At 69.3% G+C, this 113,513-nt stretch carries 110 protein-coding genes, 15 pseudogenes and 1 riboswitch (2 of these 126 cut by a window edge); of the genes and pseudogenes, 71 read left to right on the plus strand and 54 right to left on the minus strand.

Translation table 11 applies throughout. The annotated features are described in order from the left end of the window. The 3 genes from O159_RS00285 to crcB form a co-directional block, all read left to right on the plus strand. On the plus strand, positions 1-134 hold the final stretch of the coding sequence (locus tag O159_RS00285; RefSeq protein WP_021753783.1) for a universal stress protein. 391 nt of this gene lie to the left of the window's left edge; the window shows 134 of its 525 coding nt (coding positions 392-525); its start codon lies off the left edge, out of view; the stop codon is at positions 132-134. Then, positions 135-206: riboswitch (Fluoride riboswitch) on the plus strand. Between the two features lie 20 nt (positions 207-226). Then, on the plus strand, positions 227-664 hold the full coding sequence (locus O159_RS00290) for a fluoride efflux transporter FluC (RefSeq protein WP_043993394.1): 438 nt from the start codon (positions 227-229) through the stop codon (positions 662-664). Beyond that, entirely contained in the window at positions 661-1,035 is a 375-nt protein-coding gene (gene crcB, locus O159_RS00295) for a fluoride efflux transporter CrcB (protein ID WP_021753785.1), read from the plus strand. Before O159_RS00290 ends, crcB begins: the two co-directional genes overlap by 4 nt. A gap of 3 nt (positions 1,036-1,038) precedes the next feature. Here crcB and O159_RS00300 read toward each other — a convergent pair whose 3' ends face one another. From O159_RS00300 to O159_RS00345, 12 genes and pseudogenes are all read right to left on the minus strand, one after another. Then, positions 1,039-1,392 carry a nuclear transport factor 2 family protein gene (locus tag O159_RS00300; protein ID WP_021753786.1) on the minus strand — a complete coding sequence of 118 codons (354 nt, stop codon included), beginning with the start codon at positions 1,390-1,392 and terminating at the stop codon, positions 1,039-1,041. A 264-nt stretch (positions 1,393-1,656) separates the two neighbouring features. Beyond that, positions 1,657-1,998: a ParB family protein gene (locus O159_RS14790; RefSeq protein ID WP_021753787.1), complete on the minus strand. Its 342-nt coding sequence runs from the start codon at positions 1,996-1,998 to the stop codon at positions 1,657-1,659. A gap of 205 nt (positions 1,999-2,203) precedes the next feature. Next, on the minus strand, positions 2,204-3,139 hold the full coding sequence (locus O159_RS00310; protein WP_021753788.1) for an NAD(P)/FAD-dependent oxidoreductase: 936 nt from the start codon (positions 3,137-3,139) through the stop codon (positions 2,204-2,206). Continuing rightward, a complete protein-coding gene (locus tag O159_RS00315; RefSeq protein ID WP_043993842.1) occupies positions 3,136-3,660 on the minus strand; it encodes an isoprenylcysteine carboxyl methyltransferase family protein in 525 nt (174 codons plus the stop codon). Before O159_RS00315 ends, O159_RS00310 begins: the two co-directional genes overlap by 4 nt. Before the next feature lie 14 nt (positions 3,661-3,674). Then, positions 3,675-4,289 (minus strand): hypothetical protein, encoded by a 615-nt coding sequence (locus tag O159_RS16390; RefSeq protein ID WP_330216848.1) that lies wholly within the window; start codon positions 4,287-4,289, stop codon positions 3,675-3,677. Beyond that, positions 4,244-4,420: pseudogene (locus O159_RS16395) on the minus strand (type III polyketide synthase); the annotation flags it as partial. The gene O159_RS16390 and the pseudogene O159_RS16395, both read right to left, overlap by 46 nt. Beyond that, on the minus strand, positions 4,345-4,776 hold the full coding sequence (locus O159_RS16400) for a beta-ketoacyl-[acyl-carrier-protein] synthase family protein (RefSeq protein ID WP_330216829.1): 432 nt from the start codon (positions 4,774-4,776) through the stop codon (positions 4,345-4,347). The pseudogene O159_RS16395 and the gene O159_RS16400, both read right to left, overlap by 76 nt. Positions 4,777-5,031: 255 nt before the next feature. Continuing rightward, positions 5,032-6,030, minus strand: a pseudogene (locus O159_RS00325) (IS481 family transposase). Between the two features lie 198 nt (positions 6,031-6,228). Further along, positions 6,229-6,555, minus strand: coding sequence for a hypothetical protein (locus tag O159_RS00330; protein ID WP_021753792.1), 327 nt, complete (start codon positions 6,553-6,555; stop codon positions 6,229-6,231). 226 nt (positions 6,556-6,781) lie between these two features. Next, positions 6,782-7,186, minus strand: a complete 405-nt coding sequence (locus O159_RS00335) for a RidA family protein (RefSeq protein WP_021753793.1) — start codon at positions 7,184-7,186, stop codon at positions 6,782-6,784. Between the two features lie 11 nt (positions 7,187-7,197). Further along, positions 7,198-7,986, minus strand: coding sequence for an IclR family transcriptional regulator (locus O159_RS00340; RefSeq protein WP_021753794.1), 789 nt, complete (start codon positions 7,984-7,986; stop codon positions 7,198-7,200). After that, entirely contained in the window at positions 7,983-9,062 is a 1,080-nt protein-coding gene (locus O159_RS00345) for a sugar kinase (RefSeq protein ID WP_236609504.1), read from the minus strand. Before O159_RS00345 ends, O159_RS00340 begins: the two co-directional genes overlap by 4 nt. Before the next feature lie 66 nt (positions 9,063-9,128). Between O159_RS00345 and O159_RS15355 the strand changes: the two genes are divergently transcribed. The 8 genes and pseudogenes from O159_RS15355 (at position 9,129) to O159_RS00365 (ending at position 14,060) form a co-directional block, all read left to right on the plus strand. After that, positions 9,129-9,371 (plus strand): flavin-dependent reductase, encoded by a 243-nt coding sequence (locus tag O159_RS15355; RefSeq protein ID WP_021753796.1) that lies wholly within the window; start codon positions 9,129-9,131, stop codon positions 9,369-9,371. A gap of 33 nt (positions 9,372-9,404) precedes the next feature. Continuing rightward, positions 9,405-9,674, plus strand: a complete 270-nt coding sequence (locus O159_RS15360; RefSeq protein WP_021753797.1) for a DNA-damage-inducible protein F — start codon at positions 9,405-9,407, stop codon at positions 9,672-9,674. Positions 9,675-9,742: 68 nt separating this feature from the next. Continuing rightward, a complete protein-coding gene (locus O159_RS15365) occupies positions 9,743-10,369 on the plus strand; it encodes a type III PLP-dependent enzyme domain-containing protein (RefSeq protein WP_021753798.1) in 627 nt (208 codons plus the stop codon). Between the two features lie 7 nt (positions 10,370-10,376). Then, positions 10,377-10,697: a beta/alpha barrel domain-containing protein gene (locus O159_RS16120; RefSeq protein ID WP_021753799.1), complete on the plus strand. Its 321-nt coding sequence runs from the start codon at positions 10,377-10,379 to the stop codon at positions 10,695-10,697. 26 nt (positions 10,698-10,723) lie between these two features. Continuing rightward, entirely contained in the window at positions 10,724-10,996 is a 273-nt protein-coding gene (locus O159_RS16125; RefSeq protein ID WP_269078368.1) for a beta/alpha barrel domain-containing protein, read from the plus strand. Positions 10,997-11,196: 200 nt separating this feature from the next. Beyond that, a pseudogene (locus O159_RS16130) lies at positions 11,197-11,838 on the plus strand (amidohydrolase family protein); the annotation flags it as partial. A 160-nt stretch (positions 11,839-11,998) separates the two neighbouring features. Continuing rightward, entirely contained in the window at positions 11,999-12,607 is a 609-nt protein-coding gene (locus O159_RS16135; protein WP_021753801.1) for an amidohydrolase family protein, read from the plus strand. A gap of 13 nt (positions 12,608-12,620) precedes the next feature. Further along, positions 12,621-14,060: a GntP family permease gene (locus tag O159_RS00365; protein WP_021753802.1), complete on the plus strand. Its 1,440-nt coding sequence runs from the start codon at positions 12,621-12,623 to the stop codon at positions 14,058-14,060. Between the two features lie 244 nt (positions 14,061-14,304). Here O159_RS00365 and O159_RS00370 read toward each other — a convergent pair whose 3' ends face one another. The 6 genes from O159_RS00370 to O159_RS00395 are packed head-to-tail and all read right to left on the minus strand — an operon-like array spanning position 14,305 to position 19,736. Beyond that, on the minus strand, positions 14,305-15,456 hold the full coding sequence (locus tag O159_RS00370; protein ID WP_021753803.1) for a mannitol-1-phosphate 5-dehydrogenase: 1,152 nt from the start codon (positions 15,454-15,456) through the stop codon (positions 14,305-14,307). Between the two features lie 13 nt (positions 15,457-15,469). Continuing rightward, entirely contained in the window at positions 15,470-15,907 is a 438-nt protein-coding gene (locus O159_RS00375) for a PTS sugar transporter subunit IIA (protein ID WP_021753804.1), read from the minus strand. Then, a complete protein-coding gene (locus tag O159_RS00380) occupies positions 15,904-17,418 on the minus strand; it encodes a PTS mannitol transporter subunit IICB (RefSeq protein WP_021753805.1) in 1,515 nt (504 codons plus the stop codon). The genes O159_RS00375 and O159_RS00380 overlap by 4 nt, the downstream gene beginning before the upstream one ends. Continuing rightward, on the minus strand, positions 17,415-19,121 hold the full coding sequence (gene ptsP, locus O159_RS00385) for a phosphoenolpyruvate--protein phosphotransferase (protein ID WP_021753806.1): 1,707 nt from the start codon (positions 19,119-19,121) through the stop codon (positions 17,415-17,417). The genes O159_RS00380 and ptsP overlap by 4 nt, the downstream gene beginning before the upstream one ends. Then, positions 19,121-19,387 carry an HPr family phosphocarrier protein gene (locus O159_RS00390; protein WP_021753807.1) on the minus strand — a complete coding sequence of 89 codons (267 nt, stop codon included), beginning with the start codon at positions 19,385-19,387 and terminating at the stop codon, positions 19,121-19,123. The genes ptsP and O159_RS00390 overlap by 1 nt, the downstream gene beginning before the upstream one ends. Further along, the gene (locus tag O159_RS00395; RefSeq protein ID WP_021753808.1) at positions 19,380-19,736 is read right to left on the minus strand and encodes a PTS sugar transporter subunit IIB; all 357 of its coding nucleotides are present in this window, start codon (positions 19,734-19,736) and stop codon (positions 19,380-19,382) included. Before O159_RS00395 ends, O159_RS00390 begins: the two co-directional genes overlap by 8 nt. A gap of 336 nt (positions 19,737-20,072) precedes the next feature. Between O159_RS00395 and O159_RS00400 the strand changes: the two genes are divergently transcribed. Both O159_RS00400 and O159_RS00405 read left to right on the plus strand, forming a co-directional pair. After that, on the plus strand, positions 20,073-21,206 hold the full coding sequence (locus O159_RS00400) for an acyltransferase family protein (RefSeq protein ID WP_021753809.1): 1,134 nt from the start codon (positions 20,073-20,075) through the stop codon (positions 21,204-21,206). Positions 21,207-21,287: 81 nt separating this feature from the next. Next, complete coding sequence (locus O159_RS00405; RefSeq protein ID WP_043993395.1) at positions 21,288-23,174, plus strand: BglG family transcription antiterminator; 1,887 nt, start codon at positions 21,288-21,290, stop codon at positions 23,172-23,174. 293 nt (positions 23,175-23,467) lie between these two features. Here O159_RS00405 and O159_RS14795 read toward each other — a convergent pair whose 3' ends face one another. The 4 genes and pseudogenes from O159_RS14795 to nucS all read right to left on the minus strand — a co-directional run bounded on the left by O159_RS14795 (position 23,468) and on the right by nucS (position 25,744). Beyond that, positions 23,468-23,641, minus strand: a complete 174-nt coding sequence (locus tag O159_RS14795) for a hypothetical protein (RefSeq protein WP_169725638.1) — start codon at positions 23,639-23,641, stop codon at positions 23,468-23,470. A gap of 243 nt (positions 23,642-23,884) precedes the next feature. Next, positions 23,885-24,588 (minus strand): annotated as a pseudogene (locus tag O159_RS00410) (HAD hydrolase-like protein). Between the two features lie 38 nt (positions 24,589-24,626). After that, complete coding sequence (locus tag O159_RS00415) at positions 24,627-25,049, minus strand: SseB family protein (RefSeq protein WP_021753813.1); 423 nt, start codon at positions 25,047-25,049, stop codon at positions 24,627-24,629. Continuing rightward, complete coding sequence (gene nucS, locus O159_RS00420; RefSeq protein ID WP_021753814.1) at positions 25,049-25,744, minus strand: endonuclease NucS; 696 nt, start codon at positions 25,742-25,744, stop codon at positions 25,049-25,051. The genes O159_RS00415 and nucS overlap by 1 nt, the downstream gene beginning before the upstream one ends. A 32-nt stretch (positions 25,745-25,776) precedes the next feature. Here nucS and O159_RS00425 point away from each other — a divergent pair, with 32 nt between their 5' ends. After that, positions 25,777-26,685: a lactonase family protein gene (locus O159_RS00425; protein ID WP_021753815.1), complete on the plus strand. Its 909-nt coding sequence runs from the start codon at positions 25,777-25,779 to the stop codon at positions 26,683-26,685. Positions 26,686-26,727: 42 nt separating this feature from the next. Here the strand turns inward: O159_RS00425 and O159_RS15370 are convergent, their stop codons facing one another. Then, a complete protein-coding gene (locus O159_RS15370) occupies positions 26,728-26,985 on the minus strand; it encodes a hypothetical protein (RefSeq protein WP_021753816.1) in 258 nt (85 codons plus the stop codon). A 480-nt stretch (positions 26,986-27,465) separates the two neighbouring features. On the opposite strand from O159_RS15370, the gene O159_RS00435 reads away from it, so the two are divergent. Next, a complete protein-coding gene (locus tag O159_RS00435; protein ID WP_021753818.1) occupies positions 27,466-27,672 on the plus strand; it encodes a hypothetical protein in 207 nt (68 codons plus the stop codon). 245 nt (positions 27,673-27,917) lie between these two features. Here O159_RS00435 and O159_RS15375 read toward each other — a convergent pair whose 3' ends face one another. Next, entirely contained in the window at positions 27,918-28,490 is a 573-nt protein-coding gene (locus tag O159_RS15375; RefSeq protein ID WP_021753819.1) for an MFS transporter, read from the minus strand. An 11-nt stretch (positions 28,491-28,501) separates the two neighbouring features. Continuing rightward, positions 28,502-29,197, minus strand: a complete 696-nt coding sequence (locus O159_RS15380; protein ID WP_021753820.1) for an MFS transporter — start codon at positions 29,195-29,197, stop codon at positions 28,502-28,504. A gap of 97 nt (positions 29,198-29,294) precedes the next feature. On the opposite strand from O159_RS15380, the gene O159_RS00445 reads away from it, so the two are divergent. Genes O159_RS00445 through O159_RS00450 form a run of 3 tightly spaced genes read left to right on the plus strand, consistent with a single transcriptional unit; the run spans position 29,295 to position 31,587 of the window. Next, positions 29,295-30,005, plus strand: a complete 711-nt coding sequence (locus O159_RS00445; protein ID WP_236609505.1) for a LacI family DNA-binding transcriptional regulator — start codon at positions 29,295-29,297, stop codon at positions 30,003-30,005. Next, the gene (locus O159_RS15385) at positions 30,002-30,373 is read left to right on the plus strand and encodes a substrate-binding domain-containing protein (protein ID WP_236609506.1); all 372 of its coding nucleotides are present in this window, start codon (positions 30,002-30,004) and stop codon (positions 30,371-30,373) included. Before O159_RS00445 ends, O159_RS15385 begins: the two co-directional genes overlap by 4 nt. 5 nt (positions 30,374-30,378) lie before the next feature. After that, positions 30,379-31,587: an amidohydrolase gene (locus O159_RS00450; protein WP_021753821.1), complete on the plus strand. Its 1,209-nt coding sequence runs from the start codon at positions 30,379-30,381 to the stop codon at positions 31,585-31,587. 206 nt (positions 31,588-31,793) lie between these two features. On the opposite strand, the gene O159_RS00455 is transcribed toward O159_RS00450, so the two are convergent. Further along, positions 31,794-33,128: an MATE family efflux transporter gene (locus O159_RS00455; RefSeq protein WP_021753822.1), complete on the minus strand. Its 1,335-nt coding sequence runs from the start codon at positions 33,126-33,128 to the stop codon at positions 31,794-31,796. 64 nt (positions 33,129-33,192) lie between these two features. Between O159_RS00455 and O159_RS00460 the strand changes: the two genes are divergently transcribed. The 6 genes from O159_RS00460 to O159_RS00485 all read left to right on the plus strand — a co-directional run bounded on the left by O159_RS00460 (position 33,193) and on the right by O159_RS00485 (position 39,095). Continuing rightward, complete coding sequence (locus O159_RS00460; protein ID WP_043993396.1) at positions 33,193-33,819, plus strand: hypothetical protein; 627 nt, start codon at positions 33,193-33,195, stop codon at positions 33,817-33,819. Between the two features lie 23 nt (positions 33,820-33,842). Continuing rightward, on the plus strand, positions 33,843-35,225 hold the full coding sequence (locus O159_RS16405; protein ID WP_330216831.1) for an HNH endonuclease family protein: 1,383 nt from the start codon (positions 33,843-33,845) through the stop codon (positions 35,223-35,225). Continuing rightward, the gene (locus O159_RS00470) at positions 35,194-35,496 is read left to right on the plus strand and encodes a hypothetical protein (RefSeq protein WP_021753825.1); all 303 of its coding nucleotides are present in this window, start codon (positions 35,194-35,196) and stop codon (positions 35,494-35,496) included. Before O159_RS16405 ends, O159_RS00470 begins: the two co-directional genes overlap by 32 nt. A 188-nt stretch (positions 35,497-35,684) precedes the next feature. Beyond that, positions 35,685-36,083 (plus strand): hypothetical protein, encoded by a 399-nt coding sequence (locus O159_RS00475; RefSeq protein WP_043993844.1) that lies wholly within the window; start codon positions 35,685-35,687, stop codon positions 36,081-36,083. Positions 36,084-36,099: 16 nt separating this feature from the next. Continuing rightward, entirely contained in the window at positions 36,100-38,055 is a 1,956-nt protein-coding gene (locus O159_RS00480; RefSeq protein WP_021753827.1) for a M13 family metallopeptidase, read from the plus strand. A 218-nt stretch (positions 38,056-38,273) separates the two neighbouring features. Further along, positions 38,274-39,095, plus strand: a complete 822-nt coding sequence (locus O159_RS00485) for a serine hydrolase (protein ID WP_407929774.1) — start codon at positions 38,274-38,276, stop codon at positions 39,093-39,095. 130 nt (positions 39,096-39,225) lie between these two features. Here the strand turns inward: O159_RS00485 and lysA are convergent, their stop codons facing one another. After that, positions 39,226-40,449 carry a diaminopimelate decarboxylase gene (gene lysA, locus O159_RS00490; RefSeq protein ID WP_021753829.1) on the minus strand — a complete coding sequence of 408 codons (1,224 nt, stop codon included), beginning with the start codon at positions 40,447-40,449 and terminating at the stop codon, positions 39,226-39,228. Positions 40,450-40,813: 364 nt separating this feature from the next. On the opposite strand from lysA, the gene O159_RS14345 reads away from it, so the two are divergent. The 4 genes and pseudogenes from O159_RS14345 to O159_RS16965 form a co-directional block, all read left to right on the plus strand. Next, positions 40,814-41,167, plus strand: a complete 354-nt coding sequence (locus O159_RS14345) for a hypothetical protein (protein ID WP_144267488.1) — start codon at positions 40,814-40,816, stop codon at positions 41,165-41,167. Beyond that, positions 41,107-42,084, plus strand: a complete 978-nt coding sequence (locus tag O159_RS00495; RefSeq protein ID WP_021753830.1) for a two-component system sensor protein — start codon at positions 41,107-41,109, stop codon at positions 42,082-42,084. The genes O159_RS14345 and O159_RS00495 overlap by 61 nt, the downstream gene beginning before the upstream one ends. Before the next feature lie 374 nt (positions 42,085-42,458). Further along, positions 42,459-43,400: pseudogene (locus O159_RS00500) on the plus strand (IS30-like element ISLxc3 family transposase); the annotation flags it as partial. 52 nt (positions 43,401-43,452) lie between these two features. Continuing rightward, positions 43,453-43,545: pseudogene (locus O159_RS16965) on the plus strand (IS5/IS1182 family transposase); the annotation flags it as partial. A gap of 14 nt (positions 43,546-43,559) precedes the next feature. Here O159_RS16965 and O159_RS00505 read toward each other — a convergent pair. The 4 genes and pseudogenes from O159_RS00505 to O159_RS00515 all read right to left on the minus strand — a co-directional run. After that, positions 43,560-44,633 (minus strand): annotated as a pseudogene (locus tag O159_RS00505) (phosphatidylglycerol lysyltransferase domain-containing protein); the annotation flags it as partial. Positions 44,634-45,008: 375 nt separating this feature from the next. After that, entirely contained in the window at positions 45,009-45,212 is a 204-nt protein-coding gene (locus O159_RS15390; protein WP_021753833.1) for a hypothetical protein, read from the minus strand. 53 nt (positions 45,213-45,265) lie between these two features. Next, a complete protein-coding gene (locus O159_RS00510) occupies positions 45,266-46,657 on the minus strand; it encodes a glycine--tRNA ligase (RefSeq protein ID WP_021753834.1) in 1,392 nt (463 codons plus the stop codon). Between the two features lie 81 nt (positions 46,658-46,738). Continuing rightward, the gene (locus O159_RS00515; RefSeq protein WP_043993846.1) at positions 46,739-48,037 is read right to left on the minus strand and encodes a glutamyl-tRNA reductase; all 1,299 of its coding nucleotides are present in this window, start codon (positions 48,035-48,037) and stop codon (positions 46,739-46,741) included. A gap of 115 nt (positions 48,038-48,152) precedes the next feature. On the opposite strand from O159_RS00515, the gene hemE reads away from it, so the two are divergent. The 11 genes from hemE (at position 48,153) to hemL (ending at position 57,848) form a co-directional block, all read left to right on the plus strand. Next, positions 48,153-49,280: a uroporphyrinogen decarboxylase gene (hemE, locus tag O159_RS00520; protein ID WP_043993847.1), complete on the plus strand. Its 1,128-nt coding sequence runs from the start codon at positions 48,153-48,155 to the stop codon at positions 49,278-49,280. After that, positions 49,268-50,809, plus strand: coding sequence for a protoporphyrinogen oxidase (gene hemG, locus O159_RS00525; RefSeq protein ID WP_043993398.1), 1,542 nt, complete (start codon positions 49,268-49,270; stop codon positions 50,807-50,809). Before hemE ends, hemG begins: the two co-directional genes overlap by 13 nt. A gap of 3 nt (positions 50,810-50,812) precedes the next feature. Continuing rightward, positions 50,813-51,109: a hypothetical protein gene (locus tag O159_RS00530; protein WP_043993399.1), complete on the plus strand. Its 297-nt coding sequence runs from the start codon at positions 50,813-50,815 to the stop codon at positions 51,107-51,109. 34 nt (positions 51,110-51,143) lie between these two features. Beyond that, positions 51,144-51,554 (plus strand): phage holin family protein, encoded by a 411-nt coding sequence (locus O159_RS00535; RefSeq protein ID WP_021753837.1) that lies wholly within the window; start codon positions 51,144-51,146, stop codon positions 51,552-51,554. Continuing rightward, positions 51,544-51,759, plus strand: a complete 216-nt coding sequence (locus tag O159_RS00540; RefSeq protein ID WP_021753838.1) for a DUF3618 domain-containing protein — start codon at positions 51,544-51,546, stop codon at positions 51,757-51,759. Before O159_RS00535 ends, O159_RS00540 begins: the two co-directional genes overlap by 11 nt. Before the next feature lie 63 nt (positions 51,760-51,822). Further along, positions 51,823-52,551 (plus strand): hydrogen peroxide-dependent heme synthase, encoded by a 729-nt coding sequence (gene hemQ, locus O159_RS00545; protein WP_021753839.1) that lies wholly within the window; start codon positions 51,823-51,825, stop codon positions 52,549-52,551. Then, the gene (locus tag O159_RS00550; RefSeq protein ID WP_043993400.1) at positions 52,548-53,741 is read left to right on the plus strand and encodes a ferrochelatase; all 1,194 of its coding nucleotides are present in this window, start codon (positions 52,548-52,550) and stop codon (positions 53,739-53,741) included. Before hemQ ends, O159_RS00550 begins: the two co-directional genes overlap by 4 nt. Beyond that, positions 53,738-54,727, plus strand: coding sequence for a hydroxymethylbilane synthase (hemC, locus tag O159_RS00555; RefSeq protein WP_021753841.1), 990 nt, complete (start codon positions 53,738-53,740; stop codon positions 54,725-54,727). Before O159_RS00550 ends, hemC begins: the two co-directional genes overlap by 4 nt. After that, on the plus strand, positions 54,724-55,506 hold the full coding sequence (locus O159_RS00560) for a uroporphyrinogen-III synthase (protein WP_021753842.1): 783 nt from the start codon (positions 54,724-54,726) through the stop codon (positions 55,504-55,506). The genes hemC and O159_RS00560 overlap by 4 nt, the downstream gene beginning before the upstream one ends. A gap of 81 nt (positions 55,507-55,587) precedes the next feature. Then, positions 55,588-56,514: a porphobilinogen synthase gene (gene hemB, locus O159_RS00565; protein WP_043993849.1), complete on the plus strand. Its 927-nt coding sequence runs from the start codon at positions 55,588-55,590 to the stop codon at positions 56,512-56,514. After that, complete coding sequence (gene hemL / locus O159_RS00570) at positions 56,511-57,848, plus strand: glutamate-1-semialdehyde 2,1-aminomutase (RefSeq protein ID WP_081689911.1); 1,338 nt, start codon at positions 56,511-56,513, stop codon at positions 57,846-57,848. Before hemB ends, hemL begins: the two co-directional genes overlap by 4 nt. Before the next feature lie 175 nt (positions 57,849-58,023). Here hemL and O159_RS00575 read toward each other — a convergent pair whose 3' ends face one another. After that, the gene (locus O159_RS00575) at positions 58,024-58,260 is read right to left on the minus strand and encodes a hypothetical protein (protein ID WP_021753845.1); all 237 of its coding nucleotides are present in this window, start codon (positions 58,258-58,260) and stop codon (positions 58,024-58,026) included. A 217-nt stretch (positions 58,261-58,477) separates the two neighbouring features. Between O159_RS00575 and O159_RS00580 the strand changes: the two genes are divergently transcribed. From O159_RS00580 to O159_RS00590, 3 genes are all read left to right on the plus strand, one after another. Then, entirely contained in the window at positions 58,478-58,768 is a 291-nt protein-coding gene (locus O159_RS00580; protein WP_236609507.1) for a hypothetical protein, read from the plus strand. 122 nt (positions 58,769-58,890) lie between these two features. Continuing rightward, entirely contained in the window at positions 58,891-59,229 is a 339-nt protein-coding gene (locus O159_RS15395; RefSeq protein ID WP_021753847.1) for a hypothetical protein, read from the plus strand. After that, complete coding sequence (locus O159_RS00590) at positions 59,217-59,978, plus strand: S-layer homology domain-containing protein (protein ID WP_021753848.1); 762 nt, start codon at positions 59,217-59,219, stop codon at positions 59,976-59,978. The genes O159_RS15395 and O159_RS00590 overlap by 13 nt, the downstream gene beginning before the upstream one ends. 15 nt (positions 59,979-59,993) lie before the next feature. On the opposite strand, the pseudogene O159_RS00595 reads toward O159_RS00590, so the two are convergent. Next, a pseudogene (locus O159_RS00595) lies at positions 59,994-61,137 on the minus strand (IS30 family transposase). 184 nt (positions 61,138-61,321) lie between these two features. Here O159_RS00595 and O159_RS00600 point away from each other — a divergent pair. The 4 genes from O159_RS00600 to purM all read left to right on the plus strand — a co-directional run bounded on the left by O159_RS00600 (position 61,322) and on the right by purM (position 65,031). Then, entirely contained in the window at positions 61,322-61,678 is a 357-nt protein-coding gene (locus tag O159_RS00600; protein WP_021753849.1) for a sterol carrier family protein, read from the plus strand. Positions 61,679-61,718: 40 nt separating this feature from the next. Further along, positions 61,719-62,117, plus strand: coding sequence for a hypothetical protein (locus O159_RS15145; RefSeq protein WP_021753850.1), 399 nt, complete (start codon positions 61,719-61,721; stop codon positions 62,115-62,117). 21 nt (positions 62,118-62,138) lie between these two features. Continuing rightward, entirely contained in the window at positions 62,139-63,698 is a 1,560-nt protein-coding gene (gene purF, locus O159_RS00610; RefSeq protein WP_021753851.1) for an amidophosphoribosyltransferase, read from the plus strand. 214 nt (positions 63,699-63,912) lie between these two features. Then, positions 63,913-65,031, plus strand: a complete 1,119-nt coding sequence (purM, locus tag O159_RS00615; RefSeq protein ID WP_021753852.1) for a phosphoribosylformylglycinamidine cyclo-ligase — start codon at positions 63,913-63,915, stop codon at positions 65,029-65,031. Positions 65,032-65,149: 118 nt separating this feature from the next. Here the strand turns inward: purM and O159_RS00620 are convergent, their stop codons facing one another. Continuing rightward, on the minus strand, positions 65,150-65,371 hold the full coding sequence (locus O159_RS00620) for a DUF3073 domain-containing protein (protein ID WP_021753853.1): 222 nt from the start codon (positions 65,369-65,371) through the stop codon (positions 65,150-65,152). A gap of 151 nt (positions 65,372-65,522) precedes the next feature. Here O159_RS00620 and O159_RS15400 point away from each other — a divergent pair, with 151 nt between their 5' ends. From O159_RS15400 to O159_RS00650, 7 genes are all read left to right on the plus strand, one after another. Next, positions 65,523-65,972 (plus strand): NAD(P)-binding domain-containing protein, encoded by a 450-nt coding sequence (locus O159_RS15400; RefSeq protein WP_236609508.1) that lies wholly within the window; start codon positions 65,523-65,525, stop codon positions 65,970-65,972. Further along, on the plus strand, positions 65,969-66,583 hold the full coding sequence (locus O159_RS15405; RefSeq protein WP_236609509.1) for a hypothetical protein: 615 nt from the start codon (positions 65,969-65,971) through the stop codon (positions 66,581-66,583). Before O159_RS15400 ends, O159_RS15405 begins: the two co-directional genes overlap by 4 nt. Before the next feature lie 196 nt (positions 66,584-66,779). Beyond that, complete coding sequence (locus O159_RS00630; protein WP_021753854.1) at positions 66,780-67,607, plus strand: DUF4097 family beta strand repeat-containing protein; 828 nt, start codon at positions 66,780-66,782, stop codon at positions 67,605-67,607. Next, positions 67,604-68,233: a PadR family transcriptional regulator gene (locus tag O159_RS00635; protein ID WP_021753855.1), complete on the plus strand. Its 630-nt coding sequence runs from the start codon at positions 67,604-67,606 to the stop codon at positions 68,231-68,233. The genes O159_RS00630 and O159_RS00635 overlap by 4 nt, the downstream gene beginning before the upstream one ends. A 255-nt stretch (positions 68,234-68,488) precedes the next feature. Further along, on the plus strand, positions 68,489-70,630 hold the full coding sequence (locus tag O159_RS00640; RefSeq protein ID WP_021753856.1) for an APC family permease: 2,142 nt from the start codon (positions 68,489-68,491) through the stop codon (positions 70,628-70,630). A 66-nt stretch (positions 70,631-70,696) separates the two neighbouring features. Then, positions 70,697-71,479, plus strand: a complete 783-nt coding sequence (locus O159_RS00645; RefSeq protein WP_021753857.1) for a MerR family transcriptional regulator — start codon at positions 70,697-70,699, stop codon at positions 71,477-71,479. Positions 71,480-71,735: 256 nt separating this feature from the next. Beyond that, positions 71,736-72,185: a hypothetical protein gene (locus tag O159_RS00650; protein WP_021753858.1), complete on the plus strand. Its 450-nt coding sequence runs from the start codon at positions 71,736-71,738 to the stop codon at positions 72,183-72,185. Positions 72,186-72,771: 586 nt separating this feature from the next. Here O159_RS00650 and O159_RS15410 read toward each other — a convergent pair. After that, positions 72,772-73,633, minus strand: a pseudogene (locus tag O159_RS15410) (NRAMP family divalent metal transporter); the annotation flags it as partial. A 225-nt stretch (positions 73,634-73,858) separates the two neighbouring features. Here O159_RS15410 and O159_RS00660 point away from each other — a divergent pair. The 3 genes from O159_RS00660 (at position 73,859) to O159_RS00670 (ending at position 79,204) form a co-directional block, all read left to right on the plus strand. Beyond that, entirely contained in the window at positions 73,859-74,521 is a 663-nt protein-coding gene (locus tag O159_RS00660; protein ID WP_021753859.1) for a GntR family transcriptional regulator, read from the plus strand. Positions 74,522-74,683: 162 nt separating this feature from the next. Beyond that, positions 74,684-77,914: an efflux RND transporter permease subunit gene (locus tag O159_RS00665; protein ID WP_021753860.1), complete on the plus strand. Its 3,231-nt coding sequence runs from the start codon at positions 74,684-74,686 to the stop codon at positions 77,912-77,914. Between the two features lie 459 nt (positions 77,915-78,373). Then, complete coding sequence (locus O159_RS00670) at positions 78,374-79,204, plus strand: arginase family protein (RefSeq protein ID WP_407929752.1); 831 nt, start codon at positions 78,374-78,376, stop codon at positions 79,202-79,204. A gap of 84 nt (positions 79,205-79,288) precedes the next feature. Here O159_RS00670 and O159_RS15155 read toward each other — a convergent pair whose 3' ends face one another. From O159_RS15155 to O159_RS16145, 6 genes and pseudogenes are all read right to left on the minus strand, one after another. Then, a complete protein-coding gene (locus tag O159_RS15155; protein ID WP_201766225.1) occupies positions 79,289-81,277 on the minus strand; it encodes a discoidin domain-containing protein in 1,989 nt (662 codons plus the stop codon). 63 nt (positions 81,278-81,340) lie between these two features. Beyond that, the gene (locus O159_RS15160; protein ID WP_201766226.1) at positions 81,341-81,568 is read right to left on the minus strand and encodes an MGH1-like glycoside hydrolase domain-containing protein; all 228 of its coding nucleotides are present in this window, start codon (positions 81,566-81,568) and stop codon (positions 81,341-81,343) included. Between the two features lie 23 nt (positions 81,569-81,591). Beyond that, positions 81,592-82,515, minus strand: coding sequence for an MGH1-like glycoside hydrolase domain-containing protein (locus O159_RS15165; RefSeq protein ID WP_201766227.1), 924 nt, complete (start codon positions 82,513-82,515; stop codon positions 81,592-81,594). A gap of 3 nt (positions 82,516-82,518) precedes the next feature. Beyond that, on the minus strand, positions 82,519-82,788 hold the full coding sequence (locus O159_RS15170; RefSeq protein WP_201766228.1) for a hypothetical protein: 270 nt from the start codon (positions 82,786-82,788) through the stop codon (positions 82,519-82,521). A gap of 111 nt (positions 82,789-82,899) precedes the next feature. Next, positions 82,900-84,897 (minus strand): LamG-like jellyroll fold domain-containing protein, encoded by a 1,998-nt coding sequence (locus O159_RS16410; protein ID WP_330216849.1) that lies wholly within the window; start codon positions 84,895-84,897, stop codon positions 82,900-82,902. Positions 84,898-84,915: 18 nt separating this feature from the next. After that, a pseudogene (locus O159_RS16145) lies at positions 84,916-85,602 on the minus strand (sugar-binding domain-containing protein); the annotation flags it as partial. A gap of 169 nt (positions 85,603-85,771) precedes the next feature. Here O159_RS16145 and O159_RS13575 point away from each other — a divergent pair. After that, positions 85,772-86,848, plus strand: a pseudogene (locus O159_RS13575) (IS481 family transposase). On the opposite strand, the gene O159_RS00690 reads toward O159_RS13575, so the two are convergent. The 5 genes from O159_RS00690 to O159_RS16415 are packed head-to-tail and all read right to left on the minus strand — an operon-like array spanning position 86,733 to position 90,963. Beyond that, positions 86,733-87,497 carry a glycosyltransferase family 2 protein gene (locus O159_RS00690; protein ID WP_052323424.1) on the minus strand — a complete coding sequence of 255 codons (765 nt, stop codon included), beginning with the start codon at positions 87,495-87,497 and terminating at the stop codon, positions 86,733-86,735. The pseudogene O159_RS13575 and the gene O159_RS00690 sit on opposite strands and share 116 nt — an antisense overlap. After that, on the minus strand, positions 87,494-88,255 hold the full coding sequence (locus O159_RS13580; RefSeq protein WP_169725639.1) for a glycosyltransferase family 2 protein: 762 nt from the start codon (positions 88,253-88,255) through the stop codon (positions 87,494-87,496). Before O159_RS13580 ends, O159_RS00690 begins: the two co-directional genes overlap by 4 nt. After that, positions 88,252-90,399 carry a lysylphosphatidylglycerol synthase transmembrane domain-containing protein gene (locus tag O159_RS00695; protein ID WP_021753864.1) on the minus strand — a complete coding sequence of 716 codons (2,148 nt, stop codon included), beginning with the start codon at positions 90,397-90,399 and terminating at the stop codon, positions 88,252-88,254. The genes O159_RS13580 and O159_RS00695 overlap by 4 nt, the downstream gene beginning before the upstream one ends. Next, on the minus strand, positions 90,389-90,694 hold the full coding sequence (locus tag O159_RS14810; RefSeq protein WP_330216850.1) for an HAD family hydrolase: 306 nt from the start codon (positions 90,692-90,694) through the stop codon (positions 90,389-90,391). The genes O159_RS00695 and O159_RS14810 overlap by 11 nt, the downstream gene beginning before the upstream one ends. Beyond that, positions 90,592-90,963: an HAD family hydrolase gene (locus O159_RS16415; RefSeq protein ID WP_043993405.1), complete on the minus strand. Its 372-nt coding sequence runs from the start codon at positions 90,961-90,963 to the stop codon at positions 90,592-90,594. The genes O159_RS14810 and O159_RS16415 overlap by 103 nt, the downstream gene beginning before the upstream one ends. Before the next feature lie 956 nt (positions 90,964-91,919). Between O159_RS16415 and O159_RS00710 the strand changes: the two genes are divergently transcribed. The 4 genes from O159_RS00710 (at position 91,920) to O159_RS00725 (ending at position 97,845) form a co-directional block, all read left to right on the plus strand. Then, positions 91,920-92,387, plus strand: a complete 468-nt coding sequence (locus O159_RS00710) for a MarR family winged helix-turn-helix transcriptional regulator (RefSeq protein ID WP_021753865.1) — start codon at positions 91,920-91,922, stop codon at positions 92,385-92,387. A gap of 66 nt (positions 92,388-92,453) precedes the next feature. Beyond that, complete coding sequence (locus O159_RS00715) at positions 92,454-94,733, plus strand: transglycosylase domain-containing protein (RefSeq protein ID WP_021753866.1); 2,280 nt, start codon at positions 92,454-92,456, stop codon at positions 94,731-94,733. Further along, positions 94,730-95,425 carry a TetR/AcrR family transcriptional regulator gene (locus O159_RS00720; protein WP_236609510.1) on the plus strand — a complete coding sequence of 232 codons (696 nt, stop codon included), beginning with the start codon at positions 94,730-94,732 and terminating at the stop codon, positions 95,423-95,425. The genes O159_RS00715 and O159_RS00720 overlap by 4 nt, the downstream gene beginning before the upstream one ends. A gap of 266 nt (positions 95,426-95,691) precedes the next feature. Beyond that, positions 95,692-97,845 carry a S9 family peptidase gene (locus O159_RS00725; protein ID WP_043993407.1) on the plus strand — a complete coding sequence of 718 codons (2,154 nt, stop codon included), beginning with the start codon at positions 95,692-95,694 and terminating at the stop codon, positions 97,843-97,845. An 84-nt stretch (positions 97,846-97,929) separates the two neighbouring features. On the opposite strand, the gene O159_RS00730 is transcribed toward O159_RS00725, so the two are convergent. Further along, positions 97,930-98,718 carry an aldo/keto reductase gene (locus tag O159_RS00730; protein WP_021753869.1) on the minus strand — a complete coding sequence of 263 codons (789 nt, stop codon included), beginning with the start codon at positions 98,716-98,718 and terminating at the stop codon, positions 97,930-97,932. Positions 98,719-98,883: 165 nt separating this feature from the next. On the opposite strand from O159_RS00730, the gene O159_RS00735 reads away from it, so the two are divergent. Continuing rightward, positions 98,884-99,165, plus strand: a complete 282-nt coding sequence (locus tag O159_RS00735) for a two-component system regulatory protein (protein WP_021753870.1) — start codon at positions 98,884-98,886, stop codon at positions 99,163-99,165. A gap of 84 nt (positions 99,166-99,249) precedes the next feature. Here O159_RS00735 and O159_RS00740 read toward each other — a convergent pair. The 3 genes and pseudogenes from O159_RS00740 to O159_RS00750 form a co-directional block, all read right to left on the minus strand. Then, positions 99,250-101,265 (minus strand): annotated as a pseudogene (locus O159_RS00740) (ABC transporter ATP-binding protein). Between the two features lies 1 nt (position 101,266). After that, positions 101,267-102,997 carry an ABC transporter ATP-binding protein gene (locus tag O159_RS00745; protein ID WP_021753872.1) on the minus strand — a complete coding sequence of 577 codons (1,731 nt, stop codon included), beginning with the start codon at positions 102,995-102,997 and terminating at the stop codon, positions 101,267-101,269. 178 nt (positions 102,998-103,175) lie between these two features. Further along, positions 103,176-103,574 carry a dihydrofolate reductase family protein gene (locus tag O159_RS00750; RefSeq protein WP_081689913.1) on the minus strand — a complete coding sequence of 133 codons (399 nt, stop codon included), beginning with the start codon at positions 103,572-103,574 and terminating at the stop codon, positions 103,176-103,178. 11 nt (positions 103,575-103,585) lie between these two features. Between O159_RS00750 and O159_RS14350 the strand changes: the two are divergent. The 3 genes and pseudogenes from O159_RS14350 to O159_RS16665 all read left to right on the plus strand — a co-directional run. Then, positions 103,586-103,951 (plus strand): annotated as a pseudogene (locus O159_RS14350) (integrase core domain-containing protein); the annotation flags it as partial. Positions 103,952-104,065: 114 nt separating this feature from the next. Then, entirely contained in the window at positions 104,066-105,502 is a 1,437-nt protein-coding gene (locus O159_RS15415; protein WP_021753874.1) for a choice-of-anchor G family protein, read from the plus strand. 59 nt (positions 105,503-105,561) lie between these two features. After that, a pseudogene (locus O159_RS16665) lies at positions 105,562-105,903 on the plus strand (IPT/TIG domain-containing protein); the annotation flags it as partial. 204 nt (positions 105,904-106,107) lie between these two features. On the opposite strand, the gene istB reads toward O159_RS16665, so the two are convergent. Further along, a complete protein-coding gene (gene istB / locus O159_RS00760) occupies positions 106,108-106,896 on the minus strand; it encodes an IS21-like element ISLxc1 family helper ATPase IstB (RefSeq protein WP_021753875.1) in 789 nt (262 codons plus the stop codon). Continuing rightward, positions 106,893-108,573 (minus strand): annotated as a pseudogene (istA, locus tag O159_RS14355) (IS21 family transposase). The gene istB and the pseudogene istA overlap by 4 nt, the downstream one beginning before the upstream one ends. A 192-nt stretch (positions 108,574-108,765) precedes the next feature. On the opposite strand from istA, the gene O159_RS00770 reads away from it, so the two are divergent. From O159_RS00770 to O159_RS00780, 3 genes are read left to right on the plus strand one after another with little or no spacing between them, the layout of a single operon-like run. Then, positions 108,766-109,698, plus strand: coding sequence for an IPT/TIG domain-containing protein (locus O159_RS00770; protein ID WP_144267490.1), 933 nt, complete (start codon positions 108,766-108,768; stop codon positions 109,696-109,698). Between the two features lie 17 nt (positions 109,699-109,715). Continuing rightward, positions 109,716-110,324, plus strand: coding sequence for a SipW-dependent-type signal peptide-containing protein (locus tag O159_RS00775; protein WP_021753877.1), 609 nt, complete (start codon positions 109,716-109,718; stop codon positions 110,322-110,324). A gap of 2 nt (positions 110,325-110,326) precedes the next feature. After that, complete coding sequence (locus O159_RS00780) at positions 110,327-110,965, plus strand: hypothetical protein (protein ID WP_021753878.1); 639 nt, start codon at positions 110,327-110,329, stop codon at positions 110,963-110,965. Here O159_RS00780 and O159_RS14825 read toward each other — a convergent pair. Continuing rightward, the gene (locus tag O159_RS14825) at positions 110,946-111,221 is read right to left on the minus strand and encodes a hypothetical protein (RefSeq protein WP_169725640.1); all 276 of its coding nucleotides are present in this window, start codon (positions 111,219-111,221) and stop codon (positions 110,946-110,948) included. The genes O159_RS00780 and O159_RS14825 overlap by 20 nt on opposite strands. Before the next feature lie 92 nt (positions 111,222-111,313). Here O159_RS14825 and O159_RS14830 point away from each other — a divergent pair, with 92 nt between their 5' ends. Both O159_RS14830 and O159_RS14835 read left to right on the plus strand, forming a co-directional pair. Continuing rightward, positions 111,314-112,006, plus strand: coding sequence for an LPXTG cell wall anchor domain-containing protein (locus O159_RS14830; protein ID WP_169725641.1), 693 nt, complete (start codon positions 111,314-111,316; stop codon positions 112,004-112,006). Continuing rightward, entirely contained in the window at positions 112,003-112,461 is a 459-nt protein-coding gene (locus O159_RS14835) for a hypothetical protein (protein WP_021753882.1), read from the plus strand. Before O159_RS14830 ends, O159_RS14835 begins: the two co-directional genes overlap by 4 nt. On the opposite strand, the gene O159_RS16420 is transcribed toward O159_RS14835, so the two are convergent. Continuing rightward, positions 112,409-113,443 carry a TetR/AcrR family transcriptional regulator gene (locus O159_RS16420; RefSeq protein ID WP_330216832.1) on the minus strand — a complete coding sequence of 345 codons (1,035 nt, stop codon included), beginning with the start codon at positions 113,441-113,443 and terminating at the stop codon, positions 112,409-112,411. The genes O159_RS14835 and O159_RS16420 overlap by 53 nt on opposite strands. 57 nt (positions 113,444-113,500) lie before the next feature. Between O159_RS16420 and O159_RS00805 the strand changes: the two genes are divergently transcribed. Then, positions 113,501-113,513, plus strand: the 5' end (the start) of a protein-coding gene (locus O159_RS00805; protein ID WP_021753884.1) for an agmatine deiminase family protein. Its footprint extends 1,022 nt past the window's final position; the window shows 13 of its 1,035 coding nt (coding positions 1-13); the start codon lies at positions 113,501-113,503; its stop codon lies beyond the right edge, outside the window.

Raw genomic sequence — 113,513 nt, forward strand, 5'->3', positions numbered from 1 at the left:
GCAGCGTGCGCGAGTTCTTCACCGGTTCCGTCGCCGCGCACCTTGCGCACCGGCAGCATCGGCCTGTGGTCGTGGTGCCGCTGGCCCCGATCTCCGGCGGTGAGAAGCTGCCGTGGGAGGACCAACCGGTATAGTGGCTCCACGGCGATGGATCTCGCCGGGGCGCTGCCCGAACCGCGATGGTCGCTGATAGTTCCTGCGCTTCTCTCCGAAGGGTGGAATCTGTTTGTCCACGAGGTCCCCGCTCCCCGTTTACTTGCACGGGCGTTCCGTGCTGCTCGTCTTCGTCGGCGGCGCTCTCGGCACGGCCGTCCGCGCCTTGCTGTCGGCCGCGGCGCCGACGGTCGCGGGCATCCCAGTGATCACGTTCGCGATCAATATCGTCGGCGCCTTCGTCCTCGGCTGGCTGCTCGAGTCGCTGGCCCTGCGCGGCCCGGATGAGGGGCGACGCCGGGATGCGCGCCTCTTCGCCGGCACCGGAATCCTCGGCGGGTTCACGACCTACAGTGCGTTCGCGGTGGACATCGATGGGCTGGTCGTCGCGTCGAACGTGGGCGGTGGCATCCTGTACGCGGCCGCGACCATCGCGATCGGAGCCGCCGCATCCCTCGCGGGAATCCCACTGGGGGCGGCGATCGGACGCCGCCGGGGGGCGCGAGCGTGACGCCGCTGGTCGTCCTGGCGGTCGCGGTCGCCGGTGGGCTCGGCGCCGTCGCGCGACTTGTCCTCGACGGTGTGCTGCGCAGCCGGGTGCGAGTGAGCTTTCCCCTGGGCACCACGGCGATCAACGTCACCGGCTCGTTCCTGCTCGGACTGGTGACGGCGCTCGCGCTCGCGCACGGGCTGCCGCCGGAGTGGCGGGCGATCCTGGGCACCGGTTTCATCGGCGGGTACACCACGTTCTCGACCGCGAGCTACGAGACCGTGCGGCTCGCGCAGCAACGGCGGTACCGGGCGGCGTTGTTCACCGGCGTCGGGATGATGCTTCTCTCGCTGGGCGCAGCGGGGCTGGGGCTGTGGCTGGGCGGGCTGTAGAGCCTATGCCTCCTGCTCCATCCACCACTCGGTGAACTCCTCGGCGCGCCCGTCCGGGGCGAGCGCGATCACCCACAGGTTGCTGTAGGTCGGACCGTCGCGGTAGTCGGTCACGCCCTCCACGAAGTAGGTCGATCCGTCTTTCCCGGCCAGCCGCCAGTCGAACTCGGCGGCTCCGGGATCGTCTCGAGCGTCCAGCCAGCCCTCGACGATCTCGAGGTGGCCGACCCAGGGCTCAGCGAACGGCTCCGTGCGGTAGCTCGCGTCCTCGCTGAAGAGGTACCGGATGTCCTCGGGGTCGTTCGACTCCCAGGCGCGCCGATAGCGGTCGATCCAGGTCGTGATCGCGTCGGCCATGCCACCGTTATACGCCCTGGAACTCCCCGCGCACCAGAGCGGACCCTCGATCGTCCGAGCGCGCTTCGCCCGTCGCGCGGAGCGCAGGGGGTTCAGCGAGCGGCGGCGGCGAACCATCGTTCGGGTTCGGCGCCGCGTTCCGGTCAGCAGTGGAGGGTGACGGTCGTCTGACCGTCACCCCCTCGGGTCCTCGCTCGGGGGCGAGGAGAGGGCGTCCCGCCGGGGGTGACGGGGAGGGTGCCGCAGCGGGACGCCCGATGCCCGTCAGAACCCGATGGGCCTTCCGGGAGAGAGGGGCTCGTCGGTGCCGGTGAACTTTTCGCCGTCGTTGTAGGCGGCTTCTCGGCGTTCGACCTCGGCGAGGAGGGCTTTGTTGAGCATCTCGGACCAGCTGCTGTCTTTCTCTTCGAAGGAGGTGGAGCGGTAGGCGGCGCGCGCCCTGTTTCTGAGCCCTTCGCTCAGATAGAAGGTGATCGTCGTTCTCTTCGCCGTCGTCGTCGTGCCCGCGACGGTGGTCGGCGCGACGCGGAATTCCGACGAAGACGCGGGAGCAGCAGCAGACGTCGGTGACTCGACTACGGTGATCGCCTCTGTGTTCGGACTCATGGGGACCTCGCAAAATATTGCATGTGTTAATTTCTCATTCCAGATAATATACGGGTTGTTCCAGAAAAAGTCACCCTTTCGAGTGTCAGGTGTTATTACTGTGACAATCGCTCCACGATCGCGCCGAACAGCGCGGGCCTTGCGGCGGCGGTCGGGACGATGCGCGGCCGAAGTCGCGACCGGGCCGCGATGACGAGTCCGGTGGTCAGTGTCCTGAAGTCTCTCGTACTGGTTCGCCAGGTACGTTCGTACTGACCGGAACCCCCTGAATGTATGGCGGAGACGGCTGCGCGTGCCTGCGCGAAGCCGACGCGCATCCCCTCTCCGGTGAGGGCGTCGATGTATCCCGAGGCGTCCCCGACGAGAAGCACGCGACCGGAGGCGCGTGTACGCGAGCGTTCCAGCAGGGGCCCGCGCCGCGGGGATCGCTGGCAGGCGGCGCCCCATCCAAGTAAGCAGCAAGAGCCGGAACGGTCCTGATGACGGCTTCCTGGTCGATGGGGCGGGGCCCGAGAACCGCGACACCGACGATGCGATCGTCCACAGGGGTCACATACACCTCCGCGGTGGGGGACCAGTGTACTTCCACGAGATCGGTCCACGGTTCGACGGTGTAGTGGCGGCGGACGCCGAAGCGGCGGCGGGACTTCGGCTGGGGGCGACCGCCGAGTTCGAGCAGGCGGCGCAGCGGCGAGTGCAGGCCGTCGGCGGCGATGACCCAGGGCGCTGAGAGCGTGGACTGCCCGCGGCCGAGGGTGAGCGTCGTTCCCGAAGAGGCGCTCGCAACGCCGGTGACACGATCGTGGAGTGTGTGAGCGCCGAGTTCGGCGGCGCGCGCGGCCAAGGCCGAGTGCAGCACGGTCCGCCGCACGCCGCGCCCGGGACGCTCCTCGAACCGGTGCTCGACCCGCGAAGCCGCGTCGAGGTAGGCGATGCCGGCGAGCGTCCGCCCCGGCGGGTCGACCCCGAGACGCTGGAGCGCGGCGAGGGAGCCGGGCATGAGGCCCTCTCCGCACGCTTTGTCGATCGGAGCGCTGCGCGGTTCGACCACCAGCACATCCATCCCGAGCAGGCGGGCTTCGATCGCGCAGGCGAGCCTCACCGGTCCGCTGCCGACGACGATCAGGTCGGCATCGCTCACGGTCGCGCCGGGACGACGGCCGCGAGAGCGCGGTTCTCGCAGGGGAGGCGGTAGCCCGCAAGCAGGACGGCGTTCAGCGCAGTGAAGGCGAGTGCGGTGATCCACGCGGAATGCACGAGCGGAAGCGCGAATCCCTCGACCACGACCGCGATGTAGTTGGGATGCTTCAGCCAGCGGTAGGGCCCGCGTGCGACGAGTGGGAGGTCGTGGACGACGATGACGCGGGTGTTCCAGCGCGGTCCGAGTGCCGCGATGCACCACCACCGGAGGGACTGACTGGCGAGGACGAGCGCGAGCATCGGCCAGCCCAGCCACGGCAGGAAGGGCCGGGCAAGGAACCACGCCTCGGCGAAGCAGGCGAGCAGCAGGCCGGTGTGCAGGGCCACCATCGGCGGGAAGTGGTGGCGGCCGAACTCGACACCGCCGCGAGCGAAAGACCAGCGCGCGTTGCGGGCGGAGACGACGAGTTCCGCGAGACGCTCGACGCCGGTGGCGAGGATGAGGAGGCCATACGCGATCATGGCGCCGGGCACGGTCATGCGGCCGCCTCGCTCGCGGGGAGCCTGGGTCCGCCCGCCCCGGCGGCATCCCCCGCCGCCCAGCGCAGCAGCACCAGCTCACTGGTGACCCCCGGTCCGAGGGCGAACAGCAGCCCGACCGTGCCCGGCGGGTGGGCGTCCAGCTGTTCCGCGAGGACGTGCAGCACCGCTGCCGACGACAGGTTGCCGACCCGTGCGAGCGAGCGCCAACTCGCTTCGAGCGCGCCGTCGGGCAGGTCGAGAGCCCGCGAGAACGCCTCCAGGATCTTCGGTCCGCCGGGATGCGCGGCCCACGGGTGACATCTGTCTCGGTGAGCCCGTGCGCGGCGAGCAGGCTGCGGGCGTCGTCGGCGAAGTTCCGGTCGATCACCTCCGGCACACCGGCGCTGAGGACGACGCGGAAGCCGGTGCCGCCGATGTCCCAGCCGATCACATCCGCGGTGTCCGGGTAGAGGCGGCTGCGGGTGTCGACGATCTCCGGCCCGGGGAGGCCCAGCCGGGCGGCGCGGCGGTCCCCGGCCACGACGACGGCCGCGGCCCCGTCGCCGAAGAGGCCGCCCGCGACGATGTTGGCCATCGAGTCGTCCCGGGCCTGCACCGTGAGCGAACAGAGCTCGACCGAGAGCAGCACAGCGATCTCCTCGGGATGCCCGGCCAGATAGTCGTTCACGCGGGCCAGCCCGGCCGCGCCCGCGACACAGCCCAGTCCGAAGCTCGGCAGGCGTTTGATGTCGGGGCGCATCCCGAGCCGCTGGACCAGCTGGGCGTCGATGGAGGGCGCGGCGATGTGCCGGTCACGGAGGTGAAGAGCAGGTAGTCGACATCCGCGGCGGTCAGGCCGGCGGTCTCGAGAGCCTGGGTCACGGCGCGCTCGGCGAGGGAGGCGCCCTCGGCGATGAAGAAGTCGTTCGCCTCTTGGAAGGAGGTGAGCGAGCGGTAGCGTTCGAGCGGCATGACGAGACTGCGGGTCTCCACGCCGCTGGCCGCGTGGATGCGGCGCATGACCGCCTGCCGGGCCGGGTCGTCGGTGATCATCGCGAGCAGCGCTGCGGTGATCTCGCCCTGGCCGTACGACCGAGCGGGGAGAACGGGCGCCACAGCGACGATTCGGCTCACAAGCGCAACGTACCACCCGGGGTGCTGCGCAGCCCGCGATCGCAGCGAACTTGCGCCGTTCGAGAACCGGCCGGGCCGCCGCCGAACAAACGCCAATGACCTGCCTCCTGAGGAAGCAGGGCGTCTAGGCACGCCAAACGTCAGTCGCACCGGTCACTCCCGACATGGCAAGGCCCTGGGTCTGTGTGTCTGCAAGGACATTTCCCCACGGAACAGTGTGGATACCGCCACCGCGGCCTAGGTGTGTTGCCCAGGGACGTTGGTCAATCTGCTGATGGGTGGCTGGCTGCCGATGGCGGTGTGGGGCCTGTGGTGATTGTAGGAGTGCAGCCAGGCCGGGAGTGCGTTGCGGCGGGCTGATTCGGAGTTGTAGTGCCGGGCGTATGCCCAGCCGTCGGCGAGGGTGCGGTGGAAGCGTTCGATCTTGCCGTTCGTCTGCGGATGGTAGGGCCGGGTGCGTTTCGGTTGGATGCTGAGCTCGGCGCAAGCGTCGCGCCAGGCGTATGAGCGGTATGCGGAGCCGTTGTCGGAGAGCACCTGTTCGACGGTGACGCCACGGCTGGCGAACCAGCCGACCGCTCGACGCAGAACAGCGATTGCAGTGGCGGCGGTTTCGTCGTCGTGGATCTCGGCGTAAGCGACACGGGAGTGATCGTCGATGACGGTATGAACGAACGCTGTGCCGGTGATCATGTCGCCGGTGATCCCGTGTTTCCCGGTCCGCTTCGCGGTGATGGCCTTGTTCCGCTCTCCCTGGAGACGTCCGACGTAGCGCCAGCCGCCACCGTCGGGGATGTTGCCGAGTTTCTTGATGTCGACGTGGATCATCGATCCGGGATGCTCGTGCTCGTAGCGGCGGGCGGGTTCGCCGGTGCGGACGTCGACGTGGCTGGGCCGATTGATCCGGCACCGGGAGAGGACCGTGTGAACGGTCGAGGCGGGCATGCCGAGCTGGGCGCCGATACCGACTGGTCCCAGCCGCTTCTTCCACCGCAGATGCACGACCTTGCGGACCAGTCTTCGCGGGGTCTTGTTCGGGCTGTGATGCGGCCGTGACGAACGGTCCAGCATTCCCGCCTCGCCCATCTCCACGTAACGACGAGCCCATCGGTCCGCGGTGCGTCAGGACACTCGGAAGTAGGTCGCCGCCGCAGCAACGGACCAGCCGTCGTCGACGACTTGGCGGGCCAGGCGGAGGCATTCGCGAGGAGTCAAAGCAGCATTAGCGTGGGTCACGAGGACCTCCTAAGTCATCGAGTGCAGGGAAACTAGACAGCCCCACTCTCGACCGGGAGGTCCTCACCCATCTATCGCGTCACACCTCAACCAACGTCCCTGAGCAGCACACCTAGCGAACACCCAGTAGCGGCGTTCGTGGTTCCGCCCCGGATCACAGCCCCGAGGCACACCAGGGGCGGTTTTCGCGGCGGCTTCTCAGAGCATGAGGGTCGTCCGTTCCAGGGTCAGTTCACCTTCCGGATCGTGCCGCCATGCCAAAGACCCGAGGAAGATGAGATCCACTCCGCCCTCATTCAAAGAGTCTGGAGAGCAAGCGTAAAGCTCCGAGAGCGAAGGGCTGGGGTCTCGTGGGCTTTCAGCCCACTTCAGCGCCTCCCAGAACGAAGCGCCGGTTATCTCATAGGCCCACAAGGCTGTTGTCTGCCCCTGGAGCGCTTCTTCTCCAACCCAATCGAAGACCCGGAAACTCGGCGCTTCGATCAGGCCGGTCGAATCCCGCTCGTCAATGAGAGTTACCTTCATCACTAGATCCTAGATCGCTCGCCAGATCGGTTTCGTGTCGCTGCCGACCGTCGCACCGGGAAGGCTGGTGATCTGCCAGGTGAATGTGGCCCGCCAGACCTTGCCGACCCGCAGAGGGAGAATCACTGGACGGATGGAAAGCCACCTCACCGGTAGCGGACTCGCGCCGTTCGAGAACGGCCGGGCCGCCGCCGCGAGGAGGACGGCGGGCCGGGCCGTCGCGAATTCAGTCGGTGAGGGCGATCGCGTCGATCTCCACCAGCATCTCCTCGCGCGGCAGCCCGGTGAACACCGTCGTGCGCGAGGGCAGCACACCGGTGGTGACCCGCGAGCCGACGAAGTCGCCGTACGCCTCGTTCATGGCCGCGAAGTCGTCGCGCGTCGTCAGGTAGACGCGCAGCATCATGACATCGTCGAAGGTGGCCCCGCCGGCCGCGAGGATGGCCTCCACATTCTTCAGCGTCCGGACCGTCTGAGCCCGCACATCGCCGGGGTGGAGGTACTCGTTCGTGACCGGGTCGACCGGCCCCTGTCCGGAGACCTGGACGAAGGGGCCGCGTTTCACACCCTGCGAGAAGGTGTGCGCGGGCGCGGGGGCGTCGGCGATGAAGAGGGCGATGCGGTCGGTCATGGTCTTTCCTTTCAGCGGGGGAGGTCGGAGGGCGGGAGAACGGGCTGCGGGAGGTCGTCGGGGCGCGCGCCGAGCTCCGTGGAGATCCGGGCCGTCGTCTCCAGCAGCGCCGGGAGCAGGCCGAGGACGTCCGCGTAGGGCAGCACGACGTTCGGCACGGAGAGGGAGACCGCCGCGGCGATGCGGCCGTCCGGTCCGAACACAGGCGCGCCGACGCAGTTCATGAACGTCTCGTGCTCCTCGTGGTCCTCCGCCCAGCCGCGCCCGGCTGTGCGGGCGACTTCTGTGAGCAGCTCGTCGGGGCCTGCGATGGTGCGATCCGTGTACCGTTCGTACGGCACACCGGCGGCGATGCGCTGGCGTTCGGCCGGGTCCAGGGCGCTGAGCAGCACTTTGCCGACGGCGGTCGCGTGCAGCGCCGCAGGGAGACCGACCCGCGAGTACATGCGCAGCGGCTGACGCGACTCCATCTTGTCGATGTAGGTCACGACGCCGTCGGCGTAGGTGGCGAGGTGGACGGTCTGACCGGTCTCGGCGGCCAGGGCGCGGAGGAACGGAGCCGCCGTGGCCCGCACATCCTGCGACTCCTGCGCCGCCGACGCGAGCGCGAACACGGTGGGGCCGATGTGATACCGGTGTTTGCTGTCGCGCCCCACATAGCCCCGCTGCTCCATCGTCTGCAGCAGGCGCAGCACGGTGGACTTGTGGACGCCGATCTCGGAGGCCATCGCATCCAGGGTGGAGACTCCGCTCGAGACCAGGTCGAGCAGGTCGAGCGCCCGCCCGACGGATTGGCTCACGCCCCGCTCCACGGGATCTCACCCGGGTGGACGCTCCAGCCGGCCCATTCGGTCTCCGGCGCGGCGGCGATCCGGTCGCGCTGGGCGCTGTCCGGGACGGTGAGCGGCCGGTCGCCGTGCCCGATCAGGGTGAGCGCGGCGAGGGCGTGGCCGAGCCGCAGCGCGGAGGCGTCGTCGCGCCCCTCGGCGAGACCGCACAGGAAGCCGGAGGCGAAGGCGTCGCCCGCGCCGACCGGCTCGACGACCTCCACCGTGAGGCAGGGGACGTGCGTCTCGCCGCCGCCTCGCCGGTACACCGAGGCACGGCGCGCATCGTCCTTCACCACCAGGACGCCGAGGCGGGGGTGCGCGGCGAAGAAGCGCCCGGGGTCGGCGTGGCCCGCGTAAGCCTCGGCTTCGTCGCGGCCGAGCAGCAGGATGTCCGCCTGGCCGATCAGGGCCTCCAGCGGTGCGGTGTCGCGGCCGGCCCAGAGCAGGGGGCGGTGGTTGAGGTCGACGCTCACGAGGGTCTTCGGTCCGACGGCCGAGCGCAGCTCGCTCATCGCCTCGGCCGCGGAGGCCGACAGTGCGGGGGTGATTCCCGAGGTGTGGACGATCGAGGCCCGGCCGAGGAGACCGGCGGCCGGAGCGGAGCGCAGCAGACCGGGCGAGAGGGCGGCCGCCGCGGAGTCCCGGCGGTAGTAGCGCATCCGGGTGCGGACGCCGTCGGGCCCGTCGCTCGTCTCCTTGAGGTACAGGCCGGTCGGGCGCAGCTCGTCGCGTTCCACGGCGGAGGCGTCGACTCCCGCCTCCTCGGCGGTGCTGAGGATGCGATCGCCCAGACCGTCCGCTCCGAGCCGCGAGATCCACGCGGTCGGCAGGCCGAGGCGGGCGAGGCTGGTGGCCACGTTGTACTCGGCGCCGCCCACATCCGAGCCGTACGTGTGCGCTTCGGCCAGCGGGCGGCGGTCCTCCGGGTACAGCACGACCATCGCTTCGCCGATGGTCGCCAGCAGTCCGGCTCTCAGAAGTCCGGTTCCCGGCAGTCCGGCGGTCGCCTCCATCCAGGCTCCCCTTTCGCGATCGTCCCGACTCATGCTATACAGGAGGGCACACTATATGCAATGTGCATTGCACCATACGCAACACACCGAAGGAACAGTGTGGAGGAGTACAAAGCCGCCCCGCTCGGCTACACCGCCGCCGATGTCGCCGCCCTCGGCGAGCGTCGGCCGCCGCTGGCCGGATTCCCGACTCCGCTGGTCACCCTCAGCGAAGCGGCCCTCGCCCACAATCTCGAGACGATAGCGGCCTGGTGCCGCGAGGCCGCTGTCGGCATCGCACCGCACGGCAAGACCACGATGAACCGCGAGCTCTGGCAGCGGCAGCTGGACGCCGGGGCCTGAGGCATCACGCTCGCGACGCCGTGGCAGGCGTCCGTGGCGCTCGGCTGGGGCATCCCCCGGGTGATGCTCGCCAACGCCCTCGTGCAGCCCGCCGCGCTCCGCGCCTTCGCCGCCCACACCGACCGGCTCACCGTCTGGGCCGACTCCGTGCGCGCGGTCGAGATCATGACGGAGACGCTCGCCGCCCGTCCGCCCGCTCCCGGTGCTGGTCGAGCTCGGCGCGGAGGGGGGGACGCACCGGCGCCCGGGGGCAGGACGCCGCGCTCGCGGTCGCCCGTGCGATCGCCACCTCCCCGGTCCTGAGCCTGGCCGGAGTCGCCGGCTACGAAGGCGCGCTCGCACACGATGCCACCGCCTCCTCCCTCGCCACCGTGCGCGGCTACCTGGAGGGGATGCTGACCCTGCACGACACCCTCGAAGCGGAGGGCCTGTACCCGGCGGGCGGGCCGGTCATCCTGACCGCGGGCGGCAGCGCCTACTTCGACGAGGTGGCCGCGGTGCTCGCTCCGCGCCGCGACCTCGCCGGCTCCCGCGGCCGGGTCGTGGAGGTGCTGCTGCGCTCGGGCGCGTACATCACGCACGACGACGGGTTCTACCGCGACATCACGCCGCTCTCGCGGGTCGGCGGCGGCGAGTTCCGCTCGGCCATGCACGGCTGGGCGACGGTCGTCTCCCGTCCCGAGCCCGGGCTCGCGCTGGTCGACGCGGGCAAGCGCGACCTCCCCTTCGACGAGGACCTCCCGGTGCCCCAGGCCGTCCGGCGCTCCGGCGAGACCGCAGCGGCGCCGCTCGACGGCGCCGTCGTGACCGCGATGAACGATCAGCACACCTTCGTGCGCCTGCCCGAAGGGGCGCAGGTACGCGTGGGCGACGTCCTCCGGTTCGGCCTCTCGCACCCCTGCACGACCTTCGACAAATGGCGCGCGCTCGCCGTGGCGGACGATGCGCTCGCGGCCGACCCCCGTGTGCTCGGCCTCCTCGACACCACCTTCGGATAGGAGACCCATGCTCATCGAGACGTTGACCGCCGACCGCGCCCTGGCCGTGGTGCGGGCGCCGCGCATCGACGACCCCGTCGCCCTGTGCCGGGCGCTCGGTGCGGGCGGGATCCGGGTGGTCGAGTTCACCTTCACGACGCCGGGCGTCGAAGAGGTCATCGCCGCGGCCACCGCCGGGGAGCACGACGCCCTCGTCGGAGCGGGGACGGTGACCGACGCGCGCAGCGCCGAGGCTGCGATCGCGGCCGGGGCGCAGTTCCTCGTCACGCCCGGACTGAGCGAGAGCGCCGCCCCGCGGTCGCGCGCGAGGCGGGCGTCCCTCTCCTGATCGGCGCGCTGAGCCCCAGCGAGATCATGCGCGCCGTCGAGCTCGGCGCCGCCGCGGTCAAGGTGTTCCCCGCCTCGCTCATCGGACCGGGCTACCTCAAAGACTTGCGCGGCCCGTTCCCCAGCATCCCCTTCGTCCCGTCCGGCGGGCTGGACGCCGGCAACGCGGGCGCCTGGATCGCCGCGGGAGCGCTGGCCGCCACCGCCGGTTCGAGCGTCGTGAGCGCGTCCGCCATCGCCGCCGCGGAGTGGGAGGCGATCACCGAGCGGGCCCGCGAGTTCGCGGCAGCGGTGTCGTGACCGGCGTGCTTCCCGCCCCGGGCGCGGGCGACCTCCTCCTCCGGGGCGCGCTCGTCCTCGACGGCACGGGCCGGCCCGGCGCGACGGGGGATGTCCTGGTGTCCGGTGGCCGCATCGCCCGGGTCGGCGGCCGCATCGCCGCGCCCGGAGCCGAGGTGGTGGAGGCGGACGGACTCGCGGTCGCCCCCGGTTTCATCGATATGCACGCCCACTCGGATCTCGCCGTGCTCACCGACCCGCAGCACCTCGCGAAGGTGACGCAGGGGGTCACCACGGAGGTCCTCGGTCAGGACGGGCTCGCCTACGCCCCGGTGACCGACGAATCGCTGCCGATCGTGCGCGAGCAGATCGCCGGCTGGAACGGCGTCCCCGAAGGCCTCGACTTCTCCTGGCGCAGCGTCGCGGACTACCTCGCCGAGATTGACCGCCGCGGGACAGCGGCGAACGCGGCTTACCTCCTCCCGCAGGGCACCATCCGCATGAACGTCGTCGGCACCGGCGACCGTCCCGCGACCCCCGCCGAGCTGACCGCCATGCGCGAGCAGGTCGACCGCGGCATGCGCGAGGGCGCTTTCGGCCTCTCCTCCGGGCTGACCTACGTGCCGGGGATGTTCGCGAGCACCGCCGAACTGGTCGCGCTCTGCGAGGTGGTCGCCGCCCACGGCGGGTACTACTCGCCGCACCAGCGCTCCTACGGCGCGGGCGCGCTGGACGCCTACGCCGAGATGGTGGAGGTCGCGCGCCGCTCCGGCTGCGCCCTGCACCTGACCCACGCGACCATGAACTTCGGCGTCAACCGGGGCCGCGCGGGCGAGCTGATCGAGCTGATCGACCGCGGCCTCGCCGACGGCGTCGACATCACGCTCGACACCTATCCCTACCTCCCCGGCTCCACCACGCTGGCGGCGCTCCTGCCCAGCTGGTCCGCGACCGGCGGGCCGGAGGCGACACTCGCCCGCCTGCGCGACCCCGAGCTGCGCGCGCATCGCGCACGAGCTCGACGTGGTGGGCACGGACGGCTGCCACGGCGTTCCGGTGGAGTGGGAGACGATCGAGATCGCCGGCGTGCGGGATGCGGCCCTCTCCGACCGGGTCGGGTACACCGTCGCTCAGCTCGCCGCCGAGGCGGGCCGTGCGCCGACCGATGTGTACGTCGAGCTGCTCCTCGCCGACCGGCTCGGCACCAGCATCCTGCAGCATGTGGGGCACGAGGCCAACGTCCGCACGATGATGCGGCACCCGCGGCACACCGGCGGCATCCTCATCGGAGCGAAGCCGCACCCGAGGGCCTGGGGCACCTTTCCGCGCTACCTCGGCCACTACGTTCGCGAGGAGGGCGTGCTGACCCTCGAAGACGCGATCGTGCATCTGGCGGCCTGCCCCGCGGCCCGCCTCGGCCTGACCGACCGCGGGCGCATCCAGCCCGGGCTCATCGCCGATCTGGTGCTCTTCGACCCGGCCACCGTCGCCGACCGTGCGACGTTCGCCGAACCCCGGCAGCAGGCCGTGGGAATCCCCTGGGTCCTCGTGGCGGGCGTGCCCGTCGTGGCGGACTCGCACCGCACCGAACACCTCCCGGGAGCAGCGCTGCGCAAGCGGCCTCACCCCTGAGAAAGGCATCACCATGCACCTCCTCGCGTCAGCACCGACGTGGGTCGAGTGGTTTCGGACGAGCACCCCGGGACTCATCATCCTGTGCCTCGCCGCGATCGCCGTCCTCCTGTTCCTCATCGTCAAGGTCAAACTGGAGCCGTTCATCGCGCTCCTGGTCGCGGGTCTCGGCCTCGCGCTCGTCGCCGGCCTGAGCGTCTTCGAGATCGTCGGCGTCGCTGTCCCCGACCCGTTCGACAAGGACCAGATCAAGCCGGGGGCCTCCATTCTGGAGACCGGTTTCGGCGGCATCCTCGGCCACATCACGATCATCATCGGCCTCGGGACCGTCCTCGGGGCCATCCTGGAACGCTCCGGTGGCGCGGATGTGCTGGTCGACCGGCTGCTCCGGCGGATGGGTCCGGGCGCCGCGCCGATCGTCATGGGTCTCACCGGCCTCATCCTCGGCATCCCCGTCTTCTTCGACGTGGGCATCTTCGTGCTCGCGCCGCTCGTGTACATCACCGCCCGCCGCGGCGGCCGCTCGCTCGCGCTGTACGCCATGCCGATGCTGGCCGGCCTCTCGATGACGCACGCTTTCCTGCCGCCGCACCCCGGCCCGACGGCGCTGGCGGGAACGTTCGGCGTGGATCTCGGCTGGATCATCCTCATGGGCTTCGCCTGCGGCCTCCCGGCGTTCGCCGCCGCGGGCATCGCCTGGCCGCTCTTCGTCGGCAAGCGCGTCCACGTCGAGCTGCCCGACGACTACCTGCTCGATCCCGAGCCGGAGGACGGTCGCAAGCCGGTCTCGCTGTGGTCGGTGGCACTGGTCATCCTCATGCCGCTCGTGCTCATCCTCACGGCGACCTTCGGCTCCCTGTTCCTGCCGAAGGGGTTCTGGCTGGAGTTCGTCACCTTCGTGGGCAACCCGGCGGTGGCGCTGACCATCGCGGTGTTCCTCGCGTCGTACCTGCTCGCCCTCCGGCGCGGTCTCAGCTTCGCCGACCTCAGCAAGATCAGCGGTGAGTCGCTGAAGCCGATCGGCATGATCCTGCTCGTCGTGGGAGCCGGAGCGTTCTTCGGCGCGGTGATCACCAAGACCGGGATCGGTGCGGCGCTCTCCGATGTGTTCGGCTCGGTGGGCCTGCCGGTGTTCGTGACCGCCTACATCATCAGCTGCGTGCTGCGCATCGCTCAGGGCTCGGCCACGGCGGCCATCGTCATCACGGCCGGCATCATGCAGCCGGTCGTCATGGCCGGTGACTTCTCGCAGCCGCAGCTCGCGTTGATCGGAATCGCCATCGCGGCCGGCTCGATCATCCTCTCGCATGTCAACGACGGCGGGTTCTGGATCGTGCAGCGCTACTTCAACATGACCGTGCCGCAGACGCTGCTGACCTGGACGGTGCTCGAGACCATCCTGTCAATCGTCGGCTTCGGGATGGTCGCGCTGTTGTGGGTGTTCGTGGCCTGAGCCCCGTCCCCCACCCCGTTCCCCCTCCGCCACCTCCGCGTCGAAAAGGGAGGACGCCCGTGCCCTTCTGGCCCTGGAACTCCTCCCTTTCCTGCACTGTGGGAAAGGGAGGATTCTGCTTTGCAGAACAGGGTTATCGGCAGGGAAGGGAGGAGATTCTGCCGGGATGGGCGGGATTGTCCTCCCTTTTCGACACCTGGGTGCGGGTGGGGGATGGGGATGGGATGGCGGGGGCGGCAGGGGGTCAGCCCTGGGCGGCGCGGACGACCGCGACCAGCGGCTCGTACAGCGCGTCCCCGGGCTCGACGCCCATGACCTCGGCCACGATGTCGGCCGGCTCCGCCTCGCGCAGCAGCTGACGCAGCTCGACGCTCTGGCTGTCCTCGGGCAGGTCGAAGCGGAGCGCCGCCCCGACCGCGGCGAAGAGGGCGGAGGGGACGACGCCGACGTATCGGGCGTAGTCGGAGGCCGGGCCGATGAAGCGGTCATCGCGTCCGAGCTTCCGCAGCGGCTCGCGGCCGACACGGGTCACCTCGTCCACGAGGTGCGGGTTTCGGAAGCGGTTCAGGATCTTCGCGCGGTACTCGGCGAGCTCCTCCGGGTCGAGGCCGTGTTTCGCGGTCAGCGCGGCAGAGGTCTCCGTCAGCGCCGACTCCACCGCGGCGAGCACCGTCGGCATCGCGATGGCCTCGCTGATCGTGGTCGCGCCCTCCAGGAACCCGGTGTACGCCGTGGTCGCGTGCCCGGTGTTCACGGTGAACAGCTTGCGCTCGATGTACGGCCCCAGCGAGTCCACGAAGCGCGCACCCGGGATGGGCGGTTCGCTTCCGGCGAACGGGCTACGGTCCACGACCCACTCGAAGAACGTCTCCACGGTGACATCCACCCCGGTGGCGGGGTCCTGGGCGGGCACGATCCGGTCGACGGCGGTGTTCGCGAACACGGCGCGGGCAGCCAGCTCGGCGCGGGCGTCGTCGTCCGGCAGGCCCTCCATCAGCTCGGCGGCCAGGAGGTCGGTCGCGCCGATCGCGTTCTCGCAGGCCATGACGGCCAGGCGCGGGGCGTCGGTTGCCCGGGCCGCGAGGCCGCGGGCGATGACCGGGGCGACGAAACGCAGGATGCGCGGCCCGACCGCGGTGGTGACCACGTCGGCGGTCGCGATCTCGGCGACCAGCTCATCCTCCGCCGTCGCGCTGTTCAGGGCGCGGAACCCGGTGACGGTCTTCGTGACCGACTCGTCGCCGACGAGACGCACATCGTACGAGTCCGCCGCGGCCAGCGCCTCGATCAGTTCGGCGTTGACGTCTGCGAAGACGACCTCGTACCCGGCTTCGTGGAGCAGCAGCCCCACGAAGCCGCGGCCGATGTTCCCTGCGCCGAAATGGACGGCCTTCATCTTCTCTCGTCCCCTACTCGTTCACGTCGCCGAGGAGAGCGAACAGCGCGTCCGCGTCCGGGGCTTCGATCAGGCTGCGCACATCGTCCTCTTCCGAGAAGAGGATGGCGATCTTCGAGAGGATCTCGAGGTGCTCGTCGTTCTGCCCGGCGATGCCCACCACGAACCGCACCTCCTCGCCGCCCCAGTCCAGCGGCGAGGAGTAGCGGACGAAGGAGAGCGCCGAGCGCTTGATCTCGTCCTTGGACTCGTTGGTGCTGTGCGGGATGGCGAGACCGTTCCCCATGAAGGTGGAGACGGTCTCCTCGCGCTGCCGCATCGAGTCGATGTAGCCCGGCTCGACGGCGCCCGCGGCCACGAGCAGCGCGCCCGCCTCCCGGATCGCCTCTTCCCGCGTGGTCGCAGCGCCCGCGGCCACGACGTTCGCCCGGTCGAGAATCGTGTCGGTCATTTGCTGGCGTCCTCCGTGGTCTTCTGCTGTTTGACGAGGTCGACGACCTCGTCGTACCGGGGGCTGTTCATGAAGTTGTCGACCGAGATGTGCAGCGAGTCCGGCGACTGTCCTTTGGCGCGGTCGGTGAGCTGCTGCTGGGTGATGACGAGATCGGCGTTGCCGTCGAGGGCCCTGATCGCCTGGTTGGTCACCGTCACCCCCGTGACTCCCGCCTTCTCGATCTTCTTGCGAAGCACGGACGCGCCCATCGCGCTCGATCCCATCCCGGCGTCGCACGCGAACACGATGGTCCGCACCAGACGGTCGGTTGCCTCGCCCTGCGCGTCGCCGGTGTCATGCTCGCCCTCCTGGACCAGACCCCCCAGGACCGAGGACGATGTGCCCTTGTTGGCCTCGGTCTGGGCGACGGCGGCCGAGAGATCGCCCGCGTTGCCGGAAGCGAGGTCGCGTCTGCGGCTGGCGCGCAGCACGATCGCGCTGAAGGCGAACGAGACGGCGGCCGCGGCGACGATGGAGACAGCGATGCCGAGCATGCTCTCGACCGGGGCCTGGGCGAAGATCGCGAACACCGACCCTGGTGCGGCCGGTGCGCGCAGCCCGGTCTGGAAAGCGACGTTCACCGCCACACCGGTCATTCCGCCGAGGACCGCGCCGACGATGAGGACCGGCTTCATGAGCACATAGGGGAAGTAGATCTCGTGTATGCCGCCGAAGAACTGGATGATGAACGCTCCCGGGGCGCTGGCGCGCGCCGCGCCGAGTCCGAAGATCGCCCAGGCCAGCAGAATGCCCGCGCCGGGGCCGGGGTTGGTCTCGATCAGGAACAGGATCGACTTGCCGGTCTGCTGCGCTTCGAGCGTTCCGATCGGTGTGAACACACCGTGGTTGATCGCGTTGTTGAGGAAGAGCACCTTGCCCGGCTCGACCAGCACGCTCACCAGCGGCAGCAGATGCGCCGAGACCAGCCAGTTGACCCCGCCCTCGAGCGCCTTGCTCAGACCCTCCACCAGCGGTGCGATCCCGAAGAAAGCGCCGATCGCGAGCAGGAAGCCGAGGATGCCGGCGGAGAAGTTGTTGACGAGCATCTCGAAGCCCGCCTTGATCTTCCCTTCCCAGATCCGGTCCACGAGCTTCATCAGGTACGCGCTGAGCGGTCCCATGACCATCGCGCCGATGAACATGGGGATGTCGGAGCCCACGATGACGCCCATCGTCGCGATCGTGCCGACCACGCCGCCGGGCACGCCGTACACGAGCCGGCCGCCGGTGTTGGCCAGTAGCAATGGCAGCAGGTACGTGATCATCGGGCCGACCATGCTCGCGATGCTCTCGGTGGGGAACGGCCCCTTCGGGATGAACAGCGCGGTGATGATGCCCCAGGCGATGAAGGCCGGGATGTTCGGCATCACCATGCTGGAGAGGAACGTGCCGAAGCGCTGGACCGCGACGCGCGCGGTTCCTGGCTGCTTCGGGGTGGACGTCGCCGACGTCTCTGCCGCCGTTGTCATTCTGGTGCCTCGTTTCTGTCGGGATGTGCAGGGGAGGTGGAGGCGGTCGCGGCGACGCGCACCGCCTCCCGCGCTTCGGCCGCGCTGGCGGTGGCCAGAGCGATCTCGGCGAGTTCGCGGGCTCGTTCGAGGGTGTGGCGTCCCAGGGAGAGCCGCACATCGGCGATGGCCGCGGGCGACATCGAGAGGGTGGTCGCCCCGAGTCCGACCAGGACGACCGCGAGCAGCGGGTCGGCCGCGGCCTCGCCGCAGATCCCGACCGGTTTGCCGGTCGCCGCCCCGGCCTTGCCGGTTTCGCCGATGAGGCGGAGCACGGCCGGATGCCACGGGTCCTGGAACTCGGCGACCGAGCCGAGCAGGCGATCGGCTGCGAGAGTGTACTGCGTGAGGTCATTCGTCCCGATGGAGACGAACGCGGCCTCCTGCAGCACCCGCCCGGCGAGGAGCGCGACGGAAGGGACCTCGACCATCACACCGACGGTCTTCAGCCCGAACTCGTTCGCGAGCTCGACGAAATAGCGGGTCTCCTCGACGGTGGACACCATCGGCGCCATCACCCAGAGGTCGGCTTCGGTCTGCGCGTCGGCTTCCGCGAGGGCGGTGAGCTGTTCGCGCAGGATGTCCTCGTTCGCGCGCAGCGCGCGCAGGCCGCGCAGGCCCAGCGCCGGGTTGTCCTCGTGCGCGTCGTTGAGGAACTCGAGCGGTTTGTCGGCGCCCGCATCCAGAACTCGCACCACGACCTTCTGGCCGGGGAACGCCCGCAGCACCGCTGCGTACTGTTCGCGCTGCTGTTCGACGGTTGGAGCCAGGCGCTGGTCGAGGAAGAGGAACTCGGTGCGGAACAGGCCGACCCCCTCCGCTCCCGCGGCGAGGGCCCTCTCGGCGCCCTCCGCAGAGCCGAGGTTGGCCAGCAGCGGGACGCTGGTGCCGTCGGCTAGGGCGCTCGGCCCCAGACCGCCCGACAGCGCGGCGGCGCGCTCATCGATGCGACGCTGTGCCTCGGCGCTCTGCGCGGCGTCCGGCGAGGCCGTCACGACTCCGGCTCCGGCGTCCACGATCACCTCGGTTCCATCGCTCAGGGCGTCCGCGCCCGCGACGCCGACGATGGCGACGATGGCCTTCTCGCGCGCCAGGATCGCGGTGTGCGAGGTCGGTCCGCCCTCGCGGGTCACCAGGCCGAGCACCTTGTCCAGGTCGAGGAGGGCGGTGTCGGCGGGGGCGAGGTCGTGCGCCACCAGGACGTAGGGCTCGTCCGACTCGGGGACGCCGGGCGCGACGCGGCCCTCCAGGGCGGCGATGACGCGCTGGGCAACATCGTCCAGGTCGGTCGCGCGTTCGCCCATATAGCCGCCGAGCCCGGTGAGCATCTCGCGGAAGACCGCGAAGCCCTCGAACACCGCGCGTTCGGCGGTCTTGCCGCTGTCGATGCGGGAGGAGACATCGTCGGCCAGGGTCGAGTCCTCGGCCATCATCGACTGTGCCTCGAGCACATCGGCGGCGACACCGGTCACCTTGCCGGCTCGGGTGCGCAGGTCGGCAGCCACGGCGGCGACCGCGTCCTTCACCCGGGCCTTCTCCTCCGCGGGCGTGCGAGCGCTCGGCGCGTCGGCCGGCTCGGGCAGCGGGTCGGCCATCCGGAGCACGCGGCCCCGGGCGATCCCCTGGCCGATGCCGGCCCCGGTCAGCTCGGTCGTGGTGGGCATCAGGCGTCGTGGTCCGTCGCGAGGATCTCGGCCAGATCGTCCAGCACGGCCTCGCCCGCGGGCGCGTCGGTGGTCAGCACGATCTTGTCGCCGTGGTCGATGCCCAGCGAGATGACGCCCAGGATGCTGCCGGCGTCGACCGTCTTGCCGCCTTCCTTCGTCAACTGCACTTTCGCCCCGGTGGCGTTGACCGCCTCGACGAAGAGCTTCGCCGGACGGGCGTGCAGCCCATGGCTCGATCCGATGGTGATGATCCGCTCAGCCATTGCTGTGGTTCCTTTCGGGTGGGGTGACCAGGGGGTCGTTCGCTCTCGTGTCGCGTTTCGCGCCGAGAGCCAGGTCGAGTGTCCGCGCGCCATCGAGGGCGGCGGGGGAGACGGGTGGGAGCACGACGATGGCGGTTCCTGTGTGGGCGGTCCTGTTGCGCAGCGCCGGGACGGACGATTCCAGGTGCGCCCCGACCAGTACGATATCCATCTCGTCGAGGGAGGCAAGCTGCCCCGCGTTGCCCACGGTGACCTCGACATCCAGCCCGCGAGCGGCCGCGGCGGTGCGCAGCTTCATGGCGACGAATGCGCTGGAGGCGCCCGCACCACAGACGACGGCGATCTTCATCGACCTCATGCCTTTCTGGGGAGCGGCGGAGCGTGTGGAACCGGTGGATCGTCGTCCATCGTCACCCGGTGGACGCTGACACTCAAACAGAGAACTTTCCGGGGTGGCGGAAGAGTCGGTCCCACGGGTTAAAGACAGCGGTTTTACTCAAAAAATTTCATCGGTTCATCTCACCAGGACTGTGAGCCTGACCATGAACTGTGTGCTCCACCGCTTATCGCACGGTCGCGGCCGTGCTCGCATTCTCTCTCACTCTCGTCGCCCCACGAACACGATCGTGCTGAAGCCGCCCAGCGATTGGTCCGCGCCAGACAGTGACGAGGGACGGGCCTCGCAGTGAGGGACGCCCCGGCCGGCCGCGCTGTGGCGAGCGCCGCACAGGATGTCCCCGGCCCGTCCGCCGCTCCTGGCGCACGGCTCGCCGCCCTCGACTGTCTGCGTCTCCTGGCGGCGCTCAGCGTCGTCGCGTACCATTGGCTGTTCTGGGGACCCCGGTACGGTGAGGTGGCGAGCACCGTGCCCGCGCCCGTCGCGGCGCTCGCCGCCTACGGCAATCTCGGGGTGCAGCTGTTCTTCCTCATCAGCGGGTTCGTGATCTTCCTGTCCGCGAGCGGTCGCGACGCCGCTTCCTTCGCCGCGGGGCGAGCCACCCGGCTCTATCCGGCGTTCTGGGCGGGCGTCCTGCTGACGACGGCGACGCTGCTCGTCACGGCGCAGGCCAGCCTTCCCGACATCCTCGGGCGATTCCTCGCGAACCTCACGATGGTGCCCGCCGCTTTCGGGCAGACCCAGCTCGATGGCGTCTACTGGACCCTCACCCTGGAGCTGCAGTTCTACGCCCTCGTCTTCCTCTTCTTGCTGGTCGGCCGTCGCGAGTGGCTGGAGCCATTCTTCGCGGTCTGGGCGATCACCATGCTCCCCACGACGCTCTTCCTGCCTCGGATCGCGGGGCTGCCGCTTCTCGGCGGACTGTTCGAGCTGTTCGCCGGCGGTGCCCTCATCGCCATGATCGCGCGCACAGGCTGGACGCCGCTGCGCGCGGTCGCCCTCGGCGCGAGCGTCGTCGGGTCGGCGGCGGCGACCGTCCGCCGGGCGCAGGAGTCCGACCCCGGGACGGTCGACCCCGTCGTCCTCGTCCTCGTGGTCGCGGCGCTGTACGCGCTCGTGTTCGTCCTCACCACGAGCCGAGTCGCCGCCTGGCACATCCCGGGCAGCAGGCTCGCGGGCGGGCTCACCTACCCGATCTATCTGTGCCACGCTGTGTTCGGATTCGCTCTGCTGAACGCCTTCGGTTCGAGCGACGCTCCCTGGGCCGGCTACGGGATCGCTCTCGCCGCTGTTCTTGCGGTGGCGGCCGGGGTCCACCTCGGTGTCGAGCGTGCGGCGGCGCCGATCTGGCGGCGCTTGTTCGCGGTCACACTGGCCGCACCGATCCGGGCGCTGCAAGCCCGGCTGCCGGTGGAGAGGTAGTTCCGCCTCCCCGGAAAGTTTCGCCGCCTCCCTCACGTTCGGGGATTCAGGTGGTTGACTCGGTGGGAAAGGTGGTCTCCCGTGGCTCTCTCGGCGAATAGGACGAGGATGCTCGGCATCCTCTCGCGGCGTGCTGCCTGGGTGACCGCCGCCGAACTGGCCCGGGACCTCAGCGTCACCACCCGCAGCGTCCGCAGCTACGCTGCCGCGCTCGGCGAGCTGATCGAGTCCGGGCCGGCCGGTTACCGCGTGCGTCCGGACGTCTACGCCGCCTACCTCGCTGACACGTCCTCCCCGGATGTCGCGGCCGGCTCTCCGCAGGAGCGTCTTGTGTTCCTGGTCCGCCGGCTGCTGGACGCGCCGGAGGGGGTCGATGTCTATGAGACGGCGGAGAGTCTGTTCGTCTCCGACTCGACCATCGAGTCCGACCTCACGCGCATCCGGGGGCTGCTCGCCGGCACCGAGCTGGCACTGGAACGTCAGGGCGCCGTCGTCCGCCTGACCGGATCGGAGATCGAGAGGCGCAAGCTCATCAGCCGCCTGTTCCGGGACGAGATGACGCAGAGCGTCGTGGATGTCGCCCGGATACAGGAGGTCTTCTCCTCCCGCGGGCTCGCCGAGTTCAAGGACGATCTGGTCGAGATGCTGGACGGGCGGGGCTTCTTCGTCAACGAGTACGGCATCAACGATGTGCTCCTGCACATGGCCGTCGCCCTCGACCGCGTCGCCAAAGACCGGGTCCTCCCCGCCACCGCCGACCCCGAGGTGAGCGATGCGATCCGTGTACTCGCCGTGGACCTGGGGGAGCTCGTGCTGCACCACTTCGGCGCGCAGCTCGATCCGGTCGAGCTGCGCTCCCTCGCCATCCTGCTCCGCACCCGGGTCATCGCTCCGGGCGCGCGCGACACCGTCGCGGAGTTCGTGAGCGACGAGGATCTCGTCGCCGTCCGCCGCATCGTGGCGAGCGCCTCTGCCGAGTACCTGGTGGACCTGCGCGACGAGAGCTTCATCGGGCGCCTGACGCTGCACCTTCAGAACCTCGTCGCCCGCGCTCACGAGAAGAGCTACTCGCGCAATCCGCTCACCCGCTCCATCAAGAGCGCGTATCCGATGATCTACGAACTGGCCGTCTATATCGCGAGCCGGGTGCAGGCGGCGGAGGGCATCGCGGTCAACGATGACGAGATCGCGTACATCGCCATGCACGTCGGCGCGTATCTGGAGCAGCAGTCGCGACGGCGGGATGCCGTGACCTGCGCTGTCGTCTGCCCCAACTACTACGACATGCACATCCTGCTCCGCGAGCGTCTGGAGAGGGCGCTCGGCGACGAACTAGACATCACAAACGTTATTACATCTGCGGACGCGGACTGGAACGCGATCGAGGAGGACCTCGTCCTCACCACGATCGACCCCCGTGGCCGCCGGGAGAACGCGGTGATCGTGCAGCCGTTCCTCACTGAGGCGGACATCGGGCGTATCCGGCACTCGGTCGCCCGCATCCGCCGCGCACGCATCAAAAGCGAACTGCTCGAGTACTTCGACGAGAGCCTCTTCCTCCGCGACTTCCACGCTCGCGACCCGCTCACGATGATCCGCGCCCTCGGCGACCGGATGATCGCCGCCGGTGCCATCGACAGCGCCTACGTCGAACAGTCGGTGGAGCGGGAGCAGATGTCCTCGACGGCCTTCACCGACACGCTCGCCGTCCCGCACGCCATGACGATGACCGCCAAGCGCACGGCCATCGCGATCGTCGTCAACGACACAGCGATGGACTGGGGGGACGCCCGGGTCAACGTCATCGCCTTCATCGCCTTCTCGGAGGGTGGACGTGCGGCCTTCCAGACGGTCTTCGACCAGTTCGTCGAGGTGTTCTCCGACCGGGAGGCGGTGCGGGGGCTGATCCGCCGTGCGGACACTTTCACCGCGTTCATCGACGAACTCGTGCGGATCATCGACGCCTAGGGTGGTGCTCCGGCCTCCCCGTGCATCACCCTGACGTCGCCGGGGACGGAGGAGTTCTCGCCGACATCCTCGCGAATCTCCTCCCTTTCCCGGCATCCAGCCTCTCACCCTCGCGAATCTCCTCCGTTTCCATCGTCTTTCGTTGCCGGTCGAAAACGGAGGAGATCGCGGCCGTTAGCGCGGTGAAAGCAGGAAACGGAGGAGAAAGGCCGGCATTGACGGCCAATTCTCCTCCATTTCCGACGGGACAGGTCGGTGCGGGCGGGGCGGAGGACGGGTGGAACGCTCGGCGGTCAGTTCGCTGTCACGAGATAGGTCAACGACACCCCGGGGGTGCCGATCGCGACGGTGTGCTTTCCGTTGCTGTAGACAGCCCGGGTGTCCGTCGCGCCTGCCTGGACGGTGTAGCCGGCCTTGGCGAGCGCGGCGCCGGCGTCGGCGAAACCGGTCTTCCCTGGGCAGCACACCTAGAGCAGCCGGCGAGCGGGGCGATCGTGAGGGCGGGGACGAGCAAGGTGCGATTATGGCGGGTGTGCATATGACTTCCTAGTGTCTGTGGTGCGGTTTTGCAACACTCCAGCCTAAGCGGACGTTGGAAATGGAGGAGAAAAGAGACGACATGCCCCTTAGCGGCAGGAAAAGGAGGAGAACATAGTCTTGTTCTGCAGATTCTCCTCCGTTTTCAGTGCTCCTCTCGGGAGAACCTCTGCTCAGCCCAGAAGCAGCGCGGAGAGCTGATCGGTCGAGTGTACGACCGCGATCGCCCCGGCTGCCTCGGCCGGGGAGCCGTAGCCCCACTCGACCAGGATCGTGGGCAGGCCGTGCGCGGCAGCGCCCTCGACGTCGTAGAGGCGGTCGCCGACCATGACGGCGTGGCCGACGCCGACGTCGGCCGCGGTGAGGCGGCGCAAGGCCTCGGCGACGACATCCGCCTTGGCGCTGCGGCTCTCGTCGTCGGTCGCTCCGGCGATGACCTCGAAATACTGAGCGAGTCCGAAGTGCTCCAGGATGCGCACCGCCTGTGTCTCGGGTTTGCTGGTCGCGACCGCGAGCGGGACGCCCGCGGCGCTCAGGCGCTGGAGGAGGCCGCGGACGCCGGGGAAGACCGCGCTGTCGAGGGCGCCGTGCTCGGCGTAGTGTACGCGGTAGGCGCTGAGCGCTTCGCGGGCCCCGGCTTCGGTCAGGCCGGCCATGCTCTGCAGGGAGTCGAGGAGCGGAGGCCCGACATACTCGACGAGCTGGGCCGGCGTCGGGACGGGGAGGCCGCGATGGCCTCGAACGTGTGCGCCAGCGAGGAGGTGATGCCCGCGGCGGAGTCCGTGAGGGTGCCGTCGAGGTCGAAGAGGACGCAGGTCCACGTGCGTGTGACGGTGGGTGCGCTGGCCGGTTGGGTCGTGCTGTTCGGGTCAGCCATGGCGATCCTAAGGATATGTGAGGTGTATGAATGATTTCTCAGCGCTCGCTGAGAGCAGCCTCGATATGTGAGCGGGCGACCACCAGTGCGTGCGGGGTGCCGGGATCGAACTGCACGGCGACGAAATCGGCTGAAGCGATGTGTCCGAGCGCCTCCGGGCCGGGGACGATGATGGCCTGCACGCGCGTCCCGCCGCCCGCCGCGCTGCCGCCGACGGCCGCGCGCAGCGCTCTCATCGAGGTGAAGAGTGGGAGCACGGCCTCGCCGGTCGTGGAGCCGATGATGCGCAGCCGCACTTCTCCCGGGTCGGAGCCGGTGACATCCACCACCAGACCGCCCTTCTTCGCGGCGGTGAGCAGCTCAGCCAGGTTCTCCAGCGTGGGCTCGGCGGCGATGACGGCCAGCGCCTTGCGCACCGGCACGTTCTCGTAGCTCTGGGGGAACCGGCCCCGGGCGCCCATCAGAACAGCCTGCTGTCGCTGTCGTCGAGCCCGCGCATCGCGTCATAGTCCAGCACGAGACAGCGGATGCCGCGGTCCTCGGCGAGCGTGCGGGCCTGCGGCTTGATCTCCTGGGCGGCGAAGACCCCGGCCACCGGGGCGAGCAACGGGTCCCGGTTCATGAGTTCCAGGTAGCGGGTCAGCTGTTCGACGCCGTCGATGTCGCCCCGTCGCTTCAGCTCCACAGCGACTGACGCGCCCGCGGCGTCCCGGGCCAGGATGTCGACCGGCCCGATCGCGGTCATGTACTCGCGGCGCACCAGCACATGCCCGTCGCCGAGGAGGTGGATCTGCTCGGCGAGCAGCTTCTGCAAGTGCGCCTCGACGCCGTCCTTCTGCAGGCCCGGGTCGATCCCGAGGTCGTGCGCGGAGTCGTGCAGCACCTCGTGGATCGAGACGACGAGCATGTCCGCGGTCTTCGCCTGGCTGACGCGCCAGAGCTGCGTGACACCGGCCTCGCGCTGCGCGTCGTCCGGTTCGTCGATCGCGAGCGTGCAGGGCGGGCTCATCCAGTTCAGCGGTTTGTAAGAGCCGCCGTCGGAGTGGACGAGCAGGCTGCCGTCGGCCTTGAGCATCAGCAGCCGCTTGGCGAGCGGCAGGTGGGCGCTCAGACGGCCCGCGTAGTCGACGGAGCAGTTGGCAATCACGAGGCGCACCGGACAAGTTTAGGGTGCGCCAGGATGGGGGCATGGTCCATCAGCTCCTCATCGGCACGTACACCGGGTCTCTTCCGCACGTCGACGAGCACGCGGAGGGGCTTCTCACTGCGACTTTCGACGGGACCGCGGTCTCGCCGGCCGGTGTCGCCGCCCTCCTCGAGAACCCGTCGTGGATCGCGGTCGGACCGGGGACGGGCACCGTCTATGCGGTCGAGGAGACCGGCCCGGACGGTTCGGTCACCGCTTTCTCCCGCGAGGGCGGCGGCGCTCTCCTCCCCATCGGGCGCGAGTGCGCGGGCGGCTCCTCGCCCGCGCACCTCGCCGTGCATCCCTCCGGACGCTTCCTCTTGGTCGGCGCTTACGGCAGCGGAACCGTCTCGGTGTGGTCGCTGGACGCCGAGGGGGTGCCGCTGGAGCGCACCGCGTTCGTCCAGCACGAGGGCTCCGGCCCCGACCCGGAGCGGCAGGAGGGTCCGCATATCCACCAGCTGAGCGTCGACCCGGTCAGCGGTGACCTCGTCGTGGTCGACCTCGGGCTGGGCGAGGTGCGCTGGTACGCCTTCTCCGAGGAAGGCCGTCTTACGCTCCGTCCCGACGCTACGGTCGCGACGGGCCGGGCCGGACCGCGCCACCTGGCCTTCCACCCGGACGGCGGGCACGCTTTCCTGGTCAATGAGCTTGACAGCACGGTCGCCGTGCTGCGACGCGGGGCGGATGGACGCTTCCGCGCTGCGAGCGCGGCGTCCACCCGCGCGCCCGGGGCGGACGGGCCGAACTTCCCGGCCGCCGTTCGCGTCACCGGCGACGGCCGGACGGTCTTGGTCAGCAATCGGGGCGATGACACGATCGCCGTGTTCGCCTTCGATCCGGAGACGCGCGCGCTCACCTGGCTGAGCGAGAACGCGGTGCCGACGCCGGTGTGCGTGGTCGTGCTCTGAGGCCGTCCGGCTGGGTCGCTGCCAGCGCTTCGTCGGGCGCGCTCAGAGGCCATCGACGCTCGTGCGGCCTCGCATCGCAGCTCGATCGTGCTCCTTCGCGTCGAAGTAGCGATCCGGTCCGACGGCAAACGGTTCTGCGTCGATCCAGAGCGCGTCACCGTCGACACGGAGCAGTCCGACATACAGGACACGGTCGGCCTCGGAGGCCCAGATCGTGATCAGTCTCGTGTTCCCACCGTCTTTCTGGACCGCCGCCAGCCCGGCGACGATCGCGGTGCTGGCGACCCTGCCCCGCTGCATCGCCGCGAGCAGATCGCCGATGGGCGAAGCCGGGACCGAAACTGTGGATCACCGGGTTCGTGAGCACCCCACCGCCCGCGATCCTCCAGCGACGAGAACCGATGAAGATCATCGCGACGCACACAACGAAGATCGCCGGGGGCATCGCGAAGGCGCCGGCGATCGCGAGAGCGGCTTTCACGCGTCCGCCCAGGGTGTCCACGACGGCCGCCGGGTTGAGAAAGATGGCGAGGGCCAGCGCTGCCATCAGCACGGCGATGATCATCCACGTCGTCGTCTTACGCGGGGAGCGTTCCGGTGTGAACAGGTCGGGACGTGTCGCGAACCAAGCGGAGAGACTCCTCGACCGAGTCCTCAACGGTATGAAACTCATATTTCAATTCTATCCGGGGATCAAAACATCGTGCGAACGGCCATGTTCTATACTGTATAATACCTATTAAATTCTGTGCATCAGTTCACAATGGAGAGAATTCCAATATGCCGAAGAAGCCTCTTTTCCTCGCCGCTCTCGTTCCGGCGGCCCTCCTCGCTGGCTGTTCCGCCAGCCATCCGGGAGTCGAGCCCTCCGCGTTCGCGTCTGTCGCATGCACGACCTGGCTGGACAAGGGCTCGGCGGAAACGCTTTCGGACTCGTCGACGATCAACGGTTTGAGCGGCACGGCGCATCCCACAACATATCCGTGATGAACCGATCCTCAGCAAGCGTCGACACTCGACCAGCATCCCCGCTAACCAGCCACAACAACCACCGCCACGCCGACTACTGAAACCACCTCTAATTCCGCAGCGAATCGGCGGAGACTAGCGGGGACGAGGAACTGGCTCGGCAGGGAGCCGAGAAGCTCTTCCTCGGGATCGACGACACCGCAGGCGAGGTCGAGGACCCGTTCATCCCCATCCGCGACCAGCAGGTCGTCAAAGCCATGCTGTCAGACGATGTCTGCTCCACCTTCCTCGACAAACGGAACTGGTAGCGCGACCTCTGCCACCGCTGCCCGTCGCTCTCGCACGGACGCTGCGGCGAGGAACGAGGCGATGAGCAGGGCAACGATGAGGAGCAGCGCCCCCAGGATGCCGAACTCTTTGCCCAGGAAGCCGATCAGCGGCGGGCCGACGAGGAAGGCGCAGTAGCCGATCGTCGCCACCGCGGAGACACGCGCAGCGGTGTCGCTGACTCCGTCCGCTGCCGCCGACATCCCGAGCGGGAAGCCGAGCGAGACGCCGAGGCCCCAGAGGACCGTGCCGGCGACGACGATCCACATCGGTCCGCCGAGGATGAACAGGAGCAGGCCGGCCACGCCCATCGCGGTGGTGACGCGGATGGTGGCGACGCGGCCGATGCGGTCCACGATCGGTCCCCCGGCCACGCGGCCGGCGGTCATGGCGGCGACGAACACCGCGAAGACGACCGCGCCGGCCGAGTTGGTCTGGCCGTGGCCGTCCACGATCGCGAGGGCGACCCAGTCGTTCGCCGATCCCTCGCCGAACGCCATCCCGAGCATGACGACACCGATCAGGACCAGGCGCCCATCGGCCCAGACCGACAGCGCTGCGCGCAGGCGAAGGCGAGGCGCTCCTTCGGGCCTGTCTCCTCGCCGAGGGCGTCCTCGCGCGGGATGAAGCGGATCGCGATCGCAGCGACCGCCACCAGGACGACGGCGATGAACGAGAGGTGCCAGGCGACGGCGATGTCCAGGGCTGCGGCTGCCGCTCCGAGGCCCGCGCCGATCACGGTGCCCAGGCTGAAGAAGGCGTGCATGAGCGGCAGGAGCGTTTTGCCGGTCTCGCGTTCGACGGCGGTGCCCTCGACGTTCATCATGACGTCGACCATCCCGTTGCCGAAGCCCAGCAGGATGAGCCCCGCCGCCACAGCCGGGACGGAGTGGGAGACGGTCGCGCCGGCGCCGACGAGCGCGGTTCCGACGGCCGCGATGACCAGGCTGACGGCCATCCCCTTGTGCGGCCCGAAGCGGACGAGGACGGGCGAGGAGAGGGTGAGGCCGACGATCGCGCCCACGGACATCCCCAGAATGAGGAGGCCGACGGCGGAGGGGTCCCGTCCGAGTCCGAGCTCATCGCGGACGCCCGGGATGCGGGCCACCCAGGAGGCGAGCGAGAGGCCGCTGAGGACGAAGATCGCGAAGACGGTGTTGCGCCAGGCGCGCAGCTCATGGCGGCTGCGGGAGGCGGTCGGGGGTGGCTGTGACATCGGCTGTCCTGATGAGGGGCGGCTGCGGTGGGTTCCGGAACGGGGCTTCGTTCGTCGAATCGTTTCGACTCGAAACGATTCGACTAAGCTAGCACAGGTGAACGACCACAGCACGGCCTCCGACGGCCCGAAACCGACGCTGGCCTCGGTCGCGCGCCTGGCCGGTGTGTCCACGTCGACAGCCTCGCTCGCCTTCTCCGGAACCGGCCCGGTCTCCGGCGCCACGCGCAAGCGCGTTCTCGCCGCGGCCGAGCGCCTGGGCTATCCCGGTCCGGACCCGCGCGCCCGTTCCCTGCGCCGCGGCCGATCCGGAATCGTCGGCGTCGTGATGGAGGAGCGGGTGCGCGACGCCTTCCGCGACCCCATCAAGATCGCCCTGCTCGACGGCATCACCGAGGAGATCGCCGCGATCGACGCCGGCCTCCTCATCCTGACCGACGCCGGGGAGGCTGCCCAGCGCATCGAGGACGCGCCGATGGACGCCGTCGTGCTGATCGGGTGCAGTCCGCTTCTCGACGAGTCGGTCGCCACCCTCCGCCGGCGCGGCATCCCGCTCGTCGCGATCGAAGGAGACCCGGCCGCCGATATCCTCACGATCGGCCAGGACAACCGGGAGGCGACCCGTGTCGCCGCGCAGCACCTGTACAATCTCGGCCATCGCGAGGTCGCCGTCGTCGCCCTCTCGCTCAGCCGCGACCGCTCGCGGGGTCCGCTGACCCGGCGACGGTGGTCTCCGCCACGTCGGCCACGGCGGCCGAACGGCTGGCCGGAGTCCGCGATGTCTTCGCCGCAGCCGGCGGGTGGATGACGCGAGGTTCGTTCGTGGAGGAGGGCCGGATCGCCGGACAGGCGCTGCTGGGCGACTCCGCCGCCCGGCCGCCCGCGATCATCGCGCAGAGCGACCTGCTCGCGGCCGGTGTCATCCGGGCTGCGGAGGAACAGGGGCTCGGCGTTCCGGCGGACCTCAGTGTCGTCGGGTTCGACGGTGCGCGCGTCGACGGGCTCTGGCCGTACGATCTGACCACGCTCGTGCAACCCGCCGTCGACAAGGGCCGCGTGGCCGGGCGCGCGATCGTGGACATGCTGAAGGGCGAGACCGCGCATCCCGCGTCGTTCGCGAGCGTGTTCCACCGGGGAAACACCACCGCCGCCCCGTCAGCGGCCATCGTAGGGTGAGCCCTATGGATCTCGAAGCGCTGTACCGCGACCTGCACGCTCACCCGGAACTCTCCTTCGCCGAGCATCGCACCGCCGGCATCGTCGCCGAGCGCCTGAGCGCCCTCGGCCTCGACACGCACACGGGCATCGGCCGCACCGGCGTCGCCGGTGTGCTCCGCAACGGGGACGGGCCGACCGTGCTGCTGCGCGCGGACATGGACGCCCTGCCCGTCGAAGAGCTGACCGGGCTGCCTTGGGCCTCCACGGTCACGGCCGAGGACGGCGCCGGGAACACCGTGCCGGTCATGCACGCCTGCGGCCACGATATCCACATCACCTGCCTGCTGGGGGCGGTGGAGCAGCTGGCCGCGACTCGCGACGGCTGGGCGGGCACCGTCGTCGCGGTGTTCCAGCCGGCGGAGGAGCACGGCGGCGGCGCCGAGGTCATGGTCCAGGACGGTCTCTACGAGAAGGTCCCCCGGCCGGACATCGTGCTTGGGCAGCACGTCGCGCCGTTCCCCGCCGGTGTCGTCGGCGCGCATCCCGGCGCCGCGATGGCCGCAGTGGACACGATGGAGATCACCCTTCACGGCCGCGGCGGCCACGGCTCCCGCCCGGAGACCACCATCGACCCCGTCGTCATGGCGGCGTCGGCCGTGATGCGGTTGCAGACGATCGTCTCGCGCGAGGTGGCCCCTCAGGACACGGCTGTCGTCACAGTCGGGACGCTGCACGCCGGCACCAAGAACAACATCATCGCCTCCGACGCCACGCTCGGGATCAGCGTCCGCAGCTTCGACGAGGGGGTCAGGACGCGTGTCCTCGGCGCGGTGGAGCGCACGCTGCGCGCGGAGTCCGCCGCGAGCGGCGCACCTCGGGAACCAGACCTGGAATGGGGCGAGCGCTACCCCGTCACGGTGAACGACCCGGAAGCGACCGCGCGCGTGAACGCCGCGTTCGTTGGCGAGTTCGGGGTCGAGGCGGTGTGCGCGCCGGGAGCCATCTCGGGCAGCGAGGACGTCGGGAACCTGGCCACAGCCGCGGGTGTCCCGCTTGTCTACTGGCTGCTCGGCGGCGGGGACCCTGAGAAAGTCCTCGCGGCGATGGCCGCGGGCACTGTCGACACCGACATCCCCTCGAACCATTCGCCCTCCTTCGCTCCGCTCGCCCAGCCGACCATCTCCGTCGGCGTCCGCGCCCTGGTCGTCGCCGCCCGCGAGTTCCTCGCCTAGCTGCCCTCTTCCGGTCGGTGTCTCTCCGTTGCAAACGGAGGAGAACCGGTCGCCAGCGACCGTTTTTCTCCTCCGTTTCCTGCCTTTCACCCTGCCACCGGCCGTGATTTCCTCTGTTTTCGACGGATGTCGGTGAGAGCTTCTCCGCTTCACCCCGTTCACCCCGTGGCCGGTCGTCGCTCCGCGAGTTCCTCGCCTCGCTGTGCCTAGACAGCCGCGCCGGGGCGCAGCCACGCGGAGGTGCGGGCGCGCAGGCCCAGGGTGAGGGCGCGGGCGCCGAGGTAGCCGAAGGCGAAGGCGGCGGTGAGCGCGGCGAGGCCTCCGGCGTCGTGGTCGCCCCGTGCGATCGCGACCACGGCGAGCGGCGCGAACGCCACGACGTTGAGCAAGCCCGTGAGCGCGAGGTAGCGTGTGTCTCCGGCTCCGATCAGCACACCATCGAGCACGAAAACGTACCCGCCGAGCGGCGCGCTGAGTCCGATGATCGCGAGCGCCGCCGGGAGGAGCGCGGCGACGGAGGCATCGCTTGTGAACAGTCCGGCCGCGACGGGGCTCAGCCCGATGGTGACGACGCCGAGAACAGCCCCCGACCCGACGCCCCACTGGATGCAGCGCCGGAGCACCGCGCGCACCTCCGGGAGCTCGCCCGCGCCGAGTCCTTTGCCGACGAGCGCTTGGGCGGCGATGGCGAGCGCGTCGAGGGTGAAAGCGAGCGTCGCGAAGACGGTCATAGCGACCTGGAAGGCGGCGAGATCGTCCGGCCCGAGCCGTGTCGCCGCGGCGATGGTGAGCAGCATCGCGGCACGGAGGCTCGCCGTCCTCAGCAACAGCCAGCCCCCGGCGACGGCCGTCCGCCCGAGGCCGGCGTGGCGGGGGAGCAGGCTCGCGCCGGCGCGGCGGGCGTGGCGGGCGACGACCACGGCGTACACCGCGACCATCGCCCACTGTGCGACGACGGTTCCGAGCGCGGAGCCTGCGATGCCCAGGCCCAGGCCCCCGATGAAGACAGCGTTCAGCGCGATATTGGCCGCGAAGCCGCCGCCGGCGACGGCCAGCGGTGTCCGGGTGTCTTGCAGTCCGCGCAGCAACCCGGTCGCCGCCAGCACAAGCAGCATGGCGGGCAGCCCGGCCATCGAGACGGAGAGGTAGACGTCGGCCTGTTCGCTCACCGCCGCGGAGGCCCCGAACAGGGAGACGAGGATCGGCGAGGCCAGCCATCCCGCCACCGCCAGCACGGCCCCGAGCCCGAGCGCGAGCCAGCAGCCGTCCACACCGGCAGCGACCGCCGCGCGCTCGTCGCCCGCGCCGAGCCGGCGAGCCACGGCGGGCGTCGTCGAGTAGGCGAGGAAGACCATCAGGCCGACGATCGTTTGCAGCACGGCGGCGGCGATCCCGAGTCCGGCGAGCGGCGCAACGCCGAGGTGGCCGACCATCGCCGAGTCCGCCAGCAGGAACAGCGGCTCGGCGACGAGCGCACCGAGGGCGGGCACGGCCAGTCGCAGGATGTCCCGGTCGAGCGGGCGGCGGGGGAGGGGATTCACAGCGCCTCCACGCTACTCGACGGGGGCCTCGCCGAATGTCGGCGGTTGTTCTTACAGTGGTCTCATGAGTCCGTTGATGCCGGAGCCGCTCGCCACCTGGACCTGGCGGCTGGATCGCGTGCGCACCGGGCGCACCGTCCTCACCCGCGGGCAGGCGGCGGCGGCGAAACGCGACCTCGAACACGACCGGTCGGCGCACCCTGGGGACTACGCGGCTTACGAGGACGAGCTCGCCGCCGCGCTCGAAGCGCTGGAGATCCTCTCCCGTCAGGCGAACCGCAGCGACGATCTGCTCGCCGTGCTCGCCACCGAGCGCCGTCAGCGCGGCGGCGCGGAGGGCGGCGACCACGCCCGCCGCACGCCCGGCCCGGCGGAACCGGCCCGTGCGCGCGGTCCGCTCACCGCCGAGCACGAGGGCATCCCGGCCGGGCTCCCGGAACTGCTCGACCAGTGGGTCCACCGCCTCATCCGCTACCGCAACGGGGCGAAGATCATCGCCCCTATCGAAGCTGCCCGCGCAGAGATCCGTCTCCGCAACGAAGCCCATTTGCATCCCGGCGCCTATCGCAATGCCGTCGCGTGGCCGTACTATGGCCGCGTGATGCGCGAACTCGGTGAGATCGCGACGGCCCAGCGGCCGGGCGTCCACGTCGGTGGCCGCGGAATGCGCCGCGGTCTCGGGGATGTGTGATGAGCCGGGGCTCCCGTCCCCTCGTGCGTCGTCTCCCGCTCGGCGCACTGGCTGCTTTGGCCGTCGCGACCGTCATCGGAGTGGCCGGATACGTCGTCTCGTCGGGCGGAGCGGGCGGCCTCCCCGGCGGGAGCGCCGCGGCCGTGGCCACCGCCACCCCGCCGAGCGCGCTGCCCGGCGGCGCCGCGCGCGATGTCGGCGTGCCGCCCCCCACCGAGGCGACCGCCCTTCTCGCCGGGCTCGCGGTCAAAGGCCGCGCTTCGGCGACCGGCTACGAACGGACCGGTCACTTCGGCCGGGCCTGGCAGGATGTGAACGGCAACGGCTGCGACACCCGCGACGACATCCTCGCCCGCGACCTCACCGCCCTCACTCGCAGCGGGGCCTGCACGGTCGTCTCTGGAACCCTGGACGATCCGTACACCGGCGACCGCATCGCATTCGCCCGCGGAAAGGACACCTCTGCGCTCGTCCAGATCGACCACGTCGTCGCCCTGCTGGACGCGTGGCAGACCGGCGCACAGTCCCTCAGCCAGGAGCAGCGTCTCCTCTTCGCCAACGACCCGCTCAACCTCGTCGCGGTCGAGGGGGCCGCCAACCGGGCGAAGGGCGCGGGCGACGCCGCCACCTGGCTCCCGCCGAACAGGCGGATACCGCTGCTCATACGCGGCTCGCCAGGTGGCCGTCAAAGCGAAATACGGGCTCTGGGTGACGTCGTCCGAGAAGGCTGCCCTCCAGCGGCTCTTCGACGCTTGCTGACCCCATTACGATCGACCCATGCGATCACGCGGAACCATTCTCCTATGACCCCGGCCGAAGCCGCTGCCCTCCTCGGCCTTCCGCCGACGTCCAGCCAGGAAGAGATCCTCCGCGCGTACGGCCTCCGCGCTGCCCGAGGGCGAGGGCGCGGCGAAGGATGCGCTGACACGCGCCCGGGACGCGCTGCTCGCGGGGACGCGATGGCCGCCGCCGAGCGCCCTCCCGGGTCAGCCCGGTCATCAGGCGTCCGTTCCCGGCGCATACCCGCCGCCGAGCGCCCACCCGCTGCGATCGCCCCAGCCCTAGCCCCAGCCTCAGCCCGGCCACCTGTCGTCTGCTCCGTTCGCCTCCCCAGCGCCCGGCCATGCAGCCTTCCCGCATCCACCTGTCCCGGCTCGCCGTCCTCTCTCCGCCGCCGCCATCGTCGCCTGGGCGCTCGGCGGCGCCGCTCTCGCCATCACGACCGCCGGGATTCTCGTCGTCGCCCTCGTCGCCGGCCACCTGCTCGGGACCGCCGCGGCCCAGCCCTCCCTCCCGGGCGCCTCATCGACTCCCGACGATGGCAGCGGGGCGACCGGCGACACCTCTGTCGTCGACGGCGTCACAGTGGAGCCGATGGAGGGCTGGACCTTCCTGCTCACCTCTGACTGGCACTGTCCGTCCGCCCACGTGATCTCCGGCTTCGCGGACACCGGCGACGGCGACACGGTCGAGGAGTACTCCCAGGTCGTTTCGCTGGAGAGCGGCGTCCCGTATTCGTACATGATACCCGACAGCGCCTCCGCTCGGAAGTACGCGAAGCATCGACGCCATCATCTGCGAGACGACCTGACCTCACTGCGGTCCCGGGTCCGCGCGGACCGGTGGGAAGACCCGGCCTGGCCGGTGGCACAGCTCGATCGCCTCCGACGGCAGTAGACGTTCCCGGTCGCGATCTCCGATGTCGAGGCGACCCCGTCGCGGGCGTGTTCGGCCTCCGGCGTCGCGTGACCCGGGAGCCGGTGTCGTCGTTTGTTCCCCGGACCCTGAACGAGCCGCGGCGCGCCGTTCCGGTCGAGCGAGCGGAGTCTGACATCCTCGGAAGCGAACATTCAGGGGACAGCACCATGCGCTTCATCACGCCCAAGGAGAAGGCGATCGTCGTCGCCATCCTCGTCGGCGTCGACATCCTGCTCACTCTGCTCCTGGACGCGCTGAACACGCAGGGCGGCTCCATCGTCCTCAGCATTCTGCAGCTTGCCGTCTGGTATCTCGCGACACGGGTCTTCCGTGGTCCCGGTGAGCCGGTCCGGGCCGCTCGGCCCTGGTGGCGGATGACGAACCGGCCGCTGCTCTCCGGCGTGCTCGGTGTCGGCTACGGGCTGCTCGCGGTCGTGAACATCGGCTTCTCCTTCGCCGGGTACGAAAGCGTCTCCGGGGTCGTGTCCATCCTGGTGCAGCTCGTCTTGGCCGGACTGTTCCTCACCTCGTTCCGGCGTCTCCGGGCGCTCGCCGTGCCTGCCTGACCCGTAGGCTGGGGCCATGACCCAGGCTTCCGGCATCGACACCGACGAACTCGACCCCACGATCCGTCCTCAGGACGATCTGTTCCGGCACGTCAACGGCAAATGGCTCGACCGCACGGAGATCCCCGCCGACAAAGCGCGCTGGGGGTCGTTCATGGTGCTCGCGGAGGAGGCGGAGGGCGCGGTGCGCGACATCGTCGAGGCTGCGCAGACCGCGCCGGAGGGCACCGAGGAGCGCAGATTCGGCGACCTGTTCGCGAGCTTCATGGACGAGGAGCGGGTGGACGCCCTCGGCGTCCAGCCGATCGAGGCGCAGCTGGCGCTCGCGAGCGGGGTGGACAGCGTCCCGGCCCTGCTGGAGACGCTCGGCCGGTTGGAGCGGCACGGGGTCGGCGGGTTCTACCAGCTGTTCGTGGACAACGACCCGGGCGATCCGGAGCGCTACCTCGTGTTCGCCGAGCAGGCCGGGATCTCGCTGCCGGACGAATCGTACTTCCGGGAGGAGCGGTTCGCGTCGGTCCGCGAGGCGTTCGGCGCGCACCTTCAGCGGATGTTCGAGCTGGCCGGGCTCTCGGACGCGCCGGAGCGCGCGCAGCGGGTGTTCGATCTGGAGACGGAGATCGCCGCGCAGCACTGGGACAATGTGAGGTCGCGCGACTCCGAGGAGACCTACAACCTGTTCACCTGGGCCGACGCGACTGCGCTGTTCGGCTCCGCGGGCCTCGACGACTGGGCGAGGGGTCTGAGCGCTCCGGAGGGCGCGCTGGCGGAGATCGTGCTGCGGCAGCCCTCGTTCACGTCGGGTCTCGCCTCCCTGCTCACCGAGGACCGGCTCGTGTCGTGGAAGGACTGGCTCGCCTGGCAGATCATCCACGGCGCCGCCCCCTACCTGCCGGGCGACTTCGTGGACGCGAACTTCGAGTTCTACGGCCGCACCCTCACCGGCACGCCGGAGATGCGCGCCCGGTGGAAGCGCGGCGTCTCGCTGGTCGAGGGCGCGATGGGCGAGGCGGTCGGCCGCATCTACGTCGAGAAGCACTTCCCGCCCACGGCGAAGCAGGCGATGGACGATCTGGTCGCCACCCTTATCGAGGCGTACCGCCAGAGCATCCAGAAGCTGGAGTGGATGGGCGCGGCGACGCGGAACCGCGCGCTCGACAAGCTGGCGACGTTCACGCCGAAGATCGGCTACCCGGTCACGTGGCTCGACTACTCGGCGCTGACCGTCGACCCGACCGATCTGCTCGGCAACGTCCGCGCCGCAGCGCTGTTCGAGTTCCACCGCGAACTCGCGAAGATCGGCAGGCCGCTGGACCGCGACGAGTGGTTCATGACGCCGCAGACGATCAACGCGTACTACAACTCCGGCTTCAACGAGATCGTGTTCCCCGCGGCTATCCTGCAATACCCGTTCTTCGACGCCGCCCGGGATGCCGCGGCCAACTACGGCGCGATCGGCGCGGTCATCGGGCACGAGATCGGCCACGGCTTCGACGATCAGGGCTCCAAATTCGACGGCGACGGCCGCCTCGAGGACTGGTGGACGGCGGCCGACCGCGCCGTGTTCGAGGAGCGCGCGGCCAGCCTCATCGAGCAGTACGACGCCCTGTCGCCCGCGCAGACGCCTGGGCACCACGTGAACGGGGCGCTGACCATCGGAGAGAACATCGGCGACCTCGGTGGGCTCGGCATCGCCTGGAAGGCGTATCTGCTCTCGCTGGCGGGAGAGGAGCCGCCGGTGATCGACGGCCTTTCGGGCGCCGAGCGCTTCTTCCTCAGCTGGGCGCAGGCCTGGCAGCAGAAAGGACGGGATGAGGAGGTCCTCCGCCTGCTGGCGATCGACCCGCATTCGCCGAACGAGTTCCGCTGTAATCAGATCGTGCGCAATATCGACGCCTTCTACGATGTCTTCGAGGTGAGCGAAGGCGATCGTCTGTGGCTGGCTCCGGAGAAGCGCGTCACTATCTGGTGATACCCACCGTAATTTCTTCCGGAGGCCGCTTAAGCACCCTCCGGGCGGAGTACGATCATCGGTGTCCGTGGCCGGGGAGGGACCGCCGATCGACCGAAGTGTCCCGATGTGGAGAAGGACCCAGCACCGCCGTGACGATCCAGACCCCGCAGACCGAACGCCGCCGCGGCGCGAGCGCGCGTCGTGCCCGGCACCGGGGAACGGCGCCGTCCCGGGAGATGTTCAGCTGCGCCTTCGACGCGCTCGGGACACTGGCGGTGCAGGGCGTGCAGGTGTCTGGCCGTGTGACGGACCTGAGCACCGGCGAGGTGCTGTTCTCGGTGGACGACCACGTCGTCATGCCCACCGCCTCCATCGGCAAAGTCCTCCTCCTCGTCGAAGTGGCGGCGCGGTTGCAGTCGGAGGGGCTGAGTTCCCTGGCCCTGCTGGACCGGGCTCCCCAGGATGCCGTGGGCGACTCCGGAATCTGGCAGCACCTCCAGGTGCCCGCCCTCCCCGTCGCCGACCTCGCCGCCCTCGTCGGCGCGACGAGCGACAACCTCGCCACCAATGTGCTCCTGCGCCACGTCGGACTGGAGGCGGTCAGTGCCCGCACCGAGGCGCTCGGGCTCACCCGCACCGCGCTGCTCGATCTCGTCCGCGACCATCGGGGCCCGGACGACGCACCGCAGCTCTCGGTCGGCAGCGCGAACGAACTCACCTGGCTCTTCGCCGCGCTCGCGCGCGGCGAGGTCGTCAACCCCCAGACCAGCCGCCAGGTCATCTCCTGGCTCTCGCTGAACAGCGACTTCTCCCTCGTCTCCGGCGCCTTCGGCCTCGACCCGCACTCGCACCGGCACGCCGAGCACGGCATTCTGCTGGTCAACAAGACCGGCAGCGACGCCGGTGTGCGCAGCGAGGTCGGCGTGCTGCGCGGCCCGCGGGCCGGACTGACCTTCGCCGTCTCGACGTATTTCGACGACACGAGCCTCTCCTCGCGGCTCGCCGTCATCGACGGGATGCGGACGGTCGGCCTCGACCTCCTCGAGTACGTCTTCTGAGCGGGTGCGATTGCTGGGCCAGGGGAGCCGGTCTCGGCTCCGCGGCCCTCCTCCTTCGCCCCGACAGCCAGGTGGTGGACCTGTTCGGGTCCACCGCCTGGCGTGACCACGTCATCAGGCCCGCAGCGCTCTACAGCTCCAGTGCCAGCAACTCATCGATGGTCTGTCGCCGTCTGATCTGCGTGACCGTTCCGTCATCGACGAGCACCTCTGGCGCAAGCGGTCGCGAGTTGTAGTTCGACGACATGCTGGCCCCGTACGCACCCGTGTCGTGGAAGACGATGAAGTCGCCGACATCGACGCGCGGAAGTGGGATCGATGTGACCTCATCATCGCTGTCTTGTGTGAAGACATCACCTGACTCGCACAACGGCCCCGCGAGGACAGACGCCGTCGGGTTCGCTGTGATCTCTTCTCCGCGCGATGAGATGGCACTGACAGCGTGGCGACTTCCGTACATTGCCGGGCGCATGAGGTCGTTGAAACCGGCGTCGACAAGGACGAAGCGATGTGAGCCGGCATTCTTTTGAGCGCGCACTTCGGTGATGAGTGAGCCGGAGTTCGCGACAAGGAATCGGCCGGGTTCGATTTCGAGGCGTACGGAGTGGCCGAGATGGCGTTCGATCTCACGTCGGGCGGCATCCCACAGCCTGAAGTACTTGTCGATGTCGATCTCGGGTTCGTCGGCGCCATAGGGAACCGAGAGACCGCCTCCGGCAGAGATCGCCTGGATGTCCCGGCCGAGCGATGCGACCTGCTCGACCATAGCGTCGCAGACACGCGCGAGGTGGCTGTAGTCCACGCCAGAGCCGATGTGCATATGGAGACCGACGAGATCGAGATCGTAATGGTCGACGAGATCAAGAGAAGCCGGCAGGCTCTCGTACCAGATGCCGTGCTTGCTGTGCTCGCCGCCTGTGTTCGTCTTGCGGCTGTGGCCGTGTCCGAACCCCGGATTCACGCGGATCCAGACCGGGTGCTTCGGAGATGCAGCCCCTACCATCTCGAGCATCTGAGGGGAGCCGGCATTGACCGGGACACCCAGCTCGATCACCCGCGACAGTGTCGGCCGATCAAGAAGGTCGGCCGTAAAGACAACCTCGTCACGCCCCTCGCCGACCTCGTATCCCGCCACGAGTGCCCGCTCGAGCTCGCCGGCGGAGACCGCGTCGACGCGAACACCCTGGTCTCGCATCATTCGCAGAATATGCACGTTCGAGCACGCCTTCTGAGCGAAGCGGATGACGTCAAATTGTCGAAGTTGCTCGACTCGTGCATGTATCTGCTGTGCATCATACACCCACACCGGTGTTCCGAACGTGTTCGCAATATCGGCGAGGTCCGTTCCGGCCATCGTCGATGCTCGACCAGTGACTAGAGTCGTCAACGGGGGTTCTCTCTCCTTGTGGCCCGGATTCGGCATTTCTGCGGCGTCTGATCCTCATTGTTGGATGCGCTGCCCGTTCGGGGTTTTGGCGTCAGCGAACTTAGTCGCTGCTGCCCGTGCTTCCGATATTGCCGGTCGTCGCCGCGGCGGAGCAAGCGAGGCCGTCACCGGCGGATGTCCGACTCAATGTTATGCAATGATCTTAACCAAGTGCTGACGAGCTGGGTTCTCACGAGGAATCACTCACAGCGCGATTGGGATCGGTCTGAGTTGGATCCCGCGCAACATCCGTGACCCGGGTGCATAGACACGACAAGGGAATGACGGGTGCGTGGTGATCGACGGCGTACTGGATGCTTGGCAGGCCATCGATGGCGACATTCGCGAACGCGTGGTCACTCACGGCGTGCGTGGGCGTTCATCGCTCTACGACGATGTGCCGGGCTCGACGGGCTCGTGGCATCCTGTTCGTCCGCTGATCCTTGACGAGGCCGCGTACGCCGGGTTGGCGGCGACGAGCGAACGTCTGATGGCGCTCATCCTCGAAGCGTGTCGTCGGCGTGCGCGTTCGGTCGGGGAGCTGCATCGAATCCTGGGCACCGATCTGTACCCGCGGCGCCACTGTTGCGCCCCGAAGCCCCACTCACCGAGGATCTTCTTGTCTCTGCACGGTCGGACATCCTGATCGAGCGCGGTGTTCCTCGTTTCGTCGAGATCAACATAGACGGCTCGATCGGCGGCACGTTGCAGGCCGATACACTCGCTGAGCGCTACCGCGAGATCGTCGCACGGGCCGGTCTCGGTGACCGCATCACCGCTCCGACGCCGGCGGTAGATGCGCGGTTCGGGGAGCTTCGCCGCTCGCTGCGCCTGAACGATGGAGCGGTCGTCGCCATCCCGGTCTTCGCCGTCGGAGCCATGCCGGGTCTCGACACGGACGACATGTTCCTCGATTTCCTCCAGCCGATGTGCGAAGCGGGGCGGCGACACGTCCTCGACGTTCGCGCGTGCCGCTTCGACGATCTCACCGTCGACTCGTCGGGTCGCCTGCAGTTGGACGACGACACGGTCGCGGCGGTCCTGCGACTGTTCCTCTGCCACGATCAGCCGAACAGTTCCGGCCTGGACGCCCTGATCGCGGCCCACGAGGCCAAGAGCGTCCAGCTCCACACCCCTGAGGACACCTGGCTGCTCACCGACAAGACGGTCCTCGCATGGCTGTGGTCCGATGTCGACGATCTCGACATCGACGATGCCGCGTTGATCCGTCATCATGTTCCGCGTACGCTCTCGCTCGCCGACGCCATTGACAGCCGTGGCGTCGATGCGCTGGTCGACGAACGCGCGAACTGGGTGCTCAAGCCCGGCGGCGGTTACGGCGGCGACGGCGTCACCCTCGGAGCGGAGAGTGAACCGGGACCGTGGCGCACAGCTCTCCTCGGCGCATCGGCGAGGGGCGGTTTCGTCCTTCAGGAGACGGTCGACGCAGACGAGTGCGCCATGGATTTCGTTCATCGGGAGACCGGCGAGCGGCGCACCGCGACCGTTCCTTTCTTGGGTTCTAACGGTCGTTGCAACACCTGGACTTTCTGGGAGTTGTAACGACCGTGGCCCGTTTAAGGAGCTATTCGAGGGATCGACGCTGTTTCACGCAGGCTGATAAGGACGCGTTCTTCGCGTTGTTCGAGGCGTGTGGGAGCATCACGATCGCGGCGCGTGAGTTGGGGTTCAACCCGGCGACCTGCGGGACGTGGGTATGGAAGGCCGGCCTGCGCAGCCAGGGGAAAACCGGGACTGGTCCGCATCCAGGAAAGGAACGCTACTTCCAGTTGCGACGCGATGGCATCTCGCGTCGCGAAGCAGCGGCTGCCGTCGGGGTGAACATCCGCACGGCACGGGATTGGGATAACGGTGTCCGGAAGACCGCTCATCGCCGCTATTACCCAGATGGTCGGGTCGTCGATTACAAAACAGGTATGACGACGTTTCTTGACGGCACCGAGACAATCTCGCCGGCGGCGATCTTTCAGCTGGAGAGGAAGCTCGATCCGCGGTTCCTTTCGCTGGAGGAACGTGAGCAGATCCGGGATCTCCTCCGCGATGGGTTGTCACTGCGGAGCATCGCCGCCCAGCTGCGGCGGTCGCCATCCACGATCAGTCGGGAAATCTCCCGGAACCGGTCCTCGACCGGGATCTATCACCCCTTCGCAGCACATCGCTACTCGGCGAAGCGTCGCCCACGGCCAAAGCCGCGAAGACTGGTGACAGAGCTGCGGTTGCGTGCTTTCGTTGAGTCGAAGCTGGCGTTGCGGTGGGCTCCCGAGCAGATCACTCGAGCCCTGATCCGTCAGTTCCCGGACGACGTTGGGATGCGAGTGGCGACCGAGACGATCTACCAGACGCTCTATCTCCAAGGACGCGGCCAGCTGCGCCGTGATCTCGCGACAGCGCTGCGTACCGGGCGCGCACGTCGCCGACCGAACCGGGGAACCAACGCACGTCGTTCGCGGTTCGTCGACCCGATGCTCATGATCTCCGAGCGCCCCGCTGAGGTCGCTGATCGTGCTGTTCCAGGGCATTGGGAAGGCGATCTCATCATCGGCGCTGACCACGCCAGCGCGATCGGCACCCTCGTCGAGCGAACCACCAGGTTCGTGATGCTCGTCCACCTCCCGACCGACCACGCTGCCGAGACCGTCCGCGATGGCCTCATTCGGACGATGAGCGGCCTGCCGGCCGAACTGAAGAAGTCGCTGACCTGGGACCAGGGTGCGGAGATGGCCGCCCACAAGACGTTCACGATCGCCACCGACATGGACGTCTACTTCTGCGACCCAGCCTCGCCCTGGCAGCGCGGTTCTAACGAGAACACGAACGGGTTGCTGAGGCAGTACTTCCCGAAGGGCACCGACCTCTCACAGCACTCGCCCGCGGACCTTGCCCGAGTCGCACACGAACTCAACACCCGCCCACGCAAAACGCTCGGCTGGGAAACCCCAGCCCAGCGCCTCGCTAAACTACCTACCAGCTAATCGTCGTGTTGCAACGACCACTAGAATCCGCCTGCTGTAGAACGCGGGCGTCCAGCTGTTCGCGTCGCAGAACGCGACGAAGTCGATGATCGCTCGCTCGGCGTGCTCGGGGCGGCAGACCGGATCGGAGAGCGTGATCGCGACCCCGTCGATCACTCGGTAGGCGATCGCCGCATCCCCCTCTTCCGAGAACCAGTACACGTTTCCCGGCCAGGTCCCCCGGAAACCGAGCGTCCCGCCCCCGCCCCAGCGGAGCAGCTCGCGGAAGCGCAGCTCGTCTCCGGCGGTGCGCCCGGTCGAGGTGGCGCGGTAGAGCCGCAGGACGCCGAGGACGAAGACGGACCAGAACACCGGGCCCACCCAGTGGGAGAGCGACAGCACGATCGGAGCGGTCGGCACGACGACCGGCCCGAGCGCGGACTCCAAACCGGCGGGCACGAAGCGGCGCAGCATGGAGGCGAAGACATCGCCGAGCCCGGCCTCCGGCACATACGAGCTCAGTGTTGCGAGCCCGGCCACGAGGTACGCCACGGCCAGCAGCGCGAACGAAATGACGCTCAGGAGGGTGAACCGCACCACGGCGTCCCGCGGAGCCCGGATCTGGAACTGCCGCCGGGTGGCGATCAGCAGCACGAGGGAGGCGAGCGGCGGCAGAAGGACCGCGAACAGCCAGAGCAGCACTGCGGCCACCGGGGCGAGCGCCGCGTATCCGTCGATGTCGGCGGAGAGTCTCCCGCCCGGGATCGCCGCGAACGGCAGCACGATCAGGGCGATGTCGACCACGATGCCGAGCAGGAGCGCGAAGTGCCGGCCGCGGCGCAGACCGATCGCGGTCACGAGCAGCAGCGCCAGCGGGAGCAGGCTGAGCAGTGCCGGGCCGAAGCCCTGCGCCGCGATGAAGGAGAACGATCCGAAGCCGCCCGGCGGCAGCAGCGCGGCGAGCGGCCCGAGGGCGGTGAGGCCGATGAGAGCGGCGACGAGGGTGCGCGTCTCGCCGTGGGAGCTGCGCCGTATCCGCTGGATGCGTCCGCCCCGCAGGATCGCGCCGAGCGCCAGACCGAGCAGGGCGGCGATCAGCCGGTAGACATTGTTCTGGTCGCTGTTGTAGAGCGCCAGCATCAGAATGAACGCGAAGGTCAGCAGTCGGATGCGCCGCCGCCAGAGCGTGTTCGCGAAGGCGCTGGCCGCGATGAGTGCGCCGACGATCCCGACGGTCGGGTCGAGTGTGACGCCGGACTCCGTCGTGTGTGTCAGCAACTCGCCGGTGTTGGCCGCGGACCACTGCCCGAGGACGCCGAGTGCGATCCCCAGGACGCCGGTGACCAGGAAGGCGAGCGTCGCCCGGGCCGTCCCGAGCAGCCGCTCGGCGGTCGCCAGCAGGATCAGCGCCGTCGTGATCGACACCACCGTCTGAACGGCGTTCTCCGGGACGAACAAGGCCGTCGCCGGCGTCCACCAGCGCCCGGCGTGGATCGTCGTGCCCACCCCGGCCGCCTACAGCGGCGCTCCCCCCTGCGTCGTGGCTGTGCTCCACAGCGTCCCTGTCGCGACGCTTGTGCTCAGGAGGACGCCCGCGAGCGCGATGCTCGCCGGGGCCGTGCGGGCGTATCGGCGCAGCGTGACCGTCGCTGCCGGCGTCCGCCGCGGGGTGGGCGGGGCCGGGGGCGTCGAGGTCGGTGTGCTGGGGACCGTGCTCATCCTGTCTCCGTTGCGGTGGCCCCACCCTCGTGGGCCGGCGCGCTGCCGGAGGGTCAGACCTCGCGGAGGCGCTCCGCGAGGTAGCGGTCGAGACCCGCGAGCGGGATGCGCTCCTGCTTCATCGAGTCGCGGTCGCGCACGGTCACGGCGTCGTCGTCGAGCGAGTCGAAGTCGACCGTCACGGCGAGCGGCGTGCCGATCTCGTCCTGGCGGCGGTAGCGGCGGCCGATCGCGCCGGAGTCGTCGAAGTCGACATTGCGGCGCTGTCGCAGCCTGTCTGCGAGACCGCGGGCGAGCGGCGAAAGCGCCTCGTTGCGGGAGAGCGGGAGGACCGCGACCTTGACGGGGGCCAGTCGCGGGTCGAGGCGGAGAACCGTGCGCTTGTCCGTGCCGCCCTTCGCGTTCGGCACCTGCTCCTCGTCGTAGGCGTCCACCAGGAACGCCATCAGCGCGCGGGTCAGGCCGAACGACGGCTCGATCACGAACGGCACGTAGCGCTCGTTCTTGTTCTGGTCGAAGTAGCTGAGGTCTTTGCCGGAGTTCTCGATGTGCGTCTTCAGGTCGTAGTCGGTGCGGTTGGCCACGCCCATCAGCTCGCCCCACTCGGAGCCGGCGAACTCGAACTTGTACTCGATGTCGATGGTCCGTTTGGAGTAGTGTGCCAGCTTGTCGGTCGGGTGTTCGAACCGGCGGATGTTCTCGGGGTTGATCCCCAGTCCGGTGAACCAGTCCCAGCTGAGGTCGATCCAGGTGTCGAACCACTCCTCGTCCGTGCCCGGTTCGACGAAGAACTCGATCTCCATCTGCTCGAACTCGCGGGTGCGGAAGATGAAATTGCCGGGCGTGATCTCGTTGCGGAACGCCTTGCCGATCTGGCCGATGCCGAACGGCGGCTTCTTGCGCGAGGTCTGTAGCACGGAGGCGAAATCGGTGAAGATGCCCTGCGCCGTCTCCGGGCGCATGTAGTGCAGGCCGGATTCATCGTCCACCACGCCGAGGTAGGTCTTCATCAGGCCGGAGAACTGCCGGATCGGCGTCCACTGACCGACTTTGTCCGGGTGGTCGGGGTCGGCGATGTCGTCCAGGCCGTTCGCGGGCGGGTGGCCGTGCTGCGCCTCGTAGGCTTCGAACAGGTGGTCGGCCCGGTAGCGCTTGTGCGTGATCAGCGACTCGGTCAGCGGGTCGCTGAAGACCTTGACGTGCCCGGAGGCCTCCCACACCGCCGTGGGCAGGATGATCGCCGAGTCGAGGCCGACCATGTCGCCGCGGCCCCGGACGAACGAGTTCCACCACTCGCGCTTGATGTTCTCCTTCAGCTCGACGCCGAGGGGGCCGTAGTCCCATGCGGAGCGCGTGCCGCCGTAGATGTCGCCGGAGGGGAACACGAACCCGCGGTGCTGCGCCAGCGTGATGACGGAATCCAGTCTCGACGGTGCGGCGGCCATAGGTGCTCCTGTTTCGGTGCGGGGTGGGATCGGGGGAGGGGGGCAGAGTCCCCGACTATCCTACTGAAGGCGGCGAGGGGCTCAGGAGGCGGCGACCCGGTCCACTGTGATGAGCCGCGGGCGGACGGGCGCTTCTTCGATCCGGAGGCCGAAGATGGCTTCGGCCGCGTCCGCGAACCTTTGTGCGTCTCCCGCCCGGGCGAGCTCGCGGGCGCGCACGGACGGGGTGTGCAGGAGGACCCCCGCCAGGTGCCGGAGCGCCGTCTCGGTCTGCTCGCTCGAGTCGCCGCGCATGCGGGCGCGGGCGATCTCCGCGTCGAGGATGTCGAAGACATGCTTGCGCAGTGCGATCAGGGCGGGTTTGACCGCCTGCTCTGTGGTCTGGGCGGCGAACTCGGCGGCGGCGGCGCCGACGATCTCGCGGGCGTCGTCGGCGGCGTTCAGCTCCTCGAGCGGCGCGTGGATGCTGATGGTCTCCAGATCCAGCAGTTCGACGCCCGGCAGCCCGGCGACGGCGGAGTCGACGTTGCGGGGCAGCCCGAGGTCGATGACGAGCCGGCGTTCGATGCCGTCCTGTTGCCGCGCCTGCTCGAAATGCCCGGGAGTCAGCGCGTAATCGCGCACGGTGGTGCAGGTGACGATGAGGTGGGCGCGGGCGAGCGCTGCGTTGAGACCGCCGGCCGGGACGGCGCTCACCCCGTGGGAGAGCGCGAACTTCTCGGCGCGGCCGGAGGGGGAGTGGACCTGCACGTCGGCGACGCCGCGCTCGCGCAGGGCAGCCAGGCTCGCGCCCGCGTATTTCCCGGTTCCGATGAGCAGCACGCGTATCCGGGACCAGTCTCTCACCCGGCTCTCCGCCAGATCCAGCGCGAGGCGGACGATCGAGCGGCCGGCGGTCGTGATGCCGGTGCGGTTCTTCACGCCGCGCGAGGTCCGGGACGCGACCTGGAACAGCCGCTCCAGGTCGTGGCTCACCGTGCCAGCCCGGCGCGCCGTGGTGAGCGCGCGGCGCACCTGGCCCGCGATCTCCCCCTCGCCGACGACCACGGAGTCGAGTCCGCTCGACACGGAGAACAGGTGCTCTGCCGCCGCATCGTCGCAGTACACTCTGCTGGAGGAGCGCAGCAGGTCCGCGTCGATCCCGGCGGCGTCGCCCACGGTGGCGATCACGGCCTCAGCGGACACCGCGCGTGCCGCCGGGAGCGGCTCGTCGATGTCGAGGTAGGCCTCGAAGCGGTTGCAGGTGGCGAGCACCACCGAGCCGGTCACGAGTTCGCTGTGCTCCGCGAGCGCGGCTGCGACGGCCGGAGCATTGCGCTCGAGCCGGTCCAGGAGATCGAAGGCCGCTGTGCGGTGGCTTGACGAGAAGCAGAGAAGCACGGTGTGCAGCCTACGCTCGCCGCGTGCGTTCTTCGAATCGGCCGGGTCCGGTCCTTTCGGCCGGCTGTGCGGATTCCCGGGCATCGGCCGGCGGGGACCTGGCAGAATCGTGATCGTGACCACCCTCGATCCGACCCACCCGCTCGCCGCAGGCCGCACCCACGCCAGCCGCCTCGTCCGCTCCTACCAGGGCGAACGGCAGGAGGTGACGCCGGTGTGGTTCATGCGCCAGGCCGGGCGTTCGCTGTCCGAATACCGCGACCTTCGCGTGGGCACCCGGATGCTGGACGCCTGCCTCGATCCGGCGATGGCGAGCGAGATCACCCTGCAGCCGGTGCGCCGTCACGGTGTGGATGCGGGGATCTTCTTCAGCGATATCGTCGTGCCGCTGAAGCTCGCGGGTGTCGGGGTCGAGATCCAGCCGGGCAGGGGCCCCGTCTTCGAGCGGGCTGTTCGGACGCCCGCCGATGTCGGACGTCTGACCGCCGTGGACCCGGCGGCGCTCGCCGCGGACGCGTTCGCCGCGATCCAGGAGGCCGTGCGGCTGACGACCGCCGAACTGGATGAAACCCCCTTGATCGGTTTCGCCGGTGCGCCGTTCACTCTGGCCGCGTATCTGGTGGAGGGCGGCCCGTCGAAAGACCACCTCCGGGCCCGGACCCTGATGCACGCCGACCCGGGCGCCTGGGCCCGTCTGATGGACTGGACCGCCGACCTCTCCGGCGCCTTCCTTCGCGCACAGGTGCTGGCCGGGGCGAGCGCTGCGCAGCTCTTCGACTCCTGGGCGGGGTCGCTCTCGCTCCGCGACTACGCCGAGCATGCCGCCCCGGCGTCCGCCCGGGCGCTCTCCCACGTCCGCGATCTCACGTACACGGTCCCGTCGGCGGACCCGGACGCCGAGGCCGTCCTGCGCTCTGTGCCGATCGTCCACTTCGGCGTGGGCACCGGAGAGCTCCTCCCCGCGATGCACGAGGCCGGCGCGGACGCGATCGGCGTCGACTACCGCACGCCGCTGGACGAGGCGAGCCGCCGGCTGGAGCATGTCGTGCCGCTCCAGGGCAATGCCGATCCGGCGATGCTCGCCGCCCCCTGGGAGGTGCTCTCGGGCCATGCGCTCGATGTGCTCGACCGTGGCCGCGACGCGCCGGCGCACGTCTTCAACCTCGGCCACGGCGTCCCTCCGGAGACCGACCCTGCCGTGCTCACCCGCCTGGTCGAGCTGGTGCATGGGTGGCGCGTGTGACCGGTCTCGGCGGGGAGATCCGGCAGGCCCTCGAGGCCGAGCCGACCCGGATCGCCGTGGTCGGCGGCGGTGTGGCCGGTCTCGTCGCGGCGCGCGAGTGTGCGCGACCCGGTTTCGAGGTGGTCGTGCTGGAGGCGGCGGACCGCATCGGCGGTTCCGTCGCACCGCTCGAACTCGACGGGATGACGCTCGACGCCGGCGCGGAGAGTTTCGCGACCCGCGGCGGCCACGTCGCCGAGCTCCTCGATGCGCTGGGCCTGGCCGGGGAGATCGTCTCGCCGAACCCGGTGGGCGCGTGGGTGCGCACCGGCACCAAGAGCGTTCCGCTGCCGAAGGCCGGGCTGCTCGGCATCCCGAGCTCTCCGCTCGCGACCGATGTGGTGGCCGCCATCGGCTGGGGCGGCGCCCTTCGCGCCTCCCTCGACCGGCTGCTGCCGGTGCTCACAATCGGGCAGGAGCGCCGGCTGGGAACGCTCGTGCGGAAGCGGATGGGCGCGAAAGTGTTGGACGAATTGGTCGTCCCCGTCGTCACCGGTGTCTACTCGGCCGCGCCGGACGACCTGGACATCGACGTCGCGGCCCCCGGTCTCAACGCCGCCCTGACCCGCCTCGGCTCGCTCTCCGGAGCCGTCGGCGAACTGCGGTCGCAGGCGAAGGCGGGCAGCGCTGTGCAGGGACTCCGCGGCGGGATGTGGCGGCTCCCTGCCGCGCTCGCCGCCGACATCCGCGCGCGCGGGGGCAGCGTTCGCACCACCGCCGCCGTCACCGCGATCGCGCCGTGGGCCGCGCCCGAGACGCCAGCCCCCGCCGGGGCCGCGCATCCCGAATCGGACGGCGGACGCCGCCCCGCCCGCTGGACCCTCCGCCTGGCCGATGGGACGGCCATCGACGCGGATGTCGTGGTGATGGCCGCGCCCGCGCCCGCTGCGCTCGCGCTGCTCCCCACGGCATCCCCGTCGCTCGCCGGTCTGGCCGGCCTCGACTGGCCTCCGGCGTCGAGCGTCGAACTGGTCACCCTCGTGCTCACCGCTCCCGCTCTCGCCGAGGCGCCCAGGGGGACGGGCGTGCTTGTCGGCGACGCCCCCGGCTCCGGCGTCGCCGCCAAAGCCCTGACGCATGCGAGCACCAAGTGGGCGTGGGTCGCGGAGGCCGCAGGGGGCGGCCGTCACGTCGTCCGCCTGTCGTACGGCCGGGCGGGCCAGCCAGGGACCCGCGAGCTGAGCGACCAGCGCCTCCGGGAGATCGCGCTCTCGGACGTCTCCGCCCTCCTCAATATTCCCCTTGCGGCATCCGATGTGGACGCATTCACCCGGATTCGCTGGACGAACGCTCTTCCTTATGCGACAGTGGGGCAGCGGGAGCGTATCCAGCGCGTCCGCGACGGGGTCGGGAGCGTCGAGGGTCTCGAGGTGACCGGCTCCTGGCTGGCCGGGACCGGGCTCGCGTCCGTCGTCCCAGACGCCCGCCGGGCTGCCGAGCGGGCACGGGGTCTACGCTGGAAAGCGCTGACCGAGGACAGGGAGGGATGAAGGATGGGCGGAAAGATCCTGTTCGTCGCGGGAGCGGCCGTCGGCTATGTGCTCGGCGCGCGGGCCGGACGGAAACGGTATGACCAGATGAAGGCCGCCGCGACCAGAGTGTGGGAGTCGCCTTCGGTGCAGAAGCGGGTCCACGCGGTCGAGGACTTCGTGGCGGAGAAGGCGTGCGAGGCGCCGGAGGCCGTGTTCGTCGCGATCAAGAAGGTCGTCGTCCGCGCGAACGAGCGACGGCGCGAGGCGCGTTCGCCGATCGCCGAGCCGGAGGCGGCGAGGGGCGCAAGCGCGTCCTGACCCGGCGAGACCCTGACCCGAAAAGGGAGATGCGATGATCGACAGCCGGAACGCCCGGAAGAAGCCCCTCGGTGAGCTGATCGCCGCGCTGCCGGGGCTCGTCGTCGGCATGCTGAAGGCAGAGGTGGACCACCTCAAGGCCGAGTTCGCAGCGAAGGCGAGATATGCCGGTGTCGGCATAGGGCTGTTCCTCGTGGCGCCGGTGTTTCTTTTCTTCGCGCTCGGAGTTCTCGTCGCGGCGGGGGTGCTCGGCCTCGCTGTCGTCTTGCCGGCGTGGGCGGCTGCGCTCATCGTGTTCGGCGCTCTGGCCCTGATCGCAGCGATCCTGGTGCTGATCGGTGTCGCGTCGTTCAAGAGGGTGAATGGCCTCGCCCCGAAGGAGACCATCGCGAGCGTCCGATCCGATGCCGACGCGCTGAGAGGGATGGGCAAGTATGACAACTGACCGCAGCGACGTCGAGCGCGCCCGCGCCGAGCTGGCCGCCGCTCTCGACGCCATCGAATACAAGCTGAACGTCCCGAAGCGCGCCGCCGAGTGCGTGCGGATGCTCCGGCGCGAGAACCCGCTGGCCCTCGCCGGCATCGTCGCGGGCGCGGCGATCGCCGTGGCCGCCGCCGTCTGGGGCCTTGTCGCCCTCGTGCGGCGCTGACCGCGCGGGCGTTGGGCCCGCGCTCGTTTTTGCCTTCCCGTGTTTGCGAGAGAGACTGTGGTTATGAGTATCCCGACTGCCGGTCCCGATTCGACCGTCCCCGGAGAGAACCCCGAAAACCCGAGAGGGTTCGCGCTCTGGGCCGTGTTGCGCCGCGACCCGGCGCGTCCCGACGACCTCGACGGCGCCGACGTCCCGAAAACGGTTCAGGAGCTCGAGGGCGTCGTCGCCGACCTCGACAGGCAGGGTGTCACGACCCGCGGCTTCTACGACGTCTCCGGCCTGCGAGCCGACGCCGATGTCATGATCTGGCTGCACGGTCTCGACGCCGAGACGTTGCAGTGGGGGCTGCGCCAGCTGCGCCGCACCCGCCTGATGGTGGCGTTGCTGCCCACCTGGAACGCGATGGGCGTGCATCGGGACGCCGAGTTCAACCGCTCGCACGTCCCCGGTTTCCTCCGTGGCGAGGAGCCGAGGGGCTGGCTGTGCGTCTACCCGTTCGTGCGCAGCTACGAGTGGTACCTGTTGCCCGAGGAGGATCGCTCCCGGATGTTGGCCGAGCACGGCCGCAAGGGCGCCGCCTTCCGCGGGGTGCTCGCGAACACCGTCGCGAGCTTCGCGCTCGGCGACTACGAGTGGATTCTGCCGCTGGAAGCCGACGAGCTCACCGAACTCGTCGACGTGATGCGCGAACTGCGCTACACGGACGCCCGTCGCCATGTGCGCGAGGAGATCCCCTTCTACACCGGCCGTCGCATCCAGCCGGCCGAGCTCGTGGAGGTGCTCCGATGACGGACGAGGCCCTACCACCAGTGCTGGGCGCGACGCCGGTCGCGGCCGGCGGCCCCGAGCACGTCACCGAGCCGGTCGCGTATGACGCCATCCTGCTCGCCGGCTTCGGCGGCCCCGAGGGCCAGGACGATGTCATCCCGTTCCTCCGCAATGTCACGCGGGGCCGGGGAATCCCCGACGAGCGCCTCGAAGAGGTCGCCCAGCACTACCGCCACTTCGGCGGAGTGAGCCCGATCAACGACCAGAACCGCGCGCTCAAAGCGGCGCTGGAGGCGGAGCTCGCCTCGCGCGGCATCGACCTGCCGGTGCTCTGGGGCAACCGCAACTGGGACCCATACTTCGCGGACGCCCTCGCGGAGGCGGACCAGCGCGGGTTCACCAAGCTCATCGCGGTCGCGACCAGCGCCTACTCCTCCTATTCCAGCTGCCGTCAGTACCGCGAGGATTTCGCCCGCGTGCTGCAGGAGACCGGGCTTGAGGGCCGCATCCAGATCGACAAAGTGCGCCAGTTCTTCGACCACCCCGGTTTTGTCGAGCCGTTCATCGAGGGCGTGAAGAACGCCGTCGATGAGCTGCGTGAGAGGGTGCCGGGGATCGACCCGGCGACCGGCGTGCGCATCCTGTTCTCGACGCACTCCATCCCGTCGACGGACGCTGGCAAGTCCGGTCCGTCCGGGCGGCCCGATTCCGGCGAGCCCTGGGGAGAGGGCGGGGCGTACGTGGCTCAGCACCTCGCGGTCGCGGAGATCGTCTCGCACGAGGCGACCGGCGACACGATCGGCTGGGATCTCGTCTACCAGTCCCGCTCGGGCCCCCCCTCCATGCCGTGGCTCGAACCCGACATCAACGACCGCATCGCCGAGCTGCCCGAGCTGGGCGTCAAGGCCGTCATCATCGTGCCGCTCGGTTTCGTGAGCGATCACATGGAGGTCCTCTGGGACCTCGACACCGAGGCGATGGAGTCGAGCGAGGAGCACGGCCTGCTCGCCGTCCGTGTCCCGACGCCCGGCACCCACGCCAAGTACGTCAAGGGTCTCGTAGATCTGGTGCTTGAGCGCCGCGACGGCCTTCCGGTCGCTCAGCGTCCCTCCCTCACCACGCTCGGCCCCTGGTACGACGTGTGCCGCCCGGGATGCTGCGAGAACGTCCGTCTTGGCTTCAAGCCGGCCGTCGCCGGGCTCGCTCCGTGATCGTCTCCGACGGCCCAGCGCAGCGGCGGCAGGGAGTGCTCCGCCTCGGCACCCGCGGTAGCACACTCGCCGTCGCCCAGACGAAGGCCGTCGCCACCGCCGTCGCGCGCGCGACGGGCTTCGATATCCAGCTGGTCACGGTCACCACCCACGGCGACACCTCGCGCGAATCGCTCTCGGAGCTGGGCGGGACCGGTGTCTTCGCGACCGCGCTGCGGGATGCGCTGCGGAACGACGAGTGCGACCTCGTCGTCCACTCTCTGAAGGATCTGCCGACCACCCCGGCCCCCGGACTCGTGCTCGGCGCGGTGCCGAAGCGCGCCGACGCCCGCGACACCCTGTGCGCTCGCGATGGTCTCCGCTTCGAGGAGCTGCCAGAGGGCGCCCGCATCGGCACGGGTTCGCCCCGCCGGGCGGCTCAGCTCAAGGCGCAGCGCCCCGACCTCGATATCGTGGACATCCGTGGCAATGTCGACACACGGCTGGGCCGAGTGTCCGGGGCGGACCTGGACGCTGTGGCGCTCGCCGCCGCGGGGCTCACCCGCCTCGGCCGTCTCGACGCCGTCACCGACTTCTTCCCCCTGTCGGTCATGCCGACCGCTCCCGGTCAGGGAGCGCTCGCTCTGGAGGTGCGCGAGGGGGACGAACGGGGGCGGGGACCGATCGCCCGCGCGCTCGCCGCCGTCGACCACGCGACCACGCGCGCCGCGACCACCGCCGAGCGCGCCGTGCTGGCCGGCCTCGAAGCCGGCTGCGCCGCCCCGGTCGGCGCGACTGCCATGATCGACGACGGGCTCCTCTTCCTCACAGCGACCGTCTACCGGCCCGACGGCACCGCGCAGCTCACCGCGTCCCACGCCGCGACGCCGGAGTCGTTCGGCGCGGCCCACTTGGACGAGGCCGCCCGCGATGTCGGACAGCGCGTCGTCGCTGAGCTCCTCATCGCGGGCGCGGCCGATCTGGCTCCGCTGAAGGGCATCCGATGACGACGGGATCGGTGCCGAAACCGCTCGCAGGCTGGCGGGTGCTGGTCCCGCGCGGGGGGCCGTGGGGCGACTCCGTCGCGGCGGATCTGCGCGGGATGGGCGCTTCGCCGGTCGTCGCTGCCATGATCAACTTCGCGCCGACAACCGACGCCCCCGCTCTGGAGCAGGCCCTGCAACGTCTGGCCGCCGGCGAGTTCGATTGGGTGACGATCACGAGCGCGACCACGGTGGATGTGCTGAGCGCGTCCCGCGCGGTCGTCCCGCCCCGCACCCGGATCGCCGCCGTCGGAGAGACCACAGCCGCTGCGCTCACCGCTGCGGGCTACAAGATGGATCTCGTGCCCGCGGAGGACAATTCCGCCCTCGGACTGCTCGCCGAGTGGGAAGCCGCCACCCAGGGCCAGGTCCCCCTCCGCATCCTCACGCTCCGTTCCGATATCGCCAAGCCCCTCCTCACCGAGGGGATGCGCCGTATCGGGCACGACGTCGATTCGGTCGTGGCCTACCGCACGATCGGCGTGACCGTGCCGGAGAACGTGGTCGCGTATGTGCGGCAGGGGCTCGTGCAGGCGATCCTCGTCACAAGCGGTTCGGTGGCCGAGCAGGTGCAGGTGCAGCTCGGCCCCATTCCGGAGTCCACGCTGGTCGCGGCCATCGGACCGCGGACGGCGCGCGACGCCCGCGACTACGGTCTGCGGGTGGATGTCGTGGCCGAGGAGCGCACCGCCGCCTCGCTGATCGAAGCGGTCGTGGCGGTGGCCGCCTCCCGTGCGGGCTGAACGCTTCCGCGGCGTAGGGTTGAGCGAGTGAGCGAACTGCACCCCGTCATCAGACCCCGCCGTCTGCGGCAGTCGCCGGCGATGCGGCGTCTCGTGGCCGAGACCCGGCTGCACCCCGCCGAGCTGATCCTCCCCCTCTTCGTGCGCGAGGGCCTGGCTGAGCCGCGGCCGGTCGCGTCCATGCCGGGCGTGGTCCAGCACACGCTGGATTCGCTGAGGCGTGCCGCCTCCGGGGCGGCTGAGGCGGGCGTCGGCGGCATCATGCTGTTCGGTGTGCCGGAGACGCGCGACGCTGCCGGCTCCGCCGCGACCGACCCCGACGGCATCCTGAATGTCGCGACCCGCGCTGTCGCCGCCGAGGTGGGTGACGCGCTCGTCGTGCAGACCGATCTGTGCCTGGACGAGTTCATCGACCACGGCCACTGCGGTGTGCTCGACGAAGCCGGAGCCGTCGACAACGACGCGACTCTGCTGCGCTACCGCGACATGGCGCTCGCGCAGGCCGAGGCCGGCTCCCAAGTGCTCGGCCTCAGCGGCATGATGGACGGTCAGGTCGCCGCCGTGCGCCAGGCGCTGGACGCGGCCGGCCACACGGGGACGGCGCTCCTCGCCTACGCGGCCAAGTACGCCTCCGGCTTCTACGGCCCGTTCCGCGACGCTGTCGACTCCCCGCTCCTCGGCGACCGCCGTGCCTATCAGCAGAACCCGGCCAACCGCCGAGAGGGTCTGCGCGAGGCCCGCCTCGACCTGGACGAGGGCGCAGACATCCTCATGGTGAAGCCGGCGCTGAGCTACCTCGATGTGCTCAGCGACGTCGCCGCCATCAGCGAGGTCTCGGTCTGGGCCTACCAGGTCTCCGGCGAGTACGCGATGGTGGAGGCCGCCGCCGCGAACGGCTGGATCGACCGCGACCGGATCATCGAGGAGACGCTGATCGGCGCCCGCCGGGCGGGGGCCAACGCGATCGTGACCTATTGGGCGGCCGAAGTGGCCGGGTGGCAGCGATGAGCGAGGCGGGCGCACTGGGGCCGGCCGACAGCGTTGCGGTCGGTGAGGCGAACCTCGCGCAGTTCGAGCGCGCGCAGCGGGTCATTCCCGGCGGTGTGAACTCGCCGGTGCGCGCGTTCCGTTCCGTCGGCGGCACGCCGCGGTTCATGATCTTCGCGAACGGGCCGTACATCATGGACGTCGAAGGACGCGAGTACGTCGACCTCGTCGCGTCGTGGGGTCCGGCCATTCTGGGGCACGCGCATCCCGCCGTGGTCTCCGCTGTCCAAGATGCCGCCGCGCGCGGTCTCTCGTTCGGCGCGTCGACCCCGGCCGAGACCGAACTGGCGGAGGCCGTGATCGCGCGGGTCCCGTTCGTGGAGAAGCTCCGGCTCGTCTCCACCGGCACGGAGGCGACGATGACCGCCATCCGGCTCGCCCGCGGCTTCACCGGCCGGCCGCTGCTGATCAAGTTCGCGGGGCACTACCACGGGCACTCCGACGGCCTTCTGACCGAGGCGGGCTCCGGTCTCGCGACGCTGGGGCTGCCGGGCTCCGCCGGTGTGACCGAGGTCACCGCCGCGCAGACGCTCGTGCTCCCCTACAACGATCTGGAGGCCGTCCGCGCCGCGTTCGAGGCGAACGGACCGGACATCGCCGCGGTCATCGCCGAGGCCGCCGCCGCGAACATGGGCGTCGTCCCGCCGGACGAGGGCTTCAACGCGGCCCTCGCCGATCTCGCCCACGAGTTCGGCGCCCTTCTCATCCTCGACGAGGTGCTCACCGGCTTCCGTGTGAGCGAGGCCGGGTTCTGGGGCCTCGACCGCGGCTACACCCCCGACCTCGTCACCTTCGGCAAAGTCATCGGTGGCGGGATGCCGCTCGCCGCGGTCGGCGGCCGTGCCGAGCTCATGGACGTCCTCGCCCCGGCCGGTCCCGTTTACCAGGCCGGCACGCTCTCCGGCAACCCGGTCGCCGTCGCCGCCGGTCTCGCAACGCTGGCCCACGCCGACGAGGCGGTCTACGACCGGTTGGATCTCGTGGCCGAGATTCTCTCCGCGGGCGTTTCCGACGCCCTCACCGCCGAGGGCGTCGCCCACCGCGTGCAGCGGGCGGGCAACCTCTTCAGCTTCGTCTTCCGCGACGTCGCCGCCGCGCCGCGCACCTACGCCGAGGTGCAGCGGCAGGAGGCGTTCCGCTATCGGGCCTTCTTCCACGCGATGCTCGACGCCGGGGTGTCCCTGCCGCCGAGTGTGTTCGAGGCGTGGTTCGTGACCGCCGCGCACGATGACGTGGCGGTGGGCCGCGTCCTGGACGCGTTGCCCGCTGCTGCGCGGGCCGCTGCCGCTGCCTGATCGTCCTCCGAACCCCGTTTCCGTTGCCCGTCGAGAAGGGAGGAGAGCGGGGCGAGAGCAGGACGTGGAGGAAGAGCGAGCGCTGGTGGCTGGCTCTCCTCCGTTTGCGACGGGACGACCCGGCGCGGAGGCCGACGGGACACGGGAGGGGCGTTCGATGCGGGCGGTCCGAGCCTCAGTCCTCCGTCGGCGACGGCTCCCGGGTCAGCGACTCCACGAAGGTGTATGTCGCGCCCTCCGGCCAGCCGTCGGCGTCCAGCAGCGCGTACACGTCGAACTCGAGCCCTCCGCCGCCGCCGGCCGGTCGGCGCAGGATACGGGGCGGTGAGTCCGACGCCGAGTACACGGTGACCGTCCGCGGTTCCGCGCCGGAACGCAGAAGGCGGGCGTGGAAGGCGATCGTCCGGGTCACCCGACCACTTTCTCACAGCCGCCGCACCGTCCTGTCCGGGTGTCGATCCTGTCCGGTTTCCAAGGAACGGTTATCGCTTTGTTGAGGTTCGCTCTCCCCGTCCGGGGGCGGGCTTGGCAGGATAGAGGCTATGGCCAACCTGCATGTTCACCCTGACCGATGGGAGATCCATCTCACGCGGGCCGAGAAAGCGTTGGCCTTGCGCCGGGAGAATCTTGTGATCCCCCGCGAGAGCATCCGCTCGGTCGCCATCACGGAGGACCCGTGGATCTGGATTCGCGGCATCCGCGCTCCCGGCACCGCCGTCCCGCTCACGCTCTCCGTCGGCACCTGGAAGTTCCACGGCGGCAAAGATTTCCTGCTCATCAAGGGCAAACAGCGCGCCGCTGTCGTGGTCGACCTGGACGGCGAGGAGTTCTCCCGCGTGATCGTCTCCTCGCCGCACGCCGCGAAGCTCGTCGAGGCTCTGCGGGTGGATGTCTCCGATATCCCGGGCGACGGCGGGTAGCCGGTTCGGGTTCTCGTCAGGCAGACGTCACCGATCCTACCATATAAAGTTTCACGTTTGAAACGTTATGCAAAGAATTTATACCGTGGTCACATTCCCTGTGAATGTGAAGGATGAAGCCTGTGAAACTTATAAAAATCGTCGCCACGGCGGCTGCGGCCGCTGTCCTCGGGTCGCTCGGCGCTGCCCCCGCGAGCGCGGTGACGGTCGTTCCCGACGTCTTGGCGCGTGTCGCCGACCCTGCGCTGCGCACATGCATCCAGGAAGAGCTGAACGATTCGGCCATCCCGTCCCAGCAGTTTCTGGTCGAGTGGATTTACTCACTGGACTGCGATTCACGGGGTGTGAAGACGGTCGCAGGGCTGGAGGTGTTTCCACGGCTCACCTACCTCAACCTTCAAAACAACTTCAAAACAACCGGATCACGGATATCTCCCCTCTGGCGAAAGTGCCGACGCTGACGGGGGTCGTTCTGGACAACAATCTGATCGCCGACATCAGTGCAGTCAAGAACATGCGTTCTCTGGAGAACCTCCAGATGTCGAACGACGAGCCCCGCCCTGAGCGCAATAGCGTGACGGATCTGCGCCCCCTGAAGAATCACCCGAAGTTGAAGACGCTTTTCATTGAGAACCAGCAGATCGGCTACGCGAACGGTAAGAGCACCGCGCTCCTGCACGCCATCGATCGCGACGGGAAGCGAATTCCCTTCCAGACGGGCGTCGGTGGGTATCAGCCCGCAGTGGGCCGGGCGGACTTCACGAACATCAACGAGATCCGCACCGCTGGCAGGGACATCTACAGCGGGGTGATCACCAAGCGTACGAGCCGGGAAGGCGATCTGTTCGGTGCGTTCACTGATGTGCGGGTGGGGGCGAAGTTCTCTGATTCGATTCAGTGGATGGCTGACTCGAAGCTGAGCACGGGCACTGCGACCGAGTCGGGGCCGGTCTACGGTCCCAAGGAGTCCCTGACCCGCGCGGCGATGGCTGCGTTCCTTTTCCGCCGTGCTGGTGCGCCGTCCAGCTATAAGGCTCCGGCTAAGAGTCCTTTCACCGATGTCCCGACGAAGCACAAGTTCTACCGTGAGATCACGTGGCTGCGTGGGTCGGGCATCACGACGGGCTATGCCGACGGTACGTTCCGTCCGGAGAGTCCTATTTCGCGGGAGGCGACAGCGGCGTTCCTGTATCGGCTGGGTGGGTTCTAACAGTGGTCGCAACACTCATGGATGGTGTGTTTGTTCTAGCAGCGTAGTGAAGAGGGTGTTCGGGGTCTTCCAGCCGAGGATTTTGCGGGGTCGGTTGTTGAGTTCGGCGGCGACGAGGGCGAGCTCTTTCGGGGTGTGTGTTCTGAGGTCGGTGCGTTTGGGGAAGTAGTCCCGCAAGAGCCGATTCGTGTTCTCGTTGCTGCCGCGCTGCCAGGGCGAGTGCGGGTCGCAGGAGTAGATTCTCGTTCCTGTTGCGCGGCTGATCTCTTCATGTCTCGCCATTTCCCAGCCCTGGTCCCAGGTGATTGAGCGGCGTAGTTCGGGCGGGAGCGCCGCGAGAGCAGGGACGAGCTGATCGCGGAGGCTCTCGGATCTGTTGACAGCGTCAACAGGCAACAGGAGAGTGAACCGGGTCGTTCGCTCGACGAGTGTGGCAATCGCCGAACGGTTGCCGAGCCCCATGATGAGGTCGCCTTCCCAGGCTCCGGGGACGCTGCGGTCCGTGGGCGCGAACGGACGGTCATGGATCGTGAGCGCAGCGTTGAATCGGATCCTGCGCCGGGCGATCACGCGGGGTGCTTTGCGTCTGTCGCGTTTGGTGCGCAGCATTCGGCAGAGTTCGCGCGGGAGTGCGCCGCCGCGGTAGTCGTAGAGGTCGCGGTAAATCGTCTCATGCACCACGCGCATGCTCGGATCGTCAGGATGCTGCTGACGCAGGTGCTGACAGATCTGAACGGGACTCCAATACTTCTTCAACAGCCCACGGATCTCCTGCTGCAATCGGGGGTTGGAGGCGATCTTCCCCGGCCGGTCACGGGCACGGCGACTCCTCGCGAGCCGGTGCGCATGGAACGGTCGATACTTCCCCAGTGATCCCGCGATTGCGGCGCACTTCCCGGCTGATTGTCGACGGTGCTCGTCCCAGGTCGGCTGCGATACTGCGGATGCTCGCGCCCGTCCTGAGTTGGTCGGCGATCCTCACCCGCTCGTCCTCCGATAAGAACCGGGCCGAGACCGTCGTCACCACCGGAACCTCATCGATCGGCGGATAGTAACGCACTTTGCCCGTGACCAGGTCGCGATGTTTCCACCCGTTCCGCCAGTTGTTGCCCAGCTTGCGGCGAATCCCGAGCATCCGGCAGATCTCGGAGGTGTTCATTCCCTGCCGCCACAACTCGATATATCATGCACGCTCGGCCGACATCGGTGCCGGCCCGGTCATCTTCTGCGACGTCCTTACAAGTGTCATAACAACTCCCGAAACTAGCCGGTGTTGCGACCACTGTTAGAACCCACCAGAGGCCACCGGCTCGGCGATGCGCGGGCGATGCGAGGATGGGCGCATGGCCAGAGCGAAGATCCCCGACGAACAGGGCGGCCCGGCGGTGCGCGCGGCGCTGTCCGGGGGCGCCGACCGGAACACCACGGCGACGGCGGTCCGCTACCTCCTTCAGCTGCTCGCCGAGCGGGCGCCGGGCGGCACCGTGGAAGTGCGCGTGCCGCCGTTCGGAGCCGTGCAGTGCATCCCAGGGCCGCGCCACACGCGCGGCACCCCGCCGAACGTGATCGAGACGGACGCGGCGACCTGGCTGGCGCTCGCCTCGGGCGGTCTCGGCTGGGAGGCCGTTCTCGCCTCCGGCGTGGTCCACGCCTCCGGCCAGCGCGCCTCCCTCGACGGGTTATTGCCGCTGCGCTTCTGACCCGGGCGATCGCACAGCCGCGGTGCGGGAGAATGGAGGTATGAGTGTGAACCTGGAGGAGTCCGCCGTGTCTGGCGCCCAGCCTGCGCCGGACGCGCATGCCGCCACCACCCCGGAGGAGTCGTCGGAGTCGTCCCCCGGGGAGCGCGCCACGGTCACCGAGGACGCGGTCCGTGTGCAGCGCTCGCCGCGGTATTTCCGCTTCATGCTGACCGGCGCCGTCGTTTTCGCCATCGTCGCCCTCGTCCTGACGTTCTCCTTCCCGGAGAATCCGGTCTACGACCGCGGCGCTGTCTTCGGCTTCCTGCTGGCCATCGGCGTCGCGCTCGGCGTCGCGCTCGGCGCGGTCGCCGCACTGACCGCCGACCGTGCGGCCGCCCGCAGGGCCCGCACCGTGCGGGCGGATAGAATCGACGTGCGCGTCGGCGACGACAGCTGAAACGACGGAAAGGGGTCCGCTGTGGCCGGAGGAGACGGTCGTCTCAGCCATGATCTGCTGCCCGGCGAGAAGGGCCCGCAGGACGCCTGCGGTGTCTTCGGCGTATGGGCTCCCGGCGAGGAGGTCGCGAAGCTCAGCTACTTCGGCCTCTATGCGTTGCAGCACCGCGGCCAGGAGTCAGCGGGAATCGCCACCAGCGATGGCGAGAAGATCCTTATCTACAAGGACATGGGCCTCGTCTCCCAGGTCTTCAACGAGAACGCGCTCAACTCGCTGACCGGCCACATCGCCGTCGGTCACACGCGCTATTCGACCACCGGCGCCTCCAGCTGGCAGAACGCGCAGCCGACCCTCGGCTCCACCTCCGGCGGCACGGTCGCGCTCGGGCACAACGGCAATCTGACGAACACCGCCGAGTTGATGGAGCTGGTGCAGGAGCGCTACCCGGCGCACGACGGCGAGCTCTCCCGCGGCAACACGACCGACACCGCCGTCGTCACCGCCCTGCTCACCGGCGATCTCGACCACACTCTCGAAGCGACGGCGCTGGAGGTCCTGCCGCGTCTGCGCGGGGCGTTCTGTCTCGTCTTCATGGACGAGCACACGCTCTACGCCGCCCGCGACCCGCAGGGCGTCCGCCCGCTGGTGCTCGGCCGCCTGGAGCGCGGCTGGGTCGTCGCGTCGGAGACCGCGGCGCTCGACATCGTCGGTGCGAGCTTCGTGCGCGAGGTCGAGCCGGGCGAGTTCATCGCCATCGACGAGAACGGCCTGCGCAGCAGCCGCTTCGCCGCCGAGAAGCGCGCGGGATGCGTCTTCGAATACGTCTACCTCGCCCGCCCCGACACCACCATCGCCGGCCGCGGCGTCTACGAGGCGCGGGTTGAGATGGGCCGCCAGCTCGCGCGCGAGCACGAGGTGGAGGCCGATCTGGTCATCCCGACGCCCGAGTCCGGCACGCTCGCCGCGATCGGCTATGCGCAGGCCGCCGGCATCCCGTTCGGCCAGGGTCTCGTGAAGAACTCGTACGTCGGCCGCACGTTCATCCAGCCGTCGCAGACCATCCGCCAGCGCGGGATCAAGCTGAAGCTGAACCCCCTCAAGGACGTCATCAAGGGCAAGCGGCTCGTTGTCGTGGACGACTCGATCGTCCGCGGCAACACGCAGCGTGCGCTGGTCTCGATGCTGCGCGAGGCCGGAGCGGCGGAGGTGCATGTGCGCATCTCAAGCCCGCCCATCACCTGGCCGTGCTTCTACGGAATCGACTTCGCCTCCCGCGCGGAGCTCATCGCCACCGGCCTCGGCGTCGAGGAAGTGCGCCAGTCCATCGGCGCCGACTCCCTCGGCTATCTCTCCGAGGACGGGATGATCGCCGCCACCGAGCAGCCCCGCGAGCGCCTCTGCACCGCGTGCTTCACCGGCGTCTACCCGATCGCGCTCCCCGCCGCCCGGCACCTCGGCAAGAACCTGCTGGAGCGCCCGGCGGCGGAGGGCGCTGCCGGCACCGGCGACGGCTGCGAGCCGGGCCCGGACTCGGAGTACGAGCGCCTGCTGGCGTTCGGGGACCCGGGACGGCAGGAGTAAGGGGCTCAGGCTCCGATCGGTCGCGCAGCCAGGCGAGCGCCGCCGCGGGTTCCCCGGCTTGGAAGGGCCGCAGGGTGGGAGTCCCCCGCAGTGCGGCGAGCAGCGACGACGCAGGAAGCCGGCGGCGAGTCCCGCGAGGACGCCGTCCACGATGCGTGCGCGGCCGGAGCGCTCGACCAGGATGGTGCCGGCCCGGTCCCGATAGCATGGACCGGTGATCGAACCCTTCGCTTCCTCGTCCTCCTATGCCGCAGCCGGTGTCGACACCGCCGCCGGTGACCGTGCCGTCGAGCTGATGAAGGCCGCTGTCTCCCGCACTCACGGGGCCGAAGTGTTCGGCGGTTTCGGCGGTTTCGCCGGGCTGTTCGACGTGTCCGCGCTGAAGGGGTTCCGGCGTCCGCTGCTGGCGACCTCCACCGACGGCGTCGGCACGAAGGTCGCCATCGCCCAGGCCATCGGCAAGCACGACACCATCGGCCAGGACCTGGTCGGGATGGTCGTGGACGACATCGTCGTGGTCGGCGCCCGGCCGCTGTTCATGACCGACTACATCGCGTGCGGCCGGGTGGTCCCGGAGCGCATCGCCGCGATCGTCGAGGGCATCGCACGCGCTTGCGCCGCGACCGGCACGGCCCTCATCGGCGGTGAGACCGCTGAGCATCCCGGCCTGCTCGGACCCGACGACTACGATGTGGCGGGCGCGGCGGCCGGGGCGGTCGAGGCCGACGCGCTGCTCGGTGCGGAGCGGGTTCGCGACGGAGACACCGTGCTCGCGATGGCGTCCTCCGGTCTGCACTCGAACGGCTTCTCCCTCGTCCGTCACATCCTCGCAGGACGCGGCATCGCTTTCACCGACGACCTGCCCGAGTTCGGCGGCCTCGTGGGCGAGGCCCTCCTCGAACCGACGCGCCTCTACACGGCGCCCCTGCTCCGCGTCCTCCAGGACCCGGCGCTCGGCGCGGGCGTCCACTCGCTCAGCCACGTCACCGGCGGTGGCATCGCGGCCAACCTGGCGCGCGTCCTCCCAGTTGGATCGTGGGTCGAGGTCGACCGGTCCAGCTGGTCGCCGTCGTCCGTCTTCCGGGTGCTGACCGCGCTCTCGGGCAGCACCCTCGAGTCCACCGAGGGAACCTGGAACCTGGGCATCGGGATGTTCGCGGTGGTGTCGCCGGAGAGCGCCGGTGCGATCGCCGCGGCGCTGACCGCGGCCGGCATCCCGACCTGGGCGGCGGGGACGGTCTCGACCGCCGCGCGTGACCTCGCCGGTTTCGAGCAGGGCGCGAAGGGTGTGCAGGGCGGGACCGTGCGGCTCGTGGGGGCATACTCCGGCTGAGTCTCTTCACCCGTCCTCCGGAAGACGCCCGGGGAGGCTCCGTGGCCACCGCGGACGGTCTTGCCTCGACGGGGAAGGACAGCTGCCGCACCGCGCAGGGTCTCTCGGCCCCGTGGGGTCAGGCGCGGTTGGGGGTCTCCGTGGGAGAGGTGTCCTCCGCGCCGTAGTCGCCGTACTCGTCGCCCGGCTCGTAGTCGGCCCACTTGGCGTACTGGTCGGCGTCGTCGTGGGAGTGCCCGGTCAGCTCACGTTCCAGTTCGTCGTAGTTCACGTCCGGACTGAACGATTTCAGCTGGCGAGCGATCTTCGTGTGCTTCGCCTTTTGACGGCCGCGCCCCATGCGTGACCCCCTTTTGGTCCCGGCCCGGGGATGGCGCCCGGGGATCGAATCAGAAACAGTGAAAACTAGCGTCGAGTTTAGCATGCGACCCCTCGTAGACCCGGAGTTCGCCCACAGCGAGAGATGATGAAATAGTTGCGTGACCGCAACGATGACCGATGCTTCCGTAGTGATCGTCGGCGCGGGTCAGGCGGGCCTCGCCGTCGCCTACTACCTGCGTCGGTTCGATCTGACGCCGGGGCGGGAGTTCGTCCTCTTCGACCGCGGTCCGGGCGCGGGAGGGGCCTGGCAGCACCGCTGGGACGCGCTCCGGCTCGGCAGCGCCCATCACGTCAACGATCTCCTGGGGATGTCCGAGGTCGGTCTCAGCTTCGAGACCGCCGACCGTTCTCTGCCCGCCAAGGACATCGTCTCCGGCTACTACTGCCGCTACGAGGAGCACTTCGGTCTGGAGGTGCAGCGTCCCGTCTCGGTGGACAGCGTCTTCGACCGCGGCGCCGATCTCGTCGTGCGGCACAGCGCGGGCGAGACCACCACGAGGATCGTGGTCAATGCGACCGGGACCTGGGGGCGCCGTTCATCCCGTGGTATCCCGGGATGAACGACTTCGCGGGACGTCACCTGCACACCTCGACCTATCTGAGCTCCGAAGAGCTCGCCGGCCAGTCGGTCGTCGTCGTCGGCGGAGGGACGAGCGCGATCGGCTTCCTCCTGGAGCTTGAGGGAGTCGCTGCGTCCCTCACCTGGGCGACCCGTCGCCCGGTCGACTTCCGCGATGAGTCGGAGCTGACGATCGAGGGCGGCGTCGCCGCGGTGGCGCACCAGGATGCCGCGGCCCGTGCCGGTGAAGCCCTGCCGAGCATCGTCAGCGGCACCGGCGTCGCCCGCACGCGGCGCATCGCCGCGGGCATCGATCGCGGCCTGCTGGTGGAGCGGCCCATGTTCTCCCGGATCGAGGCCGGCGGCGTGCGCTGGGAGGATGGGACGTTCGCCGAAGCGCAGACGATCATCTGGGCCACCGGCTTCCGGCCGGAGCTTCGCCACCTGGCCCCGCTCAAGCTCCGGGACAGGGCCGGCGGTCTCACCGTCGCGTCGGGGGTGTCTTGGCAGGACCCGCGGATATTCCTCGCCGGGTACGGGCCGCAGGCGAGCACCATCGGCGCGAACCGTGCCGGGCGCGTGATAGCCCGGCAGATCATGGCGCAGCTCTAGCCATCGCTTCCTCAGTTCTTCCCGCCGACACGCCGCAGCGGGCCGGAAGAACTGAGGAAGCGAGGGGTGGCTATGAATTCCCCGAGTGCGCTTGCGCGAGTCAAACTCGCGATATAGCGTGAACTCGTCAATATCGCGATATAGCGCGATTCATCGAGGGTCTGACCAGGCCACGATGCGAGGGAGAAGCAGAACAATGGCACAGGAGAAGTGGCTGATCCAGCCCGGCGAGAGCCGCACGATCGACATCGAGGTCGTGCGTTCGCTCAAGATCGGACTGCTCGGCGGGCAGATCGACCTCATCGGGCACGACGAGCCGACGGCGCGGGTCGAGGTCCACTCGGTCACCGGGCGCGAGCTCAAGGTGACGATCGACGGCGACAAGCTGGAGATCGACCACCCCCAGCTGCGCTGGGACAACTTCATCGAGGTCTTCAAATCGATGCGTTCGAGCGCGCGCGTCGATGTCAGTGTGCTGGTGCCGCGGGATGTGGCGCTCACCTTCGGCGTCGTCTCGGCGAGCGCGCTCGTCTCGGGGCTCGTCACGGACGCACGGCTGAGCACGGTCTCCGGCGATCTCGTCATCGATGAGCTCTCGGGCGACATCGAACTCAACTCGGTGAGCGGCGAGCTCTCCGCCCGCGGACACACCGGGCGCATCGCCGCCCACACGGTCTCGGGCGGTGTCACGGCGGCCGGGGCCATCACCCGCTTCACCGCCGACGGTGTCTCCGCCGATCTGCTCCTGGACATCTCCGGAACCCCGGACGAGATCCAGATCAACACGGTGACGGGGGACACGACCATCCGGCTCCCGGAGGCGCTCGGCGCGCGTTACCGTGCCAACACCGTCTCGGGGCGCGTGCAGCTCGACAACACGCTCCTCGTCGGCTCCGTCGGAAAGGGGTACACGGCGACCACGGGCAGCCTGGAGGGTTCGTGGGTCGACATCTCCGTCAACTCCGTCTCGGGGAACATCTCCGTGCTGCGCAGCGCGACGCGGGGCGCAGAGGAGCTCGCATGAGCCCGGTCTTCGCGCACGGCAGCCTTCGGCTGTACCTCCTCAGTCTGCTCGCGGAGTCGCCGAAGCACGGCTATGAGCTCATCCAGGCGCTCACTGCCCGGTTCGGGGGCACCTACAGCCCGAGCGCGGGGACGATCTACCCGCGGCTCGCGAAACTGGAGGAGGAGGGACTCGTAACGAAGACCGTCGACGGTCGAAAGGCCGTCTATGCGATCACGGACGCCGGCCGGGCCGAGCTCGCCGCGCGCGAGCACGAGCTGGATGCGATCGAGGAGGAGGTGACCGACTCGGTTCGCCGGCTCGCCGACGAGGTCCGTGCCGGGGTGGACGAAGCGATGCGCGCGCTGCGCGCCGAACTCGCCTCCGCGGCCCGTGAGGCCAGGAGGGACGCCACCCGCGTCGACTCCCGGCAGGAGGCGCGGGACACGGCCCGGGATGCCCGGGCCGCTGCGAACGCCGCCGTCCGGGACGCCGAGGCTGCGATCGCCGACTTCCGTCAGCACCTCCGCACCGACCTGCGGACCCAGGCCGCTCGCGGCGCCCTCTCCGGTGAGATCGTGCCGCTCATCGTGTCGGAGCTGGACCGTGTTCGCCGCACCATCGCCGAGGCGCTGAGCCGGCGCTGAGCTGTCTGCGAGGCGCTGTCTGCGAGGCGCGGGGAGAGTCTCGGCATGCTCCCCTCGCTCTCCCGGAGGCTCCTCAGGACCCGTTGATCGCCCACCCTCCGCAGGAGTCCGCGGGGGGTGGGGTGGCGGCGGCGCGAACTCGATCCACGATAGAGCCGCGGCCGGACACCCCCTCGACGGGCCGACTTGACAGCGGTTCGGCAGAGAGTAGTCTCAACCCTCGTGACCAATGAGGGGAGATCCCCGAAGCGGTGGTTGATCGGCGACCCGCTTCCCAGCGAAAAGCTCGAAGGACAGCTGCTCCCGAAGCACCTCGCCTTACCCATCTTCGCCTCCGACGCTCTCTCGAGCGTCGCGTACGCTCCGCAGGAACTTCTGATGATCCTGCTGCTCGGCGGTTTGGCGTTCCTCTCTTTCGCACCGTGGGTGGCCGCGGCGGTGGTCGTGCTGCTCGTGACGGTGGTTCTCAGCTACCGGCAGCTTGTCAAGGCGTACCCCTCCGGCGGCGACTACGAGGTCGCGCACAAGAATCTCGGCGAGAAGGCGGGGCTCGTGGTCGCCTCCGCTCTGCTTGTGGACTACGTGCTCACCGTGGCCGTCTCCGTCGCCTCGGGGGTGGACAATGTCATCTCGGCGCTGCCCGTCCTCGCATCCTGGCGGGTCGAGCTCGCCGTCCTGTGCGTCATCGTCCTCGTCGCCGTGAACCTCCGGGGCGTGCGCGAGTCGAGCAAGGCGTTCGCCCTGCCGACCTACATCTTCATCGGCAGCATCCTCGTCATGATCGTGACAGCCCTGATCCGCACGGCGCTCGGGGCGGCGCCCGTCGCGGAGTCCGCCGGCTACACGGTCCACGCGTCCAGCCTCACGCAGGCCGCGATGGTTCTTCTCCTGCTGCGCGCGTTCTCGAGCGGGTGCTCCGCCCTCACCGGTGTGGAGGCGGTGGCGAACGGGGTGCCCGCTTTCCGCAGGCCCAAGATCCGGAACGCCCGCGCCACGCTCGGGATGATGGGCGGCATCGCGATCCTCCTGTTCGCCGGCCTCACCGCGACCGCGCTCATCTCCGGCGTCCACTACGCCGAGAACCCCTGTGACCTCCAGGGCTGGGCTCAGTGCGCGACCGCCCCGCAGCGCTCGCTCATCGCTCAGCTCGCCGCCGCCACGTTCGGCAACAACACGATCTTCTTCTTCATCGTGCAGGCGGCGACCGCCATCGTCCTCCTGCTCGCGGCGAACACCGCGTTCAACGGGTTCCCGCTGCTGGGCTCGGTCCTGGCCCGCGAATCCTACGCGCCCAAGGCCCTGAACACCCGCGGCGACCGCCTCGTGTACTCGAACGGGATGATCCTGCTGGCGCTGGCCGCCTCCCTCCTGCTGCTCGTCTACCAGGCGAACCTGACGAGTCTCATCCAGCTCTACATCATCGGCATCTTCGTCTCGTTCACACTCGGGCAGTCCGGGATGGTGAAGCACTGGATCACGCTGCTGCGCGGCAGCGGCAAGGCCCGCGTCGAGACGCTGACCCGCTGGGAGCGCAGCAGCATCGTCCGCTCCCTCTGCATCAACGCGTTCGGCGCGACGCTGACCTTCGTGGTGCTCATCGTCGTCACGATCACGAAATTCACGCATGGCGCGTATCTCGTCTTCCTCTTCATGCCCGTTCTGTGGTTCCTCATGCTCGGCGTGAACCGCTACTACCGCGATGTGGAGAAGGAGATCGAGGTCGATCCCTCCACCACCTTCGGCAGCGTCGGCGACCACGCGATCGTCCTCGTCGGCAGGATGCAGAAGCCGGCGCTCAAAGCCCTCGACTACGCGATCGCCGCCCGGCACGATTCGATCGAGGCGGTGCATGTCTCGATCGACGAGGAAGCGACGCAGAAGCTGCAACGGCAGTGGGTCGAGCAGAACATCCATGTGCCGCTCACGATCATCGAATCCCCGTACCGCGAGTTCGGGATTCCGCTGATCAAGTACCTCAAGCATCGCCGCGAGCAGCACGGCTCCGAGGTCGTCACCGTCTATTTGCCGCAGTACATCGTGGGCCACTGGTGGGAGTCGCTTCTGCACAACCACCGTGCGTCGCGCCTCGCCAAGCGGCTCATGCTGTGCCGGGGTGTCACGGTGGCGCTCGTGCCCTGGCTGCTCGGTTCGTCGTCGCTGATCTACGGACGCCGGTCGCGCCCGCTTCCGGGGCAGGACCGGCGCGGGGAGCCGGTGCGTCCGGTCGCGCGGCTGCCGCTGACGCCGGCGTCGAACGCCGGGGTGAGCGTCCACCTTCACGCGCGCCCGGTCTCGATGGGCGAACCGGGGGCTCCCGTCTTGGAGAAGCCGGTCGCTCAGGCTCCCGGGTCCCCGGCCGCGGGGACCGTCAAAGAACCGGCGAAGGCGAAGCGCTGAGCCGTTTGACCTTGACGTAGCGTAAACCTCTACGGTGGATCTCGCAGCCCGGAGAGAGGAGCGGCCGTGGACACGGACTGGAGCATCCAGGACATCGCCCGCATCGCCGGCACGACCAGCAGGACTCTGCGCCACTACGACTACATCCGTCTCCTGCCGCCGAGCCGGATCGGTGCGAACGGCTACCGCCGCTACGATCGCGATGCTCTCGTGCGGTTGCAGCGCATCCTGCTGCTGCGCGACCTCGGACTCGGCCTGCCGGCCATCCGCCGTGCGCTCGCGGACCGCCGGGATGCCGCCTCCGCCCTGCGCGACCACCTCGGGTGGCTGCGCGGGGAACGGGAACGGCTGGCGCGCCAGATCGCGTCGGTCGAGGCGACCATCGCCGCCATCGAGAAAGGAGAAGAGCTCATGGCTGAGGACATGTTCGACGGGTTCGACCACACGCAGCACAAAGACGCCGTCGAGGAGCGCTGGGGCACGGAGGCGTATGCCGCCTCCGACTGCTGGTGGCGGGGGATGGCTCCCGCTGAGCGCGCCTCGTGGCAGGAGCGGCAGCGGGCGCTCGCCGCCGACTGGGTGGAGGCGGCCTCCCGCGGTGTCGCCCCGGAGTCGGAGGAAGCGCAGGCGCTCGCCCGCCGCCACGCCGAGTGGCTCGCGGGCATCCCGGGCACACCCGGCCACGGCCGGGGCGGACCGCCCGCGGCCTATCTGACCGGTCTCGGCGAGCTTTATGTCGCTGACCCGCGGTTCGCTGCGAACTACGGCGGTGCGGCCGGTGTGGCCTTCGTGCGCGACACGCTGCGGCTCTACGCGGCTGTGCGCCGGGACGGGGGCGCGTCTCGATAGCGCTCGGGCTCCGGCGCTGGTGGGGAATGGCGACCTGTCTGGGTTCTCATCGATGGCCGCTGAGCCTTGTGTCCGCTGAGTCCTTGTCCCAGCAGGAAGACGGCGATGCTGTCCTGGTCGTGTTCTGGGAATCCATGAGATAACAGAAAGAACCCGGCAGGTGCGGTCTCCGCGTGCTTAGCATCGATGCGGGGTGGCACTGAGAGAGACGGTGCCGACGCCATTTGCTCACTTTCTCCTGATGAGAGGACACACGATGAAGGTTCGGAATCTTGTGAAGGGGTTCGTTGCGATGGGTGCTGTCTGTGCGCTCACGGTGGGGGCTTCGGTGGCAGCGGATGCTGCGACTGTCCCGCGGGTGGCGGTGGACGCTCCCACGGTAACGGCCATCTTCACCGGCCAGGAGAGCGCCGGCAGCTTCTTCTCCATCGAGGTCACTCGCAACGGCTCCGTGCCGCTTCCCGGCGCTGAGTCGTCCGACGGCGATGTCTACACGAGCGGGAAGCACTTCGCGGGGTTCTTCCCGTTCGATGGCAGGTCCTCGGCGGATTACACCGTTCCCGGTACCTACACGGCGACGCTCGTTCCTCTCTCTGGCGATGTCTCGCACCTGGTGTGCGGGGTCATCGAGAACAGCAAGCGTGTCGATCTGGAGGTGGCCGACCCCACCGCGAGCAGCGTCACCTGTACCTGGACCGTGAAGTGACCTGAGCGCCCTGTGCGCCGATCGCTGCCTCAGCCGGCCACCTCGGGCTGAGCCCGGGCATTCGGTCCCGGCGTCAGGGTTCTGATCGGCACAGCGGGAACGCGATCCTTGGCTGTCCGTGCCTCCAGGATGTGATCCTGTGTCCGGGACGCCGGCCATCGCTTCCCGCTGACCATCAGACGGCGGCGAGACGGCGACACCCCCGCGCCCCGGAACCGCCCCGCACCTTCCGGAGCCCTCTCCGATCGCCCGGAGATATCCGAGATCGCGGAGCCGCCTCCGAGAACGCAGGCAATGCCGCAGAACCGGTCAGGGGCCGTCTGCGGCCTCGATGCGGCCGATGGCCTGGTGGCGCGTCACCGCGTCGCCGGCCTCGGCCAGACGGCGGAGAACGCCGTCCGTGGCGGCTTTCACCGGAGCCTCCATTTTCATCGCTTCGATCGTCGCCACGGTCTCTCCTGCGGAGACGAGGCTTCCCTCCTCCGCAGTCCAGGCGCTGATCGTGCCCGAGAAAGGAGCGACGATCGCGTTCGGGTCGGTTCCGGCGTCGTCCGCGGGGGCGGTCGCCGCCTCCGCCGGCTCCGTGCCGCCGGCTGAACACGGACAGGAAGGAGACGGAGGTGAAGGCCGCACCGATGACGCTCGAAATGCCGGCCGCCCAGAGCACGAGCCCGAACGCGCGCATGCCGAGCTCCCCTGCCGCCGCCTCGAACGCCTGGGCGGCGGGGTTGCCCGCGAGGTCGAGGGTCACACCGCTCGCGGTGACGCCGAGGAAGGCGAGGAAGAGGACGTAGCGCATGACGCCGGTGACCGCGATGCCGGTGAACGCCGAGCGGGTGATCTCGCGCTGGTGCTCGACACCGGAGACGCCCGAGTCGAGCAGTTTGTGGGCGCCGGCGTAGGTGATGTACCCGCCGACCGTGCCGCCGACGATGGTGGTGATCATAGCGAAGTCGATCGTGTCCGGGAGCACCGTCTGCCGCAGGGCCTCCCCGATCGGTGGGTTCCGATGACGGCGACGATGACGGTCAGCACGATCATGAGCAGCCCGAGCACGATCATCGCGCGGTCCATCGCCACACCGGCCCGCTTGACCAGGAAGATGACGATGGCGAGCAGCGTGCTGACGAGGCCGCCGATCTTGGGGTCGAGCCCCAGGAGGGCGTTGAGGCCGAGCGCCGCCCCGGCGATGTTGCCGATGTTGAAGACGAGGCCGCCGAACACCACGAGCACCGCCAGCACGTAGCCGCTGAACGGGATGGCCGCGTTCGCGAGCTCCGCCGCGCGCTTACCGCTGACCGTGATGAACCGCCAGATATTGGCCTGCACCACGAAGTCGATGAGGATCGAGACCAGGATGCCGAAGGCGAAAGCCGCCCCGAGCGTGGCCGTGAACGTCGCGGTCTGGGTGATGAAGCCCGGGCCGATCGCGCTCGTGTGGCCATCATGAAGATCGCGCCGATGAGGGAGCCGCGCCGGGCTTTCACGAAGCCGACCGTGCCGCTGGCCACGGTGGCCGGCCCGGGGACGGTGGTTGTCGCCGCGTCCTCGGGGACTCGCTTATCGCTCATTGCCGGGTCCTCCCTTGTCGTGGGACGAACTTAGCCGATGTGTGGAACAACAAGCCAGCTCTTGTTCAACAATAAAAGCATTGCTGTTGGTACGATCCGTCCATGCGCAGCGATATCCTCCGGGCGGAAGAGGCGGCCGACGCCCTCCGCTGGGAGATCACCGACGGCGAACTCCTCCCGGGCGCAGCCCTTCCGGAAGCGGTGATCGCCGGGCGGCTCGGCGTCTCCCGCAACACGCTCCGCGAGGCGTTCCGCCTGCTCGGGCAGGACGGCCTCCTGGAGCACTCGCCGAACCGCGGGGCTTTCGTCGCCGTCCCGACGGTCGGGGCGATCCTGGACATCTACCGGGTGCGGCGGCTGGTGGAGGGCGAGGCGGTCGCCGGCTCTTTGCCCGGGCATCCCGCGCTCGTCCGGATGCGGGAGGCCGTCGCCGCTTCCTTCGCTGCCCGCGACGAGGACGATTGGCGCGCGGTCGGCACGGCGAACATGCTCTTCCACGAGGCGATCGTCGGTCTGGCCGACAGCCCACGGCTGACCGGGCTCCATCGCCGGATCGCCGCCGAACTCCGCTTGGCGTTCGGCCTCGCCGACGACCTCGAATACCTCCACTCGCCGTTTCTGCGCGCCAACCTCGAGATCCTCGAGGCGCTCGAAGCCGGCGAAGCGGCCCGTGCGGCGGTCCTGCTCGACGAGTGCCTGATCCGCGGCGAGCGTGTGCTGCTGTCGGTCTTCGGCAGCGGACCCGCCCGGGTCTCGGCGGGTTGAGGCGGGCGAAGCGGGGGCTTTGCCGACCGTGGCGTGCGCGGACTGCGGCCGGAATGTCGTACCACGGCATGAGGAGCATGCGCCGTCTGCAATGAGATACTTCTGCGAGCGCCACCGCCGTCGCGTCCCATCTCGTCCACACCACCCGCCAAGGGGAAGCCCGTGCATTTTCTCGCCGTTCTCAGCATGAAGAACCGCGCCCTGATCGCGCTCACCACCATTGTGGCCGCCGTCTTCGGCGGCATCGCGCTAGGAAACCTCAAACAGGAGCTCGCGCCGTCGATCTCCTTCCCGCAGCTCGTCGTGCTCTCCAGCTACCCCGGCGCTTCGCCGGAGGTCGTCAACAACGATGTGAGCGCCCCCGTTGAAGCCGCCATCCAGGGCGTTCCCGGCCTTGAGAGCACCTCTGCGGTCAGCGCCACGAACCAGTCGATCATCACGGCGAAGTTCACCTACGGCAGCGATCTCGCGACGGCCGAGCAGAAGATCGACCAGGCGGTCAACCGCATCAAATCGACGCTCCCCTCCGGGGTCGACCCGCAGGTGCTCTCCGGTTCGATCGACGACCTCCCGGTCATCCAGCTCGCGGTCTCCAGCGACGCCGACCAGCGCCGGCTCGGCGCCGACATCGCCAAGCTCGCCCTGCCGGACATCAAAGAAGTGACCGGCGTCAACGACGCCCAGCTCGTCGGCGAGGTCGGCCAGCGCGTCACCATCACGCCCGATCCGGCCAAGCTCGCGGTGGCCGGCCTCAGCGTCTCGGCGGTCAAGGACGCGCTTCAGCAGAACGGGGCGCTGCTGCCGGGCGGCTCGATCACCGAGGATGCCAAGACCCTCACTGTCCAGTCCGGTTCCCAGCTGACGTCTGTCGCCGATATCGCGGGGCTGCCGCTGATCGCCTCGGCGTCGGGCTCCGGAGCATCGTCGGCCGGGGCCGGGGCCGCCACCCCGCCCACGATCGGCGATGTCGCCACGGTGGCGCAGACCGACGACCCGATCACCTCCGTCTCTCGCGTGGACGGCAAACCGGCGCTCACCATCGCGGTGACGAAGCTGCCCTCCGCCAACACGGTCGAGGTCTCGCACAAAGTGACCGCGCTCCTGCCCGAGCTGGAGAAGAAGCTCGGGAACGGCGCGAAGATGACTGTCGTCTTCGACCAGGCCCCGTTCATCACCCAGTCGATCAACTCGCTCGCCGAGGAAGGTCTGCTCGGTCTGGTGATGGCGGTCATCGTCATTCTGGTGTTCCTGCTGTCGGTGCGCTCGACGCTCGTGACGGCGATCTCCATCCCGACCAGCATCCTGCTGACATTCATCGTGATGTGGACCAGTGGGTACACGCTCAACATCATCACGCTCGGCGCGCTCACGATCGCGATCGGGCGGGTGGTGGACGACTCGATCGTCGTCATCGAGAACATCAAGCGGCAGCTGGTGCCCGGAGCCGACCGGGCGGCGACCATCGTGCGCGCCGTGCGGGAGGTCGCGGGCGCGATCACGGCATCCACCATCACGACGGTTGCGGTGTTCCTGCCGCTGGCGTTCGTGGGAGATGTGACCGGCGAACTGTTCCGGCCGTTCGCGCTCACCGTGACCATCGCCCTGCTGTCGTCGCTGCTCGTGGCGCTGACGATCGTCCCGGTGCTCGCGTACTGGTTCCTGCGCGCGCCGAAGCCGAAGCGCAGCCGCCACACCGCCCAGGAGCCCGATGCGGCCAGCCTCTCCATCGACGAGGCGACCGCCGCTGGCGAGGACGAACTGGAGCACCCGTCGCGGCTTCAGCGTGGCTACCTGCCGATCATCCGCTGGACGCTGCGGCACTCCGCGATCACCGTCGTCCTGGCGCTGGTCGTCCTCGGCGGCACCATCGCCGCCGCACCGCTGATGAAGACCAACTTCCTCGGCTCCAGCGGCCAGAACTCGCTCACGGTCACCCAGACCCTCGCGCCCGGCGCGAGCCTGCAGGCCAAGGACGACGCCGCCAAGGCCGTGGAGCGGAAACTGCTCGACACGAAGGGCGTCCAGACCGTGCAGGTCTCCATCGGCTCCAGCGGCTCGTCGCTGCGGGACGCTTTCACCGGGGGAGGCGGTGGCGCGTCCACCTTCTCGATCACCACGGACCCGGACGCCGACCAGGAGAAGCTGCAGACGACCATCCAAGACGAGATGGCGGCGATCGACGGCCAGGGCGACATCCAGGTCTCGGCGCAGAGCGGCTTCGGCGCCTCCAGCGATATCGAGGTGGACATCGCCGCGAGCACGGACGCGGACTTGCAGAAGGCCACCGACGCTGTTGCCGCCGAGCTGAAGAAGAAGAAGTCGCTGGGCCAGGTGACCGACAACCTCTCCGCCTCGCTGCCCTACGTCTCGGTGACGGTCGACCGCGCGAAGGCGGCCGAGGCCGGGCTCAGCGAGGTCGCCGTGGGCACCCTCGTGTCGCAGGCGATGCGGCCGACCCAGATCGGCAGCGTGGCGATCGAGAACACCACGCTCACCGTCTACCTGCTGAGCCAGAATCCGCCCACCACGGTCGCGGAGCTGTCGGCCCTCGGCATCCCGACGGTCAAGGGGGTCGTTCCGCTCAGCACGTTGGCGGCCGTTCAGGAGGCCAAAGGCCCCTCGACGGTCACCACGCAGCGCGGTCTGCGCACCTCGACCGTGACCGCGACGCCGAGCACCGACAACCTCACGACCGCCAACGCCGAGGTGTCCCAGGCGCTGAAGGACGCCGATCTCCCGTCGGGGGCCACCGCCACGATCGGGGGTGTCTCCTCCAGCCAGACGGAGGCGTTCGCCCAGCTGGGGCTCGCGTTGCTGGCGGCCATCCTGATCGTCTACATCGTGATGGTCGCGACGTTCCGCTCGCTGCGCCAGCCGCTGCTGCTGCTCGTCTCGGTGCCGTTCGCGGCGATCGGCGCGATTCTGCTGCAGATCGCTTCGGGCATCCCGCTCGGCGTCGCCTCGCTCATTGGCGTGCTGATGCTCATCGGCATCGTGGTCACGAACGCCATCGTGCTCATCGACCTGGTGAACCAGTACCGCCGCCGCGGGCTGAGCGTGGCCGAGGCGGTGGCGCACGGCGCCTCGCGCCGTCTGCGGCCCATCCTGATGACAGCGCTCGCGACCATCGCCGCGCTGTTCCCGATGGCGATCGGCCTCACCGGGCACGGCGGCTTCATCTCCCAGCCGCTGGCGATCGTCGTCATCGGCGGTCTGCTCTCGTCCACGGTGCTCACGCTGGTGGTGCTGCCGGCGCTGTACAACCTGGTCGAGGGTGCGAAGGAGCGGCGTCAGGCTCGCAAGGCAGGGACGTCCGAGGGTGGTCCGGGTGCGGGCGGGTCCGCGCCGGAGCCGCCGGTGTTCACCGCGCCGGTCGGTGGACAGCAGATGTGACGGTCGGTTTCGTCGCCCTTCCCTGAGGCTGTGAACGTGGTGAGTGAGGCCCTGCGCGGCAGGGCCTCACGGCTGTAGGGCGACGGAGGCGTTCTCCCCGGCATCCTCGCGAATCTCCTGACTTTCTCGACAGCCGGCTCCTTCTCTTCTCCCCTTCCGCTGTTGTTGGGAACGGAGGAGTTCGCGGCCGGGAGTGAGGTGAGAACAGGAAAGGGAGGAGAGAGGCGGGCGCTGGCGGCTGGTTCTCCTCCGTTTGCGACGCGCGCGACGGTGCGTGGGGGGAGGGGGGAACGGTGTGTGGGGGGAACATCTCTGTCTGGGATCCCAGACGGGGGATGCCGGACGAGAGACCGCCCCGCATCCCCGACGTTGCTAGCGTCGCGATATGAGTCTCTCCCTCGATCCCCTGTGGCCCCGCGCGGGCGCCTGGCCACCGCTGGACGCCCTCCCCGCGGGCGTGTGCGCCGATCTGACGCTCCTCGGCATCCCGACCTGGCGCACGTCGCTCTCGCCGACCGGCGCGCACGCGACCCCGGCGGCGGTCCGCGAGGCCTTGCGCCGTTACTCCGAGCATGTCCCGGGCCGCGAGAGGGAGGCGCTGCGCTGCGCTGCGCGGACGCCGGAGACGTCGCCGAGCCGGACGGCCCCCAGGGCGAGGCGCGCGCCATCGCTGCGATGCGTGCGGCCGTGGCCGCCTCGCGGCTGGTGGTCGCGGTCGGCGGCGACAATGCGCTCACGGTTCCGGCGGCGCTCGGCGCTTTCGGCGACGATATCGAGGCGGCCGGCCTCATCACGCTGGACGCCCACCACGATCTCCGCGACGGCGTCTCCAACGGTTCGCCGGTGCGCCGCCTCGTCGAGGCCGGTCTGGCCGGGAGCCGCGTCGTGCAGATCGGGATCGCGGACTTCGCAAACTCGGCCGCGTATGCGAGCCGGGCGGCGGACCTCGGGATCACGGTCGTCCGCCGCGATGCGCTCCACGAACGCCCCCCGGAGGATGTGATGGCCGAGGCGGTGGAGATCGCCGGGGCGGCCGGAGGGCCGGTGCATGTGGACCTGGACGTCGATGTGTGCGATCGCTCGGTCGCGCCGGGATGCCCGGCTTCGGCGCCCGGTGGCCTCGCCACCTGGGAGCTGCGCCGATTCGCGCGGCTCGCGGGCGCGGCGTCCGTCGTGCGCTCGGTGGACATCGCCGAGGTCGATGCGACCTCCGACACACCTGATCAGCGCACTGTCCGACTCGCGGCGCTGCTCGTGCTGGAAGCGGCCGCCGGGGTCGCGGAGCGCTGAGGGCGGGCCGGAGGAGCAGGCCAGGAGCGGCCAGGAACCAGAGACGCCCCCGGGCAGCGGACGACCCGCTGCCCGGGGAGGCGCTCAGTGCCGCAGGGGGCGCAGGCGCCGCGAGAGCGCCCTCAGCACGAGGCCCGCGCCGAGCAGCAGCAGCGCGGGCAGCGTCCATCCCCGGGCGTCCGAACCGGTGTTCGCGAGGCCGCTCCCGGCTGCGCTCGCAGGGGCGGCTCTTCCGGGGGCGGCCAGGCCGTCGATCGTCTCCGCCTCGGGCGCGGTCGTCTCGGGCTCGGTCGTTTCCGGCCCGGAGCCCGCGAAGCTGTGCGTCCACGATGTCGTCGCGTCGAGGGCGAAGAGCGCTCTGCCCATGGGGCGGGCGGCGATCGTGACGGTGCCGCTTCCCGCGTAGCGTCCGGCGGCGAGGACGGCCCCGTTCAGGGTGTACTCGGCTCCGGGCGCGACCGGGACGGTGTAGCTGCCGGACGCGGATCCGTCCCCGTCGGAGAACACGACCGGCGCGGGCCGCACCGCCGAGAGGCCGCCGCGCAGAAGGGTCACTCGGTCGATCGCGATGGTTTCGGCGTCGAGCCGCAGTGCGAAGCTCGGGAGCCACTGTACGAGTGTGCCGGTGGGGACCGCAGCGTCCACGGGGGCGCTGCCGATGCGGAGCCAGAACCCGTCGCGATCCAGCCAGGAGGTCAGCCGGCCGTTGGTCACGACGGTGGCGAGACGGTCGCCGGGATGCCAGGTGAGGGGGTGCGCGGCCCCTCCTTCCGCCTCGCTCTGCCCGGTGGCGCCGATCACCACATTGACTCCGCTCTCGCTCTTCGAGGCGTTGTACCAGCTCATCGCGAAATCGTCCGGTCCTCCCGAGGACCCGATGAACAGGCTGTTCTCGACCGGTCTCCCGGCGGCCGTCGCCCGCGGTTCCACGATCAGCGCGAACTCCTCCGTCGCGGCGACCGGGATGCGGACGAGTCCGCGCGCCCGGCGGTCCGTCGTCGCCAGCAGCACACCCTCTTCGGTGTCGACGGCGAAGTCGGGCGCTGGTTCGCCGAGGCCTCCCGTGATGTCGTACTCGCCGAGCCGGTCGCTGGAGAAGTCGTCGTCCCAGACGGCATCGCCGAAGCGAGGGGGATCGAAGGCCCAGGTGGCGGAGGCCAGCGCGCTGGCGCTGCGGCCGGCGGCCGTCGACAGTGCTTCGTAGCGCAGCGGGGTCGCCTCTCCCCGGTCCAGCGTGGCCGGCGCCGTCACCCGACAGGTCGTCTCCACCGTCCCGGGGCTGGCGTCGCGTGGCGAAGCGGATTCCACCCGCTCGACCGTCCAGCCCCGCGGGGCGAGGAGCCGATCGCTGGCGACACGGCTGTCCCCGATCGTGGCGAGGCGGGTTGTGACGTCCGTCGAAAGCCCCGGTTCGACGGCGACCGTGCCGTCCGGCCGGGTCTCGATCGAGGCGCTCAGGTCGCTGTCGACCGTGCGCCCGGAGCCGAACGAGGTGACACCCCACCCTCTCGCGCCCGGGCGGGTCTCGCCGACCAGCCGCACGGCGTCGGTGACGATCGGGCTCCCCAGCAGCACACGGGCGGTGGAACCGCCGGCCGGAACGGCCGGGCTGCGTGTCTGATCCAGCGGCTCCTCCCACTCGCCGTCCCGGCCTCGGACCAGGAGGCTCCATGAGCCGGGGAGCTGCACGCCGCCGCCATCGTCGTAGAAGGTGACGCGCAGCTCCCCGACCGAGGTGGGGGCGCCGAAGTCGACCTGAAGCCAGTCGCTCGCGTTCGGTGTGCGGTAGGTGGTCCACCATGTCGAGGGGATGTCCAGATCGAAGTCCTGTCCGTCGGTCGCCTTGCCCGGGGCGTCGCCGGGGTTGGAATACGAGGCGCTGGCGCGCGGGAAGCCGGCTCCCGAGGGGTTCGCCGCGTCGTCCACCTGCCGTGGGAGCGCGGCCGGTTCTGCCGGGCTCAGGGGGACGGTGACATCGCCGAGGGCGGCCTGGTTGTGGATGAGCACGCCGTCCTGGAAGACGCTCAGACCCGCGCCCGCGCGGTAGTGGCTGCCGTCCTGGTCCCACAGCACGGTGAGGTTGTGGCCGTGGTACGGGACGTTCTCGGCCGCGAAGCGGTCCCAGCCGTCGGCGGCCTACGGGGCGATCCGCACGCTGTCCCCGGTCGAGCCGCGGATGCCGATCAGACCTTCGAGGACGATGTCGTCGAAGGTGGAGTGGTTGTAGTCCTCACTGTGGTTGTACCCGTCGTAGAGCCAGCGGTCCTGGTCCGGGTCGTGCGCTTCGGCGATGTAGGGACGGCCGTCCTTGCGCTGGGTGAGCGCGTAGTCGCGCACGAGCCCGGCGAAGTCGTTCGCGGTCACGATGTCCTGCGCCGGGTAGTCGGCTAGGAGGTTGGCGGCGGCGGTGAGGGTGTCTGGCTCGTCGCGTAGGGCCAGGAGGGGTCGTCCCAGCGGCAGCAGTTCGCGGCCTCGTGCAGGTACCAGGGGCTGCGGCGCTCCACGGTGGTGGGTCCGAAGCGCGCCTTGAAGCCCTGCGGATCGAGCAACTGCTCCCAGGCGACGGTGTTCTCCGCCGGGGCCATCCCGAAGTACCAGGGCACGAACCCGATTTGCTCGCGGTCGGCGATGCGGGCCAGGCCCGGGTTGCCGTCGCGCATCACATGTTTGTAGAACTTGTCCTCGGGGTCCCAGAGCAGGGCCTCCTGAGCGGTTCGCAGCCGTGCGGCCGCGGCCGCGTAGCGCTCGGCCTTCGCGGTGTCTCCGACGATGCGGGCGAGCTCCGAGATCGCCAGCGCATCGCCGTACTGGTAGGCGTTGATGGTCGGGCGGTATCCCGCGCCGCCGTGGTAGGGGTCGTCGCTCTGGTACGAGCTCGCGGTGTACTCCATCGCATCCCAGACGGGGACTTGCCTGTACAGGCCGGTGGCCTCGTCGTACTGGGGCGCCCATCCCTCCCACTGCTTCTCCAGCGCGGGGAGCAGCGCCGTGGCCGCGCGGAGGTCGCCGGTGATCCTCGCCCGCTGGAGCACACTGTCGGCGATCCAGAACGAGTACTGGTGAGCCCAGTCCGTGGTGTTCTCGTTGAGGCCGTCGGTGGCGGGTTTGGCCCCCGATCCGGAGCCGGAGAGCCAGTAGTCGACATAGTCGTCCAGGTAGCGGGTGTCGCGCAGCCAGCGCCCCTCGCGCAGGTGGTGGCCGGCCGCGGCCGAGATCGACCTGCCCGGCGCGGCGTATCCCGCGCCGGGCAGGAACTCCGTGACGATCCAGCCGTCCTGGGGGCCGGTGTACTTCAGCGCTTCTTTGAACACGCGCTAGCGGTAGTAGTAGGTCGCCTCGATGTCGGCGTCGGGCAGGTCGACGAAGGGGATGTTCGCCTCGTACCAGCCGGGATCGCTGAGCCCGGACAGCTTCGCGTCGTGGTCGAGGAAGGAGGTGCCTGCGCCCACAGCGGGCCGGAACGCGTCTGTGGGGGCCACGGGATCGGAGGCGGCTGCGGACTCGGCTGCGGAGACGGGGAGCAGCGCGCCCACCGCCAGGGCGATCGGGGTGAGGAGTGCGAGACAGCGGGCGAAGCGTTTCATGCGGTGGGTCCTGACAGCGTGCGGGGAGCGGGTGGGTGGGAGAGCGGGCGCAAGCGTGGCGGCCCCCGATCCGGGATGGGGACGGGGGACCGCCGCGGGTTCAGCCGGCGCTCATCGTCGCGGGTGGGCCGCGACGGCCCTCCTGCGGGCGAGGACCAGGAGCCCGGCCGCCAGCAGGATCATCGCGGCCAGCGCGATCCCGCCGATCTCCGAGCCGGTCGCTGCCAGCCCGTCCGGCGAGGACGCCGTGACCGGTGTGGAGGGCGAGCCGCAGCCGTCCGAGTCGTCCGAGCCGTCTGGGACGCCTGAGCCGTCTGGGACGGTGATCGCGGCATCGGCCGAGAAAAGGTACGTCCACGAGACGTCCGCGTCGTCGGGGATGCGGTGGCCGTCGAGAGCGCGGGCGGTCACCGTCACGCTCCCGGCGGCCGGATACGTCCCCGCCGCGACGACCGCCGACGGTCCGCCGTCGATCGAGACTAGGTACTCCACCCCCGTGGCTGCGGGGATCGTGTAGCTGTCGTCGGCGGTTCCCGGCGCGTCGGTGAAGGCCACCGCGGGCGGGACCACGACGGTCGGCGCGGGAGGGGCCGCCAGCGCCGCGACCTCTGCGGCCGACAGGGCGCGGTCGTACAGGTGGACCTCGTCGACGGCTCCCGTCAACAGGTCGACCGGTTTTCCGTCCCACTGGCCCCGGCCGAGCTGGAACTCGCCGGTGGAGGCCGTCCCGCCTGCGCTGCGCTGCGTGGCGGCCCGCTCGCCGTCCAGGTACAGCGTCAGCTCACCGCTGACGGCGTCTCGCACACCGGTCAGGTGGTGCCAGCTCCCGAGCGTCGGCGTCACCGCCGCGACGGCGGGCGGGCCGTCGGGGAAGCTGAACGCGAACCCCTTCACCGGATCGCCGTACTGCAGGAAGAAGGCGCTCCGCCCGGTGAGCCCGTCCATGCTGGCCACGGTGGCGTAGGTGCCCGCGGATGGCAGCGCGTCCATCCGGACCCACGCCGAGACGGTGTAGCTGGCGGTCGTGTCGATCTCGGGGACCGAGGCTGTCGCCGTCTGCTCCGCTGCGCCGAACCCGAGCGCCGAGCCGAGCCGGCCCTGCTGCCAGTCCGGGGACCCGGCCGCGAGCGTGTGGCCGTTGCCGGTCGCGTCGGCGGCCTCCGTCCCGCTGCTCGCGTTCAGCGGCCAGTAGGCCACGCCGTCCGTCCCACCGGTGGGTTCGGGGAGGGTGCGCGGCTGCGAGCCGACCTCGATCACCTTGCGGTTGATCGCCCGCACCTGGGCCGCATCCATCTTGAGCACGCGGCGGTCGTAGGTCCAGAACCCGTTGACTTCCCCCTCCACATCGGTGATCTGGGTGTAGATCGAGCCGGAGAGGTCCTGCTGCGCCGGGGCGATGAGGGCCGCGGTGTTCTTCACGTACACCGCCGTCAGCTCGGCCGGGCTGTCGACCTCGCCGTAGGGGTTCACCGAGCCGCCCGGCCAGGTGTGCGCCGGGTCGGAGTAGGAGAACCCGCCGTGCTCGCCGTCGATCGCTGCGCGGGTGGCGTCGGGATGCGGCAGCGCCGGTCCGGTGTACTGGTGCCAGTCGATCACATCGCCGCGGCCGGAGTCGCCCTTGGAGTTGCAGCAGTTCACACCGCTGTGGGCGTTGACGAGCCGGCTCGGGTCCTGCGCCTTCACCGCGTCGGCGATCCGGCCGGTCGCGGTGCGGTCCCACTCGCCCCAGCCCTCGTTGAACGGCACCCAGCCGATGATCGAGGTGACCGAGTCGAGCTGGTCGACCATGCCGGTCAGCTCGGTGCGGAAGCCGTCGCGGGCGTCGTCGTCGGCGTTGCCGCCGGAGGGCATGTCCTGCCACACTATCATCCCGAGCAGATCGGCGTAGTAGTACCAGCGCGCGGGCTCCACCTTGATGTGCTTGCGGATGGTGTTGAAGCCGAGGTCCTTGGTCTGCTGGATGTCCCACTTCAGCGCCGCGTCGGTCGGAGCCGTGTACACGCCGTCCGGCCAGTAGCCCTGGTCGAGCGTGGAGAGCAGGAAGGTCTGCTGGCCGTTCAGCACGATGCGCTGCGAGCCGCCCACGGTGTCGAGGCCGATCGAGCGCATCCTCGCGTAGCTGCGCACCGTGTCCGTCGTGCCGCCATCGGCGACGGTTGCCGTCAGATCGTAGAGGTACGGGTCATCCGGCGACCAGAGGCGGGCGTCCGGGATGGGGACGGAGAGCTTCTCGCCCGGTGCGCCCGTGGCCTGCCCGACCTCGGCGCCCTCGGCGTCGAAAGCGGTCACGGTCACCCGCGCCGAGGGGCTCGCGGCGGGGGCGGCGACGGTCGCGGCGAGCGTGGAGGAGGGGACGTCCGGCGTGAGCGTGAGCTTGTCGATGTGAGCCGGTGCGACCGGTTCCGGCCACACGGTCTGCCAGATGCCCGAGGAGGGCGTGTAGAAGATGCCGGAGGGGTTCGCGCTCTGCTTGCCCTTGGGGAACCCTCCGGTCGTGTCCATGACGCGCACGACGAGCTCGTTCGGGCCGGTGGTCAGAGCGTCGGTCACATCCGCGCCGAAGCTCTCGTATCCGCCGATGTGGCGGGCGACCTCGGAGCCGTTCACGAAGACGGTCGCGTCGTAGTCCACCGCGCCGAAGTTCAGCAGCACGCGCTGACCCGAGCCGACACCCCAGCCGGACGGCACCTCGAAGGTGCGCCGGTAGACCATGTGGTCCTCGTGGCGCTGGATGCCGCTCAGGGCGGACTCGATCGGGTAGGGGACCACCACGGTCTCGGAGAGCTCCGTTCCGAACGGTGTCGGGCTGGACGCGGTCGCCGCCTCGAACTGCCAGCGTCCGTTGAGCGAGAGCCAGTCGGTGCGCCCTAGGTGTGCTGCTCAGGGACGTTGGTTGAGGTGTGACGCGATAGATGGGTGAGGACCTCCCGGTCGAGAGTGGGGCTGTCTAGTTTCCCTGCACTCGATGACTTAGGAGGTCCTCGTGACCCACGCTAATGCTGCTTTGACTCCTCGCGAATGCCTCCGCCTGGCCCGCCAAGTCGTCGACGACGGCTGGTCCGTTGCTGCGGCGGCGACCTACTTCCGAGTGTCCTGACGCACCGCGGACCGATGGGCTCGTCGTTACGTGGAGATGGGCGAGGCGGGAATGCTGGACCGTTCGTCACGGCCGCATCACAGCCCGAACAAGACCCCGCGAAGACTGGTCCGCAAGGTCGTGCATCTGCGGTGGAAGAAGCGGCTGGGACCAGTCGGTATCGGCGCCCAGCTCGGCATGCCCGCCTCGACCGTTCACACGGTCCTCTCCCGGTGCCGGATCAATCGGCCCAGCCACGTCGACGTCCGCACCGGCGAACCCGCCCGCCGCTACGAGCACGAGCATCCCGGATCGATGATCCACGTCGACATCAAGAAACTCGGCAACATCCCCGACGGTGGCGGCTGGCGCTACGTCGGACGTCTCCAGGGAGAGCGGAACAAGGCCATCACCGCGAAGCGGACCGGGAAACACGGGATCACCGGCGACATGATCACCGGCACAGCGTTCGTTCATACCGTCATCGACGATCACTCCCGTGTCGCTTACGCCGAGATCCACGACGACGAAACCGCCGCCACTGCAATCGCTGTTCTGCGTCGAGCGGTCGGCTGGTTCGCCAGCCGTGGCGTCACCGTCGAACAGGTGCTCTCCGACAACGGCTCCGCATACCGCTCATACGCCTGGCGCGACGCTTGCGCCGAGCTCAGCATCCAACCGAAACGCACCCGGCCCTACCATCCGCAGACGAACGGCAAGATCGAACGCTTCCACCGCACCCTCGCCGACGGCTGGGCATACGCCCGGCACTACAACTCCGAATCAGCCCGCCGCAACGCACTCCCGGCCTGGCTGCACTCCTACAATCACCACAGGCCCCACACCGCCATCGGCAGCCAGCCACCCATCAGCAGAATTGACCACCGTCCCTGGGCAACACACCGACCGGCAGGCCGGTCTCGCGGTAAGACGCGAGCTCTCCCGGGGTTCCGAAGCAGTAGAAAGTGCCCTGAGCGAGCCTGACCGTCGATCCGTGGGACAGCATGCGGTTGTACACGAGCGACAGGTAGGACTCGGCGACCTCACCAGCTCGGGCCGCCTGGACGACCTCGTGGGCGCACTCCTGGAACTCCCCGGCACGGCGAAAGAAGTAGACGCCCATGAGGGCGTTGCGGGAGATCGCGACCTTCTCCGCCGTGCGCACGACACGGCCGTCGTCTGTCTCGGCGAAGCTGTAGCGCGGGTCCGAGGAGGGGAAGGACAGCAGCACTCCGTCGGCATCGCCCGCCGTCGCGCGTGCGAGCTCGGAGGCATAGCCGGGGCTCTCGAAAGCGATGTCGCAGTCCATGACGAGCAGCGGCCGCTCGGGGTCCAGCGGCGCGGCGAGCACCGTCTCGGCGGCTCCGCCCGTCGGTGCGGCGAGTTCGATGACGCGCAGACCCGGGGAGGCCGCCCTCAAGGCGGCGCCCAGACCGTGGTCCCGCTGGAGTTCGGCACGGATGATCGCCGTCACCTCGCCACGGATGCCCGCGGCCGTGAGCGAGTCGAGCGCTTTGCGGAACATCGGCCCGCCGTCCACCTCGATGAGAGGTTTCGGCCGTGTCTCGCCCGTCGCGCGGAACCGCTGGCCGAGCCCGGCCATCGGGAGGACGATCTGAAGCGGCTCGGTCATGCCAGTCGATCCCATTCGTAGTCGGAGGCGGGAGCAGCCGGCCCCCACGGGTCGCGCCGGAAACGCCAGCGGGCCAGAATCCCCAGCCCCTCGCTGAACACCCGCACATTGCGGCATTGGAGACTTGGTCTTCTTCGCGCCAGGTGATCGGTACGTAGCGGAAGCCGACGCGCCGGCGGATCAGGTCGAGGATGAGTTCGTAGTTGAAGCTGAGCCGGTCGCCGAAGCGGAGGTAGCTGCGCGGGTCGAGGTCGGCGAGCGCGAAGAGGTTGAGCCCCGAGCCGAGATCGATCAGCGCCCGGAAGGTTCCCACCGAGTAGATCGCGTTGAGGACGCGATTGCCGACGATGCGTTTGAGGTCGTACCGCCTGAAGGCGGGAGCCGCGGCCGAAGCGGGAGCCGAGCACGGTCTGCGGCCCCCCGGCGGCGGCGTGCGCGATGAGGTCGTACGCCTCTTCCGCCCGCGCCTGGTCGTCGCCGTGCAGGATGACGACATGCGTGGCCCCGGCCTCCCGCGCTTTGAGGAAGACGGTCTTGTGCGTGCCGCCGAGGTTCACATTGCGGCGATTGCGGAAAATCCGCAGATTGCTCCAGTTCGCGGCGTGCTCGACAGCGACCTCCGCCGTTCCGTCGGCGCTGCCGTTGTCGACGACCCAGACCTCCTGCACGCTGGCCGCGCGGCCGGCGTCGAGGGCAGCGAGGACGCGCGGCAGCTGAGGGGCGCAGTTGTAGGCGGGTATCGCGATGATGGTCTTCACGGACGTCCTGAGGTCAGCGGGCGGGGAGCGTACTGCGCGAGGAATCGGTCGAGGAACTGCACCGAGCGGGCGTAGTACACCAGCACGGTGGCCGGGTCGATGACGACGCGGTGGCTGAGCATCCGGCCATACAACAGGCCGACGTGGAAGGGCAGGCTCCGACGCTCGGTGGGGGTGAGGCGTTCCGCGGCGAGCGCCTCTGTCCACTCCGCGAGCTCCTGGTAGCGGGCGGATCGGTATGACTCGAATCCGATCTCGGCGCGGCCTTCGGCCGGGTCGATCCGCACCCGGGGGCTCCGATCGCTCTCGTTCAGGAACTCATAGCCTCCCCAGAGCGACTGGAAATGCCGCGCGAAGTCGAGCACCGGCCCGCGGACCTGGTTGTCGTCCGAGGGGTCGATGATGAGGATGTCCCCGCTGTCCGGGTCGATGAGCAGATTGTCGATGGTGAGGTCGCAGTGGATGGCCGCGGACTCGCGATACGTGATGAGGTCTTCCCACGCCCGCTCGTCGGCCACGATCGCGCTCAAGAGCTGGCGGAGCCCCGGGTGCTCCTGCCCGCCGATGACGACCGTCTCGCAGGCGAGCACAGCGCCGAGCTCGGGATGGAGCGCCGCGGCCTGATCCAGCCGGTCGGCCAGTCGCTCTTGCAGATACTTCGCCACGATCCCGGGATGCCGCGCCTCCGCCCGGAGGTCGTAGACGTGATCGAACATCGTGTCCCAGACGCGGCGAAGGGCGCGCTGACCGTCTTCGGGCGAGGCCGAGTGGAGGTAGCCGAACATGGTCGTGGTGGCCGGATCGAACTCGATGTCGAACGAGTAGTAACCCGGTCCGTCCGATTCGCCGAGAGCGCGCACCATGTTCGGTGTTCCGGAGTGACGCCGGAGCCATCGGTACTGCTGCGCGAGCTTCTCGCGGTGCCGTTCCGGAACCACCTTGCGCACCCGGGCGACTCCGTCCTCCCGAACGAGCGCGGTGATGGCGTCGGAGCCGCCTTTGAAGAAGCGGACGACTTCCAGGTCGCCGCGCACTTCGAGCCGGTGCAGGGCGAGCGCGAGATCGTCCCGGCGCAGGAAAGAGTCCACGAAGGTCGCGAGTTCGGCATCGCGGCTCTGCGTGCGATCGAGTCCGCCGATGTCGCCGCCGGTCGCGCCCGCTTCCACGCGCGCGAAGAAGGACGGGAGGCACAGCCGGACCGCACCGTAGAGGGCGGTCGGGAGGGTGAGGACGATCCAGATGAGGAAGCCAGCCGCAAGGGTCCAGCCGATGCCCTCGACCGCCCCCGACGAGCTCAGGAACCCGCTGATCGAGCGCGAGTAGTCCGTGATCGAGGGGAGGCCCAGCAGCGTCTCGGGGAAGACGAACGGCGCGAGCACACCGGCGGCGGGGGTTCCGATGGCGGAGTCCGGCAGCGCGCCGGCGAGGACGACATAGACCGCCGTCAGGTATCCGAGCCAGGAGAGGCAGAACGCGACCGCGTACGCCCCGAGCTTGCGCGGCGAGCGGAGGAAGCTCTGATAGCCATGCACCATCGACCACACGGACATCCGCACGCGGGCGCGCGGCCGGTCGGCGAGCACCGATGTCACAGCCACGACCATCCGCATCAGCAGCCGGTTTTCGCGCACGAGCAGGACGAAGAGGAGCAGGACCGACCCGGTGACCGCGAGGATGAGGATGGCCGGTCCGACGACGGCGACGGGCAGCCCGACGACGCTCCCGAAGACAAGGAGGGCTCCCGCGACGACGATCACATCGAGCAGGCGTTCGAGGGCGATCGCGGTGCCGGTGTAGAGAAGGCTGATCCGCAAGCGCCGGCTGAGCACGAGAGTGCGCACGATTTCGCCAGCGCGGAGCGGGAGGAGGAGCGTGAACAGCACGCCGACGGAAAGCGCGTCGACGTGCTGGACCAGGCCGCCGGGCCGGGCCTGGTCGAGCACCGTCTGAGTCCGCAGCGCTCGGGCGAGGTTGCCCATCATGACGAGAACGGCGGCGATCAGGAGCGAGAGGAGGTCGACCGGTCCGGGCCAGTGCTCGAGGAACGCTGCGATGGTCGGGATGTTGGTGACGGCGAACAGACAGGCTCCCACCAGCGCAGCGAGGAGGAGGACGGAGCGAAGGCGGGGGCGTCTAAGCGGCATCGGCGCTCCACTCGATGCGCACGACATCGACACCGGCGCCTTCGGCGGACCGGACGCCGGATTCCGAGTCCTCGAACATGATGCAGTCCTCGGGGCGGAGCCCGGCCGTCGCGAGGGCGAGGAGGTAGGGATCGGGCGCGGGCTTCGACCGTTCGGTGTCGTCGCCTGTCACGACGAAGGAGAACAGGTGGGTCAGATCGTGATGCGCGAGGACGGCGGCCACAGCGCCCGCCTTCGCGGTTGTGACCAGCGCGACTCGTGCCGTGTCCGACCAGGTCCGGAGTGTCCGCGCCAGCGGGCGATTGAGTTCGGTCTCACCGAGGAAAGCGGGAAGTGCCTGGCCTTGGCGGCGCGGACGCCCGCGACCTCGCCGGCGGAGAGTTCGGGAGCGATCCGCGGCAGGAAATCGCGGGAGTCCTCACCCCAGGTGGTCACGAAGACCGGCCAGGTGAACTCGACGCCGAACTCCCCCAAGGCGGCTCGGTAGGCGGCGAAGTTGGCTTTCTCTGTGGCGACGAGTGTCCCGTCGAGGTCGCAGAAGACCCCTCGCACGCTCGCCATCATGCGATCAACACTAAGCGACAGAAATACTGCATGAGCCCGTTTCGGCGTGGCTTAGGGGCGAACGGCCGCTGATTTCAGGGTATTGTTGGTTGTTTGCGCGTCGCCATGCGATCCACAACGGCGAAAACGGCCCGAACCGCGAGGAAGTTGACCGCGAAGGAGAACGGGAGCGAGATCAGCTTGGCGGCCAGCGGCGCGAGCGCGAAGGCGTCGACACCCCCTGGATGAGGAACGAGAACAGGGCGATCGAGACGGCGTACAGCCGAAGAAAGCGGCGAGGCCCGCGACGGTGTGCCGGCCGGGGAACACCATCCCGCGGCTCAGCAGGTAGACGACGGAGACCGAGAGGCCAGCGCTCACGAGATTGGCGGGTCCGGCTGCGACACCGGTGGCGGTCAAGGCGGCATAGCCTCCGAGATCGACAGCGACTCCAGCCACGGTGGTGGAGAGAAAACGCACCAGTTGGCGGAGCAGGCGCCGAACCGTCGTCGGAGATGAATGTGACATTGTTTATTTAGAAAACATGCAATTGGCTCGTCCGTCGAGACCGCACACTTGCGCCATCAGAGCCACGACTGCACAGAACGGCCGAGACGACCGACACCCCGCCTGAGAAACCGGCACCCGCGTGCTATCAAGCGAACTCGCAGAAGAACAGCGACTTGATACTGGTCGCCGTTACCTTTTCGTTATATAGTTCGAGGGCAATGGTTGTTTGCTGTAGCAGCCATCGTGGAAATGTGATTGCAGGACACTCTTGGTGCAAGGGAGGGGGTCGGCCGCGAGCCTCTGCGACCGGCCTCCTCTCCGTCCTCCCGCCCGGTGCCGCGCCCTCTCCCCGTCCCCGTCCCGCTCGGGCGGTACTAGGCGAGGTCAGCGGATGGTGAGAGGATGCGAATGCACCGACCAGCCCGCAAACCCGATCGGGCACGATGGTGCGGACGAGGGGAGTCGTCATGAGCAGCAGCGCGCCCGCGGTGGGCACGGCCAAACAAGCCAGGGCGGCTGCGGTCGCCGCCTGGGAGTCGCTGTTCCGTGCGCAAGTGGCTGTGATGCGGACACTCAGCGCCGAATTCCCGACCCGCGCCATCTCGCTCAACGAATACGACGTGCTCTTCACCCTCTCGCGGCAGCCGAACCGCGAACTGCGCCTGCGGGACCTCAACAAAAACGTGCTGCTCACGCAGCCGAGCGTCAGCCGGCTCGTCGACCGGCTCGTCGCCCGCAGACTGGTCGCGAAAGGTCCCGAGCCCACCGACGCCCGCGGAACGGTCATCCGGCTGACCGACACCGGGTTCGAGTTGTTCCGGCGCGTGGCCGTGGAGCATATGAAGACGATCACCGAACGGGTCGGCGGACGCCTCGATACGCAGGAGTTGGAGACGCTCGCCGCGCTGTGCGACAAACTGCGCGGGGCTTCCTGAACGAGTTCTCCACATCCGGAGGCCAGATGTGGGCTGCGGCGATCCGGCGCGCGTATCATGACGCGCATGACGGACGGACGCAGGAGATGGAAGTGGGCGCCCGCGCTCGTCGGGTTCGTGGCGCTCAGCGGCTTCGCCGGCGTGCTGGCGGCGGCGGCGGTCACCCCGGCAGTGGCCCTGACCGGCTCCGCAGCGAACTCGACGATCAGCGTCTTCGACGGATTGCCCGAGTACATCAAAGTGGAACCGCTGGCCCAAGCCTCCACGATGTACGCGACCTCCAACGGCCAATCCGTCCCGATTGCGACGTTCTACTCGCAGAACCGCGTGGAGGTGGGCTGGGACGCGATCTCGCAGAACCTCAAAGACGCAGCCATCGCGACCGAGGACCCGCGCTTCTATGAGCACGGGGGCGTGGACGTCACCGGAACCATCCGCGGCGCCCTGCTGACCGCACTCCACAAGTCGGTGCAGGGCGGGTCGTCCATCACCCAGCAGTACGTCAAGAACATCCTCGTGCAGCGCTGCGAGAACAAGCAGCCAGACCCGACGGCGACGGCAGCCGTGCAGAAGAAGCAGCTCACGGCGTACGAGAGCTGCTACGACGACGCGACCGAAGTGGACCCGGTGCGCAAGCTCAAGGAGATGCGCTATGCGATCGGGCTGGAGAAGCAGTACTCCAAAGACGACATCCTCCAGAGTTACCTGAACATCGCGCTCTTCGGCGGCCGGGTCTACGGCGTGCAGTCGGCCGCGGCGTACTACTTCGGGGTGTCGGCCAAAGACGTCAACCTTCAGCAGGCGGCGACGCTGATCGCCATCCTGAACAATCCCGACAACCTGCGCATCGACCGGCCGGGCAGCGAGGAGAACGGCGCGGCGAACGGGTACAAGGAAACGCTGAACCGGCGCGACTACGTGCTCAACCGCATGCTGGCCAACGGCAGGATCACCCAGGAGGAGCACGACGCGGCCATCAAGTCTCCCGTCGAGCCCAAGATCACGCCGGTGCAGAACGGATGCATGACCGCCCAGCAGCACAACGCGGCGTTCTTCTGCGACTACGTCGAACGGATCATCGAGCGGGACCCGATCTTTGGCAAGACAGACGACGAACGGTTGAGCTACCTCACCCGCGGCGGCCTCAAGATCTACACGACGCTGAACCTCGATCTGCAGAGCGCGGCGCAATCGGCCGTCTCCTCCTCCATCCCGCCGACCAGCCCGCGCCTCGACCTCGGATCATCGCAGGTCTCGGTGGAGGTCGGAACCGGGCGCGTGGTCACGATGGCGCAGAACAGGCCGTACGACAACACCTCTTCACCGGCGGCGGGCACGACAGCGGTCAACTACAACGCCGACTACGACTACGGAGGATCGGAGGGCTTCCAGACGGGCTCGTCCTACAAGGCGTTCGACCTCCTCGAGTGGCTGCAGGAAGGCCATTCCCTGTATCAGACCGTCAGCGGGACACAGCACAGCTTCTCCCAGAGTTCCTTCCACTCCAGCAACCCCTGCAACGACATCGGCGGGGCGCCCTGGACTGTCTCGAACGACGAGGGCGAGACGGTGGGATCGACCACCGTGATGAACGCGACCGCGGCCTCCATCAACACGATCTTCGCCAAGATGGCGACCCAGTTGGACCTTTGCGGGATCAAGCAGCGGGCGAAGGATCTTCTGGTGCATGGCGCGGACGAGCAGGCCAACCCGTTCATGGCTAATCCGTCCTCAGTGCTCGGAACGAACTACATCGCCCCGATCACGATGGCGACCGCCTACGCCGGGATCGCGAACAACGGCGTCGCGTGCAGCCCGGTCGCCATCGACAAGATCGTCGGTGCGGACGGCAAGGCTCACGGTGTACCGAAGACCCAATGTTCTACCACGCCAATTGACCCAGGAGTTGCTGCCGCAGCCATCTATGCCCTACAGGGTGTGCTGCGCGGCGGCGGCACAGCGGCGAGCGCGAACCCCGACGACGGAGTCCCCCTCTTCGGCAAGACCGGCACGACCGACGACTCGCTCCAGAACTGGCTCGTCACCTCCACCTCGAAGGTCGCGCAGGCGACCTGGGTGGGAAACGTGGAGGGCCAGGTGGCGTTGCGCAGCCAGTCGTTCCAGGGCATCGGCGGCGGCAACGTGAAATTCTCCATCGTCAAGCGGATACAGGCCGCGCTCGACGCCGCCTACGGCGGTTCCGCCTTCCCGGCGCCGCCTGCGAAGTACCTCTTCACCCCGGCTGTCCCGTCCACGCCCACGCCGCCGGCAGCGGGAACTCCGGCGCAACCCGCGCCGGGGGCAAGGGGCCGGCGACGGCAGCACCGGGGGAGACAGCGCCGGTGAAAACGGCGGTGAGCGCAGATGACCCCGGAATAGCGATTACGCTGAAATCAAGCGTTTTTACCCTCAAATGCAAGCATGGTTGTCGATATCTCGATTATTGTTATCGCATGGGAAGAACACCTGACCCGAACCGAAAGCCCGAACTTCTCGGTCGCATCATGGACCATGTTGCGACCGAGGCGCTCTCGAGAATGACTTTCCGAAGTCTCGCGAACGCCCTAGGAGTCAGCACCTATTCATTCGTCTATCACTTTGGCTCCCGTCAGGAGATGATCGACGCGATCCTCGAGGAGGGTGTGCGCCAGCAGACTGCGCCGCAGCAGAGCGTCGATCTCTCCGCGTTCGACCGCGATCAGTTCCGCGACTGGTATAGAGAGGCATTCCGCGCCTCCCTCAAGGAGCAGAACCGCACCGGCCTGCGACTCCAGTTCGAGGCCGGAACGCTGGAGCCGATCGACCCGGACATCGGTAAGCGCATCACCACCTCGTTCACCGCCTGGCGCAACACCGTCAAGACCTGGCTGAAGAATCAGGGCATCGAGACCCGCCGCGCCGGCGTGCTCGCGCACTGGATGGTCGACTCCGCCGCCGGATTCCAATTCGGATTCCTCCTGAGCGGCGACCGCACGGCGACCGTGCAGGGGTTCGATCTCTTCTTGAACGCGTTCTTCCGGGAAGCGCTCGGCGAATAGGAAGGAGCGCTGAGCGCGACTCGCGCTCAGCGACCGCCGCGCAGCATGGCGACCCACTGATCCGCGCATGCTGCGCGGCCTCCGCGGCCGGAGTGCCATGCTGGCCGAGCGCGATCCCCGTTCCCTCCGGACTCCCGTCCGGGTCGGAGCGGACCGCGAGGCCGTCCCCGGGCAGATCGTCGCCCGATCGGGTTCTGCCCGCTCAGCGGGTGCGACCCGGCTCCCACAGCCCCGCCCCGCTCCCCCCGACCGGTAGCCTTGGGCCTATGCTCATTCCCCCCGCCACCCCGAAGAGACCGACCGAGCGTAGACACCACGGGGATGTGGTGGTCGATGAGTACGAGTGGCTGCGCGACAGGGAGGACCCTGCCGTCAGCGCGCATCTGCACGAAGAGAACGCCTACACGAACGCCCGCACCGAGCACCTGGCCGTGCTGCGCGAGCAGATCTTCGACGAGATCAAGGGACGCACGCGCGAATCCGATCTGAGCGTGCCGACGCGCGAGGGCGACTGGTGGTATTACACGCGCACGGTGGAGGGGAAGCAGTACGGCATCCACTGCCGCGCGCCGATCGCAGGCACGGACGACTGGGAGCCCCCGGCTCTGGACGAGACGGCGCAGCGGTCGGGGTTGCCCGGCGAGCAGGTGCTGCTGGACGACAACGTGGAGGCGGAGGGCCACACGTTCTACGCGCTCGGCAGCTTCGATGTGAGCGCCGACGGGACGCGGCTGCTGTACGCCATCGACACGGAGGGCGACGAGCGGTACACGATCCGGGTGCGGTCGCTGAACGGCGGCGGCGGCTTCCCCGACCTGATCGCGGGAACCGGTGCGGGAGCGCTGTTCGACCAGAGCGGCGAGTACATCTTCTACACGACAGTAGATGACGCCTGGCGGCCGGACACCGTCTGGCGGCACCGGGTCGGTGAGGGGCGGGACGGCCAGCCCGATGCGACCGTGTTCCACGAGCCGGACGAACGCTACTGGATCGGCGTCGGGATGACCCGGAGCCGGTGCTTCCTCGTCATCGAGGCCGGGTCGAACATCACCAGCGAGACGTGGCTACTGCACTCCGACGATCCGACCGGTGAGTTCTCCGTGGTGTGGCCGCGCAAGGAAGGGGTGGAGTACGACGTCGAGCACGCGATCGTCGGCAACCGCGACCGGCTGCTGATCGTGCATAATGACGGGGCGGTGAACTTCGAGCTCGTCAGCGTCGCCGCCGAGGCCCCTCAGGGGAAGCGCAGGATGCTGCTGCCGCACGACCCCGCTATCCGCCTGGAGAGCGTCGACGCCTTCCGCGACTTCGTGGCGCTCGAGTATCGCCGCGACGGCATGACCCGGATCGCCATCGCCCGCGCCCCCGACCCGGCGGAGTTCGCGGCCCACCCGCATTCGGAGCCGGACGACATCCTGCACGAACTGCGCTTCGACGAAGAGCTTTTCACCGTCGGCGTCGGCAGCAACCCGGAGTGGACCCAGCCGCACCTGCGCTTGGGGTACACCAGTTTCGTGACGCCGTCGAGTGTGTACGACTACGACATCCGCAGCCGCGAACGGGTGCTGCGCAAGCAGCAGGCGGTGCTCGGCGCGTTCGATCCGGAGCTGTTCGAGCAGAAGCGCGAATGGGCGACGGCAGACGACGGGACGCGCATCCCGATCTCGCTGGTCTACCGCCGCGACCTGGTCGCACGCGGTGAGCCGGCGCCGCTGGTGCTCTACGGCTACGGATCGTACGAGGCGAGCATAGACCCGTCGTTCGGCATCCCGCGGCTGAGCCTTCTCGACCGCGGCGTGGTGTTCGCGATCGCGCATGTGCGCGGCGGCGGCGAACTTGGCCGGCTCTGGTATGAGAACGGGAAGAAGCTGCACAAGAAGAACACCTTCACCGACTTCGTGGCCGCCGCCGAGCACCTCATCGCCCAAGGGTGGACATCGCCGGACCGGCTGGCCGCACAGGGAGGCAGCGCGGGTGGGCTGCTCATGGGGGCCGTGGCTAACCTGGCCCCGCAGGCCTTCGCGGGAATCCTCGCGGAGGTGCCGTTCGTGGACCCGCTGACGAGCATCCTGGACCCGTCGCTGCCACTGACCGTGATCGAGTGGGACGAGTGGGGCGACCCGCTGCACGACGAGGACGTGTACTACTACATGAAGTCGTACGCGCCGGTGGAGAACATCCACGCGACGCGCTACCCTCGCATCCTGGCGGTCACCAGTCTGAACGACACGCGGGTGCTGTACGTGGAGCCGGCGAAATGGGTGGCCACACTGCGGGAGGCCGGGGCGGACGCGCTGCTGAAGACGGAGATGGCGGCCGGGCACGGCGGCGTCTCCGGCCGGTACGTGGCCTGGCGCGAACGGGCGTTCGCACTGGCGTGGCTGCTGGATGTGGTGGGGGCTCACCCGAGCGGAGCGTGAGGAGGTCCACCCGGCGGACTCCCTCTCCGCACCGTGCGGCGCCATCGGGCCTCGCGAAGCGCTGCGGGCGGCCAGCGCTGCCCCTCAGCCGAGGTCGTCCGGGTCCTTCCCGGTGCGCTCCCCCGACTCTAGGGTCGCGATCGCGGCGAGGTCGTCGGCGTCCAGCTCGAATCCGAAGAGATCCCGGTTCTCGCGGATGCGTTCCGGGGCGGACGACTTCGGGATGACCACAACGCCGAGCTGAAGCTGCCAGCGCAGGACGACCTGGGCCGGTGTCGCACCGTGCTTCTGTGCCAGAGCGGCGAGCGTCGGGTCGCCGAGGACGCGGCCTCGAGCGAGCGGCGACCAGGCCTCCGTGACGATGCCATTGGCGTCGTCGTAGGCCCGGACATCCGACTGGGGGAGCCACGGGTGCAGCTCGACCTGGTTCACGGCGGGCACGGTGCCGGTCTCACTGGCGAGTCGCTGCAAGTGATGGATGTGGAAGTTCGAGACCCCGATCGACCGGGCTCGTCCCTCGTCGCGGACTCGCTCGAGCGCGCGCCAGTGGATGAGGAACAGATCGACACGGTCGAAGCCGAGACGGTCGAGGCTGGCGTCGACCGCGCGCAGAGCGGAGTCGTAGCCGTTCTCGCTCCACCACACCTTCGTTGTGACGTAGACCTCCTCCCGGGGCAGCCCACTGCGGCGGACGGCTTCGCCGACGGCGCGCTCGTTCCCGTAGAACGCGGCCGTGTCGATATGGCGATAGCCGGCGTCCAAGGCGGTGTGTACAGCATCCACCGTCTCCGCTTCGGGGATCTTGTACACGCCGAAGCCGAGTTGCGGGATGCTGGCGCCGTCGCCCAGCGGGAGGTGCGGAATGGTCGGCATGGGTTCATTCTGCCTCGCAGCAGACCCACGGGCGAGCAGTGCGCCCGTATCGGCTTGCGCGCCACCTGGGCGTTCCCCGGCAATCGGGCGATCCCGGGTTGCGGCATCATCGACCCTGCGGGGGCGTGGGCGGCTCCCGGACGAACCCCTATGGAAGGAGAGCCCATGCTCACCCTGACCGAGAACGCCAGCACGATCGTCAAGGCCCTCACCGAACAGGCGCCGGAGGCCGAAGCGGGGCTGCGCATCAGCAGCGAAAACCCGGAGAGCACGAGGTTCGCCGCAGCGGTCGCCGCGTCCCCGGAGCCGGCCGATCAGGTGGTCGAGTCCAGTGGTGCGCGCCTGTTCCTGGGGCCGAAAGCCGCTGTCGCGCTGGAGGACAAAGTGCTCGATGCGGCCGTGGACGACCAGGGTGCGGTGAGCTTCGTCATCGGCGGGCTCGTCTGAGTCGGTTCCACAGTGTGAGTCGGTTCCGGGGTCGCCGCCGGGGCGCCAGCTCAGCGCACCCGACGGCGAGTCCTTCGGCCCGCATCAGCTCGCGGCGACGCCCTCGGGCTGCTCCTCGCGGCCGGACCGCTGGCCGGGCTCTTCCTGGCCCGACTCCGCGGCCGCGCCTCGGAATTGCGTCATGTACAGGTCGTAGTAGGCGCCCTTCTTCGCGAGGAGGGTCTTGTGGTCGTCTTGCTCCACAATCCGGCCCTTCTCCATCACGAGGATGGTGTGCGCGTCCCGGATGGTGGACAGGCGGTGGGCGATCACGAACGAGGTCCGGTCGCTGCGCAACGCCGCCATCGCGTGCTGCACCAGCAACTCGGTGCGGGTGTCCACCGAGGACGTGGCTTCGTCCAGGATGAGCAGCGACGGGTTGGCGATGAAGGCCCGAGCGATGGTGAGCAGCTGGCGCTCGCCCGCGGAGACGTTGCCGCCGTCCGCCTCGATGACCGTGTCGTAGCCGTCCGGCAGCTGGCGGACGAAACGGTCGACCATCGTCGCCTTCGCGGCGGCGACCACCTCCTCGTCGGACGCTTCGAGGCGGCCATAGCGGATGTTCTCGCGGATGGTCCCGGAGAAGAGCCACGCATCTTGCAGCACCATCCCGACCTGACCGCGCAGCTCGGAGCGCGAGAGCTCGGTGGTGTCGATGCCATCGAGACGGATGGTGCCGCCGTTCAGCTCGTAGAACCGCATGATGAGGTTGACCAGCGTCGTCTTTCCGGCTCCGGTCGGGCCGACGATCGCGACCGTGTGGCCGGGCTCGACGGAGAGCGACAGATCGCGGATGAGCTCGGTCTCGGGGTCGTAGGAGAAGTCGACGCCGTCCAGCTCGACGCGGCCGTTCGCCCGCTCAGGGAGGTGCTCGGTCTCGTGTTCGGGCGTCTGCTCGTCCGAGTCGAGGAACTCGAAGGTGCGCTCCGCCGACGCGACGCCGGACTGCAGCATATTCGCCATGCCCGCGATCTGGCGATGGGCTGGGAGAACTCGCGCGAGTACTGGATGAACGCCGTCACATCGCCAATGCTCAGCTGGCTCGCGGTCACCCGCAACGCGCCGACGACGGCGATCAGCACGTAGGAGAGGTAGGAGACGAAGTTCATCGCCGGCATAATCATCCCGGAGACGAACTGCGCGCCGACCATCGACTTCCACAGCTTGCCGTTGCGCTCGTCGAACTGCTCGAGCATGACCTCGTCGCGGCCGAAGGCGCGCACCAGGTCGAGACCCGAGTACGACTCCTCGATGTGCCCGTTGAGGGCGCCGGTGGAGTTCCACTGCTGTTTGAACAGCTTCTGCGAACGCGTGCCGATCACCCCGGCGATGATGCCGGAGAGCGGGATGCTGATGAGCGCGATGAGCGCGAGCTGCCACGACACGATGAACAATCATGACGCCGATCCCGAGGACCATCAGAACCGACTGGATCAGCTGCGAGAAGGCCTGCTGCAAAGCGGTCTGGATGTTGTCGACGTCGTTCGTGACGCGCGACATCAGATCACCGCGCTGACGGGTGTCGAAGTAGCTGAGCGGCAGGCGGTTGAGTTTGTCCTCGATCTCGGCGCGCAGGCGGTAGACCACTCGCATCACGAGCGCGTTCAGGATGTAGCCCTGCCACCACTGCAACAGCGACGCGGCGATGTACAGGGCGAGCACGATCATCAGCAGCCGGCCGAGCTCCGTGAAGTCGATCCCGGGACCGGGACCGGGCTGGCCGTTCGCCTGCCGGGCGCCGGTGACGCCGTTGACGATCACATCGGTGGCGTTCCCGAGGACCTTCGGCGCGATCACGGTGAGCGCGACCGAGACCACCACGAGCAGAGTCACCCAGACCATCGCGAGCCGTTCCGTGCGCAGCAGCCCGATCAGCCGGTTGAACGACGGCCAGAAGTGCTCAGCCTTCTTCGCCGGCGTGCCGCCGAACATATCGCCGTCGGCCTCGGTGGGCTCGTATTCGTATTCGTACTCGAGCTCCAGCTCGTCGACGACGGTGTCAGCGCCGGCCTCGGTGATGACGCCGCCTTTGCCGGCCTTCCTGTCTTTCCGCCGGGCCATCTCAGGCCACCTCCAGGCTCAGCTGGGACTCGACGATCTCGCGATACGTCTCGCTGGTCTCCAGCAGTTCGTCGTGGGTTCCGCTGCCGACCACCGTGCCGTCGTCCAGGACGACGATCGTGTCGGCCTCGCGGATGGTGGACACGCGCTGGGCGACCACGATGACCGTGGCGTCCCCGGTCGACGCGGCGAGCGCACGCCGCAGTCGAGCGTCGGTCGCGACGTCGAGAGCGGAGAACGAGTCGTCGAACAGGAACACTTTCGGGTTCGAGACCAGGGCACGCGCGATGCAGAGCCGCTGCCGCTGGCCGCCGGAGACATTGGTGCCGCCCTGCGCGATCCTCTCCTGAAGGCCGTGCTCCTTCGCTCGCACGAAATCCTCGGCCTGCGCGACGCGCAGCGCCGCCCACAGCTCCTCATCGGTGGCGTCCGGTCGGCCGAAACGCAGGTTGGACGCGATGGTGCCGGAGAAGAGATAGGGCTTCTGGGGGACCAGCCCCAGCACGCCGGAGAGCTGCTCGCGGCTGAGCGAGTCCACCGTCACCCCGCCGATGCGGATGTGTCCGCTCTGCGGAGTGAACAGGTTCGCGATGACCGAGACAAGTGTCGACTTGCCGGAGCCGGTGGAGCCGACGATCGCGGTGATCCGTCCCGGCTCGGCCGTGAAGCTCACCCCGCTGAGCACCGGCCGCTCAGCGCCCGGATACCCGAACGTGACGGCATCGACCTCGACGCGGCCGTCAGCGGTCTCGGGAGCGCCCGCGCCGGCGACCGCTGCCGACGGCTCCGTCGCGAGCACCTCCTCGATGCGCTCGGCGCAGACCATCGCGCGCGGGATCATCATGGCCATGAACACACCCATCATCACGGCCGTCAGGATCTGCAGCAGGTACTGCAGGAAGGCCGTCAGAGAGCCGATCTGGATATCGCCGGCGTCGACGCTGTAGCCGCCGAACCACAGCACCGCGGCCGTCGCGCCATTCAGGATGAGCATGATGAGGGGGAACATGAGCACGAAGATGTTGCCCACCCTCACCGAAACGCGGGTGAGCGCGGCGTTCGCGTCGTCGTAGCGCTTGGTCTCGAACTTCTCCCGGACGAACGCGCGGATCACGCGAATGCCGACGATCTGCTCCCGGATGACGCCGTTGACTCCGTCGATCCGCTCCTGCATCTCGCGGAACATCGGCAGCAGCAGCCAGACCAGGACGCCGACGACCACGAACAGCACGATCACCGAGACCCAGATCAGCCACGAGAGCCCCGCATCCACCTGCACGGCCAGAACGATGCCCGCGACGCACATGATCGGCGTCGACACCATGAAGTTGAGCGTCATCAGCACCAGCATCTGCACCTGCTGCACATCGTTCGTGTTGCGGGTGATGAGGGTGGGCGTCCCCCAGCGCGCTAGATCGAGCGCGGGGAGCGAGTCCACCTTGTGGTAGAAGGCGCGGCGGATGTCGCGGCCGACCGACATCGACGCTCGCGCCCCGAAGTAGGTGGCCGTGATCGCGGCAGCGACCTGCACGAAGCAGACGATCAGCATCGTCCCGCCGGTCGACCAGATGAAGCCGGTGTCACCGGGGATGATGCCCTTATCGATGATGTCTTTGTTGAGCGTGGGCAGGTAGAGCGCTGCGAGCGTCGCAATCAGCTGCAGGATCACGACGGCCGCCACAGCACCCCCGTAGGGGCGCGCGAAGCGCAGCGCCAAGCGAAGAAGTGTCACGGTCGTTCCTGGTTTCGAGTTCTGGGAAGGGGCCGGCGAGTCCGGAGAGCTCACCGTAACGCGAGCCTCGGACATTCTCGCTGTTGCGGCAGCTCAGACTCACGCTAACGCTGATTGCGGACAGTCAGAGTGCGCTTTTACGTGCCACGGGCACGAAAAAGACGTGCAAGCTCGGCAGTCAGGCCGGGACGTAGCCCAGATGCACGACACCGTTGCCGTAGACCTCGCTGGAACGCAGCCGCAGCTTCGACTCGGCGTTCCCCTCCGGGAACAGCCGGGCCCCGCTGCCGCGCACGACTGGGTAGACGAACAGGTGCAGCGCGTCGACGAGTCCGTCGGCCAGCAGCGCCCGCACGAGAGTTCCGCTGCCGCTGATGTAGACACCGCCCGCGTATCCGTCCGCGAACGCGCGGATGCGGTCGGCGTCGTAGCCGCCCAGCGAGCGCGCGTTCGCCCAGAGGGACGCGACCGCCGCATCGTCCAGCGACGAGCTGACGACTCCCTTCGGGCTGTCGTTGAAGAACGGCGCCCCGGGATCGTCCTCAGCGGTCCGCGCCGACCACGCCGACGCGAACATCTCGAAGGTGCGCCGCCACTGCAATCGCTGTTCTGCGTCGAGCGGTCGGCTGGTTCGCCAGCCGTGGCGTCACCGTCGAACAGGTGCTCTCCGACAACGGCTCCGCATACCGCTCATACGCCTGGCGCGACGCTTGCGCCGAGCTCAGCATCCAACCGAAACGCACCCGGCCCTACCATCCGCAGACGAACGGCAAGATCGAACGCTTCCACCGCACCCTCGCCGACGGCTGGGCATACGCCCGGCACTACAACTCCGAATCAGCCCGCCGCAACGCACTCCCGGCCTGGCTGCACTCCTACAATCACCACAGGCCCCACACCGCCATCGGCAGCCAGCCACCCATCAGCAGATTGACCAACGTCCCTGGGCAACACACCTGGACCGAGAGCCTCTGCGCAATAAAAGAATCATCCTTTTTGGGTGATACAGAAGACGCCGAACGCTGTACACGATCCACTCAACGTCTCTCGTCCGTTGGGGGTTCCACAGTGAGATCAGGTGTCATCCGTCATTGCACGCACAAGCCGAGAGCGGAGAGAAGCAGACTCAGCCGTGCGCTACGGCCCGCCGCTGCCGGCACAGCGCTCGCCCTGCTGCTGACGGGCGCGGGCCTGTGGGCTCTGCCCGCACAGGCCGCGCCGGGGGATCGCTCGGCGGCCACCGGACGCTACCTGAGCGGCTCGCTCATCGACCTCGACACCGGCCTTGCCTCCTCCCTCGGCGGTCAGAGCGCCGAGAGCAACGGAACGGCCGACCAGACGCACGCGAGCACCCTCAACGTCGGCACGCTGGGCACAGTGAACCTCACGACAGCGGGCGGCCTGCGCCTCCCGCTCAACCTCGGCGACGTCGGGGTGGTCGAGCAATACGCCTCAGCCCTGCGAAACGCCTCATCGGTGGGCGCGTCGGGGCTCACCTCCGCCACCGGCACCATCGGCACCGGCATCACCCCGGCCCCGGGCGTCGCGCCCGGTCCCCTGCACCTCTCCCTCGCGCAGGCGGTCTCCTCGCTGGGGCTGCCGACCGCGACGCTGAACGAACTCGCCCAGCTCGACCTCCGTGTCGGCGTCACCGCCGCTCGCGCCGCGCAGGCCGCCCCGGGCTCGCCGGCCGGTTCCTATTCGATCGCGGATTCCCGGCTCCGCTTCCAGAGCCCGACCCTCGCGGCGCTGACCGGCGCGATCACTACGCAGGTCGGCACCGTCCAGACGGCCGTCAACGGGCTCTCGGGCCCGAGCGGCACGCTGGCAGCCGCGCTGAAGACGCTCCCGCTCTCCGGCACCCTCACCACGACGGCGAGCGTGAGCGCGTCCACTCTGCTGTCCACCGTGTCGCCGCTGCTCACCGGCACGATCACCGACCCCGCCTACCCGGGTGTGAGCATCGATCTCGGAACGGGCACGGTCACGGTCGATCCGGGCTCGCTCACCACGCTGGAGGGCCTCGCACCCAACACCGAGCTGCTGACCGGAAAGGTGATCGCCGAACTCGGCGCCCGCATCTCGGGCGTGGTCGGTTCCCTGCTCACCCGCGTGCAGAACGCCCTCACCACAGCCATCGGCGGGCTCAGTGTGACCGCGAGCGTCAGCGTGCTCGGCGTGCAGGTCGTCACCGTGAGCTCCACGATCGGAGCCCTCCAGAGCGGTAGCACGTCGGGCATCACCCTCGCCGGCGCCGGCCTCGCCCTGTCGCCCGGCATCGTGCTCAGCGCACTGAACGGACCGCTGAACTCCATCGGCTCCCTCGTCAAGGCCATCGGCCACGCGGTCATCGCACCGGTCACCAACACGCTGCTCCCCGCGCTGAACCCGGTGCTCAGCCAGGTCGTTTCGCTCACCGCCAACAATCAGTCCACCGTCGGCGGTGTGTTACCGAGACGGCACTGCGCGCCACCGTCCTCCCCGCCGGACCCGCGCTCGCCCTGAACGTCGCGAACGCCAGCGTCGGGCCGAACGCGCTCGCCGGGCCTCCGACCGCGACCGGGATCACGCCCGCCCAAGGACCGGCGGCCGGCGGCACCCTCCTCACCCTCACCGGCACCGGCTTCACCGGCGCGACGGGCATCACCGTCGGCGGCGTCCCCGGTGTCGGCTTCACCGTCGTCAACGACACCACGATCACCGCCACCACCCCCGCACACACACCAGGAACGGTGAATGTCGTGGTGCAGCACCCCCAGGGCGACGCGGCACCGCTGACTTACACCTTCCTCGCCGCCCCGACGATCGGCTCGATCGCCCCGGCACAGGGACCCGAGACCGGCGGCACCGCCGTCACGATCACCGGAACCGGGTTCACCGGAGCCACCAACGTCACCGTCGGCGGCACACCGGCCACGAACATCACCGTCGTCAACGACACCACCATCACTGCCACCACCCCCCGCCCACACACCGGGCACGGCCGGGGTCGTGGTCACGGCTCCCGGCGGACAGACCGCCCCGGGAACCTTCACCTACCTCCCGGCGCCGACCATCGCCTCCCTGACGCCCTGACTATGTCAAGGCTGGCGGGGACCGGGTTGTCGAAGTTAGTTGGCCCCAGCGAGTGCGGTGTTGCGGGTGTGTTGGAGGCGGTAGGAGGTGGTGCCGGTCTCGATGATGGCAGCGCAGAGCCTGGGGTCGGTGAAGGTGTCCGTCCATCCCGAGAATGACTGGTTGGATGCGATCGCGACGGAGTTCTTCTCTTCGCGTTCGGTGAGGACTTGGAAGAGGAGCTCGGCGCCGCGTCGGTCGAGTTCCATGTAGCCGAGCTCGTCGATGCAGAGCAGATCGACGCGGCCGTAGCGAGCGATCGTGCGGGCCAACTGCTTCTCATCTGCTGCTTCGACGAGTTCGTTCACGAGCTTGGTCGCGAGGGTGTATTTGACTCGGTAGCCCTTCTCGGCTGCGGCGGTGCCGAGGCCGATGAGGAGGTGGCTCTTGCCGGTGCCGGAGTCCCCGATGAGGCAGAGCGGGTCGCCGCGTCTGACCCAGTCGCCGGTGGCGAGCGTGTGGATGGTCGCCGCGTTGATGTTCGGGTTGGTGTCGAAGTCGAAGTCGCCGAGCCATTTCTGACGTGGGAAGCCGGCGGAGGCGACGCGGCGGACGGTGGAGCGGCGGTCGCGGTCGTCGCACTCGGCCAACAGCACTTCGGCGAGGAAGCCTTGGTAGGACAGCTGCTCGTGCTCGGCGACCCGGATCGCTTCGTCCATCACGGCGCGAATGGTCGGTAGTCGCAGGCGTCTGCAGGCTTGGTCGACGGCGGCCGCGGCGGCTTCCTGGGTCATCCCGCGTTGCCGGCGGAGGGTGGTGGTGATGTTCGTGGTGGTTGGGCTCATGTGTCGGTGGTTCCTTCTCTCTCATCGGTGGTGGGGTCGGTGAAGACGGGGCGGCGCTGGAGGAGTTCGTCGTATTGGGTGACGGTCGGGAGCGGGCGTTTGTCCTGTGGCAGGCCGGCGATGACAGCCTGCGGATCCCGGAGCCGGCGCTGGGTGAGACTGACAACTCGTCGCTCGCGATCGGGGCGTTGTTCAACGGGCTGTCGGTGTTGGATGGCCCCACCTGCGTACAGTCGTGCTTCAACCGCGACGACGTCAGCGGAGATGGCCCCGACCGAGAGTGCCGCGCGGATCCCGGCGATCACGTCGGCTGCGCGCATGCTGCGATGGAGCAGGAGCACGTCGACGAGCTCTCTGGTGCCGGCCGTGTCGCCATTGACTTTCCTTGCCTCCTGCCAGAACGCTTCATGGGCGGCGGTGAAGGTTCCCGCCTCCCGGGCGCGTGCAAGTGCTGTCGAGCCGGGGAACGCGCCGGGCTTGTGCCGGAGGACCTCGAGGTAGTGATCCAGCTGGATCGACTCGCCTCCGCGGGCGACCACGCGTTCGTGCCGGGCGACTTCAACGCGCCCGTCGAAGACGACGACCTCGGAAGCGCGGAGAGACGCGGACTTCACGGCCGATGAGCCGGGCAGGGACAGAGTATTTCGCCATCCGGACCGTGATCAGCCCGGACCGGTCGACCCGAGGATGCAGCACCAGTCCCGGATCAAATCGCTCCGCCGGCAGCGGCCGAAGGAGCGGGCGTTCTGTAGCGAAGTCGTCCTCGACCTTGGTTCGGCGCTGCGCGATCCGGCGCTGCTCGTCACGGGCATCCCAGCGGCGGATCATCGCGTTCAGTTGCGCGAGGGAGTCGACTTCGGGCATGGGTGAGAGCCACGTGCGGCGGAACCGGCCGACCTCGCCCTCAACGCCGCCCTTCTCGTGCGCACCGTCAATGCCGGGCTGGCAGTAGAACGCGTCGAATCCGTAGTGGGAACGGAACAGGACCCAACGGTCATTCTCGACCCGTTTGCGGTCCTTGCCGTTGACCACGGACTTCACCGCGGCGGCCAAGTTGTCGTATTTGATGTGAAGGGTCGGCATCCCGCCAATCTCCTCGAACGCGTCGATGTGGCCTTCCAGGAACGCCTCTTGCGACTGCGTCGAGTAGACCCGGTGAATCGCCTTCCCCGAGTACGAGAGCCGAAAAGTGAACATGTGGCACTTGGTCTTCACCCCGGCCAGGATCACCCAGACCTCACCGAAATCGACCTCCGCCTCCGCCCCCGGAGCATGCTCCTGCGGGACGAACACCTCCGGCAGACGACCAGCCTCCGCGTCGATCTGCGGGCGCCGGGAGCGCACATAGTCACGGACCGTGCCGTAGGAGACATCGACCTGGTGCTCATCGAGGAGACGTTTCCAGATCCGTGTCGCCGTCTGCTTCTGCTTCTTCGGCGCCCCGAGATCCTGACGCAGAATCGCGTCGATCAGCTCGCGAACCAGATCCAGCTTCGGCGACGACTGAACTCTCGGCTTCCGCGACGGTGGCGTCGCTGACTCCAAAGCCTGACGAACCGTCCGCCGGTGAACACCATGACGAACAGCAAGCTCACGAATAGAGAGACCCTCCACCCGGGCATCTCTCCTGATCGCAGCGAACTGATCCAACCTCGACCCCAACCCGGGCCCTCCCATCCTGAAGTAACAGACGGGAACCACACTCAGGTGGGGCCACTTAGCTTCGACACAACCAGCCCGGCAAGTCGCCGCCGGGGCCAGACAACTCCGACAACCCGGAGCCCGCTAACAGTGACACAGACATGGTCCAGCACCCGGTCGCGGACTCCGCCCCCCGGCAGCTAAACCTACCTCCCGGTGCCGACCATCATGAGCGTCTCCCCGGCGAACGGGCCGCAAACCGGCGGCACCGATGTCACCCTCACCGGCACCGGCTTCACCGGAGCCACCGGGGTCACCTTCGGTGGCGCACCGGCCGCTGAGATGACCGTCATGGACGACAGCACCATCACCGCCACCACGCCGGCGCACCTTCCGGCCACGGTGAGCATCGCTGTGGAGCACCCGAACGGCGACTCCAGCCCCGACGGCTTCACCTTCGACGCGGTGCCCGGCGCTCCGGTGATCTCCGGCCTCGCGCCGGGTCACGGTCCCGCCATCGGCGGAACGACCATGACCCTCTCCGGCAGCGGGTTCATCGGCACGACGGACGTCACCGTGGACGGCGTCTCCGTTCCGTTCAGCGTGATCGACGACGGCACCATCACCGTCACCGCTCCGCCGCACGCGGCCGGCACCGTGCCGGTCGTCGTGACCACCCCGATCGGACCCACACCGTCGGCGGTCTTCACCTACGATCTGGGGACCACCGTCAACGGCATGACGCCCAGCAGTGGCCCGGAGACCGGCGGGACGGCCGTCACCATCACCGGCGGCTGCTTCACCGACGCGACCGGCGTGCTGTTCGGGACGACACCCGCCGCCTCGTTCCGGGTGATGACCGACGCGACCATCGCAGCGGTGAGCCCCGCCGGGACCGGGACGGCGGACATCACGGTCGTGGGGGCCGCTGTCTGTGGCACCGGTACACTGACCGGCGCATTCCGCTACCTCGACCCGGGCGCGCCCATCATCGTCCCGGCGGGCGGCACCACCTCGACAGGTGTCGCCGCGGGCTCCGCCGCCGGCCGCCTGGCCGGAACCGGTTCGACCACCGACGGCTTCGCCCTGCCGGCCGGCATCGGCCTGCTGATGCTCGCCTGCGGCGGACTCGTCATCCTGCGCCGGACACGACGCGCATAAGGAGAGGAGAAAGACCCATGACCGACACCGACGAGGACCGCGTCTCCGGACGCCGCCGCAAGCTGAAGGCCGTGCTGGCCGCCGGGCTCGTGCTCGGCGCCGGGGCCACCGTGACCCTCGCCGCCTGGAGCGACTCGGAGTACGCGACCGGGACGTTCAGCGCCGGGACGTTCAACCTGGTGGGCAGCACCGACGGCACCACCTTCACCGACCACGCCACCTCCAGTTCGGCGGCGTCCCTCCCGTTCACGGTGAACACGGCCACGCTGTCGCCGACCGATGTGACAGCCTCCCCGTTCGCCGTGCAACTCGCGGCGAACACCACCAACAACGCCACTGTCACCGTCACCAGCTCCACGACGACCGGGTCCATCGCCAATCTGACCTATCAGTTGCTGCAGACGACCACCTTCGGCTGCACGGCGACGACGACCGGCACCACCCTGGTCGCGGCCGGAACGGCTGTCGGCTCCGTGCCCAGCTCCACCACGTTCTCCCTCACCAAAGGGGCGAGCGGTGCGGCGGGCTCCCCGGTGTACCTGTGCTTCAAGGTGACAGCGGGCAGCGGACTCGTCCAGGGGCAGACCGGCACCGCGACCCGGCAGTTCCAGGCGGCGAGCCAGTAGGGATGCCGCAGAAGCCGCCGCCGCGCAGCCGGAGAGCTCACACCCTCCGGCTGCGGACGGTGCTGGCAGCGGGCGTCCTCCTCGGCTCGGGCGCGGGGATGACGCTCGCCAGCTGGACGGATGCCGAGTTCGGCGGCGCATCCTTCACCGGCTCGGTCTTCACCACGGAGTCGAGCGCCAACGGCGGCGCCTACGCCGACAACACCACTGCCCCGGGAGCGAGCCTGACCGTGTCGGGCGCGTTCGCTCCCGGGGTCTCGGTGTACGTCCCGGTCCTCATCCGCACCAAGGCCGCGTCTGTGGTCGGGACGGCGACGCTGAACGGCGCGACGCTCGGCGGAACGGACGCCTCCACGCTCCGGGCCGCGCTCGTCTACCGTGTCGTGCGCACGACGGGGACCTGTGCCGCGTCGGCGTTCGCCGGGAGCCCGGCCTTCGTCGTCGGCGCGTCCGGCGTCACTCGCCCGCTCACCGCCGGACAGGAGGCCGGCGTGAGCAACCCGCTGGCCGCCGCCACCGCGAGTACACCGGGAACGGCGACCGGTCTCTGCTTCGAGATCACCCTGCCGACCGGCGCGGCCAACAGCCTCCAGGGCAAGACCGCGACCGCGACTTGGCTGCTCACGGCGGTGTCGAGCTGATGCGCGGGATGCTGCCCCGCGCTGGGAACGCGCTGCTCACGCTGGCGGCTGTCGCGGGTTCGCTGTGCATCGTCGGCGCGGTGACCGCGCTCGTCTTCCCTGTCGGGCTCATCCTGTTCAGCACCGGGTCGATGAGCCCGGCCATTCCGGCGGGCGCTGTCGCACTGGTGCGGGAGATCCCCGCCGCGGAGGCGCGGCGCGGGGACATCGTGACTGTCGACCGGGCCGGCCAGCTGCCGATCACCCACCGTGTCATGCGGACGACACCGCTCCTGGGAGGGGCCGCCGAGCTTGTGCTGCGCGGGGACGCGAACGCCGAGAACGATCCCGCACCGTACCGCGTGACGCATGTGCGGCTGGTGGTCGCGAGTGTGCCGGGCGGGGCACAGGGGATCGCGTTCGCGTCGAGCCCGGTCTTCCTGGGGATCGCGACCGTGGCGGCGGCGGGACTCGTGGCGTGGGCGTTCTGGCCGCGGGAGCAGACGGCGGGGGGATGCCCGACGCGGGGGCGCCGACGCGGTTCGCACCGGTCAGGCGAAGCGACAGCCATCCATCCTCGTCCTCGCGGGGGCGAGCCTCGCTGCCGCCGTCTCCGCGCACCCTCCGACGCCCGCGACCATCCACCTCGGGCTGACCGCGACCGGCGCCCTCGCTCCGGCCCTGGCCGTCTCGGTCATCGCGTGCGACGCCCGCTGGACCGGCGCAGTCTGCCCGGGCACGAGCCAGACCCTCCTGAGCGGCGTCACCGCCTCCGCCCTCCCCACGGACGCTCCGCGGACGATCGGCGGGATGCCCTCGGCCGCCCGGCGCTGGCTCGCGGTGCAGGTGACACTCGCGTCCGGCGTGCCGGCGGACGGCTCCGCACAGCTCGCAGTGTGGGCGTGGGGAGCGGGCGACTCCGCTTCCACCACGACCCGTCCGAGCGTGCTGCCGGAGACCGGTTCCCACGTCCCGGCGCTGCCCCTGCTCCTCGCCGGCGGCGCGGTCGCCGGCGGGGCTGCGCTCGCCGGAGCCGCACGGAGGAGGAAGAGATCATCGTGAAGCGTTTCGCCCTCGTCCTCGCGGCTGCGCTCGTGGTGGCCGTCTCCGGCGGCCCCGCGGTCCCGGCCGGCGCGAGCTGGTCGCGAAGCAGCTTCACGACGGTCGCCGTCTCCTCCGCCACCATCAACCCCGTCCCGACCCTGAGCTGCGGCGCCGCGAGCGGGCTCCTGTCCGGGGGCATCCCGTTCACTTGGACGGCGCCCGCCTCCGGCGGCAGCGTCCTCGCCCCGCAGAGCTACACGCTCACCTGGTCGGGCACCGCGGGCAGCGGTTCCGTCACCGTGCCCGGCACCAGCGGCACGACGAATGGCGCGACACTGACGCTGCTCGGCACCTCGACTGTCACCGTCACCGCGAACTCCTCGGGATGGACCTCCGCGCCATCGTCGCAGACCCGCACGATCACCACCGCGCTCGGCGTGGGCGGAGCCGTCCTGCTGTGGACCTGCGCCTGAGCTCTCTCCCCTCCTCCCTCCCCGAACCCAAGGTCCCCCGCCCCGACGGAAACGGAGGACATCCCACCCCTCTGGCCGGCGATCTCCTCCCTTTCCTGCGACACGCCGCTATCAGCCGAGGGTTCTCCTCCCTTTCCGACGCTGACAGAAACGGAGGAGAAATGGGGAGGTGGGGGCGAGAAAGACGGGAAAGGGAGGAGATCATGGCGCAGAGGGGTGGGATGTCCTCCGTTTCCGTCGGGGCAGGGCAGGGGAGAAGAGGCGGGTGGAACGGGTGGAACGGGGACAGACGGGGAGGGGCGGGGGCAGCAGGAGAACGGGCAGACGGGAAAGAGAGGGGGGCCGAGCGCCGAGCGTGCGAGTGCCAGGGCCCGGGGGCGGCGAGCGCGCCGGGCGGGAGGCCCAGCATCCCTTCCAGCGCCCGGGCGAGCAGGGCGGTCCGGTCGGTGGTCGCGCCCCAGCGCACGAGGGCCTGGGCGTTGAGCCCGTCGATCGTGCCGAGCAGGTGCCACGCGGCGGCGCCCGGGTCGCCGGTGCGGAAGACCCCGCGCGCCACGCCCTCCGCGATGACCTCTTCGATCAGGTCCTGCCACGCGTCCATCTGCCCGCGCACAGCAGCGGCGAGCGCATCGTTGCGGCGTCCCAGCGTCCACGCCTCCACCCACACCGCGGTCATGTCGTCGCGCGTGCCATCGAGCAGGGTCGCGACGAGCGCCGACAGCCGTGCCGCGGGTTCGGGATGCCGGGCCAGGACCGCACGGACCTCCGCGACCTCGGCCGACACCACTGTGGCGAAGGTCGCGGCGACCAGCGCATCCATCGACGGCCAGTAGTGTGCCACCAGGGCCGGGGCGACGCCGGCCCGCGCGGCGACGGCCCGCAGGGTGACCGCGGCGAGTCCGTTCCCGACGGCGAGTACACAGGCAGCGGCGGACAGCTCGGCGCGGCGTTCGGCCGGAGGCTTGCGGGCTGCTCTTGACATCGTGCGGCCAGCATAGGACTCTGTTGATCATCCGATCAATAAGGCCCGGAGGTTCCGATGAGCTGGCGCA

This window comes from Leifsonia xyli subsp. cynodontis DSM 46306 (genome assembly GCF_000470775.1).
In the GTDB taxonomy this organism is placed as follows: Bacteria; Actinomycetota; Actinomycetes; order Actinomycetales; family Microbacteriaceae; genus Leifsonia; species Leifsonia cynodontis.

Coding starts and splice junctions, on each gene's coding strand:
- O159_RS00300 (WP_021753786.1), bottom strand. CDS start 1,392: ATGGCCGACGCGATCACGACCTGGATCGACCGCTATCGGCGCGCCTGG.
- O159_RS14790 (WP_021753787.1), bottom strand. CDS start 1,998: ATGAGTCCGAACACAGAGGCGATCACCGTAGTCGAGTCACCGACGTCT.
- O159_RS00315 (WP_043993842.1), bottom strand. CDS start 3,660: ATGATCGCGTATGGCCTCCTCATCCTCGCCACCGGCGTCGAGCGTCTC.
- O159_RS00330 (WP_021753792.1), bottom strand. CDS start 6,555: ATGAAGGTAACTCTCATTGACGAGCGGGATTCGACCGGCCTGATCGAA.
- O159_RS00335 (WP_021753793.1), bottom strand. CDS start 7,186: ATGACCGACCGCATCGCCCTCTTCATCGCCGACGCCCCCGCGCCCGCG.
- O159_RS00345 (WP_236609504.1), bottom strand. CDS start 9,062: ATGAGTCGGGACGATCGCGAAAGGGGAGCCTGGATGGAGGCGACCGCC.
- O159_RS16120 (WP_021753799.1), top strand. CDS start 10,377: ATGCTCATCGAGACGTTGACCGCCGACCGCGCCCTGGCCGTGGTGCGG.
- O159_RS16125 (WP_269078368.1), top strand. CDS start 10,724: ATGCGCGCCGTCGAGCTCGGCGCCGCCGCGGTCAAGGTGTTCCCCGCC.
- O159_RS00365 (WP_021753802.1), top strand. CDS start 12,621: ATGCACCTCCTCGCGTCAGCACCGACGTGGGTCGAGTGGTTTCGGACG.
- O159_RS00370 (WP_021753803.1), bottom strand. CDS start 15,456: ATGAAGGCCGTCCATTTCGGCGCAGGGAACATCGGCCGCGGCTTCGTG.
- O159_RS00375 (WP_021753804.1), bottom strand. CDS start 15,907: ATGACCGACACGATTCTCGACCGGGCGAACGTCGTGGCCGCGGGCGCT.
- O159_RS00380 (WP_021753805.1), bottom strand. CDS start 17,418: ATGACAACGGCGGCAGAGACGTCGGCGACGTCCACCCCGAAGCAGCCA.
- ptsP (WP_021753806.1), bottom strand. CDS start 19,121: ATGCCCACCACGACCGAGCTGACCGGGGCCGGCATCGGCCAGGGGATC.
- O159_RS00390 (WP_021753807.1), bottom strand. CDS start 19,387: ATGGCTGAGCGGATCATCACCATCGGATCGAGCCATGGGCTGCACGCC.
- O159_RS00395 (WP_021753808.1), bottom strand. CDS start 19,736: ATGAAGATCGCCGTCGTCTGTGGTGCGGGCGCCTCCAGCGCATTCGTC.
- O159_RS00415 (WP_021753813.1), bottom strand. CDS start 25,049: ATGGGCGCCCGGGGCCGGTTCCCCCAGAGCTACGAGAACGTGCCGGTG.
- O159_RS00425 (WP_021753815.1), top strand. CDS start 25,777: ATGGTCCATCAGCTCCTCATCGGCACGTACACCGGGTCTCTTCCGCAC.
- O159_RS15370 (WP_021753816.1), bottom strand. CDS start 26,985: ATGCAGCGGGGCAGGGTCGCCAGCACCGCGATCGTCGCCGGGCTGGCG.
- O159_RS00435 (WP_021753818.1), top strand. CDS start 27,466: ATGCCGAAGAAGCCTCTTTTCCTCGCCGCTCTCGTTCCGGCGGCCCTC.
- O159_RS15375 (WP_021753819.1), bottom strand. CDS start 28,490: ATGCTCGGGATGGCGTTCGGCGAGGGATCGGCGAACGACTGGGTCGCC.
- O159_RS15380 (WP_021753820.1), bottom strand. CDS start 29,197: ATGTCACAGCCACCCCCGACCGCCTCCCGCAGCCGCCATGAGCTGCGC.
- O159_RS15385 (WP_236609506.1), top strand. CDS start 30,002: ATGACGCGAGGTTCGTTCGTGGAGGAGGGCCGGATCGCCGGACAGGCG.
- O159_RS00450 (WP_021753821.1), top strand. CDS start 30,379: ATGGATCTCGAAGCGCTGTACCGCGACCTGCACGCTCACCCGGAACTC.
- O159_RS00460 (WP_043993396.1), top strand. CDS start 33,193: ATGAGTCCGTTGATGCCGGAGCCGCTCGCCACCTGGACCTGGCGGCTG.
- O159_RS00470 (WP_021753825.1), top strand. CDS start 35,194: ATGGAGGGCTGGACCTTCCTGCTCACCTCTGACTGGCACTGTCCGTCC.
- O159_RS00475 (WP_043993844.1), top strand. CDS start 35,685: ATGCGCTTCATCACGCCCAAGGAGAAGGCGATCGTCGTCGCCATCCTC.
- O159_RS00480 (WP_021753827.1), top strand. CDS start 36,100: ATGACCCAGGCTTCCGGCATCGACACCGACGAACTCGACCCCACGATC.
- O159_RS00485 (WP_407929774.1), top strand. CDS start 38,274: ATGTTCAGCTGCGCCTTCGACGCGCTCGGGACACTGGCGGTGCAGGGC.
- lysA (WP_021753829.1), bottom strand. CDS start 40,449: ATGGCCGGAACGGACCTCGCCGATATTGCGAACACGTTCGGAACACCG.
- O159_RS15390 (WP_021753833.1), bottom strand. CDS start 45,212: ATGAGCACGGTCCCCAGCACACCGACCTCGACGCCCCCGGCCCCGCCC.
- O159_RS00510 (WP_021753834.1), bottom strand. CDS start 46,657: ATGGCCGCCGCACCGTCGAGACTGGATTCCGTCATCACGCTGGCGCAG.
- O159_RS00530 (WP_043993399.1), top strand. CDS start 50,813: ATGGGCGGAAAGATCCTGTTCGTCGCGGGAGCGGCCGTCGGCTATGTG.
- O159_RS00535 (WP_021753837.1), top strand. CDS start 51,144: ATGATCGACAGCCGGAACGCCCGGAAGAAGCCCCTCGGTGAGCTGATC.
- O159_RS00540 (WP_021753838.1), top strand. CDS start 51,544: ATGACAACTGACCGCAGCGACGTCGAGCGCGCCCGCGCCGAGCTGGCC.
- hemQ (WP_021753839.1), top strand. CDS start 51,823: ATGAGTATCCCGACTGCCGGTCCCGATTCGACCGTCCCCGGAGAGAAC.
- O159_RS00550 (WP_043993400.1), top strand. CDS start 52,548: ATGACGGACGAGGCCCTACCACCAGTGCTGGGCGCGACGCCGGTCGCG.
- O159_RS00560 (WP_021753842.1), top strand. CDS start 54,724: ATGACGACGGGATCGGTGCCGAAACCGCTCGCAGGCTGGCGGGTGCTG.
- hemB (WP_043993849.1), top strand. CDS start 55,588: ATGCGGCGTCTCGTGGCCGAGACCCGGCTGCACCCCGCCGAGCTGATC.
- hemL (WP_081689911.1), top strand. CDS start 56,511: ATGAGCGAGGCGGGCGCACTGGGGCCGGCCGACAGCGTTGCGGTCGGT.
- O159_RS00600 (WP_021753849.1), top strand. CDS start 61,322: ATGGCCAGAGCGAAGATCCCCGACGAACAGGGCGGCCCGGCGGTGCGC.
- O159_RS15145 (WP_021753850.1), top strand. CDS start 61,719: ATGAGTGTGAACCTGGAGGAGTCCGCCGTGTCTGGCGCCCAGCCTGCG.
- O159_RS00620 (WP_021753853.1), bottom strand. CDS start 65,371: ATGGGGCGCGGCCGTCAAAAGGCGAAGCACACGAAGATCGCTCGCCAG.
- O159_RS15400 (WP_236609508.1), top strand. CDS start 65,523: ATGACCGATGCTTCCGTAGTGATCGTCGGCGCGGGTCAGGCGGGCCTC.
- O159_RS15405 (WP_236609509.1), top strand. CDS start 65,969: ATGAACGACTTCGCGGGACGTCACCTGCACACCTCGACCTATCTGAGC.
- O159_RS00630 (WP_021753854.1), top strand. CDS start 66,780: ATGGCACAGGAGAAGTGGCTGATCCAGCCCGGCGAGAGCCGCACGATC.
- O159_RS00635 (WP_021753855.1), top strand. CDS start 67,604: ATGAGCCCGGTCTTCGCGCACGGCAGCCTTCGGCTGTACCTCCTCAGT.
- O159_RS00650 (WP_021753858.1), top strand. CDS start 71,736: ATGAAGGTTCGGAATCTTGTGAAGGGGTTCGTTGCGATGGGTGCTGTC.
- O159_RS00660 (WP_021753859.1), top strand. CDS start 73,859: ATGCGCAGCGATATCCTCCGGGCGGAAGAGGCGGCCGACGCCCTCCGC.
- O159_RS15170 (WP_201766228.1), bottom strand. CDS start 82,788: ATGAAACGCTTCGCCCGCTGTCTCGCACTCCTCACCCCGATCGCCCTG.
- O159_RS16410 (WP_330216849.1), bottom strand. CDS start 84,897: ATGCGCTCGATCGGCCTCGACACCGTGGGCGGCTCGCAGCGCATCGTG.
- O159_RS00690 (WP_052323424.1), bottom strand. CDS start 87,497: ATGACCGAGCCGCTTCAGATCGTCCTCCCGATGGCCGGGCTCGGCCAG.
- O159_RS00695 (WP_021753864.1), bottom strand. CDS start 90,399: ATGCCGCTTAGACGCCCCCGCCTTCGCTCCGTCCTCCTCCTCGCTGCG.
- O159_RS16415 (WP_043993405.1), bottom strand. CDS start 90,963: ATGATGGCGAGCGTGCGAGGGGTCTTCTGCGACCTCGACGGGACACTC.
- O159_RS00710 (WP_021753865.1), top strand. CDS start 91,920: ATGAGCAGCAGCGCGCCCGCGGTGGGCACGGCCAAACAAGCCAGGGCG.
- O159_RS00715 (WP_021753866.1), top strand. CDS start 92,454: ATGACGGACGGACGCAGGAGATGGAAGTGGGCGCCCGCGCTCGTCGGG.
- O159_RS00725 (WP_043993407.1), top strand. CDS start 95,692: ATGCTCATTCCCCCCGCCACCCCGAAGAGACCGACCGAGCGTAGACAC.
- O159_RS00730 (WP_021753869.1), bottom strand. CDS start 98,718: ATGCCGACCATTCCGCACCTCCCGCTGGGCGACGGCGCCAGCATCCCG.
- O159_RS00735 (WP_021753870.1), top strand. CDS start 98,884: ATGCTCACCCTGACCGAGAACGCCAGCACGATCGTCAAGGCCCTCACC.
- O159_RS00750 (WP_081689913.1), bottom strand. CDS start 103,574: ATGTTCGCGTCGGCGTGGTCGGCGCGGACCGCTGAGGACGATCCCGGG.
- istB (WP_021753875.1), bottom strand. CDS start 106,896: ATGAGCCCAACCACCACGAACATCACCACCACCCTCCGCCGGCAACGC.
- O159_RS00770 (WP_144267490.1), top strand. CDS start 108,766: ATGAGCGTCTCCCCGGCGAACGGGCCGCAAACCGGCGGCACCGATGTC.
- O159_RS00775 (WP_021753877.1), top strand. CDS start 109,716: ATGACCGACACCGACGAGGACCGCGTCTCCGGACGCCGCCGCAAGCTG.
- O159_RS00780 (WP_021753878.1), top strand. CDS start 110,327: ATGCCGCAGAAGCCGCCGCCGCGCAGCCGGAGAGCTCACACCCTCCGG.
- O159_RS14825 (WP_169725640.1), bottom strand. CDS start 111,221: ATGACACGGTGGGTGATCGGCAGCTGGCCGGCCCGGTCGACAGTCACG.
- O159_RS14830 (WP_169725641.1), top strand. CDS start 111,314: ATGTGCGGCTGGTGGTCGCGAGTGTGCCGGGCGGGGCACAGGGGATCG.
- O159_RS16420 (WP_330216832.1), bottom strand. CDS start 113,443: ATGTCAAGAGCAGCCCGCAAGCCTCCGGCCGAACGCCGCGCCGAGCTG.